Annotated in this window: 91 protein-coding genes and 8 tRNA genes (2 of these 99 running past the window's edge); 68 read left to right on the top strand and 31 right to left on the bottom strand. The window is 71.5% G+C overall.

Annotated elements, in window-relative coordinates:
* A protein-coding gene (locus tag IF04_RS0105850) for an NUDIX hydrolase (RefSeq protein WP_030251914.1) crosses the window boundary here: on the top strand, nucleotides 1-53 show its 3' end. The gene continues 478 nt to the left of window position 1, outside the view; the window shows 53 of its 531 coding nt (coding positions 479-531); the start codon falls outside the window, past its left edge; it ends in the stop codon at nucleotides 51-53.
* Nucleotides 54-145: 92 nt separating this feature from the next.
* Here the strand turns inward: IF04_RS0105850 and IF04_RS0105845 are convergent, their stop codons facing one another.
* Complete coding sequence (locus IF04_RS0105845) at nucleotides 146-403, bottom strand: hypothetical protein (RefSeq protein ID WP_030251911.1); 258 nt, start codon at nucleotides 401-403, stop codon at nucleotides 146-148.
* A 382-nt stretch (nucleotides 404-785) separates the two neighbouring features.
* A complete protein-coding gene (locus IF04_RS0105840) occupies nucleotides 786-1,643 on the bottom strand; it encodes a 3-hydroxybutyryl-CoA dehydrogenase (protein ID WP_030251908.1) in 858 nt (285 codons plus the stop codon).
* Between the two features lie 253 nt (nucleotides 1,644-1,896).
* On the opposite strand from IF04_RS0105840, the gene IF04_RS0105835 reads away from it, so the two are divergent.
* From IF04_RS0105835 to IF04_RS0105820, 4 genes are all read left to right on the top strand, one after another.
* The gene (locus IF04_RS0105835; protein ID WP_106975551.1) at nucleotides 1,897-3,126 is read left to right on the top strand and encodes a glycoside hydrolase family 10-like protein; all 1,230 of its coding nucleotides are present in this window, start codon (nucleotides 1,897-1,899) and stop codon (nucleotides 3,124-3,126) included.
* A gap of 193 nt (nucleotides 3,127-3,319) precedes the next feature.
* Entirely contained in the window at nucleotides 3,320-3,517 is a 198-nt protein-coding gene (locus tag IF04_RS0105830) for a DUF1918 domain-containing protein (RefSeq protein WP_030251903.1), read from the top strand.
* Between the two features lie 129 nt (nucleotides 3,518-3,646).
* Nucleotides 3,647-4,132 carry a GNAT family N-acetyltransferase gene (locus IF04_RS0105825; protein ID WP_051830785.1) on the top strand — a complete coding sequence of 162 codons (486 nt, stop codon included), beginning with the start codon at nucleotides 3,647-3,649 and terminating at the stop codon, nucleotides 4,130-4,132.
* Nucleotides 4,133-4,183: 51 nt separating this feature from the next.
* Nucleotides 4,184-4,753 carry a histidine phosphatase family protein gene (locus IF04_RS0105820; RefSeq protein ID WP_030251895.1) on the top strand — a complete coding sequence of 190 codons (570 nt, stop codon included), beginning with the start codon at nucleotides 4,184-4,186 and terminating at the stop codon, nucleotides 4,751-4,753.
* Nucleotides 4,754-4,784: 31 nt separating this feature from the next.
* Here IF04_RS0105820 and valS read toward each other — a convergent pair whose 3' ends face one another.
* Together valS and IF04_RS0105810 are read right to left on the bottom strand one after the other, a co-directional pair.
* Complete coding sequence (gene valS, locus IF04_RS0105815) at nucleotides 4,785-7,373, bottom strand: valine--tRNA ligase (protein WP_051830727.1); 2,589 nt, start codon at nucleotides 7,371-7,373, stop codon at nucleotides 4,785-4,787.
* Between the two features lie 63 nt (nucleotides 7,374-7,436).
* Nucleotides 7,437-8,396, bottom strand: a complete 960-nt coding sequence (locus IF04_RS0105810) for a D-2-hydroxyacid dehydrogenase family protein (protein WP_030251889.1) — start codon at nucleotides 8,394-8,396, stop codon at nucleotides 7,437-7,439.
* A gap of 197 nt (nucleotides 8,397-8,593) precedes the next feature.
* Between IF04_RS0105810 and IF04_RS0105805 the strand changes: the two genes are divergently transcribed.
* Nucleotides 8,594-9,817 carry a beta-ketoacyl-[acyl-carrier-protein] synthase family protein gene (locus IF04_RS0105805; protein WP_030251886.1) on the top strand — a complete coding sequence of 408 codons (1,224 nt, stop codon included), beginning with the start codon at nucleotides 8,594-8,596 and terminating at the stop codon, nucleotides 9,815-9,817.
* A 54-nt stretch (nucleotides 9,818-9,871) separates the two neighbouring features.
* Nucleotides 9,872-10,420: a GNAT family N-acetyltransferase gene (locus tag IF04_RS0105800; protein WP_030251883.1), complete on the top strand. Its 549-nt coding sequence runs from the start codon at nucleotides 9,872-9,874 to the stop codon at nucleotides 10,418-10,420.
* A gap of 9 nt (nucleotides 10,421-10,429) precedes the next feature.
* Here IF04_RS0105800 and IF04_RS0105795 read toward each other — a convergent pair whose 3' ends face one another.
* The gene (locus IF04_RS0105795; RefSeq protein ID WP_245654285.1) at nucleotides 10,430-11,119 is read right to left on the bottom strand and encodes a TetR/AcrR family transcriptional regulator; all 690 of its coding nucleotides are present in this window, start codon (nucleotides 11,117-11,119) and stop codon (nucleotides 10,430-10,432) included.
* Nucleotides 11,120-11,219: 100 nt separating this feature from the next.
* Here IF04_RS0105795 and IF04_RS0105790 point away from each other — a divergent pair, with 100 nt between their 5' ends.
* The 6 genes from IF04_RS0105790 (at nucleotide 11,220) to IF04_RS0105765 (ending at nucleotide 17,165) form a co-directional block, all read left to right on the top strand.
* Complete coding sequence (locus tag IF04_RS0105790; RefSeq protein ID WP_030251876.1) at nucleotides 11,220-12,134, top strand: alpha/beta fold hydrolase; 915 nt, start codon at nucleotides 11,220-11,222, stop codon at nucleotides 12,132-12,134.
* 77 nt (nucleotides 12,135-12,211) lie between these two features.
* Nucleotides 12,212-13,240 carry an N-acetyl-gamma-glutamyl-phosphate reductase gene (gene argC, locus IF04_RS0105785; RefSeq protein WP_030251875.1) on the top strand — a complete coding sequence of 343 codons (1,029 nt, stop codon included), beginning with the start codon at nucleotides 12,212-12,214 and terminating at the stop codon, nucleotides 13,238-13,240.
* 88 nt (nucleotides 13,241-13,328) lie between these two features.
* Entirely contained in the window at nucleotides 13,329-14,480 is a 1,152-nt protein-coding gene (gene argJ / locus IF04_RS0105780) for a bifunctional glutamate N-acetyltransferase/amino-acid acetyltransferase ArgJ (protein WP_030251873.1), read from the top strand.
* The gene (argB, locus tag IF04_RS0105775) at nucleotides 14,477-15,400 is read left to right on the top strand and encodes an acetylglutamate kinase (RefSeq protein WP_030251872.1); all 924 of its coding nucleotides are present in this window, start codon (nucleotides 14,477-14,479) and stop codon (nucleotides 15,398-15,400) included. Before argJ ends, argB begins: the two co-directional genes overlap by 4 nt.
* Entirely contained in the window at nucleotides 15,397-16,617 is a 1,221-nt protein-coding gene (locus IF04_RS0105770; RefSeq protein WP_030251870.1) for an acetylornithine transaminase, read from the top strand. The genes argB and IF04_RS0105770 overlap by 4 nt, the downstream gene beginning before the upstream one ends.
* Nucleotides 16,618-16,625: 8 nt before the next feature.
* Nucleotides 16,626-17,165, top strand: a complete 540-nt coding sequence (locus IF04_RS0105765) for an arginine repressor (RefSeq protein ID WP_030251868.1) — start codon at nucleotides 16,626-16,628, stop codon at nucleotides 17,163-17,165.
* Between the two features lie 48 nt (nucleotides 17,166-17,213).
* Here IF04_RS0105765 and IF04_RS0105760 read toward each other — a convergent pair whose 3' ends face one another.
* Entirely contained in the window at nucleotides 17,214-17,804 is a 591-nt protein-coding gene (locus IF04_RS0105760) for a pyridoxamine 5'-phosphate oxidase family protein (protein ID WP_030251867.1), read from the bottom strand.
* 181 nt (nucleotides 17,805-17,985) lie between these two features.
* Here IF04_RS0105760 and IF04_RS0105755 point away from each other — a divergent pair, with 181 nt between their 5' ends.
* Nucleotides 17,986-18,381: a hypothetical protein gene (locus IF04_RS0105755; protein WP_030251865.1), complete on the top strand. Its 396-nt coding sequence runs from the start codon at nucleotides 17,986-17,988 to the stop codon at nucleotides 18,379-18,381.
* 191 nt (nucleotides 18,382-18,572) lie between these two features.
* Nucleotides 18,573-20,933 (top strand): protein translocase subunit SecD, encoded by a 2,361-nt coding sequence (gene secD, locus IF04_RS0105750; protein ID WP_051830725.1) that lies wholly within the window; start codon nucleotides 18,573-18,575, stop codon nucleotides 20,931-20,933.
* Between the two features lie 45 nt (nucleotides 20,934-20,978).
* On the opposite strand, the gene IF04_RS0105745 is transcribed toward secD, so the two are convergent.
* From IF04_RS0105745 to ald, 3 genes are all read right to left on the bottom strand, one after another.
* Nucleotides 20,979-22,466, bottom strand: a complete 1,488-nt coding sequence (locus tag IF04_RS0105745) for an amino acid permease (RefSeq protein WP_245654284.1) — start codon at nucleotides 22,464-22,466, stop codon at nucleotides 20,979-20,981.
* Nucleotides 22,467-22,794: 328 nt separating this feature from the next.
* A complete protein-coding gene (locus IF04_RS0105740; protein WP_037958315.1) occupies nucleotides 22,795-24,165 on the bottom strand; it encodes an aspartate aminotransferase family protein in 1,371 nt (456 codons plus the stop codon).
* A gap of 85 nt (nucleotides 24,166-24,250) precedes the next feature.
* Nucleotides 24,251-25,366, bottom strand: coding sequence for an alanine dehydrogenase (ald, locus tag IF04_RS0105735; RefSeq protein WP_030251856.1), 1,116 nt, complete (start codon nucleotides 25,364-25,366; stop codon nucleotides 24,251-24,253).
* Between the two features lie 317 nt (nucleotides 25,367-25,683).
* Between ald and pdxR the strand changes: the two genes are divergently transcribed.
* A complete protein-coding gene (gene pdxR, locus IF04_RS0105730; protein WP_245654283.1) occupies nucleotides 25,684-27,234 on the top strand; it encodes a MocR-like pyridoxine biosynthesis transcription factor PdxR in 1,551 nt (516 codons plus the stop codon).
* Here the strand turns inward: pdxR and IF04_RS0105725 are convergent.
* The 3 genes from IF04_RS0105725 to IF04_RS0105715 are packed head-to-tail and all read right to left on the bottom strand — an operon-like array spanning nucleotide 27,220 to nucleotide 30,761.
* A complete protein-coding gene (locus IF04_RS0105725; RefSeq protein ID WP_030251849.1) occupies nucleotides 27,220-28,950 on the bottom strand; it encodes a cobaltochelatase CobT-related protein in 1,731 nt (576 codons plus the stop codon). The two genes, pdxR and IF04_RS0105725, sit on opposite strands and share 15 nt — an antisense overlap.
* Nucleotides 28,947-29,906, bottom strand: coding sequence for an AAA family ATPase (locus tag IF04_RS0105720; protein ID WP_030251845.1), 960 nt, complete (start codon nucleotides 29,904-29,906; stop codon nucleotides 28,947-28,949). Before IF04_RS0105720 ends, IF04_RS0105725 begins: the two co-directional genes overlap by 4 nt.
* Before the next feature lie 39 nt (nucleotides 29,907-29,945).
* The gene (locus IF04_RS0105715) at nucleotides 29,946-30,761 is read right to left on the bottom strand and encodes an IclR family transcriptional regulator (RefSeq protein ID WP_030251842.1); all 816 of its coding nucleotides are present in this window, start codon (nucleotides 30,759-30,761) and stop codon (nucleotides 29,946-29,948) included.
* Between the two features lie 202 nt (nucleotides 30,762-30,963).
* Between IF04_RS0105715 and xsc the strand changes: the two genes are divergently transcribed.
* From xsc to IF04_RS0105665, 9 genes are all read left to right on the top strand, one after another.
* Nucleotides 30,964-32,772: a sulfoacetaldehyde acetyltransferase gene (xsc, locus tag IF04_RS0105710; RefSeq protein ID WP_030251839.1), complete on the top strand. Its 1,809-nt coding sequence runs from the start codon at nucleotides 30,964-30,966 to the stop codon at nucleotides 32,770-32,772.
* Nucleotides 32,773-33,110: 338 nt separating this feature from the next.
* Entirely contained in the window at nucleotides 33,111-34,163 is a 1,053-nt protein-coding gene (locus IF04_RS0105705; protein ID WP_030251837.1) for a phosphotransacetylase, read from the top strand.
* A gap of 121 nt (nucleotides 34,164-34,284) precedes the next feature.
* Nucleotides 34,285-35,238 carry a cyclase family protein gene (locus tag IF04_RS0105700; protein WP_030251835.1) on the top strand — a complete coding sequence of 318 codons (954 nt, stop codon included), beginning with the start codon at nucleotides 34,285-34,287 and terminating at the stop codon, nucleotides 35,236-35,238.
* Complete coding sequence (locus IF04_RS0105695) at nucleotides 35,235-36,917, top strand: class I adenylate-forming enzyme family protein (protein ID WP_051830722.1); 1,683 nt, start codon at nucleotides 35,235-35,237, stop codon at nucleotides 36,915-36,917. Before IF04_RS0105700 ends, IF04_RS0105695 begins: the two co-directional genes overlap by 4 nt.
* Nucleotides 36,918-37,031: 114 nt before the next feature.
* On the top strand, nucleotides 37,032-38,360 hold the full coding sequence (locus tag IF04_RS0105690; RefSeq protein WP_078599875.1) for an ammonium transporter: 1,329 nt from the start codon (nucleotides 37,032-37,034) through the stop codon (nucleotides 38,358-38,360).
* Nucleotides 38,361-38,604: 244 nt separating this feature from the next.
* Nucleotides 38,605-41,526, top strand: coding sequence for a SpoIIE family protein phosphatase (locus IF04_RS37125; protein ID WP_169746112.1), 2,922 nt, complete (start codon nucleotides 38,605-38,607; stop codon nucleotides 41,524-41,526).
* Between the two features lie 228 nt (nucleotides 41,527-41,754).
* On the top strand, nucleotides 41,755-45,459 hold the full coding sequence (locus IF04_RS0105675) for a multicopper oxidase domain-containing protein (RefSeq protein ID WP_030251825.1): 3,705 nt from the start codon (nucleotides 41,755-41,757) through the stop codon (nucleotides 45,457-45,459).
* Between the two features lie 320 nt (nucleotides 45,460-45,779).
* Nucleotides 45,780-46,826 carry a DNA cytosine methyltransferase gene (locus tag IF04_RS0105670; protein WP_078599873.1) on the top strand — a complete coding sequence of 349 codons (1,047 nt, stop codon included), beginning with the start codon at nucleotides 45,780-45,782 and terminating at the stop codon, nucleotides 46,824-46,826.
* A 46-nt stretch (nucleotides 46,827-46,872) separates the two neighbouring features.
* Nucleotides 46,873-48,084, top strand: coding sequence for a DNA cytosine methyltransferase (locus IF04_RS0105665; protein WP_051830719.1), 1,212 nt, complete (start codon nucleotides 46,873-46,875; stop codon nucleotides 48,082-48,084).
* Here the strand turns inward: IF04_RS0105665 and IF04_RS0105660 are convergent.
* Genes IF04_RS0105660 through IF04_RS0105650 form a run of 3 tightly spaced genes read right to left on the bottom strand, consistent with a single transcriptional unit; the run spans nucleotide 48,081 to nucleotide 52,032 of the window.
* The gene (locus tag IF04_RS0105660) at nucleotides 48,081-48,953 is read right to left on the bottom strand and encodes a DUF6339 family protein (protein ID WP_030251816.1); all 873 of its coding nucleotides are present in this window, start codon (nucleotides 48,951-48,953) and stop codon (nucleotides 48,081-48,083) included. The two genes, IF04_RS0105665 and IF04_RS0105660, sit on opposite strands and share 4 nt — an antisense overlap.
* Nucleotides 48,953-49,930, bottom strand: a complete 978-nt coding sequence (locus IF04_RS0105655; RefSeq protein WP_030251812.1) for a hypothetical protein — start codon at nucleotides 49,928-49,930, stop codon at nucleotides 48,953-48,955. The genes IF04_RS0105660 and IF04_RS0105655 overlap by 1 nt, the downstream gene beginning before the upstream one ends.
* The gene (locus tag IF04_RS0105650) at nucleotides 49,927-52,032 is read right to left on the bottom strand and encodes a helix-turn-helix transcriptional regulator (protein ID WP_030251808.1); all 2,106 of its coding nucleotides are present in this window, start codon (nucleotides 52,030-52,032) and stop codon (nucleotides 49,927-49,929) included. The genes IF04_RS0105655 and IF04_RS0105650 overlap by 4 nt, the downstream gene beginning before the upstream one ends.
* Nucleotides 52,033-52,617: 585 nt before the next feature.
* Between IF04_RS0105650 and IF04_RS0105645 the strand changes: the two genes are divergently transcribed.
* From IF04_RS0105645 to drmB, 4 genes are read left to right on the top strand one after another with little or no spacing between them, the layout of a single operon-like run.
* Nucleotides 52,618-57,390 carry a sacsin N-terminal ATP-binding-like domain-containing protein gene (locus IF04_RS0105645; RefSeq protein WP_030251805.1) on the top strand — a complete coding sequence of 1,591 codons (4,773 nt, stop codon included), beginning with the start codon at nucleotides 52,618-52,620 and terminating at the stop codon, nucleotides 57,388-57,390.
* The gene (locus IF04_RS0105640) at nucleotides 57,387-59,291 is read left to right on the top strand and encodes a UvrD-helicase domain-containing protein (RefSeq protein ID WP_030251802.1); all 1,905 of its coding nucleotides are present in this window, start codon (nucleotides 57,387-57,389) and stop codon (nucleotides 59,289-59,291) included. The genes IF04_RS0105645 and IF04_RS0105640 overlap by 4 nt, the downstream gene beginning before the upstream one ends.
* Complete coding sequence (locus tag IF04_RS0105635) at nucleotides 59,288-62,524, top strand: helicase-related protein (RefSeq protein WP_030251800.1); 3,237 nt, start codon at nucleotides 59,288-59,290, stop codon at nucleotides 62,522-62,524. The genes IF04_RS0105640 and IF04_RS0105635 overlap by 4 nt, the downstream gene beginning before the upstream one ends.
* 5 nt (nucleotides 62,525-62,529) lie before the next feature.
* Nucleotides 62,530-64,443: a DUF1998 domain-containing protein gene (gene drmB / locus IF04_RS0105630; protein ID WP_051830717.1), complete on the top strand. Its 1,914-nt coding sequence runs from the start codon at nucleotides 62,530-62,532 to the stop codon at nucleotides 64,441-64,443.
* Nucleotides 64,444-64,629: 186 nt separating this feature from the next.
* Here the strand turns inward: drmB and IF04_RS0105625 are convergent.
* A tRNA-Pro gene (locus IF04_RS0105625) sits at nucleotides 64,630-64,703 on the bottom strand.
* Nucleotides 64,704-64,846: 143 nt separating this feature from the next.
* Between IF04_RS0105625 and IF04_RS0105620 the strand changes: the two genes are divergently transcribed.
* The 6 genes from IF04_RS0105620 to IF04_RS0105595 all read left to right on the top strand — a co-directional run bounded on the left by IF04_RS0105620 (nucleotide 64,847) and on the right by IF04_RS0105595 (nucleotide 70,865).
* On the top strand, nucleotides 64,847-65,215 hold the full coding sequence (locus tag IF04_RS0105620; RefSeq protein ID WP_030251796.1) for a DUF488 domain-containing protein: 369 nt from the start codon (nucleotides 64,847-64,849) through the stop codon (nucleotides 65,213-65,215).
* Between the two features lie 106 nt (nucleotides 65,216-65,321).
* A complete protein-coding gene (locus IF04_RS0105615) occupies nucleotides 65,322-66,515 on the top strand; it encodes an argininosuccinate synthase (RefSeq protein ID WP_030251794.1) in 1,194 nt (397 codons plus the stop codon).
* Between the two features lie 148 nt (nucleotides 66,516-66,663).
* The gene (argH, locus tag IF04_RS0105610) at nucleotides 66,664-68,097 is read left to right on the top strand and encodes an argininosuccinate lyase (protein ID WP_030251791.1); all 1,434 of its coding nucleotides are present in this window, start codon (nucleotides 66,664-66,666) and stop codon (nucleotides 68,095-68,097) included.
* Nucleotides 68,098-68,233: 136 nt separating this feature from the next.
* A complete protein-coding gene (locus IF04_RS0105605) occupies nucleotides 68,234-68,785 on the top strand; it encodes a TetR/AcrR family transcriptional regulator (protein WP_030251788.1) in 552 nt (183 codons plus the stop codon).
* Nucleotides 68,782-70,326, top strand: a complete 1,545-nt coding sequence (locus IF04_RS0105600; protein WP_030251786.1) for an MFS transporter — start codon at nucleotides 68,782-68,784, stop codon at nucleotides 70,324-70,326. Before IF04_RS0105605 ends, IF04_RS0105600 begins: the two co-directional genes overlap by 4 nt.
* Before the next feature lie 131 nt (nucleotides 70,327-70,457).
* A complete protein-coding gene (locus tag IF04_RS0105595; protein ID WP_030251783.1) occupies nucleotides 70,458-70,865 on the top strand; it encodes a nuclear transport factor 2 family protein in 408 nt (135 codons plus the stop codon).
* Between the two features lie 64 nt (nucleotides 70,866-70,929).
* Here the strand turns inward: IF04_RS0105595 and IF04_RS0105590 are convergent, their stop codons facing one another.
* Nucleotides 70,930-71,610: a lysophospholipid acyltransferase family protein gene (locus IF04_RS0105590; RefSeq protein ID WP_030251780.1), complete on the bottom strand. Its 681-nt coding sequence runs from the start codon at nucleotides 71,608-71,610 to the stop codon at nucleotides 70,930-70,932.
* Between the two features lie 362 nt (nucleotides 71,611-71,972).
* On the opposite strand from IF04_RS0105590, the gene IF04_RS0105585 reads away from it, so the two are divergent.
* Nucleotides 71,973-73,121, top strand: coding sequence for a glycerophosphodiester phosphodiesterase (locus IF04_RS0105585; protein ID WP_030251777.1), 1,149 nt, complete (start codon nucleotides 71,973-71,975; stop codon nucleotides 73,119-73,121).
* Nucleotides 73,122-73,608: 487 nt separating this feature from the next.
* Entirely contained in the window at nucleotides 73,609-74,112 is a 504-nt protein-coding gene (locus IF04_RS0105580) for a GNAT family N-acetyltransferase (protein WP_030251774.1), read from the top strand.
* Nucleotides 74,113-74,188: 76 nt separating this feature from the next.
* Here IF04_RS0105580 and IF04_RS0105575 read toward each other — a convergent pair whose 3' ends face one another.
* Together IF04_RS0105575 and IF04_RS0105570 are read right to left on the bottom strand one after the other, a co-directional pair.
* Nucleotides 74,189-74,623: a hypothetical protein gene (locus IF04_RS0105575; protein WP_030251772.1), complete on the bottom strand. Its 435-nt coding sequence runs from the start codon at nucleotides 74,621-74,623 to the stop codon at nucleotides 74,189-74,191.
* Nucleotides 74,616-74,984: a hypothetical protein gene (locus tag IF04_RS0105570; protein WP_030251770.1), complete on the bottom strand. Its 369-nt coding sequence runs from the start codon at nucleotides 74,982-74,984 to the stop codon at nucleotides 74,616-74,618. Before IF04_RS0105570 ends, IF04_RS0105575 begins: the two co-directional genes overlap by 8 nt.
* 160 nt (nucleotides 74,985-75,144) lie before the next feature.
* On the opposite strand from IF04_RS0105570, the gene IF04_RS0105565 reads away from it, so the two are divergent.
* From IF04_RS0105565 to IF04_RS0105525, 9 genes are all read left to right on the top strand, one after another.
* On the top strand, nucleotides 75,145-75,786 hold the full coding sequence (locus tag IF04_RS0105565; RefSeq protein WP_030251768.1) for an HAD-IA family hydrolase: 642 nt from the start codon (nucleotides 75,145-75,147) through the stop codon (nucleotides 75,784-75,786).
* A 420-nt stretch (nucleotides 75,787-76,206) separates the two neighbouring features.
* Complete coding sequence (locus tag IF04_RS0105560; RefSeq protein ID WP_030251765.1) at nucleotides 76,207-77,262, top strand: methionine ABC transporter ATP-binding protein; 1,056 nt, start codon at nucleotides 76,207-76,209, stop codon at nucleotides 77,260-77,262.
* Entirely contained in the window at nucleotides 77,259-77,987 is a 729-nt protein-coding gene (locus tag IF04_RS0105555) for a methionine ABC transporter permease (protein ID WP_030251762.1), read from the top strand. Before IF04_RS0105560 ends, IF04_RS0105555 begins: the two co-directional genes overlap by 4 nt.
* 64 nt (nucleotides 77,988-78,051) lie before the next feature.
* On the top strand, nucleotides 78,052-78,900 hold the full coding sequence (locus IF04_RS0105550) for a MetQ/NlpA family ABC transporter substrate-binding protein (protein WP_030251760.1): 849 nt from the start codon (nucleotides 78,052-78,054) through the stop codon (nucleotides 78,898-78,900).
* A 212-nt stretch (nucleotides 78,901-79,112) separates the two neighbouring features.
* Nucleotides 79,113-79,748: a GNAT family N-acetyltransferase gene (locus IF04_RS0105545; RefSeq protein ID WP_030251757.1), complete on the top strand. Its 636-nt coding sequence runs from the start codon at nucleotides 79,113-79,115 to the stop codon at nucleotides 79,746-79,748.
* Nucleotides 79,749-79,842: 94 nt separating this feature from the next.
* The gene (gene cbiE, locus IF04_RS0105540) at nucleotides 79,843-81,063 is read left to right on the top strand and encodes a precorrin-6y C5,15-methyltransferase (decarboxylating) subunit CbiE (RefSeq protein ID WP_030251754.1); all 1,221 of its coding nucleotides are present in this window, start codon (nucleotides 79,843-79,845) and stop codon (nucleotides 81,061-81,063) included.
* A 239-nt stretch (nucleotides 81,064-81,302) separates the two neighbouring features.
* On the top strand, nucleotides 81,303-85,370 hold the full coding sequence (gene cobT / locus IF04_RS36475; RefSeq protein WP_030251751.1) for a nicotinate-nucleotide--dimethylbenzimidazole phosphoribosyltransferase: 4,068 nt from the start codon (nucleotides 81,303-81,305) through the stop codon (nucleotides 85,368-85,370).
* Between the two features lie 161 nt (nucleotides 85,371-85,531).
* Nucleotides 85,532-86,779 carry a uroporphyrinogen-III C-methyltransferase gene (gene cobA / locus IF04_RS0105530; protein WP_030251749.1) on the top strand — a complete coding sequence of 416 codons (1,248 nt, stop codon included), beginning with the start codon at nucleotides 85,532-85,534 and terminating at the stop codon, nucleotides 86,777-86,779.
* Between the two features lie 244 nt (nucleotides 86,780-87,023).
* Entirely contained in the window at nucleotides 87,024-87,845 is an 822-nt protein-coding gene (locus IF04_RS0105525; RefSeq protein WP_030251747.1) for a TrmH family RNA methyltransferase, read from the top strand.
* Nucleotides 87,846-87,918: 73 nt separating this feature from the next.
* On the opposite strand, the gene IF04_RS39500 is transcribed toward IF04_RS0105525, so the two are convergent.
* A complete protein-coding gene (locus IF04_RS39500) occupies nucleotides 87,919-89,553 on the bottom strand; it encodes a protein kinase domain-containing protein (protein WP_037958307.1) in 1,635 nt (544 codons plus the stop codon).
* Between the two features lie 606 nt (nucleotides 89,554-90,159).
* On the opposite strand from IF04_RS39500, the gene IF04_RS0105515 reads away from it, so the two are divergent.
* The 3 genes from IF04_RS0105515 to IF04_RS0105505 all read left to right on the top strand — a co-directional run bounded on the left by IF04_RS0105515 (nucleotide 90,160) and on the right by IF04_RS0105505 (nucleotide 92,117).
* Nucleotides 90,160-90,387: a hypothetical protein gene (locus IF04_RS0105515; RefSeq protein WP_030251742.1), complete on the top strand. Its 228-nt coding sequence runs from the start codon at nucleotides 90,160-90,162 to the stop codon at nucleotides 90,385-90,387.
* A 310-nt stretch (nucleotides 90,388-90,697) separates the two neighbouring features.
* Complete coding sequence (locus tag IF04_RS0105510; protein ID WP_030251739.1) at nucleotides 90,698-91,627, top strand: phosphotransferase family protein; 930 nt, start codon at nucleotides 90,698-90,700, stop codon at nucleotides 91,625-91,627.
* 187 nt (nucleotides 91,628-91,814) lie between these two features.
* Nucleotides 91,815-92,117: a TFIIB-type zinc ribbon-containing protein gene (locus IF04_RS0105505; RefSeq protein WP_078599871.1), complete on the top strand. Its 303-nt coding sequence runs from the start codon at nucleotides 91,815-91,817 to the stop codon at nucleotides 92,115-92,117.
* A 49-nt stretch (nucleotides 92,118-92,166) separates the two neighbouring features.
* On the opposite strand, the gene IF04_RS0105500 is transcribed toward IF04_RS0105505, so the two are convergent.
* The 5 genes from IF04_RS0105500 to IF04_RS0105480 form a co-directional block, all read right to left on the bottom strand.
* Nucleotides 92,167-92,238 (bottom strand) — tRNA-Val (locus IF04_RS0105500).
* A gap of 43 nt (nucleotides 92,239-92,281) precedes the next feature.
* A tRNA-Val gene (locus IF04_RS0105495) sits at nucleotides 92,282-92,353 on the bottom strand.
* A gap of 55 nt (nucleotides 92,354-92,408) precedes the next feature.
* A tRNA-Val gene (locus IF04_RS0105490) sits at nucleotides 92,409-92,480 on the bottom strand.
* 1 nt (nucleotide 92,481) lies between these two features.
* A tRNA-Cys gene (locus IF04_RS0105485) sits at nucleotides 92,482-92,555 on the bottom strand.
* Between the two features lie 35 nt (nucleotides 92,556-92,590).
* Nucleotides 92,591-92,663, bottom strand: a tRNA-Gly gene (locus IF04_RS0105480).
* Nucleotides 92,664-92,852: 189 nt separating this feature from the next.
* Between IF04_RS0105480 and IF04_RS0105475 the strand changes: the two genes are divergently transcribed.
* The 3 genes from IF04_RS0105475 to IF04_RS0105465 all read left to right on the top strand — a co-directional run bounded on the left by IF04_RS0105475 (nucleotide 92,853) and on the right by IF04_RS0105465 (nucleotide 95,651).
* On the top strand, nucleotides 92,853-93,920 hold the full coding sequence (locus IF04_RS0105475; RefSeq protein ID WP_030251733.1) for a chorismate-binding protein: 1,068 nt from the start codon (nucleotides 92,853-92,855) through the stop codon (nucleotides 93,918-93,920).
* On the top strand, nucleotides 93,917-94,741 hold the full coding sequence (locus IF04_RS0105470) for an aminotransferase class IV (protein ID WP_030251729.1): 825 nt from the start codon (nucleotides 93,917-93,919) through the stop codon (nucleotides 94,739-94,741). Before IF04_RS0105475 ends, IF04_RS0105470 begins: the two co-directional genes overlap by 4 nt.
* 79 nt (nucleotides 94,742-94,820) lie before the next feature.
* Nucleotides 94,821-95,651 (top strand): GNAT family N-acetyltransferase, encoded by an 831-nt coding sequence (locus IF04_RS0105465; protein WP_030251727.1) that lies wholly within the window; start codon nucleotides 94,821-94,823, stop codon nucleotides 95,649-95,651.
* 21 nt (nucleotides 95,652-95,672) lie between these two features.
* Here the strand turns inward: IF04_RS0105465 and IF04_RS0105460 are convergent, their stop codons facing one another.
* A complete protein-coding gene (locus IF04_RS0105460; protein ID WP_030251724.1) occupies nucleotides 95,673-96,191 on the bottom strand; it encodes a DsbA family protein in 519 nt (172 codons plus the stop codon).
* 120 nt (nucleotides 96,192-96,311) lie between these two features.
* Here IF04_RS0105460 and IF04_RS0105455 point away from each other — a divergent pair, with 120 nt between their 5' ends.
* Both IF04_RS0105455 and IF04_RS39010 read left to right on the top strand, forming a co-directional pair.
* The gene (locus IF04_RS0105455; RefSeq protein ID WP_030251721.1) at nucleotides 96,312-96,782 is read left to right on the top strand and encodes a hypothetical protein; all 471 of its coding nucleotides are present in this window, start codon (nucleotides 96,312-96,314) and stop codon (nucleotides 96,780-96,782) included.
* Between the two features lie 68 nt (nucleotides 96,783-96,850).
* The gene (locus tag IF04_RS39010; RefSeq protein WP_169746111.1) at nucleotides 96,851-97,009 is read left to right on the top strand and encodes a hypothetical protein; all 159 of its coding nucleotides are present in this window, start codon (nucleotides 96,851-96,853) and stop codon (nucleotides 97,007-97,009) included.
* 28 nt (nucleotides 97,010-97,037) lie between these two features.
* Here the strand turns inward: IF04_RS39010 and IF04_RS0105445 are convergent, their stop codons facing one another.
* Nucleotides 97,038-97,604 (bottom strand): CGNR zinc finger domain-containing protein, encoded by a 567-nt coding sequence (locus IF04_RS0105445; protein ID WP_030251718.1) that lies wholly within the window; start codon nucleotides 97,602-97,604, stop codon nucleotides 97,038-97,040.
* A gap of 402 nt (nucleotides 97,605-98,006) precedes the next feature.
* Nucleotides 98,007-98,420, bottom strand: a complete 414-nt coding sequence (locus IF04_RS0105440; protein ID WP_003959770.1) for an SsgA family sporulation/cell division regulator — start codon at nucleotides 98,418-98,420, stop codon at nucleotides 98,007-98,009.
* A gap of 186 nt (nucleotides 98,421-98,606) precedes the next feature.
* On the opposite strand from IF04_RS0105440, the gene IF04_RS0105435 reads away from it, so the two are divergent.
* The 4 genes from IF04_RS0105435 to IF04_RS0105420 all read left to right on the top strand — a co-directional run bounded on the left by IF04_RS0105435 (nucleotide 98,607) and on the right by IF04_RS0105420 (nucleotide 99,998).
* The gene (locus IF04_RS0105435; RefSeq protein ID WP_030251716.1) at nucleotides 98,607-99,050 is read left to right on the top strand and encodes a TIGR02611 family protein; all 444 of its coding nucleotides are present in this window, start codon (nucleotides 98,607-98,609) and stop codon (nucleotides 99,048-99,050) included.
* Between the two features lie 86 nt (nucleotides 99,051-99,136).
* Nucleotides 99,137-99,208 (top strand) — tRNA-Val (locus IF04_RS0105430).
* A gap of 170 nt (nucleotides 99,209-99,378) precedes the next feature.
* Nucleotides 99,379-99,855 (top strand): SRPBCC family protein, encoded by a 477-nt coding sequence (locus IF04_RS0105425; RefSeq protein WP_030251714.1) that lies wholly within the window; start codon nucleotides 99,379-99,381, stop codon nucleotides 99,853-99,855.
* A 71-nt stretch (nucleotides 99,856-99,926) separates the two neighbouring features.
* Nucleotides 99,927-99,998, top strand: a tRNA-Val gene (locus IF04_RS0105420).
* Nucleotides 99,999-100,152: 154 nt separating this feature from the next.
* Here IF04_RS0105420 and IF04_RS0105415 read toward each other — a convergent pair.
* Nucleotides 100,153-100,878, bottom strand: coding sequence for a 3'-5' exonuclease (locus tag IF04_RS0105415; protein ID WP_030251712.1), 726 nt, complete (start codon nucleotides 100,876-100,878; stop codon nucleotides 100,153-100,155).
* A gap of 236 nt (nucleotides 100,879-101,114) precedes the next feature.
* On the opposite strand from IF04_RS0105415, the gene IF04_RS0105410 reads away from it, so the two are divergent.
* From IF04_RS0105410 to IF04_RS0105395, 4 genes are all read left to right on the top strand, one after another.
* Nucleotides 101,115-101,681: a DUF4365 domain-containing protein gene (locus tag IF04_RS0105410; protein WP_030251710.1), complete on the top strand. Its 567-nt coding sequence runs from the start codon at nucleotides 101,115-101,117 to the stop codon at nucleotides 101,679-101,681.
* Nucleotides 101,681-102,856, top strand: coding sequence for a hypothetical protein (locus tag IF04_RS0105405; protein ID WP_030251708.1), 1,176 nt, complete (start codon nucleotides 101,681-101,683; stop codon nucleotides 102,854-102,856). Before IF04_RS0105410 ends, IF04_RS0105405 begins: the two co-directional genes overlap by 1 nt.
* Nucleotides 102,857-103,008: 152 nt before the next feature.
* Complete coding sequence (gene thrS / locus IF04_RS0105400; RefSeq protein ID WP_030251707.1) at nucleotides 103,009-104,991, top strand: threonine--tRNA ligase; 1,983 nt, start codon at nucleotides 103,009-103,011, stop codon at nucleotides 104,989-104,991.
* Nucleotides 104,992-105,063: 72 nt separating this feature from the next.
* On the top strand, nucleotides 105,064-105,624 hold the full coding sequence (locus IF04_RS0105395; RefSeq protein WP_030251704.1) for an HIT family protein: 561 nt from the start codon (nucleotides 105,064-105,066) through the stop codon (nucleotides 105,622-105,624).
* A gap of 71 nt (nucleotides 105,625-105,695) precedes the next feature.
* Here the strand turns inward: IF04_RS0105395 and IF04_RS0105390 are convergent, their stop codons facing one another.
* Together IF04_RS0105390 and IF04_RS0105385 are read right to left on the bottom strand one after the other, a co-directional pair.
* Nucleotides 105,696-107,351 carry a hypothetical protein gene (locus IF04_RS0105390; RefSeq protein ID WP_030251702.1) on the bottom strand — a complete coding sequence of 552 codons (1,656 nt, stop codon included), beginning with the start codon at nucleotides 107,349-107,351 and terminating at the stop codon, nucleotides 105,696-105,698.
* A gap of 212 nt (nucleotides 107,352-107,563) precedes the next feature.
* Nucleotides 107,564-109,771, bottom strand: coding sequence for an elongation factor G-like protein EF-G2 (locus IF04_RS0105385; protein WP_030251699.1), 2,208 nt, complete (start codon nucleotides 109,769-109,771; stop codon nucleotides 107,564-107,566).
* A gap of 362 nt (nucleotides 109,772-110,133) precedes the next feature.
* On the opposite strand from IF04_RS0105385, the gene pgsA reads away from it, so the two are divergent.
* The 6 genes from pgsA to pdxT all read left to right on the top strand — a co-directional run.
* Nucleotides 110,134-110,784 (top strand): phosphatidylinositol phosphate synthase, encoded by a 651-nt coding sequence (gene pgsA / locus IF04_RS0105380; RefSeq protein ID WP_030251697.1) that lies wholly within the window; start codon nucleotides 110,134-110,136, stop codon nucleotides 110,782-110,784.
* The gene (locus IF04_RS0105375) at nucleotides 110,781-111,746 is read left to right on the top strand and encodes a phosphatidylinositol mannoside acyltransferase (protein ID WP_425428368.1); all 966 of its coding nucleotides are present in this window, start codon (nucleotides 110,781-110,783) and stop codon (nucleotides 111,744-111,746) included. The genes pgsA and IF04_RS0105375 overlap by 4 nt, the downstream gene beginning before the upstream one ends.
* Complete coding sequence (locus IF04_RS0105370; protein ID WP_030251691.1) at nucleotides 111,743-112,903, top strand: glycosyltransferase family 4 protein; 1,161 nt, start codon at nucleotides 111,743-111,745, stop codon at nucleotides 112,901-112,903. Before IF04_RS0105375 ends, IF04_RS0105370 begins: the two co-directional genes overlap by 4 nt.
* 245 nt (nucleotides 112,904-113,148) lie before the next feature.
* A complete protein-coding gene (locus IF04_RS0105365) occupies nucleotides 113,149-113,691 on the top strand; it encodes a LemA family protein (protein ID WP_030251689.1) in 543 nt (180 codons plus the stop codon).
* Between the two features lie 156 nt (nucleotides 113,692-113,847).
* Nucleotides 113,848-114,759, top strand: a complete 912-nt coding sequence (gene pdxS, locus IF04_RS0105360; RefSeq protein WP_030251686.1) for a pyridoxal 5'-phosphate synthase lyase subunit PdxS — start codon at nucleotides 113,848-113,850, stop codon at nucleotides 114,757-114,759.
* 19 nt (nucleotides 114,760-114,778) lie between these two features.
* A protein-coding gene (gene pdxT, locus IF04_RS0105355) for a pyridoxal 5'-phosphate synthase glutaminase subunit PdxT (protein ID WP_030251683.1) crosses the window boundary here: on the top strand, nucleotides 114,779-115,343 show its 5' portion. Its footprint extends 32 nt past the window's final position; only the first 565 of its 597 coding nucleotides appear in the window; the start codon lies at nucleotides 114,779-114,781; its stop codon lies beyond the right edge, outside the window.

Here is a 115,343-nt window from a genome sequence, read left to right as displayed (position 1 = left end):
CCGCCAACATGGCGGCGGCGCTGCTGATGCTGCACCACCTCCGTCTGGGCTGAGCCCCGGCCGGGCGCGCCCGTCAGGGTCTTGGGCGGGCGCCGCCCGGTGCCGGAAAGGTCCGGTGGCCCCGGTCACCGGTGGCCGCTCACCGTCAGTTCGTCAGCACCTGCCACACGGCTACCGCCAGGGCCGCGATCCCGGTGAGCGCGGCGACGGACGGCAGTGGCCACCGTCCGTGTTCGATGCGCGTGAGCCTGCTGGCCAGTTCCTCCGCGTCGCGCTCGTAACTCTCGGTGCGCTGGGCGAGCAGGGCGAGCTGGCCGTCGACGCGTGCGGTGCGCACGTCACAGCAGCGCCTGAGCTCCGCCACATCGGTGGCCACCAGTTCGGTTTCAGGGTGGGCGGTCACTGTCCGCTCCTCATTCCTCTCGGAAACTCGGTGTTTTGCGTACTACAGACAGTGAACTGCTTTGTGGGGCAGGGCGGGAGAGTGTGCGGGAGGAATATGCGGGTCAACGCCGCACACCCCGTGTGAATTCAGTGCGGCCGATGCCGGGGGCGGGGGTGCGCGGACTTCACACGGGGTGCGAACCGCGCACCCGAACCGGCGCCTTTCACACGGTCCCGGTCATGGCCGCCGAGGAGTTGACTCTTCAGGGCCACGGGGGCGACAGCCGGCGGAACGGGCGCCCGCCGGCGGTGTCCACCGCCGTCTTTCCCCCGAGCGGCGGCGGACGGCCGGACGGCCCACGCCTTCAGGATGCCGTCCGGCGCCCCCGTGGATCAGGCGCTCAGTACGGGTAGAAGCCCGAGCCCGTCTTGCGGCCCAGCCGGCCCGCGTCGACCATCCGCTGCAGCAGCGGGGGAGCGGCGTACAGCGGCTCCTTGAACTCCTCGTACATCGAGTCGGCGACCGAGGCGACGGTGTCCAGACCGATCAGGTCGGCCAGCTTCAGCGGACCCATCGGGTGGGCGCAGCCCAGCTCCATGCCGTTGTCGATGTCCTCCCGGTTCGCCGTGCCCTGCTCGAACATCCGGATCGCGGAGAGCAGGTACGGGATCAGCAGCGCGTTGACGACGAAGCCGGAGCGGTCCTGGGCGCGGATGGCGTGCTTGCCCAGGTGGTCCTGGACCAGCGCCTCGGCACGCTTGATGGTCTGCTCGCCGGTGGTGAGCGCCGGGATGATCTCGACCAGCTTCTGCACCGGCGCCGGGTTGAAGAAGTGGATGCCGATGACCTGCTCCGGGCGGGAGGTCGCGACGGCGAGCTTCACCAGCGGGATGGAGGAGGTGTTGGAGGCCAGGATCGCGTCCGGGCGCGTCACGACCTGGTCGAGCACCTGGAAGATCTCGGTTTTGACCTGCTCGTTCTCCACGACCGCCTCGATGACGAGGTCACGGTCGGAGAATTCGCCGAGGTCGGTGGTGAAGCTGAGCCGGCCGAGCGTCGCGTCGCGCTCCGCGCTGGTGATCTTGCCGCGCTCGGCCGCCTTGCCGAGGGAATTGGTCAGGCGGGTGCGGCCGATTTCCAGGGCCTCGCCGGTGGTCTCGGCGACCATGACCTCCAGGCCGGCCCGCGCGCATACCTCGGCGATACCGGCGCCCATCTGGCCGCAGCCGACCACTCCGACGCGTTCGATGTCGGTCACATCGTGCCTTTCGCTGATCTTCGGGACCGGCGGGGGCCGTAAGGGTCCGACGCCCGCCTCGGCCCCGACGTTACTCCGCGCGCTGGTGCGCAGTGGCGGGCGGGGCGGGCATTCTGAGCGAGGAGAGCCGGACGCACCGGACGGAAGGGGTGGCGGTATGCGACTACAGCGAATAGGCGGAAGAGGTGCATTCGTTCGGAGAGGTGCTACACGGAGAGGGTTCACGGTGGCGGCGCTCGGCGCGGCGTCCTCGATGCTGTGGACGCCGGGCGCGGCGGCGAGCACACCGGGCGGGGCCGGGCACCCCGTCGAAAGCGCAGGTCACGGGCGGGGGAGGGGCGGTGCGGCCGGCCGCCGGCCGGAGTTCCGGGGGATGTGGCTGGCGACCGTGGTCAACCGCGACTGGCCCTCCAAGCCCGGCCTGACCGTCGCACAGCAGCAGGCCGAGCTGGTGGCCTACCTCGACAAGGCGGCCGCCACCCGGCTGAACGCGGTGATCTTCCAGGTGCGCCCCACCGCCGACGCGCTGTGGCCCTCCCCGTACGAGCCGTGGTCGCAGTACCTCACCGGCGTCCAGGGCCGCGACCCCGGCTGGGACCCGCTGGACTTCGCCGTCCGGGAGGCGCACGAGCGCGATCTGGAGCTGCACGCGTGGTTCAACCCGTACCGCGTCGCCAACCACACCGACCCCGCGAAACTGGTCCCCACCCACCCCGCCCGGGTGCACCCGGACTGGGTGCTGCCCTACGGCGGCAAGCTCTACTACAACCCCGGCCTGCCGGAGGTCCGCGCCTTCGTCCTCGACGCGATCATGGACGCGGTGCGCCGCTACCCCGTGGACGGCGTCCACTTCGACGACTACTTCTACCCCTATCCGGTCGCGGGCCAGGTCTTCGACGACGACGCGGCGTACGAGGAGTACGGGGACGGCTTCCCGGACCGGGCGAGCTGGCGCCGCGACAACATCGACCAGTTGGTGCGTGAGCTGGGCGAACGGGTCCGCAGCACCCGGCGCACGGCCCGCTTCGGCGTCAGCCCGTTCGGGGTCTGGCGCAACAAGGCCACCGATCCGACGGGCTCCGACACCCGAGCGGGCGTACAGACGTATGACGATCTCTACGCCGACACCCGGAAGTGGGTCCGCGAGGAGTGGCTGGATTACGTCGTCCCGCAGGTCTACTGGAACATCGGCTTCGCCGCCGCCGATTACGCCGAGCTCGTGCCGTGGTGGGCCCGGACCGTGGACGGCACTCGCGTGCACCTCTACATCGGCGAGGCGCTCTACAAGGCCGGCGACCCGGCCCAGCCGGCCCCCTGGCAGAATCCGAAAGAGCTCTCCCGCCATCTCACCTTCGACGCCGGGTACCGGCAGGTGCGCGGCAACGTCTACTTCTCCGCGAAGGAGGTGGCCACGGACCGTACGGGGGCGATGGCGCGGGTGGTGGCCGACCACTATCCGTCACGGGTACGGCCACCGCGCTGACCGGGCCGGACCCGCGGCCGGTACCGCGCCGGTACGCCGATGGCCGATCGCAGGCGGCGCCCGGAACGGCCTCCGGGCCTAAACTGGCACTGAGGGCGCGCGGCTCCCCCCAGCGGCACGGCTCAGCGCCCGCGACGACTGCGTGCCGGCACGTCCGGGCGCATCCCGACCATCCGGACGGAGGTCATCTCTGATGGAGGCCCAGAAAGGCGACCGGTTGCTGATGCACGGCAGGATCGTCGGCCAGCACGACCGGGTCGCCGAGGTCGTCGAGGTACTCGGGGAGAGTGGGACCCCGCCGTACCGCGTCCGCTTCCAGGACGGCCACGAAACGATCATGTCGCCCGGCCCCGACACCGTCGTACAGCACGAGAAGATGGCGGACGACTGACGGCGACGGACAGCGACTGACAGTGATCGACAGCGACTGATAAGAGGGGCCCGGCGGGAGGCCGCCGGGCCCCTTGCCGGTGCCGGAAATCCGCTCGACGGTCCGGTGACCGTGTGCCAGGCTCCGGCCATGATCGAGGGCTATGTGATCTCCACCGACCCCGCGCGCCTGGACCGCGATCTGGTCCACCACTGGCTGGCCACGGACGCCTACTGGGCGCTCGGCCGGTCCCGCGAGAAGCAGGACCTGGCGTTCGCCGGTTCGCTGAACTTCGGGGTGTACGAGACGGCTTCGGGGCGCCAGGTCGGGTACGCCCGGGTGGTCACCGACCACGCCACCTTCGCCTGGCTCTGCGACGTCTACATCGACCGCGCCGCGCGCGGCAAGGGGCTGGGCGGCGCGCTGGCCGCCGCCGTCCGGGACCACCTGGCGCCCAGCGGACTGCGCCGGATCATGCTCGCCACGGAGGACGCGCACGGCGTCTACGAACGCGCCGGCTTCCGGCGGGTCGCGGACACGGAGAAGTGGATGACGTTCGGGACCGAGGATCCCGTGGCACCCGTCCCCGGGGCGGAACATCACACTCCGGCCGCCAATGCCGAACATGCCCCGTAAATATGTGACTTCAAGGGTTCCCGGCGGTGAAAGCGCTCTTACCATCACCGAATGACTGTTCGCCTCACGCTGGTCGCCGCCGGGCGCAGCTCCTCGTTGCTCGAAGCGCGCTTCGACGACGACCGGCCGCTGGACGCGATGGGGTGGCACGAGGTCGAGCGGGCCGCGCCCGCCCTGAGCCCGCTGGCCGCCGCCGAGCTCCGCTACTGCTCGCCCTCGGCCCGCAGCCGCGAGACCGGCGAGCTCCTCGGCCTCACCCCACTGGTGCAGCCCGCGCTGCGCGACTGCGACATGGGGCGGTGGCGCGGGCGCACGCTGCGCGACGTGGCGGCCGCCGAGCCGCAGGCCGTGGACGCCTGGCTGGGTGACCCGCGCTCGGCCCCGCACGGCGGCGAGTCCCTGCTCGCGTTCATCATCCGGGTGGGCAACTGGCTCGACACCCGCCCCGTCGGCGACGGCGGCAGCGCCCTCGCTGTCGCCGACCCCGGCGTGATCCGCGCCGCCCTCATCTACGCCCTCAAGGTCCCGCCGCACGCCTACTGGCGCCTCGACGTCCTCCCTCTCTCCGTCACTGCCCTGCACGGCCACCCGGGCTCCTGGACCCTGGTCCTGTCGTCCTGAGCCCTGTCGTCCTCGGAGCCGGTGTCCGGCCTCAGAGCGTGACGTCGACCGTGAGCGGTGCCGGTCCAGGGCGTTCTTCGGTACGAGTGATCCGGCCCGCCGCGCGGACGTCCGCGGCGACCAGGGCGAACGCCTCCAGTGCCGGGGCCGGCCCGGTGAGCACCGCCCCTGCCACCTCCGTCCGCATGGACACCTGGGCCGCGGACTTCGCCCGGCGGACCGCGGTGAGGACCTCCGTCGCCGTGTCGAGCAGCGCGGGGTCCGCACCGTCCGCGAGCGCGCGCAGCGGGTCCGCCGCCGGCCAGGGCGCGCGGTGCACCGAGCCGGTGGCCCACCACGACCAGACCTCCTCGGTGACGAACGGCAGCACCGGCGCGAAGAGGCGCAGGAGGGCGTCCAGTGCGGTGGTGAGTGCGGCCCGGGCCGAGGCCGCCCCGGCGTTCGCGTCGCCCTCGGAGCCGTCCGCCGTCCTGTACGCCCGGTCCTTCACCAGCTCCAGATAGTCGTCGCAGAAGCGCCAGAAGAACCGTTCCGTGTGGTCCAGCGCGCGGGCCTGGTCGAAGTCCTCGAAGGCGGCGGTGGCTTCCTCGACCGTGGTGGCCAGGGCGGCGAGCAGCGCCCGGTCCAGCGGCTCGGTGACCGGCGCGCCCTCGGGGACCGGCGGGAACCCCAGGACGAACCGGCTCGCGTTGAGGATCTTGGTGGCCAGCCGGCGGCCGATCTTCATCTGGCCGGTGTCGAACGCGGTGTCCGTGCCGGGGCGCCCGCTCGCCGCCCAGTACCGCACCGCGTCGGACCCGTGCCGCGCCAGCAGGTCCAGCGGCGTGACGGTGTTCCCCTTCGACTTCGACATCTTCTTGCGGTCCGGGTCGAGGATCCAGCCGGAGATCGTGGCGTGCCGCCAGGGCAGCGTGCCGTGCTCGGCGTGCGCGCGGACGACGGTGGAGAACAGCCAGGTACGGATGATCTCGTGCGCCTGCGGCCGGACGTCCATCGGGAAGACCCGCGCGAACAGATCGGGGTCGGCCGGCCAGCCGGCCGCGATCTGCGGGGTGAGGGAGGAGGTCGCCCAGGTGTCCATGACGTCCGGGTCGCCGAGGAAGCCGCCCGGGGCGCCGCGCTGCGCCTCCGTGTACCCGGGCGGCGCCTCCGCGCTCGGGTCGACGGGCAGCGCCGCGGTGTCCGGGACGATCGGCCTGTCGTAGTCCGGCGCGCCCGTGCCGTCCAGTGGATACCAGACCGGGATCGGCACGCCGAAGAACCGCTGCCGGCTGATCAGCCAGTCGCCGTTCAGGCCGCCGACCCAGTTCTCGTACCGGACGCGCATCCGGTCGGGATGCCAGCGCAACTCATCGCCGCGCCGCAGCAGTTCCTCGCGCAGCTCCCGGTCGCGGCCGCCGTTGCGGAGGTACCACTGGCGGGTGGTGACGATCTCCAGCGGCTTGTCACCCTTTTCGTAGAACTTCACGGGGTGGCTGACCGGGCTGGGCTCGCCGATCAGCTCACCGCGCTCCCGCAGCATGGCGACGACGCGCTCGCGCGCGGTGAAGGCGGTGGCGCCGGCCAGCTCCGCGTACGCCGCCCGGGCCCGCTCGCTCTCCAGCGCGGCCGGCGGTTCGGCGGCGAACCGGCCGTCCCAGCCGATGACCGGGCGGGTCGGCAGCGCCAGCTCGCGCCACCACGTCACGTCCGTGGTGTCGCCGAACGTGCAGATCATGGCCGCGCCGGTGCCCTTCTCCGGGTCGGCGAGCCGGTGCGCGAGGACGGGGACCTCGACGTCGAAGAGCGGGGTGCGGACCGTCTTCCCGAACAACTCCTGATAGCGCGCGTCGTCCGGGTGCGCGACGACCGCGACGCAGGCGGGCAGCAGCTCGGGGCGCGTCGTCTCGACGAGGAGCGGCGCGCCGGTGGCCTCGCCCGTACCCGCGAACGCCAGCCGGTGGTAGGCGGCGGGCCGCTCCCGGTCCTCCAGTTCGGCCTGGGCGACCGCGGTACGGAACGTGACGTCCCACAGCGTGGGCGCCTCGGCCAAGTACGCCTCGCCGCGCGCGAGGTTCCGGAGGAAGGCGTACTGGGAGACCCTCCGCGCCGTGTCCCCGATCGTGCGGTACGTCCGCGTCCAGTCGACCGACAGCCCGAGGCGCCGCCACAGCTCCTCGAAAGCCTGCTCGTCGACGGCGGTCAGCCGCTCGCACAGTTCGATGAAGTTCCGCCGGGAGACGGGCAGTTGATGCTTGCCGGGCTTCTCGGGCGGGGTGAACTCCGGGTCGTACGGCAGCGACGGGTCGCACCGCACCCCGAAGTGGTTCTGCACTCGCCGCTCGGTCGGCAGCCCGTTGTCGTCCCACCCCATCGGGTAGAAGACCTCCCGGCCGCGCATCCGCTGGTAGCGGGCGACCGCGTCGGTGTGCGTGTACGAGAAGACATGACCGATGTGGAGGGAGCCGCTGACCGTGGGCGGCGGGGTGTCGATCGAGAAGACCCGCTCGCGCTCGGCGGACCGGTCGAATACATAGGCGCCCGACTCCTCCCACCGGGAGGACCACTTCTCTTCCAGCCCGTCGAGAACGGGCCGCTCGGGGACGCCGCGCGGGCGCTGAGGGAACTGAGGGGGCGTCATGCCCCCTCATGCTAGATACGCCCCCGTCGCGCGGCCCGTCATTTTCCCGCTGCCGCCGGTCCCTCAGCCGAGCTGCCGCACCGGCGCCCCCGCCACGAACGCCGCGATGTCCTCCACCGCCTGCTGGAAGTACCCCTCGTAGTTCCGCCGTGTCACATAGCCGAGGTGCGGTGTGGCCAGCAGATTCGGCAGCGACCGGTACGGATGGCCGGCGGGCAGCGGCTCCTCGTCGAACACATCGACCCCCGCGCCCGCGATCCACCCGCCGCGCAGCGCCTCCGCGAGCGCGTCCTGGTCGACGATCGCGGCCCGCGAGGTGTTGACGAGGTACGCCGTCGGCCGCATCCGGCGCAGCTCCGCGGCGCCGAGCAGCCCCCGCGTCCGATCCCCGAGCACCAGGTGCACGGAGACGAAGTCGCTGCTCTCCAGCAGCTCCTCCTTGCTCGCCAGGCGCCGTACCCCGGCCGCCCGCGCCCGTTCGTCCGTGAGGTTCTCGCTCCACGCCACCACGTCCATCCCGAACGCCTGCCCGACCGCGGCCACCCGCGTCCCGGTCTTCCCCAGTCCGAGGAGCCCGAGCCGCCGCCCGTACAGATCGGCGCCGACCGTGCTCTGCCACGGCCCGCCCTCCCGCAGCGCGGTGTTCTCCCGGACGAGGCCGCGGGCCAGGCCGAGCAGCAGCGCCCAGGTCAGCTCGACCGGCGGCTCGGAGTTGCTCGCCGTACCGCACACGGTCACGCCGTGCCGGGCAGCCGCCGCCAGGTCGATCGCGGCGTTGCGCATACCGGAGGTGATCAGCAGCCGCAGCCGGGGCAGCCGCGCGAACAACTCCTCGGGGAACGGGGTGCGTTCCCGCATCACGACGAGGATCTCGCAGTCCCCGACCGCCTCGGCCAGCCGCTTCCGGTCGCCGATGTACTCCCGTACGACGCGTACGTCGACGTCCCCGGCCACCGTGCTCCAGTCCGCCATGGACAGCGCGACGCCCTGGTAGTCGTCGAGCACCGCACACCGCAGCTTCATGCCCGCCCCTCCCGTGTCGATCTTGCCTCTCGTTGTGTGGGGACTCTACAACATCCCGCAGTCGGACTCCGTTGATCACGCTACCTGCTGCTCCGTAATTCCCTTGGCAAAGTGGCTGATGAGTCGACGACTCGCCCCGTGCTCGGATCTATCGGTCGCGCGGAGAGTTGTATCTCTACTACAAAGGAGACTCGCCTATGAGCATGAACACCGACAATGTCGTGGTCACCGGTCTGGGCGCCACCACGCCGCTCGGCGGGGACGCCGCGTCGACCTGGAGCGCGATGCTGGCCGGCCAGTCCGGCATCGGCCCGCTGGAGGAGGAGTGGGCGGCCGCGCTGCCCGGCCGGATCGCGGGCCGGCTCGCGGTCGAACCGACCGAGGTGCTGGACCGGGTACAGGCCCGCCGCATGGACCGCTGCGAACAGGTCGCGCTCGTCGCGGCCCGCGAGGCATGGGCCGACGCGGGCACGCCCGAGGTCGACCCGGAGCGGCTGGCCGTGGTCATCGGCACGGGCACCGGCGGCGCGCTCACCATGCTGGGCCAGGACGACGTGCTGGAGGCGTCCGGCGTGCGCCGGGTGTCGCCGCACACCGTCCCCATGCTGATGGCGAACGGCCCGGCCGCCTGGGTCAGCATCGAACTCGGCGCCCGCGGCGGCGCCCACACCCCCGTCAGCGCCTGCGCGTCCGGGGCCGAGGCGATCGCCATGGGCCTGGACCTGATCCGGCTCGGCCGTGCCGACGTGGTCGTCGCGGGCGGCGCCGAGGCGTGTATCTGCGCGCTGACGATGGCGGGCTTCGCGCAGGCCAGGGCCCACTCGACGCGCAACGACGAGCCCCAGCGGGCGTCCCGCCCCTTCGACGTGGACCGGGACGGCTTCGTCATCGGCGAGGGCGCGGCCGTGGTGGTACTGGAACGCGCGGAGTTCGCCGCCGCCCGGGCGGCCCGCGCACACGCCACGCTCGCGGGGGCCGGGGTCACCTCGGACGCCTTCCACATCACGGCCGCGCACCCGGAGGGCCAGGTCCGGGCCATGCGCCGGGCGCTGGCCGCGGCCGGGCTCACGCCGCAGGACATCGGGCTCGTGCACGCCCACGCGACCTCCACGCCCAAGGGCGACCTCGCCGAGGCGCAGTCGGTCACCGAGGCGATCGGTACCCACCCGGCCGTCACCGCGACCAAGTCGATGACCGGTCACCTCTTCGGTGCGGCGGGCTCCCTGGGCGCGCTCGCGACGATCCTCGCGGTGCGTGACGGCGTCGTGCCCGCCACCGCGAACGTCGAGACGCTCGACCCGGAGGTGAAGCTCGACGTCGTCACCGGCGCCGCGCGCCGGACCGCCGTCCCGGCCGCCCTCACCAACTCCTTCGGCTTCGGCGGCCACAACGCGTCGCTGGTCTTCACGCCGGCGCCCTGACCCCCCGTTTTATTTCCGTCGCCCCGGGACCCCCGGTGACCAAGAATGGAGGCCATGACGACCAGTACCTCCACCGCCGCCACCTCCTGGAGCACCCGTCCCGAGGCGCCGGATGACGCAGCCGCCGTACGGAAGGTCAACCTCGCCGCGTTCCCCACCGCCGAGGAGGCGGACCTCGTCGACGCGTTGCGCGCCGACCCCGACGCGTGGCTCGACGGGCTGTCGTGGGTGGCGCAGGCCCCCGACGGCACCGTGGCCGCGTACGCGCTGCTCACCCGCTGCCACATCGGCGGGGAGCCCGCGCTGGCGCTCGCCCCGTGCGCGGTGCTGCCCGCGCACCAGCGCCGAGGGGCGGGCTCCGCGGCCATCCGCGCCGCGCTCGACGCCGCCCGGGAGCGGGGCGAGCGCCTCGTGGTGGTACTCGGGCACCCCGAGTACTACCCCCGGTTCGGCTTCCGCCCGGCCTCCCGCTGGGGCATCAGTGCCCCGATGGAGGTTCCCGACGAGGCGATGATGGCCCTCCCGCTGGACGCTCCCGGCGCGGAGTCCGCACGGCCGGTTCCCGCCGGGGTCATCCAGTACGCGGCCGCCTTCGGCCTCTGAATTCGGCCTCTAAAGGGCCGCGCCGTCCCCCAGGAGCCCGGTGAGCACCCGGCGCATCGTCCGCTCGAACAGCGCCTGCGGGTCCTCCGCCGGGTCGGCTCCGGGCCGTTCCGCCAGGGCGACCGCGAGATGCGGGTGCTCTCCCCGGGCGGCCGCCTCGCTCAGATAGGCGGCCTGTGCCGCCCGGCGGCCGGTGTCCGCGTCGGCGGCCTGGAGTTCTGTCCGGGCGAACTGCGCGACCAGGGCGTTCATCAGGGCGACGGCCTCCAGCTTCGTCCCGCCCGGCAGCCCGACGGGTGCCATCGCCCGCAGTGCGTACTCCAGGTAGTCCAGCCCCCGGGGGCCCAGCCGGAGCGGTTCCGGTGGGATGTCGGACAGCCAGGGGTGCCGTAGCTGGACGGCCTTGGTGCGGGCCGCCAGGGCGGCCAGGTCCGCGACGGGATCACCGCTGAGCGGGACGCCGAGGTCGATCTCCCCGGTCATCGCGTCCGTCATCAGGTCGAGCAGATCCGCCCGGCCGCCGAGGTAGCGGTACAGCGAAGCCTGGCCGGTGCCCAGTGCCTTGGCCACCTGCCGCATCGATACCGCCGACAGGCCGCTCCGGTCCGCCAGTTCGACGGCGACGGCGGTCAGCTCGGCGCGGCTGTGCACCGCGGCCGGGCCGCGGGCGCCGCGTTCGGGCCGTGCCCAGACGGTCACCGGTTCCCGGTCCACTCCTCCACCCGCTTCCTCCCCGTTCCCATGATGCGTCCCCTATCCTAGAAACTGCGAACACCGATCGCAGTTATGGGAGGTTCTCGTGTCCTCATCGCCGAAGCAGCTGTGGAGCCCGGTCCGCCGGGCCGAGAACGGCCCGGTGCGACTGGCCTTCGACCGGCTGGCCGAAGGGGCCGACGGCGAGCCGCTGCTGCTGGTCACGGGCCTGGGCGTCAACCGGCTGTGGGTACCCGACGGGCTGTGCCGGCTGCTGGCCGCGCAGGGCTTCGCCGTGGCCCGGTACGACCAGCGCGACGGCGGGGAGTCGACCCATCTGCCGCCCGCGGCCACCGGTAACCCGATCTCCGCGCTGTTCGGCAGGCGCGGCGAGGCGTACACCGCCGAGGACATGGCGGACGACGCAGTCGCCGTCCTGGACGCCCTGGGGTGGCCGTCGGCGCATCTGCTGGGCGTCTCGCTCGGCGGCGCCGTCGCGCAGCGCGTGGCGCTGCGCCACCCGGACCGGGTGCGGACGCTCACCACCATGGCCGCCGTCCCCGCGGACGTCTCCGGGCTGCGGACCCTGCGGTACATACGGCTGCGCACCCTGGCGAAGTTCGCCCGGCTGAGGTTCCCCGAGACGCGTGAGGGGGCCGTCGCGGCCGGTCTCGCCGTCTCCCGGCTCCTCGCCTCGCCGCACCGCCCCTTCGACGAGCGGGCCGCCCGGGAGGCCGCCGAGCGCAACGCCGACAGCGGCATGCACGACCGGCAGGCCCAGAGCCGCCAGATCGGCGCCCAGTGGCACGGCCCGCCGATCAGCGCCATCGACCGCCCCACGCTCGTCCTCCACGGCGCGGACGACCCCCTCATCAAGCCCGCCGCAGGCCGGGCGATCGCCTCCCGGATCCCTGAGGCACGCCTGGCCCGGCTGCCCGGAGTCGGCCATGAACTCCCGGAACCCGCGTGGGATGCCCTCGTCGCCGAAATCCGCGGGCTGGCGGACGGCTCTCGCCGCTGACCCCCGCACCCTCCGTATACGGCGTTGCATAAACGTGCTGACGTCCGTATAGTCATGCCATCGACGAGGAGGGTTCGATGACTGTACGAGCGGCGGTGGCCGGGGCCAGTGGGTACGCGGGCGGGGAAGTCCTGCGTCTGCTGCTGGCGCACCCCGAGGTCGAGATCGGGGCGCTGACCGGGAACTCCAACGCGGGACAGCGACTCGGCGCGCTCCAGCCGCACCTGCTGCCCCTGGCGGACCGGGTGCTGGAGCCGACCACCACCGAGGTGCTGGCCGGGCACGACGTCGTCTTTCTCGCGCTGCCGCACGGGCAGTCCGCCGCCGTGGCCGAGGAGCTGGGCCCGGACGTGCTGGTCGTGGACTGCGGCGCCGACTTCCGGCTGACGGACGCGGGGGACTGGGAGAAGTTCTACGGCTCGCCGCACGCCGGTACCTGGCCGTACGGGCTCCCCGAGCTTCCCGGGGCGCGCGCCGCGCTGGAGGGGTCCAAGCGCATCGCCGTCCCGGGGTGTTACCCCACCGCCGTCTCGCTCGCGCTGTTCCCGGCGTACGCGGCGGGGCTGGCCGAGCCGGAGGCCGTGATCGTCGCGGCGTCCGGCACGTCGGGCGCCGGCAAGGCGGCCAAGCCGCACCTGCTCGGCTCCGAGGTCATGGGCTCGATGAGCCCGTACGGCGTCGGCGGCGTGCACCGGCACACCCCCGAGATGATCCAGAACCTCAGCGCCGCGGCCGGTGAGCCCGTCAGCGTGTCCTTCACGCCGACCCTCGCGCCGATGCCCCGCGGCATCCTCGCGACCTGCACGGCCAAGGCGAAGCCGGGGCTGACGGGGGAGGACCTGCGGGCCGCGTACGAGAAGGCGTTCGGCGACGAGCCCTTCGTACAGCTGCTGCCCGAGGGCCGGTGGCCGGCCACCGCGGCCGTGTACGGGTCGAACGCGGCGCAGCTCCAGGTCGCGTACGACGCGGCCGCCGGGCGGATCATCGTGATCTGCGCGATCGACAACCTCGCGAAGGGTACGGCCGGTGGCGCCGTACAGAGCATGAACATCGCCCTCGGGCTCCCCGAGGACACGGGACTTTCCACGATCGGAGTCGCGCCGTGAGCGACGCGCGCGCAGCCGCCGGGCGGCAGCCGGCGACGATGCCCGCACCGCTGCGCTGCGCGGGCGGAGAAGCGAACAAGGAGATGCAGTGACGGTTACGGCAGCCAAGGGATTCACGGCGGCGGGCATCGCCGCCGGGATCAAGGAGAACGGGAACGCGGACCTCGCCCTCGTGGTGAACAACGGTCCGCGACTGGCCGCCGCCGGCGTCTTCACCGCCAACCGCGTCAAGGCGGCGCCGGTCCTCTGGTCCCAGCAGGTGCTCAAGGCCGGACGGCTCAGTGCGGTCGTACTGAACTCCGGCGGGGCGAACGCCTGCACCGGGCCGAAGGGCTTCCAGGACACCCACGCGACCGCCGAGAAGGTCGCCGAGGTGCTGGGACAGAACGCCGGGGAGGTCGCGGTCTGCTCGACCGGGCTGATCGGCGAGCTGCTCCCGATGGACAAGGTACTGCCGGGCATCGAGAAGGCGGCCGGTGAGCTGAGCCCGCACGGCGGCGAGAAGGCCGCCATCGCGATCAAGACCACCGACAGCGTGCACAAGACCGCGTTCGCGGAGCGCGACGGCTGGGTCGTCGGCGGCATGGCCAAGGGCGCGGGGATGCTCGCGCCGGGCCTGGCCACGATGCTCGTCGTGCTGACGACGGATGCGGATGTGCCGGCCGAGGAGCTGGACGCGGCGCTGCGCGGCGCGACCCGTACGACCTTCGACCGGGTCGACTCCGACGGCTGCATGTCGACCAACGACACCGTGCTGCTGCTCGCCTCGGGCGCGTCCGGCGTGACCCCGGAGGCCGCGGAGTTCGCGGCCGCCGTCACCGAGGTCTGCGACGACCTCGCGCGGCAGCTCATCGGCGACGCCGAGGGCGCCAGCAAGGACATCCGTATCGAGGTCGTCAACGCCGCGACGGAGGACGACGCCGTCGAGGTCGGGCGGTCCATCGCCCGCAACAACCTCCTGAAGTGCGCCATTCACGGCGAGGACCCGAACTGGGGGCGGGTGCTGTCCGCCATCGGCACCACCTCCGCCGCCTTCGAGCCCGACGAGCTGAACGTCGCGATCAACGGCGTGTGGGTCTGCAAGAACGGCTCGGTCGGCGAGGACCGCGACCTGGTCGACATGCGGTACCGGGAGGTCCGGATCACCGCCGACCTCGCCGCCGGCTCCGAGTCCGCGGTCATCTGGGCCAACGACCTCACCGCCGACTACGTCCACGAGAACAGCGCGTACTCCTCATGAGCGAACCGACCACCGCACGCAAGCACACCGCGCTGCCCAAGGCCCGCATCCTCATCGAGGCGCTGCCCTGGCTCACCCGGCACCACGGCAAGACCGTCGTCATCAAGTTCGGCGGCAACGCCATGATCGACGAGGAGCTGAAGGCCGCCTTCGCGCAGGACGTGGTGTTCCTGCGGCACGCCGGGCTCCGCCCGGTCGTCGTGCACGGCGGCGGTCCGCAGATCAGCAAGCAGCTCGCCACCCTCGGCATCGAGTCCGAGTTCAAGGCCGGACTGCGGGTCACCACGCCCGAGGCCATGGACGTCGTCCGGATGGTGCTGGCCGGGCAGGTCCAGCGGGAGCTGGTCGGGCTGCTCAACCAGCACGGGCCGCTCGCCGTCGGCATGACCGGCGAGGACGCCCACCTGATGACCGCCACCAAGCACTACGCGGACATCGACGGCGAGCGGGTGGACATCGGCCGGGTCGGCGAGATCTCCGCCATCGACCCCGGCGCGGTCCAGGCCCTGCTGGACGACGGCCGCATCCCGGTGATCTCCTCGATCGCCCGGAGCGCCGACGACGGACACGTGTACAACGTGAACGCCGACACCGCGGCCGCCGCGCTCGCCGCCGCGCTGAACGCCGAGACCCTGATGGTCCTCACCGACGTCGAGGGCCTCTACGAGGACTGGCCGAACAGCGACGAGGTGATCTCCCGGCTCACCGCCAAGCAGCTGGAGAAGCTGCTGCCGGACCTCGCGAGCGGCATGGTGCCCAAGATGCAGGGTTGTCTGCACGCCGTACGCAACGGAGTGCACAACGCCCGGGTGCTCGACGGGCGCGTCCAGCACTCGATCCTGCTGGAGATCTTCACGGACGAAGGCATCGGCACGATGGTCGTGCCGGATGCGGACGAGGACGACGAGGGGGCGGCATGACGAACGGTGTGAGCAACAAGGGCCTCACCCAGCGCTGGCAGGGCGCCATGATGGACAACTTCGGCACGCCCCGCATCCCGCTGGTACGCGGCGAGGGCGCCAAGGTCTGGGATGCCGACGGCGCCGAGTACCTCGACTTCCTCGGCGGCATCGCGGTCAACGCGCTCGGCCACGCGCACCCGGCCGTCGTCCGCGCCGTCTCCGACCAGGTCGCCACCCTCGGCCACGTCTCGAACTTCTTCGTCGCCGAGCCGACCGTCGCGCTCGCCGAGCGGCTGCTGCAGATCGCCGGCGGCCGCCCGGGCCGGGTGTACTTCTCCAACTCGGGCGCCGAGGCCAACGAGGCCGCCTTCAAGATCGGCCGGCTGACCGGCCGCACCCACATCGTCTCCACGGTCGGCGGCTTCCACGGCCGGACCATGGGCTCCCTCGCGCTGACGGGCCAGCCGGCCAAGCAGGACCCGTTCCGGCCGCTGCCCGGCGACGTGACGTACGTACCGTACGGCGACACCGAGGCGCTGCGCGCTGCCGTCACCGACGAGACCGCCTTCGTGATCCTGGAGCCGGTGCAGGGCGAGAACGGCGTCATCGTGCCCCCGGCCGGGTACCTCCAGGCTGCCCGCGAGATCACCACGGCCACCGGCACCCTGCTCGTCCTGGACGAGATCCAGACCGGCATCGGCCGGACCGGGCACTGGCTGGAGGCGCAGGCCCAGGGCGTCGAGGCGGACATCGTCACGCTCGCCAAGGGGCTGGGCGGCGGGCTGCCGATCGGCGCGACCCTCGCCTACGGCAAGGCCGCCGAGCTGCTCACGCCCGGCGCGCACGGCTCCACGTTCAGCGGAAACCCGGTCGTCTGCGCCGCCGCACTGGCCGTCCTGGACACCATCGAGGCGGACGGGCTGCTCGATCACGTGAAGCGGGCCGGGGAGCGGCTGCGGGACGGGATCGGGGCGCTGGAGCACCCGCTGGTCGGCTCGGTCCGCGGCGCGGGCCTGCTGCTGGGTATCGTCTTGACGGGGCCGCACGCGCCGAAGGTGCAGCAGGCCGCTCAGGACGCTGGTCTCCTGGTGAACGCCTGCGTGCCGGACGTGGTCCGGCTCGCGCCGCCGCTGATCGTCTCGGACGCTGAGGTGGACACGTTCCTCCAGAAGCTCCCCGGCGTGCTGGACGCGGCAGCGGACGCGGCCGACGGGGAACGACGATCCGGAGACTGAGCAGAACGATGACCGAGGCGCAGGACAACGATTCGCTGCACGGCCCTGCCGTACCGCAGACACGGACCGCCCGGCACCGCCGGATCGTGGACATTCTCAACCGCGAGCCGGTCAGGTCCCAGAGCCAGCTGGCCAAGCTGCTGGCCGACGACGGGCTGAGCGTCACCCAGGCGACGCTCTCCCGGGACCTGGACGAGCTGGGCGCGGTGAAGATCCGCAACACCAACGGCGAGCTGATCTACGCGGTACCGAGCGAGGGCGGCTTCCGCACCCCCAAGGCGCCGCTCGGCGAGTCCGCCAAGGAAGAGCGGATGCGCCGCCTCTCCGGCGAGCTGCTGATCTCGGCCGAGGCGTCGGCGAACCTGGTGGTGCTGCGTACGCCGCCCGGTGCGGCGCAGTTCCTGGCCTCGGCCATCGACCAGGCCGAGCTGCACGTCATCCTCGGCACCATCGCCGGTGACGACACCCTGCTGCTGATCAGCCGCGACCCGGACGGCGGCCAGGCGCTCGCCGACCACCTGCTCCGGCTGGCGCAGCGCAACGGCTGAACCCGGTACGCCACGGCCCGCTCCCCTCGGGAGCGGGCCGTACGCGTGTCAGGAGGCCGGCAGCGGCGGCAGCGGCAGGGGCAGCCCCGGCAGCCCGTCCATGCTCTGCGCGATGTGCTCCTTCTTGTGGAAGTACGCGTCCAGGCTCTCGTCCGTCTCCCGCTCGAACCGCGAGCGGTGCAGTGGCCGGTCCTCGTCGTACGTCATGAACGGCACGCCGTAGCCGCAGGTGTCGCGGATCAGCTCGGCGGTGACGACGATGATCGCGCGCAGGCCGTGCGCGGACCCGTCGATGTCCGGGAAGTGCGCGAGCAGCTCCCGCCACCGCGGGTCGTCGCGGAAGACGGGCTCGCCCTTGCCGTGTACGCGGACGATGTTCGGCGGCCCTTCGAAGGCGCACCACATCAGTGTGATGCGGCCGTTCTCCCGCAGGTGCGCGACGGTCTCGGCGTTGCTGCCGGCGAAGTCGAGGTACGCGACGGTGTGCTCGTCGAGGACCGCGAACGACCCGGACAGGCCCTTGGGTGAGAGGTTGACCGTGCCGTCCCCCGAGAGCGGCGCGGTCGCGGTGAAGAAGATCTTCTGCGCCTCTATGAAGGCGCGCAGTCTGCCGTCGATGCGCTCATAAACCTTTCCCATACGCTCCAGTATCCGCCCGGCGAACGGGGGTTGGGGCGGCCGAGGTCTTTCGCTCCGGAAACGCCCGCCACCGGAGGCTCTCCAAAACCTCCCGGCCGTGGCAGAGTGTGCGGACACCCGTCCGGGTGGCGGCGATCAGGCCCGCACAACCGGGCGGCGAGCCGGACGAGGAGGCAGCGGCATGGACCGGCGGATGCGCCCCGCGGCCGCCCTGCGGGCACTGCTCGCGGTCTTCGCGCTCGTCGTCAGCGGGCTGACCCCCGTCGCAGCGGACGGGACGACGGACCCGTACGCGGACCGTGCGTCGTACGTCTCCCTGAACCCGGAGGGACCGCCGCACGCGCACGACGGGCCGGCGCACCCCACGCACCTGCCCGCCGTCCTCCGTACCAGCGGCCGCACCGCACCGGCCGAACAGCACGTGGCCCACCCGGCATGGGGCCTCGGCCCGGCCGGCCGCTACACCTCCCGGCCACGGGCCCTGGCCTGGCTGCCGGTACGCCGGGACACCACCGACCGGCACCAGTTCTCCGCGGGCCTCCGGCCGGCCCGCGCCCCGCCGCTCTCCAGCAGGTAACACGTCCCACCACGGCACCCCCTGACCCGGCCACCGGCCGCGGGGGCCGTTCGCCGTGCGTCCCGCCGTGCCCGTACACACCGGCCACGGCGTTCCCCACCGTGCCCGCACGCCCGCGCGTGCCGGTACGGATCTCCGCCGCGCCCGTACGCGACGCGTCGCGCGGCACCGTCTGCTGGAGGCCCCTTCCCATGAACCGTGCTTCGAGGCTGCGCGCGCTCCTCGCGCTCGCCGTCCTCGCCCTCTCGCTCTACCTCTCCCTCACCCAGACCCCACGCCTCGGACTCGACCTGCGCGGCGGCACCCAACTCGTCCTGGAGACCCGGGACTCGCCCACCGCGAAGGCCGACCGCGCGGCCACGGAACGCACACTCGAAGTACTGCGCCGCCGCGTCGACGGCCTCGGCGTCTCCGAGCCGAACCTCGCCCGCTCCGGCGAACACCGCATCGTCGTCGAACTCCCCGGCGTCCAGGACCCCCGCGAGGCCGCCGAGGTCCTCGGCCGCACCGCCCAGCTCACCTTCCACCCCGTGCTCGGCGCCGACCCGCAAGGCCCCGGCAACCCCGGCCCCAAGGAAAAGCGCACCCTGCGCGACGAGTCCGGGCAGCCGCTGCGCGTCGGCCCGGCCGCGCTGACCGGCGAACAGGTCGACGGCGCCGAGGCCGGCTTCGACGCCGAGCGCGGCAGCGGCTGGTACGTCACCGTCGACCTGCGCGGCAGCGGCGAGCAGAAATGGGCGAAGCTCACCGGCGACGCCGCCTGCAAGCCGATCGGCGACCCGGCCCGCCGCGCCGCCATTGTCCTCGACGACAAGGTCATCTCCTCCCCGCAGGTCAACGAGTCGGTGGCCTGCGGCACCGGCATCACCGGCGGCTCCACCCAGATCACCGGCAACTTCACCCAGCAGGAGGCCCAGGATCTCGCGCTGCTCATCAAGGGCGGCGCGCTGCCCGTACCGGTCGAGCTGATCGAACAGCGGACCGTCGGCCCGACGCTGGGCGCCGACGCCATCGAGGCCAGCGCCGAGGCCGCGGTCATCGGCATCACCCTCACCGCGCTCTTCATCACCGTCGTCTACCGGCTGCTCGGCGCCCTCGCCGCCATCGCCCTGGCCTGTTACGCGCTGATCTCCTACGCCGCGTTGCTCGCCCTCGGCGCCACCCTCACCCTCCCGGGCCTGGCCGGCTTCGTGCTGGCCATCGGCATGGCGGTGGACGCCAACGTCCTCGTCTTCGAACGGGCCAGGGAGGAGTACGCGGCGGGCCGCAAGAAGAAGCGGCGCGGCAGCGCGGACAACGGCGCACGGCCGAACATCCGCACCGCCCTGACCGCCGGCTTCCGCAACGCCTTCAGCGCCGTCGCGGACTCCAACATCACCACGCTGCTCGCCGCCGGACTGCTGTTCTTCTTCGCCTCCGGGCCGGTGCGCGGCTTCGGCGTCACCCTCTCCATCGGTGTCCTCGCCTCGATGCTCAGCGCCCTGGTCGTCACCCGGGTCCTCGCCGAATTCGCCCTCGGCCGGGACCTCGTACGGGCGGCACCGCGCCTCACCGGGCTGGCGAACGAGGGCCGGGTCCGCATCTGGCTCACCCACCGCGCGCCCGACCTGATGCGCCACCGGCGCCGCTGGCTCGCCGCCTCCGCGCTCGTCCTCGCCCTGGCCGCCGGCGGGATCGGACTGCGCGGCCTGGACTTCGGCGTGGAGTTCACCGGCGGCCGGATGGTCGAGTACAACACCGCCACCCAGGTGGACCCCGGCGCGGCCCGCAAGGCGCTCGCCGAGGCCGGCTTCCCGCGCGCCGTGGTCAACTCCTCGGGCGAGGGCGACCTCACCGTACGCACCGAGAAGCTGACCGCCGCGCAGGAGAGCGAGGTCCGCAGGACCGTCGCCGGACTGGGCGGCAAGACCGAGAAGGTACGGGACGAACTGATCGGGCCGAGCCTGGGGGACGAGCTGCGCCGCAACGCGCTGATCGCCCTCGGCGTGGCACTGCTCGCCCAGCTCGGCTACCTGGCCGCCCGCTTCCGCTGGACCTTCGGGGCCTCCGCGGTCGCCGCGATGGCCCACGACGTGCTGATCCTGGTCGGCGTCTTCGCCTGGCTCGGCAAGCCCGTCGACGGAGTGTTCCTGGCGGCGCTGCTCACCGTCATCGGGTACTCCGTCAACGACTCCGTCGTGGTCTTCGACCGGGTACGCGAACTGTGGGGCGCGAACCGCAAGGCGCCGTTCGACCGGATCGCCAACTCCGCGATCCTGCAGACCCTGCCGCGCACGGTGAACACCGGCATCGGCGCCGTGCTGATCCTGGCCGCGCTGGCCTTCCTGGGCGGTGACACGCTCACCGACTTCGCGGTGGCGCTGCTGATCGGCATCGGCGTCGGCACGTACTCGTCGCTGTTCACGGCGATGCCGCTGGCGATCTCGCTGGAGGCCCGCAGTACGGCGCCGCCGCCCCGCCCGGTCGGACGGGGCAAGTCCGCGCTGTCGGCGCCCGGACCCCGGCGCCGCGCGGGAGCCCGGCGGACCGATGACTCGGGGGCGGTGGTCTGACGGACGTGGGGTGCGGGCCGTATGCGGTACGGCCCGCATTCCCGGTCAGGCGCGGGGAACCTTCGCCTCCGACGCCGACACCGCCGTGGCGCCCGTACTCGGCAGATCGACGGGCGCCTCCTCCGGCGCCTCGGCCGCGGCCCCGCCCGGCCCCCGCTTCCGGTACGCGCGCACCCCGTACGCCGCGAGGACCACCACGAGCGTGACCGCGCTGGCCGCGAAGTCCATGCGGGTGGACGGCAGTACGGCCATCGTGAAGATCACGACCGCCATCGCGGCCACCGTGAACCAGCTCAGGTAGGGGTACCACCACATCTTCAACTGGAGCGCGCCCGGGTCCTCGCGCTCCAGGCGGCGCCGCAGCCGCAACTGGGAGAGGGCGACCAGCAGGTACACGAAGAGGGCCACGGCTCCGTAGGAGTGCACGATGAAGGAGAAGACCGCGTCCGGCGAGACATACGCGATGATCACCGAGACATAGCCGAGGGTGGTCGCGAGGAGGATCGCGCGGCGCGGCACGCCCCGCTTGCTGAGCTTGGTCAGGCCGCGCGGCGCGTCACCGTTCCTGGTGAGCGCGAAGACGATGCGGGAGGCGCTGTAGAGCCCGGCGTTCAGCGAGGAGAGCACGGCGACCAGGACGAGGATCCGCATCAGGGCGCCGGCGGAGGGGATGCCGATCTGCTGGAGCGCGGCGACATACGGGCCGTCCGCCACCCCCGGCTTGTTCCACGGCACGATCGCGATGACCAGGAAGATCGAGCCGACGTAGAACAGCAGCACGCGCAGCACGACGGAGTTGGTGGCCTTGGCGACGTTGCGGCGCGGCTCGCTGGACTCCGAGGCGGCCAGGGCGGCGATCTCGGCGCCGGTGAAGAAGCCGACGGCCGGAATGACGGCGGCGAGCACCGGGCCGATGCCGTGCGGCGCGAATCCCTGGTGCGCGGTCAGATTCGAGACGTCCGCTTCATGGGCGCCCGGCCACAGCCCCAGGACGAATACCAGGCCGAGGACGAGAAATACGGTGATGGCGGCGACCTTGATGGAGGAGAACCAGTACTCGAACTCCCCGAAGGACTTCACGGAGAACATGTTGACCGCGGTGAGGATGACCATCAGGCAGAGGCTGATGACCCACAGCGGAATTCCGGGCAGCCAGACGTGCAGCTGGCTCGCGCCGGCCACCGCCTCCAGCGCCACCACATTCACCCAGAAATACCAGTAGAGCCAGCCGATGGTGAATCCGCCCCAATTGCCCAGGGCGAGCCGTGCGTACGCGTAGAAGGAACCCACCGAGGGGCGGGCCACGGCCATTTCGCCCAGCATCCGCATGACCAGGATGACCAGCCCGCCGGCCAGCAGGAACGAGATGATGGCGGCCGGCCCGGCGTCCTCGATGACCACGCCGCTGCCGACGAACAGTCCCGCGCCGATGACTCCGCCGAGGGCGATGAGCTGCATATGGCGCTGTTTGAGTTCGCTGCGCAGCCCTGAACTTTCGGTGGTTTCGGTGGTTTCGGTGTTCTTCTCTCCCACGGGGACCCCATTCCTTGGGTAATCGGCATTGTCGGGGATGATGGCCGCCCGGTGAACTCCGGAGAAAGCGCCAGAAACCAGCGATATCGCGGTACCAGAGGGGAGCCTAGAACGCGCGCATGACACACGTGTTGCACCGGCATTGCATGATGATCGTTTCCGGGCACGCCAAGCTTCGGGTACGCCGAGTCCCGGGTACGCCAAAGAAGGCGGGCGTGTCCGCGCCGCCTCCCTTGGGTAACCCCCTGTTGGGGGGACGAGGTTGTTCGAGCCGCCCCGTATACGCGGCGGCGGCCTCAGCCCAGTACGTTCCGCTCCTGCGGCCGCGTCAGCCCAGTACGCTCCGCTGTACGTCCGCGATCATCACGTCCACGCCCGAGAGCAGCTCGCCGAGCACCTCGCGGTCGGCGACCAGCGGCGGCGAGATCATCAGCATCGTCGCGCCCCGGTCGTCGGGGCGCAGGATGACGCCCGTGCGCTTGAAGGCGGTCGGCAGCACCTCGCGGAGTACCTTCGTCGACTCCTCCTCGGTCAGCTCGCGGCCGGTCTCGCTGTCGGCCATCAGCTCCACCGCGTAGAAGAAGCCCATGCCGCGTACGTCCTTCACGACGCGGTAGCGGTCCTTGAAGGTCTCCAGCCCGGCGCGCAGCTCGGGGCCGAGGGTGCGGACGTTGCCGAGGACGTTCTCGTCCCGCATGGCGGTGATGTTGGCGACCGCGACAGCCGTGGAGACCGGGTGGCCGCCCCAGGTCGCGCCGTGCGTGAACGTACCGCCCTTCGGCGACTCGAACAGCCCGCGTACCAGCGGCTCCCGGGCGATCATGCCGCCCAGCGGCGCGTATCCGGACGTGGAGCCCTTGGCGAAGGTGATCATGTCGGGCACGACGCCGAAGTACCCGCTGCCGAACCACTCGCCGAGCCGCCCGAAGGAGCAGATGACCTCGTCGGCGACGAGGAGTACGCCGTACTTGTCGCAGATCCGGCGCAGCTCGCGCCAGTACCCGTCCGGCGGCACCAGCGCGCCCCGCCCGTTCTGCACCGGTTCGGCGAAGACCGCGGCGACCGTCTCCGGGCCCTCCTCGACGATGGCCTGCTCGATGGCGCGGACGCAGTCCAGCTGGTCCGCAGGGCCACAATCGCCGGTGAACCCAAGGGTGTTGGGTACGTGCCGGATGCCCGGCAGGAGCGGCTGGAACGGGTCGCGGATCTTCGGGAGCCCGGTCACGGACAGGGCGCCGAGAGTCACCCCGTGGTACGCCATGTGCCGGCTGATGATCTTCGTACGCTCCGGCGCGCCCTGGCTCTTGTGGTACTGCCGGGCGAACTTGATCGCCGTCTCCACGGCCTCCGAACCGGAGTTGACGAACCAGGTGACGCTCAGATCGCCGGGCGCCAGGTCGGCTATCAGGCTCGCCGCCTCGACGGCCGGCGGGTGCGCCGCGCCCCAGTTCGTGGAGTACGGCAGCGTCTCCATCTGCTTCGTGGCGGCGGCCACGATGTCGCCGCGGCCGTGGCCCATGTTGACGCAGAACAGCCCGGCCAGGCCGTCCAGGAAGCGGCGGCCCCGCTCGTCGTAGAGGTGGCAGCCCTCGCTGCGGACGAAGACCGGCAGGCCCTCGTCCTGCCAGACGTCGTTGCGGGTGAAGTGCTGGCCGAGGTGGGCCTGCGCCTTGGCGCGGAGGGAGGAGTCGGTGCTCACGGTGATCCTTCCGGAGAGGGGGGAGCGGGTGGGGAGGTCGTACGGTCCGGGCCCGCGCCGCGGTCGGGCGGGCCCGGCGCGTGCCTCAGACGAGGACCTCGTCGACGTCGACGTACTTCAGGTCGTGCGCCTCGGCCACCGGCTGGTAGGTGAGCTGGCCGCCCACCACGTTGATGCCGCGCTTGACGGCGGGGTCGGCTTCGGCCGCGGCGGCCAGGCCGTTGTCGGCGATGGCCAGGACGTACGGCAGGGTCACGTTGGTCAGTGCGTACGTGGAGGTGTTCGGGACCGCGCCGGGCATGTTCGCGACGCAGTAGAAGACCGAGTCGTGGACCCGGTACGTGGGGTCGGCGTGCGTGGTCGGGCGGGAGTCCTCGAAGCAGCCGCCCTGGTCGATGGCGATGTCGACCAGTACCGAGCCCTCCTTCATCCGGGAGACCAGGTCGTTGCTGATCAGCTTGGGGGCGCGGGCGCCGGGCACCAGTACCGCGCCGATGACCAGGTCCGCCTCCAGGACGGCCCGCTCCAGCTCGAAGGCGTTGGAGGCGACGGTCCGGATCCGGCCCTGGTACATCCGGTCGGCGGCGCGCAGCTTCTCGATGTTGAGGTCGAGCAGCGTGACGTCGGCCCACATGCCGGTGGCCACGGCCACCGCGTTCATGCCGGAGACGCCGGCGCCGACGACCACGACCTTGGCCGGGGTGGTGCCGGAGACGCCGCCCATCAGGACGCCGCGGCCGCCTGCCGCACGCATCAGGTGGTACGCGCCGACCTGCGGCGCGAGCCGGCCCGCGACCTCCGACATCGGGAAGAGCAGCGGCAGCGAGCCGTCGGCGGGCTGCACCGTCTCGTACGCGACGCCGGTGATGCCGGACTCCAGCATCGCCTGCGTGCACTCCTTGGAGGCCGCGAGGTGCAGATACGTGAAGAGCAGCTGCCCCTCGCGCATCCGGTGGTACTCCTCGGCGATCGGCTCCTTGACCTTCAGGATCATGTCGGCGGTGGCCCAGACCTGATCGGCGTCCCGCAGGAGGGTGGCACCGGCCGCTGCGTACTCGGCGTCCGGGATCGAGGAGCCGGCGCCGGCGCCCTCCTCGATGTACACGGAGTGGCCGTGGCGGACGAGCTCGTGGACGCCCGAGGGGGTGATGGCCACCCGGTACTCGTGGTTCTTGATCTCGCGCGGGATTCCGATCTTCACGAAGAACTCCCATCGGTAGGGGCGGGCGCGGCAGGGCGCCCGGTGACATGCGGTGTCCGGGGCGGCGGCGCTCCGTCGTGACGCGTTGTGGCGTTCGTGATGCCGTGATGCGTTGTTGCGTTAGCGTGCGGGGCCAACTGGTCCGGGCGTAAGCGCCAGTTCTCCGGCTTCTGATGGGTCCAGGGCGGGGAGCCCCGAAACCGACCCGGCCGGGCAATTTCTCCTGTCCGACCTCTTGGGCAGGGGCCCGGACGCGGTTACGATCCCGTCAGCTGGCACCCCACGACAAGGCGAATCCGGTCAATCCGATGGGGGCAGTGCCGCCTCCGCACGCCGGTCCTCCCCGCCCGCCCGCACGCGTCGGTGCAGCACGTTCCCCGCCACCGCCATCGCAGGAGGCAGGCATTCCACGCACACTGATCGACATCGACCGGAACTCCGCCGAGCCGCTGTACCGCCAGATCCGCAAGGCCATCGAGCACGGCATAGCGGTCGGCACCATCGACGCCAGCAGCAGGCTGCCCTCGTCCCGCGAACTCGCCCGTGAGCTGGGCCTTTCCCGTAACACCGTGAACGCCGCGTACCAGGAGCTGGTCGCCGAGGGCTTCGTCGAGAGCCGGGTGCGGCAGGGCATCTTCGTCAACCGCGACATGCGGCCGTACTGCGCCGCCGAGCAGCGCCCCGTACACGAGCCCTTCGACTGGACCTCACGGCTGCGCGGCCACCCCGAGGACACCCTCCCGCACATCGAGAAGCGCGCCGACTGGGCGGAGTATCCGTACCCCTTCCTCGCCGGCCAGGTCGACCTGCGGGCCTTCCCCGCCCGTGACTGGTCCCGCGCGCTCAACGAAGCGCTGTACCAGCCGCACGCCCGCTACAGCCTCCAGGACAGCATCGCCTTCGACGACCCGCTGCTGGTCGAGATGGTCTGCAGCCGCCTCCTCCCGGCCCGCGGCGTCGAGGCCACCCCCGAGGAGGTCCTGGTCACCGTCGGCTCCCAGCAGGGCCTGGACCTCCTCACCCGCGCCCTCCTCGGCACCGGCTCCGTCGTCGCCGTCGAGGACCCCGGTTACCTCGACGCCCGGCACATCTTCGTCCGCGCCGGCGCCCGTCTGATGCCGCTCCCCGTGACCGCCGCCGGGCTCACCCCGCCGCCCACCCTCGCCGGCGTCGACCTGCTGCACGTCACCCCCAGCCACCACCACCCCACCAACGTCACGCTCGGCATCGGCCGCCGCCGGGAACTGCTCAACCTCGTCCGCGAGAGCGGCACGGTCATCGTCGAGGACGACTACGACAGCGAGTTCCGCTACCAGGGCAGCCCGACCCCGGCCCTGAAGGGTCTGGACACCACCGACCAGGTCGTCTACCTCGGTACCTTCTCCAAGTTCCTGGCCCCCGGCCTGCGCCTGGGCTACCTCGTCGGCGCCAAGGAACTCGTCCGCGAACTCCGCGACCTGCGCCGCTACTCGGTCCGCCACCCCTCCGGCCACACTCAGCGCGCACTGGCCCTCCTGATCCAGTCCGGCGAGTACCACCGCGCCGTCCGCCGCTACCGCGGCCAGCTCATGCGCAAGTGGGAAGCCGCCTGTACAGCCGTCAACACCCACCTCCCCTGGCACACGACGCCGTCACCGGGCGGGGTGAGCCTGTGGATGACGGGGCCGGCGGAGCTCGACTGCCGCCGCCTGGTGGAGCGCGCCCAGCGGCACGGCGTCCTCATCGAGCGCGGCGACATCTACCACCTCGGTGACGAACCGCCCCTGAACCACTTCCGCATCGGCTTCGCCGCGCCGCCGCTGCACGCCATCGACCCGGGCATCCGGATCCTCGGCCGCCTGGTGGAGCGCCAGCTAGCGGGCCAGTAGCCCCAGCACCTCGCGGAAGATGCCGTTCCCGGTGTCGGCCGCGAGGTTCAGGATGCGGGAGTGGCGGTAGTACGGGCTCAGGTCCAGGCCCACGCCGATGCCGTGGATCTCCGTTCCGGCTGCGTGGCGGGCCACCACGTCCCGCAGGTGGTGGTCGAGGTAGTGGCGGTCGTTGGTGAGATTGGTGGCGGTGTCCATGGGGCTGCCGTCGGAGACGACGAGGAGCAGCCTGCGGGACTCGGGGCGGGCCGCGGCCCGGGCACAGGCCCATTCCACTGCCTCGCCGTCGATGCCCTCGCGGAAGAGGTCGGGCTTGAGGAGGGCCGCGATGTCGCGGCGGGCGCGGCGCCAGGGGGTGGCCGCGTCCTTGAAGACCAGGTGGGAGCGTTCGTTGAGGCGGCCGGGGTGGGGCGGGCGGCCGGCCCGGAGCCAGTCGCGGCGGGCCCGGCCGCCGTTCCAGGCGCCGGTGGTGAAGCCGAGGATCTCGCAGGCCGCGCCCGCCTGGTCCAGGGCGCGGGCGAAGACGTCCACCAGCATCGCCACGGACTCGGCGTGCTCCTTCATCGAGCCCGAGCAGTCGATGAGGAAGGTGACCAGCGCGTCGGCCACCGGGGTGGTGCGTTCGGTACGGAAGAGGCGGCGCTCGGTGGGCGAGGTGATGAGCTGGGTGAGGCGGGCGCCGTCGATGTGGCCGGCCTCCTGGCCGCCTTCCCAGCCGTCGCGGGCCGGGGTGGCGAGCAGCAACTGCAGCTCGCGGGCGAGCCGGGGGACGTTGACGCCCTGGTCGGCGATGCGGCGGTCCAGGCGGTCGCGGTACTCGTGCAGCAGCTCGGCCCTGACGCGCGCGGCGGCGGGGCCCTCGCGGTCGTACGCGGTGGTGAAGACGCGGTAGCCGCCGGGGTCGTCCGCCAGGATCCGGCTGCGCCCCGACGCGGCGGTGGCGGTCTCCTCGACGGACTCGGAGTCGAGGTCGAGGAGGGCGGTGAAGGGGGAGAGGTCGTCCTCGGGAGGGTCCTCCGCGTCGTCCTCCGTGGCGGGCCCGTCGGCCGTCGCGAGCAGGCCGGCGACCGTGCGGGCCAGGGACAGCGCGGGCGGCGCGAAGGCGTGCTGGTCGGCGCGGTGGCGGCGCAGCGCGGCCAGGTCGTGGCCGGTCAGCGGGGCGAGCGCGGCGCGGGTGGCCTCGATGGGGTCCTCGGCGTGCGCGGGGACCGGCTCGCCGGTGATCCGGGCGCGCGCGACGTGCGCGACGGTGAAGAGCAGCAGACCGCGCGCGGTCTCGGTGAGACCGGACTCCTCGCACGCGCGGGACCAGCGGAGGAAGCGGTGGCGGAGGTTGGTGCGTACGCCGGGCAGCGGTCCGTCCGTGCCCGCGCCCGCCTCCGTACGGAACTGTTCCAGCAGCTCGAAGACCAGGCGCGCCGCCGGATCGTCCGTGGGGCACACCTCGGCGTGCAGGCGCGGGTCCGAGCCACGCAGCCGCAGCGCCAGGCCGTCGGCGGCGCCGCGCAGGGAGGCGAAGTCGGCATCGTCGGGGGAAGGGCGGGCGTGCGGCGCGTGCACGGGGACCGGGCGCGGGCCGCGGTAGGGCCGCCCGCCGCGGTAGTGCACCTCGGGGTCCGCGCTCAGCGCCCGTACCGCCGCCGCGCACAACTCCTCGGCCTGCTGCCGGCGGCGCACCGCGGCCTGTACCGCCGTCCCCGTTGCCGTCCCCGTCATGTCGCGGCCGCGTAGGACTCGGGCAGCTCGCGGTCGAAGCAGCGCTGGAAGTACTCGGCGACCAGTGGGCGTTCGGCCTCGTCGCACTTGTTGAGGAAGGAGAGGAGGAAGGCGGGTGCCGGGTCGCCGAATATCTCGGTGTTCTCGGCCCAGGTGATGACCGTACGGGGGGACATCAGGGTGGAGAGGTCGCCGGCGCGGAAGCCCTGGCGGGTCAGCTCGGCGACCGCGACCATGGCCGCCACGGTCGCGTGCCCCTGGTCGCTCTCGTACGAAGGGACGCGGGACCGGACGATCGCCGCTTCCTCCTCCGCCGGGAGGTAGTTCAGCGACGCGACGATGTTCCAGCGGTCGATCTGGGCGTGGTTCAGGCGCTGGGCACCGTGGTAGAGCCCGTTGAGATTGCCCAGCCCCACGGTGTTGGCCGTGGCGAAGAGGCGGAAGGCCGGGTGCGGGCGCAGGACGCGGTTCTGGTCCATGAGCGTGAGCCGGCCGTCGCGTTCGAGCATCCGCTGGATGACGAACATGACGTCGGGGCGCCCGGCGTCGTACTCGTCCAGGATCAGCGCGACGGGCCGCTGCAGCGCCCAGGGCAGCACGCCTTCCTGGAACTCCGTCACTTGCTGTCCGTCCCGCAGGACCACCGCGTCCTTGCCGATCAGGTCGAGGCGGCTGAGGTGACCGTCCAGATTCACGCGGACACAGGGCCAGTTGAGACGCGCCGCGACCTGCTCGACATGGGTGGACTTTCCGGTGCCGTGCAGACCCTGGACCAGGACCCGGCGGTTACGGGCGAAGCCGGCGAGCAGGGCCAGCGTGACGTCGGGCTGGAAGCGGTACGCGGTGTCCACCTCGGGGACGTGCTCGGTGGGCTCACTGAACGCGGGGACCGTGAGGTGCGAGTCGATGCCGAAGACGTCCTTGACGGCGACGGTGGTGTCGGGCTCTGTCGTCATGTACGGGGAACTCCTCTGGTGAAACGCCTCTTGCGGTGGTCAGGACGCCGCCGCGTCCTCCGGCGTGCCCTCCGCCTCGATGCGGCCGATCGCCTCCGCGGCGCGCTGCAGCGCGGGCAGCAGCGACAGCGCCTTGTCGGCGGTCAGCCGCATGACCGGCGCCTGGACCGCGACGCACATGTTGGAGCGCCCGCCGTCCACGGCCGGTACCAGTACCGCGACGCACACCAGACCAGGCAGGAACTCCTCGTCGTCCAGCGCGAAGCCATCCCGCCGGACGCGCTTGAACTCCTCTTCGAGGGCGTCGAGATCGGTGATGGTCTTCGGCGTGTACTGCTTGAGCGGGGCGTGTGCGAGGAGCTTGCGGCGCTGGGCCGGGCTCATCTGGGACATGATCATCTTGCCGCTGGCCGAGCAGTGCGTGGGGACGCGTGAGCCGGGCCGCAGATAGAAGCGGAGCGGCTCGGGGGTCTCCACGCGGTCCAGATACACCACCTCGTTGCCGGAGAGCGTGGTGATGTTGCAGCTCTCGCCCAGCTCCTCGACCAGGCGGCGCAGGACGGTGTGGCGCGCGCCGTGGTGGGTGGCGTTGAGGAGGAGGTTCTCGGCGAGCCGGCGCAGCCGGTGGCCGGTGCCGTAGTGCCGCCCGTCGCTCTGCCGGATCAGCAGACCCGCGCTCTCCAGCTGCTGGAGCATGCGGTGCAGCGTGGGCTTGGGCAGCCCGGTCTCCTCGACCAGGCCCTGCAGCGAGACCAACTGGTCCTTGGCTGCGATCAGTTCGAGCAGGGAGAAGAGGCGCATGGTCGGCGTGTCGCCGTTCACCGCGCCGGGATCGGGCTCGCGTGGCGGGACCACGGTACCTCCAGGGCTGTATGTGTACCAGTCTCAATCCGGTTCGGATTCCAGAAACAAGCTATCACCGTCTCGTTTTCCTGAACGATCCGTTGACGGCGGCGATCGGCACCCCTATGGTCCAGCCAGATCCTGATTTCAGGAACACCCCGTACCGATTTCAGAAACGAAGCCGGTGAGCTCGGCGTCTCGGAGGAGTGGAACCATGGGCGAGAAGAAGACGGCGGACGGCCGCCCGGTCGTGAGCGGGCAGCAGAAGATGACGCCCTCGGAGGCTTTCGTCGAGACCCTCGTGGCCAACGGGGTGACCGACATCTTCGGCATCATGGGCTCGGCGTTCATGGACGCCATGGACATCTTCGCGCCGGCCGGCATCCGCCTGGTCCCGGTGGTCCACGAGCAGGGCGCGGCCCACATGGCCGACGGATACGCCCGGGTCAGCGGCCGGCACGGCGTCGTCATCGGCCAGAACGGCCCCGGCATCAGCAACTGCGTCACCGCGATCGCCGCCGCGTACTGGGCGCACAGCCCGGTCGTGATGATCACCCCCGAGGCGGGGACCATGGGCACGGGCCTGGGCGGCTTCCAGGAGGCCAACCAGCTCCCGATGTTCCAGGAGTTCACCAAGTACCAGGCGCATGTGAACAACCCCAAGCGGATGGCCGAGTACACCGCGCGCGCCTTCGACCGGGCCCTCTCCGAGATCGGCCCGACCCAGCTGAACATCCCGCGCGACCACTTCTACGGCGAGATAGAGACCGAGATCCCCGACCCGCAGCGGCTGGACCGCGGCCCCGGCGGCGAGAAGAGCCTGGCCGAGGCCGCCGAGCTGCTCGCCACGGCCGAATTCCCGGTCATCATCTCCGGCGGCGGCGTGGTCATGGCCGACGGCGTGGAGGAGTGCAAGGCGCTCGCCGAACGCCTCGGGGCGCCGGTCGTCAACAGCTACCAGCACAACGACAGCTTCCCCGCGAGCCACCCGCAGTGGTGCGGCCCGCTCGGTTACCAGGGCTCCAAGGCCGCGATGAAGCTCATCTCGCAGGCGGACGTGGTGATCGCGCTCGGTACGCGGCTCGGCCCGTTCGGCACCCTCCCGCAGCACGGTATGGACTACTGGCCCAAGAACGCGAAGATCATCCAGATCGACGCGGACCACAAGATGCTCGGCCTGGTCAAGAAGATCACCGTCGGCATCTGCGGCGACGCGAAGGCCGCTGCCGCGGCGCTGACCGACCGGCTGGCGGACCGCACCCTCGCCTGCGACGCCACCCGCGAGGAGCGTGCCGCGCGCACCAAGGCGGAGAAGGACGCGTGGGAGCAGGAGCTCTCGGAGTGGACCCATGAGAAGGACCCCTACTCCCTCGACATGATCGCCGAGCAGGAGCAGGAGGACGGCAACTGGCTGCACCCCCGCCAGGTCCTGCGCGAGCTGGAGAAGGCCATGCCGCCGCGGGTGATGGTCTCCACCGACATCGGCAACATCAACTCCGTCGCCCACAGCTACCTGCGCTTCGAGGAGCCGCGCTCCTTCTTCGCGCCGATGTCCTTCGGCAACTGCGGGTACGCGCTGCCGACCATCATCGGCGCGAAGGCCGCGGCGATGGACCGCCCGGCGATCGCGTACGCGGGTGACGGTGCGTGGGGCATGAGCATGGTCGAGATCATGACCGCCGTACGCCATGACATCCCGGTCACAGCCGTGGTCTTCCACAACCGCCAGTGGGGCGCCGAGAAGAAGAACCAGGTCGACTTCTACAACCGCCGCTTCGTCGCGGGCGAGCTGGAGAGCGAGTCCTTCGCGGGCATCGCGCAGGCGATGGGCGCCGAGGGCATCGTCGTCGAGAAGCTGGAGGACGTCGGCCCGGCGCTGCAGCGGGCGGTGGACGCGCAGATGAACGAGGGCAGGACCACGGTCATCGAGATCATGTGCACGCGTGAGCTGGGGGACCCGTTCCGCCGCGACGCGCTGCAGAAGCCGGTGCGGTACCTGGAGAAGTACCAGGACTACGTGTAACCGGTGCCTGTACCCGTACCGGACCGCACTCCGGTACGGCCGGTCCGGTGGACGTCGTGCGGACGGCGTCCACCGGGTGCGGCTCCCGTCGCGGGTTGCCCTGTCCGGGCGGCGGGGCCGTGCGCCCCGGGGTTCTCCGGATTCGCCCGCCGGGGCGCCCCGCTTTCGCCGTCGGCGGGTGCGCCACCGTTGTGGCTGGTCGCGCAGTTCCCCGCGCCCCTGACGCCCCCCGCTGTGGGCAGTCGTTCCGCTGGGGCGGAACGGGTGGGCACAGCGGAACCCGCCACCGGCCGGCAGCCGGTCCACCCAGCCCCCAGCCACCGAGGAGCGCCGCCGTCATGCTCACCGCCCCGCCCCCGGCGGAAACCCTGATCACCACCTGGTCGGAACGACTCCGCACCGCCCCCCGAAAGCCCCGCATCGCGCTAGCAGAGGGCACCGACCCCCGCGCCCTGTGGGCCGCCGCTCACCTGGCCGAACAGGGCGCGGTCACCCCCGTCCTCACCGGCACCCCCACCCGCATCCGCGAACTCGCCGCCGATCTCGACCTCAAGCTCCCCGAGGATCCCGACGCCCTGGACGTCCTCGATCCCGCCCGGCTGGCCGCCGACCCCCGCTGCGCGGACGCGCTCGCCGAAGCGCTGGAGGCACGCCGCCGGCTCACCTCCCACGACCGGCGCGAGCTGGCCGCCGACCCCCTCTTCCTCACCGCCACCGCGCTCCGCCTCGGCGACGTCGACGGCTGTGTCGCGGGCAGCAACCGCCCCACCGCCGACGTTCTGCGCGCCGGCCTCTACGTCGTCGGCCTCGCCCCCGGTATCCGCACGCTCTCCAGCAGCTTCCTGATGGTGCTGCCCGACGGCCGCGCCCTCGGCTACGGCGACTGCGCCGTCGTCGTCGACCCCACCTCCGCGGAACTCGCCGACATCGCCCGCGCCACGGCCACCACGTACGAGCAACTCACCGACGACCGGCCGCGGTTGGCGCTGCTCTCCTTCAGTACGAAGGGCAGCGCGCAGCACCCCCAGGTCGACCGGGTCCGCGACGCGGTACGCCTCCTCCGGGCGGCCGATCCGGGCCTGGAGGTGGACGGCGACCTCCAGTACGACGCGGCCGCCGTACCCGCGATCGGCCGCGCCAAGGCCCCCGCCTCGCCCGTCGCGGGCCAGGCCAACACCTTCATCTTCCCGGGCCTGGCCGCCGGCAACATCGGGTACAAGATCGCCCAACGCCTCGGCGGCGCCACCGCCATCGGCCCCCTCCTCCAGGGCCTGGCGGCCCCCCTCCACGACCTCTCACGCGGCTGCTCGGGCCCGGACATCGCCGCCCTGGCCCTGGCCACAGCCGTGCAGTCGACCGCCGGCCGCCCCCTGCCGTCGGCACACGACTGACGACCCGTTGACGGGTAGTTGAAGGTTGATTCACAGTAGTCAGCGCATTGCCAAACCGAGCGGTTGGTAGGTGCCTGTGCGGTGCCCCTGCCTGATCCGTGAGCGAGGAAGGCGTGTTCCGATGACCGACATCACGACCATGGAAGAACTGCTCCGCGACGCCCCCACCAACTGGGGCAAGTGGGGGCCGGACGACGAGGTGGGCGCGCTGAACTACCTCGACGCGGCCGAGGTGCTGCGCGGCGCGGCGCAGATCCGTTCCGGGCAGGTCTTCACCCTGCAGCGGCTCATCGGCGACCCGAAGGGCGACCCCGTGTGGCCGGGTCGCTCGCCCGCCGAGCGCACCATGATCATGGACGAGTCGAACTGGGACGACGCCGACGCCCCCGCCGCGCCCGGCGGTCTGCACTACGCCGATGACAAGATCGACGCCTTTCTGCAGGGGTCCACGCAGTACGACGCGCTCGGCCACGTCTGGTACGGCGGGAAGATCTGGAACGGGTACGACGCCCGGACGACCATCGGCGGGCTGGACAAGGCCAGCGTCGAGCCGATCGCCGAACGCGGCGTGGCCGGCCACGGCATCCTCCTCGACATGGCGCGCTTCCGCGGCAAGAAGTGCCTGGAGGCGGGCGAGACCCTCACCCACGAGGACCTGGAGGCGTGCGCGGCGGCGCAGGGCACCGCCATCGAGCCGCACGACATCCTCCTCGTCCGGACCAACTTCCTCGCGCTCTTCCATGAGCAGGGCGACGCGTTCTACGAGGACTTTTGCGAGCCGGGGCTGACGTACAGCCCCGAGCTGGTGCGGTGGTTCCAGGAGAAGGAGATCCCCAACCTGGTCACGGACACCATCGCCAACGAGCGGACCATCGAGCCCGGGACCGGCTTCGCGTTGCCCCTGCACTGCGCCCTGATGCGCAACCTCGGCATCGCCCTCACCGAGATCTGCGACCTGGAGAAGCTCGCCGCGAGCTGCGCGGAGGACGGCCGGTACACCTTCCTCTACACCGCGGCGCCGCTGAAGGTGCACCGCGCCACCGGCGCCCCCGTCAACCCCGTGGTGATCAAGTGAGCGCCCACAGCGCCTGCAGCCCTTACACGGAGCGCCCGTGGCTGGCGCGGTACGCCGAGGGAACCCCGCCCGACATCACCCCCGAACACCCCACCCTCCTCCACGCCTTCCGGGCCTCGGTCGCCCGCAGCCCCGGCACCGAGGCGATCCGGTACTTCGACGGCGTCCTCACCCTCGCGGACCTCGACGCCGCCTCCGACGCGCTCGCCGTCGCCCTGGCCGAGCACGGCTTCGCGCCCGGCGACCGGCTCGCGCTGTACCTCCAGAACGACCCGGCCTTCGTCATCGGCCTGCTCGCCGCCTGGAAGGCCGGCGGCGCCGCGGTCGCCGTCAATCCGATGAACAAGGCGCGCGAGCTGCGGTATCTGCTCATCGACTCCGGCGCGAGCGCGCTGCTGTGCCTGGACGAGCTGTACGAGGAGGTGGCGAAAGGCGTCATCGGTAGCGGTGCCACGCAGGTCGCCACCGTTGTCACCTGTTCGCCGCTGGACTGGCAGACGCGCGACGATCCGCGGTTGTTCGACGGTACGCGCCGGGGGCGTCCGCGGGGGACGCTCGACCTCCGTGCGCTCGTCGATCGCTACGCGGGCCGCACCCCCGCCCCCGCATCACCCGCCCCCGCCGACATCGCCGTCCTCACCTACACCTCTGGCACCACCGGAGAGCCCAAGGGCGCCCTGAACACGCACGGCACGATGGTGTTCAACGCCTGTACGTACCGGGAGTGGATGCGGCTGGGCGAGGACGACAGCATTCTGGGCGTCGCGCCGCTGTTCCACATCACCGGGCTGATCGGGCATCTGGCGCTCGCCCTGCTGTTGCCCTGCCCGCTGGTCCTCGCGCACCGTTTCCACCCGGGCGTCGTCCTGGACGCGCTGCGCGAGCACCGGCCGACGTTCACGGTCGGCGCGATCACCGTCTTCATCAGCCTGGCCGGTGCCCCGGACGCCACCCGCGAGGACTTCTCCTCGCTCCGCGTCGTCTACTCCGGCGGTGCGCCCATCGCCCCGGCCGTCAACGAGCAGTTCGAGAAGGCGACGGGGCGGTACATCCACAACATCTACGGGCTGACGGAGACCAACTCGCCCTCGCATGCCGTTCCGCTCGGCGCGCAGGCGCCGGTCGATCCGGAGTCGGGCGCCCTGTCGGTGGGCGTGCCGGTCTTCAACACGGTCGTGCGGATCCTCGACGAGCGCGGGGAGGAAGTGCCGGTCGGGGAGACCGGGGAGATCGCCACGTCGGGGCCGCAGGTCGTGCCCGGGTACTGGAACAAGCCCGAGGCCACCGCCGCGGCGCTGCCCGGCGGCGAGCTGCGCACCGGTGATGTCGGCTTCATGGACGCCGACGGCTGGTTCTACCTCGTGGACCGCAAGAAGGACATGATCAACGCGGCCGGGTACAAGGTCTGGCCGCGCGAGGTGGAGGACGTGCTGTACGGCCATCCGGCGGTCCGCGAGGCGGCGGTGGTCGGCGTGCCGGACGCGTACCGGGGCGAGACGGTGAAGGCGTTCGTGTCCGTCAAACGGGGCGAATCCGTCACGGAGGAGGAGCTGATCGGGTACTGCAGGGAGCAGATGGCGGCCTACAAATACCCGCGTTCCATATCCTTCCTGGATGATCTGCCGAAAACGGCCACGGGCAAGATCCTGCGCCGGGAGCTGCGGGAAACGCCGACGTAACGCGAAACGTCGCGGAAACACCGGTGTTCGAAAGCGGAAATTGCGGCGGGTCACTCTCTTCCCTGGCCCGGCGTCGCCCCCTGTCATCCCCGCCGGGCGGGAAGGTTGACCCACATGCCTGCCGGAATCGACTCCGGGAACACCGCCTGGCTGCTGGCCGCCACGGCCCTGGTCCTGCTGATGACGCCGGGCCTGGCGCTGTTCTACGGCGGCATGGTGCGTTCCAAGAGCGTGCTCAACATGCTCATGATGAGCTTCGTCGCGATCGCCGTCGTCACCGTCGTCTGGCTCGCGATCGGATACAGCCTGGTCTTCGCCCCCGACGCCGGCCTCGGCCTGATCGGCGGCCTGGACCACCTCGGGATGCACGGCATCGGCCCGAAGAGCGTCACCGGAAACATCCCGACCGCCCTCTTCGCCGCCTTCCAGCTCACCTTCGCGATCCTCACCGTCTCGCTGATCAGCGGCGCCATCGCCGACCGCGCCCGCTTCGGCGCCTGGGTGGCGTTCGCCGCGCTCTGGACGCTCCTCGTCTACGTACCGGTCGCACACTGGGTGTTCGCGCCCGGCGGCTGGATCCTGGACAAGCTCGGCGCGCTGGACTTCGCGGGCGGCACCGTCGTCGAGGTCAACTGCGGCGCGTCCGGCCTGGCCCTCGCGCTCGTACTGGGTCCGCGGCTCGGCTTCGGCAAGGAAGCCATGCGGCCGCACAGCCTGCCGCTGGTGATCCTCGGTGCCGGGCTGCTGTGGTTCGGCTGGTTCGGCTTCAACGCCGGGTCGGCGGTCGCCGCCGACGGCAAGGCGGCCATGGCGCTGCTGAACACCCAGGCGGCGGCCTGCACCGGCCTGCTCGGCTGGCTGCTGGTGGAGAAGCGCCGCGACGCGCACGCCACGACGCTCGGCGCCGCCTCCGGCGCGGTCGCCGGGCTCGTCGCGATCACCCCGTCCTGCGGCTCGGTGGGCATCTGGGGCGCCCTCGCGATCGGCCTGGTCGCCGGCGTGGTCTGCTCGTACGCCGTCAACTGGAAGTTCCGCTTCGGCTACGACGACTCCCTGGACGTGGTGGGCGTCCACCTCGTCGCCGGCGTCATCGGCACCCTGCTCATCGGCTTCTTCGCGACCTCGGCCATGACGGACGGCCCGGCCGGCCTGTTCTCCGGCGGCGGCGCGGGCCAGCTCCTCAAGCAGCTCGTCGCCGTCCTCGCCACCGGCGCGTACGCCTTCCTCGTCAGCTACGCCCTGGGCAAGGCCATCGACAAGGTCATGGGCTTCCGCGCGGACCCCGAGCACGAACAGGCCGGCCTCGACCTCACCGTCCACGCCGAAACCGCCTACGACCACGGCGTACTCGGCCACGGCACGGTCGGCCGCCGCGACCCGGCCGGCCACCTCCCCGGCGCCACCACCGTCATGCACCGCGCGGACCGCGAGCCGGGGGACTGAGAGCCCGTGTCACTGCCCGGTTCCTGGTGACAGGAACCGCACCGCTCCGAAGACAACCGGGCAGATTCCGTCGTGTTGCGGTCAAGGCGCCGTTGAGCGTCCCGTTCGGGAGAGGGTGGGTCGGACCAGCCCTCCGCCCCCGGCCCGACCTGGGACGGGACGGCTGATCGCTGCACCGCTCGGTCGAGGGGAGCAGAGCATGACGGCTACTTGTGTGCCCGGGCGGCAACCTCTGCCTCCCCTGTTGCCGGCATCGGCGGGCGTCTGCCTGCTGATCGCCGTACTGGACGCGCTGATCGGCGTGCAGCTCGTCGCGCTGCTGGTCATCGGCCCGCTGCTGGCCTGCACGCGGCTCTCCGTGCGGCACACCGTGCTCGTCTGCTGCTGGGCGGTGCCGCTCGGCGTGGCGACCGGTCTGGCCGGCGGCACTCTTCTGACGGCCGCGTTCGTCCTCCGGTGGTGCGGGCTGCTGGCCGGCTGCGCCCTCACCGTGTACGTGGCGTGGCACCGGACCGCGTCGGAGCGGGCCCTGAAATCGCTGGTCCACAAGGCCGTACGGGCCGCCCGGGAGAGGGGCCTGCGCCCGGTCTCGCTGCACCTCGACGGCACGCACGTGTGCGCCGTCCGCTACCGCCGCCTCGCCCAGCAGGCCCGGAGGGGCGGCGGGCTGTGTGATGTCGCGCGGACCCCTTTCGGCGTGCGGATCATCGTCGGCGATGTCCAGGGGGACGGCCCGGACGCGATGCGGCTGACCGCGGCCGCGGGCGCCGGCTTCCGCGAACTGGCCCGCACGGCGGAGGACCTGCCCGGGCTCGCCGCCGCGCTCGACGCGCAGCTCGCGCCGCAGCTCGGCCCGGAGGGCTGCGTCACCGCGGTGCTCGCCGAGTTCGCGCCGGGCGAGGTACGGCTGGTCAACTGCGGCCATCCGGCCCCCCTGCACTCGGGGCACGGCGTCGCTCCCCTGGAACCCGCGGTGGCCACGCGCCCCCTGGGCCGGCAGCCGGAACCGCGGCAGTACCGCTGCCACCTCCGGACCGGCGAGCGGCTGCTGTTCTACACCGCCGGCCTGACCGAGGCCCGCGACCCGAAGGGCGCGCCCTTCCCCGTGCTCCGCGAGGCGACGGCCGCCCTGGGCGTGCCGTCCGCCGAGGAGGCCCTCGACTCCCTGTGCACCCGCCTGCTGCTGCACACCGGACAGCGGCCCGACCCCGGCCTGTCCCTGATGCTGTGTCAGCCCACCGCTACCGCCGGAGCGAACGGATCCGGGGCGGCCCCGCTGCGGCCCGGCCCGCTCCCGGGCGCCGGACAGCACGAGGTCAGGGACGGCTGGTTCCGTACCCTGATGAAGACGGCGCCGGACGCGACGGTGATCGTCGACGTGACCGGCGCCATCCAGCTGGTCAACGCCCAGGCCGAGATCCTCTTCGGATACCAGCGCACAGAGCTCCTCGGCCGGCCGGTGGAGAGCCTGGTACCGGAGCGCTTCCGCAGCCTGCACGTCCTGCACCGGCACGGCTACGCCGACAACCGGCAGGTCTGCCCGGTCGGGGCGGAGCTGGACCTGTACGGACTGCGCAGGGACGGCACCGAATTCCCCGTCGAGATCAGCATCGGCCCGATCGAGACGACCGACGGCACCCTGGTGGCCGTCGCCGTGCGGGACGTCACCGACCGCAAGTCGGCCGAGGAGCGGATCGTCGGACTCGCCGACCTGGTCGAGTCCTCGCACGACGCGATCCTCGCCAAGACCCTGGACGGCCGGATCACGTACTGGAACGCCGCGGCGCAGCGGCTGTACGGCTACACGCCCGAGGAGGCGATCGGCGCCCATGTGTCCATGCTCGCGCCGCCCGACCGCGCGGACGAGATCGACGAGCTGCTCGGGCGACTCCGCCGCGGCGAGAAGGTCGAGCACTTCGAGACCCTGCGGATCACCAGGGAGGGACGGCGGATCGATGTGGATCTCACCCTCTGGCCGACCCGTTCCCTCGACGGCAGGATCACCGGCGCCTGTGCCATCGCCCGCGACGTGACCGAGCACAATCGGGCCACGGCCGAGCTCACCGCCCTGTACGAGCAGCAGCGGCATGTCGCGCTGACCCTGCAGCGCAGCCTCATGGGGACCCCGCCCGAGGTGGCAGGCCTGCACACCGCCCACCGCTATCTGCCCGCCACCCAGGGCGCGGGCGTCGGCGGCGACTGGTTCGACCTGGTGCCGCTGGACGCCGGCCGGGTCGGCGTCCTGATCGGCGACGTCATGGGCCGCGGGCTGGAGGCGGCCGCCGTCATGGGGCAGCTGCGCGCGGCCGCGCACGCGTTGGCCAAGAGCGGGATGGAGCCGCGGCAGCTGATGCACACCATGGAGGCGGTCGTGGCCGACCTGCCGGACCAGTTCGTCACCTGCTGCTACCTGGAAATCGACCCGGAAGCGGGGCAGGCGGACATCTGCTCCGCAGGGCACCTCCCCGTCCTGCTGGCCACCCCGGACGCCGAGGTCAGCACCTTGCCGGTGCCGGTGAACATGCCGCTCGGCGTCGGGATGACCCGCCACGAGCAGGTCACCGTCCCCCTGCCGCCCGGCGCCACGCTGGCCGTGTACACCGATGGCCTGATCGAGACGCCCGGCTGTGACATCGAGGCCCGGATCGACGCCCTCGCGCGGACCCTGGCCGGCGCGTTCGCCACCGCGCCGGGCCTGGAGGAAGCGGCCGACGGCGTACTGGCCGGCCTGCTGCCGGACCCCGACGGCTGCGACGACGACGTCACCCTGCTCCTCGCCCGCATGCCGAGCGTCCCGCTGCGCACCGCCGGCCGCGAACTGGACGCCGCGCCCGCCGCGGTGTCCGCGGGCCGTGCGTTCCTCGCCGCTGCCCTGGACGCCTGGCAGCTGGCCGGCCTCACCGACGACGCTCAGCTGCTCACGTCCGAGCTGCTCACCAACGCCGTCCAGCACGGCACGGGCCCGGTCGGCCTGCGGCTGTGCCGCACCGAGTCGGGACTCACCGTCGAGGTGACCGACCGCAATCCGCATCTGCCGCACCCGCGGACCGCCGGGACCGGCGACGAGTCCGGCCGCGGCCTCACGCTCGTCGAGGCGCTCGCCGACTCCTGGGGCACCCGCCCCGCCGAGGACGGCAAGACCGTCTGGTTCACGTTGCGCGAGTAGCCCGGCGGTCGCACACAGAGGGGCGCGTCGGCACGGTCCGGGGGGCGGATGACCGCTCGTCCCGTTGCACAAGGGGGCTTACCGCAACGAGCGGACCGCGCCGCGGCGCGCCGTCGTGCTTCCGGGGCTCCCGGTGCTGTCCGTCCGCGAGCAACCCGGGTGCCGCGAGGGGCCGTCTAGCTCCGTGTCATACGACGTATGACACTTCACATCACAGGGGGATGCCGCATGGCATTACGTACATACGATGTGGTGGCGCTGAAAGTCCCGATTGTGTACGACACGTGGGGGGACCACGACCCGGACGGCATGGTCTACGCGCTCGCGGCGGACGAGGCCGAGCTGCGCAGGGTACGGGAGCAGTTCCCGGACCCGTTCCCGCACCCGATCGAGGAGCCCGAGCGGCTCCCGGAGCCGCACCCGCTCGTCCGGCCGCTCGTCCTGCGCGCCAACGTCGGCGACAAGGTCGTGGTGCGGTTCCGCAACGAACTGCCGCAGCGCGCCGGCATCCACGCGCAGGGCGTCGGCTACGACGTCCTCGACGCGGACGGCGGCAGGGTCGGCAGAAATCCCGACTCCGCCGCCGAACCGGACGGCGGCCGCCGCACCTACGTCTGGCGGTGCGACAACGAAGGCACGTTCTTCTTCGGCGACCTCGCCGACCTGCGCGGCTCCGAGCACGGCTCGAACGCGCACGGCCTGTTCGGCGCGCTGATCGTGGAGCCGCGCGGCGCGACCTGGACCGACCCGGTCACCGGCGGGCCGCTGGACTCCGGCCTGTACGCGGACGTGCACCTGCCCGGCGAGCCGAGCTTCCGCGAGTACGCGGTGTTCATGCACGACGAGACGCACAACCACAACCCCGTCCTGCCGCCGCACCCGCGGTACCACTGCGACCTGCCGCGCCCGCACACCCACTCCGTCGCCGCCGGCGGGGAGCGGCTGGCGCCCGACCTCTTCGGTGACGAAGACCCGGAGCACGGCGAGCACGGCGACGGGCACGCCGCGTCGATGATGCTGATGAGCTACCGCACCGAGCCGATGGGCTGGCGCGCGTTCGCCTACGAGCAGCTGCTCGCCAACGGGGAGATCGACCCGGTGCGCGACCAGATCGTCGGCGAGGAACAGCACCACAGCTCCTGGCTGTTCGGCGACCCGTCGACCCCGCTGCTGCGCGCCTACCGGGGCGACCGTTCGCGGATCCGGCTGGTGCACGCCGGAATCAAGGAGACGCACGTCTTCCATCTGCACCTGCACCAGTGGCGGGCGGTGCCCGGCAACGACGACTCGCCGCTGATCGACTCCATCTCCATCGGCCCGCAGCAGGCCTTCACCATCGAGACGGTCGCGGGCTCGGTCCAGCGCGCGACCGGCGACGCGATCTTCCACTGCCATCTGTATCCGCACTTCCACTCCGGGATGTGGGGGATCTGGCGGATCTTCGACAAGCTGCAGGACGGATCGGGGCGTTACCCCGACGGCACGCCGATCGTGGCCCTGCGGCCACTGCCCGGCAACCCCGAGCAGCCGCAGCCGCCGACCGCCGAGCGGCCGGGGTATCCCGCCTTCATCCCCGGTGAGTTCCCGCAGAAGTCGCCCCGCCCGCCGCGCACCCCGCACATGCCCGAGGGCATGGGCCGGGAGCCCACCGACCTGGAGCGCGCGGCGTTCGTCGACGACCCGCAGCCGGGCGAGGCGTTCACCAAGCTGACGCCCGCGGGCGTCACCCCGCCGGTCCGCCGCTACCACCTGGTGGTGCTGGAGGCACCGGTCACATACTTCGACGGCGGCAACGGCCACCACGGCGGGGACGCCGGGCACGGCAGCCGGTGGTACGACCCGCGCGGCCATCTCTTCGCACTCAAGGAGGAGATCGACGAGGCCGGCGGCGTCGAGGAGTTCCGGCGGCAGCTCGCCGAGGGCCACCGGCAGGTCCAGCCCATCGCCATCCGCGGGCGCAAGGGCGAGGTACTGGAGTTCACGCTGACCAACGCGCTGCCGGTCGGCTGCCAGGAGGAGACCGCCTTCGACCAGGTGCTGCCCTTCCAGCCCGAGTGCGGCCTGCACGTCCACCTGGTCAAGTTCGATCCGCTGGTGTCGGACGGCGCCAGCGTGGGCTGGAACTACCTCTCCGGTACGACCACCACCGACCAGGGCGCGGAGGACTTCGCCCGGTACAACTCCTGGATGTACCGCTGGTACTGCGACGAGGAGTTCGGCGTCGTCTTCTTCCACGACCACCTCCTCGCCAACGAGCGGCAGCGGCACGGCCTGTTCGGCAGCATGATCGCCGAGCCGGAGGGCGCCGTGTGGGTCGACCCGCACGACCACGACCGCGAGGTGCGCAACGGCAACCAGGCGGTGGTACGGCTCCCGGACGGCACGGCCTTCCGCGAACAGGTCCTCGGCGTCGCCGACTTCGTACCGCTCTTCGAGCGCAAGGACGGCCGCGACGACCCCATCAACCCACCGGAATTCCCCGGCCAGTTGGAGGACCACGGCGCGATGGCGGTCGGCTACCGCTGCGAACCGCTGCACGAGAGGGGGGACGAACCGGCCGACTGGTTCTCCAGCGACAAGCACGGCGACCCCGGTACGCCGCTGCTGCGCGGCTATCCCGGCGAACCGGTCCGGCTGCGGCTGTACCAGGGGTCTCACGAGGAGCAGCACGGCCTGATGGTGCACGGCATGCGCTGGCGGGCCTGGCGCGACGACCTGGCCTCGCCGCTGCGCGACCACCAGACGCTGGGCATCTCCGAGGCGTTCAGCTTCCATCTCGACGAGCACCGCGGCCCCGGCGACTACCTGTGGCGCTTCGCCGGCATCGACGACACCTGGATGGGGTGCTGGGGGCTCTTCCGGCTGCACGAGGAGGAACAGCCGGACCTGCCGCCGCTGCCCGGCCGCCGCACCGATGACCCGCTGCCGCCGTTCCGCGCCTCGCGGGCCCGGCGCTACCGGGTGCGCGCCAGGAGCAAGGAGCTCCGCTACAGCGACCAGCGCTCCGACCCGTACGGCGTGGAGTACCGCACCGACGGCCAGCCCGAGAACGAGCCGTTGGTCATCCGCTGCCGCGTCGGCGAATGGGTGGAGATCCGGCTCCGCAACGAGCTGGCGGTGCCGCTGACGCCCACCCCGTTCGACCCGCCGCTGCCCGCCAAGGACGACCCCGCGACCCGGGAGATCTCGGAGCGGGTGTCGCTGCACGCGGGCGGTCTGGTCCGCTACGACGTACGGACCGGCGACGGTGCGCACATCGGGCGCAACCCCGACGGCACGGTGGGCCCGGGCGACGAGATCGTGTACCGCTGGTACGCCGACACGCCCGGCGCCGTCCTCCTCCAGGACCGCGCCGACCTGCGCACCCACCGCCACCGCGGGCTGGTCGGCGCGCTGATCGTCGAGCCGGCCGAGGTCACGCCCGAGCGGTGGACCGGGGCGCGGACCCTGCTGCGCGGGCCGGACGGGCCACCGGTCCACGAGCTGGTCCTGATCGTCCAGGACGGCCTGCGGCACTACCACGACGGCGACCCCGACCAGCCGGTGCGCGACCTGCAGGACGACCCCGAGGACGCCGGTCAGAAGGGGATCAACTACCGCAGCGCCCACCTGGTGCCGTCCCGACCGTCCCTGGCCGACCCACGGCCGCCGACGCCGCTGCTGGAATGCCGGTCGGGCGACCGCGTCCGGCTGCACGTCGTGTTCGGCACGGACAAGCCGCGCAACCACAGCTTCGAGGTGCACGGCGCGACCTGGCCGATGGAGGAACACCTGCGGCAGCCACGGGTCGGCTCCCTCGGCGCGCTGAGCCCCGGCAGCGTCCGGACCCTGGACCTGACAGCCGGCGGCCCCGGCGACTACGCGTACCGCAGCGGAGCGCTGCGCTGGACCCTGTCGGAGGGGGTGTGGGGCCTCATCCGCGTCCGCGACTGATCCGGTCCGCGCGGCCTGCTCGGCCGTCACAGCCCGGAAACGCCTCAGGGGCCATCCGAAGATGGCCCCTGAGCTGCACGACCCTCGGCCGGCCCGTTCTCTGCCGAGAACTCCCATGGACGACCGAAGCGCCATCGGTGGCGTGCCGAGGTGACCACGCCCACTGTCGACAGCCGCCCGGATCACCGGTCGATACAGGTCGCGTGCTAATCTGCCCGATCGCCGAGTCGGCGTACTGGGTCGAGACCGGGACCGCGGAGGACCCGGGCCCGCGTTACCCAAGAGGATCACGTACTGCGGACAGAAGAGGTGTGCACGCCATGACGACGGCGGAATTCGACCCCATCGATAAGCCGACGTCGCTGGAACGACACCTCGCGGACCACCTCGATCCGCGTCTTCGCTGCCTGGAGATCTGCGCGGGCGCGGGTGGCCTCGCCCTCGGTCTCGAACGCGCAGGATTCGACCCCGTGCTGCTGCTGGACAACCGGCCGGTGGCATGCGAGACGCTGCGCGCGAACCGGCCAGCTTGGGACGTGCGCGAGATCGATCTCGTCGATTTCGACCCTGCGGAGGAGCCGAAGGCATACGACGTCGACCTCCTCGCCGGAGGGCTTCCCCGGGTCAAGGGCACAGCGGCCGTCAATCGCACGAGGAGCAACGACGTCGAGCTGGGTCTGTTCAGGGCCGCCATCGAGTTGATCTACGGGGTGCAGCCGCGCGCCGTCCTCTTCGAGAACGTACCGGACGTGGTGACCAAGGACGCGTACGCGCCCCTGCGTGACTTCGTCGCCGAGGAACTGGGCCACCTCGGCTACAAGCACGAATGGTTCGTCTGCAACGCAGCCGATCACGGCGTTCCGCAGGATCGCGCCGAGGGGGTCCTCATAGCGTTCAAGGGTGACGGCCTCGACCGCTTCCGCTCCCCGGAGCGGCTGCTCGATCCGCCGATCACCGTCGGTATGGCGCTCGGGGAATCCATGGCCGCCGGCGGGTGGCACCGTGCGGTCGAATGGGCCGCCCAGGCCGACCGTCTCGCCCCGACGATCGTCGGGGGATCGTGGGACAGGGGCGGTGCCGACCTCGGCATGACGGGGTCCAAGCGCGCGTGGGCACGCATGGGGGTGGACGGTGGCACGATCGCGGACGCTGTGCCGGGCCCGGACTTCCACTGGGATCCCGAACTGGGGCGCGAGGGCATGATGCCGCTCACCGTCGATCAGGTCGCCGTCCTGCAGGGCTTCCCCGACGACTGGAAGATCATGGGGCGTAAGACCGCCCGCTACCGGCAGGTGGGCAACGCGACGCCACCTCCGCTGGCCGAGGCCCTGGGGCTCTCGATCCGGGCGGCGCTCCTTGCCGAGTGAAGGGCGTGTCTCCGCTCCCGGCCAGGTCCCTATAAACTCCCTCACCATGACCGCCGCTCAGTCCCACCACTTCTCGTCTGCACGTTTCCGCATCGTGGATTTGTTCGCGGGGCCTGGGGGACTGGATCTGGCCGCCGAGATCCTCGACACCGAGGAGATGCCCGTCAAGACGATCGGCATCGAGTGGGACGACGATGCGTGCGAAACACGGAAGGCAGCCAACCTGCTCACCGTGCACGGTGATGTCCGTGATTACGACCCCGACAGCGAGGGCCCCGACGGCGAGCCGGTCCGCGATGCGAATGTACTGGCGGGCGGTCCGCCGTGTCAGACCTTCACCGTGGCCGGCTCGGGCGCGGGACGCAGGGCACTCGACCTGGTCCTGTCGCTCGTGGACGAGCTCGCGAACGCGAAGGACGTCAGCGCCCTCGAGCTCGTGATGAAGGAAGCCGAGAGCTTCGACGACGAGCGGACCGCCCTGGTCCTCCAGCCGTTGAAGTGGGCGCTGCAGGCCAATTTCCTTGGTCGCCCGTACGAGGCCATCGTCCTCGAGCAGGTGCCCGCTGTACTTCCCGTATGGGAGGCCATGGGGAAGGTCCTGGAGCGGATCGGCTACAAGTTCCCGCTGCTCGAGGGCGTCGACTCGGACGTGACTCCTCAGTTGCCCCTGGCCGGGACGGCCCGATCGTCCCGGCGGGCAGAGCCGTCGCCGCGCGCGTTCGTGTTGCACACTGAGGAGTACGGGGTGCCGCAGACCCGCCGACGTGCCGTGCTCCTGGCTCGCCGCGACGAACATCCGCGTTTTCCCGCGCCGACCCACCACCGGTACCGCAAGGGTGTGACGCCCCCCAAGGACGGGGGGCTCGATCCGTGGGTATCGATGGGGCAGGCGCTGGGCCGCGAGGACGAGTTCGTAGTCGTGTCGAACTATGGAACCGGCGGGGATCCGAAGGCACGTGGTCGTCGGGAATCGACGACACCTTCCGCCACGGTTACCGGCAAGATCTCCCGGAACCGGCTGGAGGTCAACGGTAAGGACATCGGTCCCTTCACCAACCCGGAAGCGGGGCAACTCCAGTCGTTCCCGCGGAACTACCCGTGGTCCGGCAGAGCGGTCGCCCAGCAGATCGGGAACGCGGTCCCACCGCGGCTGGGCGTGCACATCCTCAGTGCCGCCCTCGGGCTCCCCGAGCCCACAGAGGATGTGTGGACACGCCTGGAGGGATGGCAGCGTCCGCAACCCACCGCATCGGCCTAGCCGGCTGTCCCACGCTGCCTCCTGGGCGCCTCCGCCAGCAGTTTCTCGAACAGCGTGACGAGACCGTCCACGGAACGCGCGCTGACGCTCCCGTCGTCGGGTCCGTCCGGCAGTCGCTCCCACGGCACGGCCGGGGCGTCCTGCGCCGCGGCCATCCAGTCGAGGAGGGCTTCCCCGTCACCGCCGGGATCGGGCGCCAGTACGTCGTAAACGAGCGTGCTGCCGGCGGTGTTGACCGCGGAGGACAGAGCGTTGACGTGGTCGCCGGGGCGCGAAGTGCCGGAGGCGATCAGGCGGTCCAGGATCCGTACGATCGCCAGGGCCGTCGGGCGATGGTCGATGACGTCCAGCCGCAGGGTGGTGTTCAGGACGTCCTGTACCCGGCAGGCGATCTCCACCGGACGGTAGTCGGCTCCGTCCCGGAAGAGTTCCGCCGCCCACCACAGCCGGGAGAATGTCTGGGTGTAGTGCGCGCCGCAGAAGCGTGATGTGGCGGTGGTCTCTGTGCCCTTGTGGCGCCAGACAACGTAGTCCGGGGCGACAAGCAGGGCGAGGTAGTTCCACAGGCGGCTGTCGGCGGCCTCTGCTCTCGTCAGACGGAGCGTGGCGTGCAGCCGGGGGGCGAGCCAACCGTCGGCGGATGTGCGTTGATCGGCGAAGCGCCGTATCGCCTCGTCGAGCAGCTGCCGCACGGGCGCGGTGTGCCGGCGTGCCTCGGATGCGGAGAACGGGGTCGAGGCCTTGCGCAGGGCGACCTGCGGGGGTGCTTCCTGACCGGACAGGATGGCGCGGCTGAGGTACTTGGCCACCGCCGCGTCGGGCAACGACCCGAGAACGGTGGGTACGTCGTAGGGGATTGCCCGGCGCATCAGCTCACGCTCTTTTCTGCGCGGTCGACGGTACGTACCGCGCTGGTCAGCTTCTTGGAGATGCGACTGCGCCTTCCGGCCGCGTACTGGATCGCGGTCTGCAACTGGGACCAGCCGAATCCTTGGGTACGACGCTCATTGATGTCGTAGAGCGCGTCGGTGAGTTGGCGGCCGGGCAGAACGTCGGGGAGCATCATGCGCACGACCGCTTCACGCCATCCCGTCGGCATGACGGGGGTACCGTCCTCGTCGACGTCGAGGTCGCTGATGGCGGTGTGGAACATGGCGGTCCAGGTGTCCTGCGCGATCTGGCCGGCTGTCATGTCGCGCAGCACTCGCTCCGCCGCGCTGCCGCCCTTCACGCAGAGCACCTCCATAAGCCCTTCCACAGCTGTGGTGTTGAGGTAGACAGTGGGGGTGTCGGCGCTCGTCTCGACAATCCAGGGAGACTCCTGGAAGGGGCGCAGCCAGTCGTGCGGGCCGTCGCGGAAGTCGACCTCGACGATCTCGATCTCGCGACGACGTGCGGGAGTGGACTCGCGCAGGTCGACGTACCAGACCTGTTCCGGGGAGCCGATGAGGCGCCCCGCAATGCCGTCGACCGTGCCGACCACGTTCACGGTGACCGTGGCGCGGCGCAGGTGGTGGTGCTTGAACAGGTCGATGGCGCCGTGCCAGTCGCCGTCGGGCGTCCGGGTCAGCTTGGTGGTCGTGCGAGCGTTGGTGGCCTTCTCCGTGAGGACGGCCACGCACGTGATGTCCGTCCAGGGCCCCTCGGCGAGTTCCGGCTCGGGCAGCCGGGCCTTGAGGCGCAGCGTGGCCCGGTCCCAGTGCTCACGCCCTGCTCGGTGCAGGGCCACCGTCCGCTCGGTCGTCGACACCTGTGCGTACGGGAGCGGGGCGCCGTCCACGGTGACGGATGCGACCTCGAAATCGATGTCACCGAATACGGTCGGGTACGGGAACACTGATTTCACGCGGCACCTCCGCGCGCCTTGAGGACGTCGACGGCGAGTCGGGCGAAACCGCCCTGTACGGGGTGGGTGGCAGGGTCCGTGACACCGGTGAACACGGCAGTGCGCACGCCTGGTTCGACGACGATGTCGTTGCCCTCGGCGCGGCAGCTCTCCGAGCCGACGAGCAGCGACCAGTCGACGGTCGGCCTGCCTCCGGAACGTACGTCGAACTTGGCGACAGGAGTGAGCAACCAGGGGTCCTCGGCGTCGGGCAACCTGAGCGTGACGGTGACGTTCCAGGCTCCGGTGGCCTCAAGATGGGCGCTCACATTGCGCACCGTGGGGAACGACTGAGTGCGTCGCCCGCCGCCCGGGGTGCCTCCCCCGTCGAGGACGAGCAGTTCACGCAGGGCGGGCGGGCCCCCGGTCCGGGTGACCTCACGGCGGACGGCGAGTGACCGCACCGCCTGGTCGATGCTCTGCCGGAACTCCTTGATGCGACTGAGCGCGCCGCGCTCATACGTCGTGGTGAGTTCCTCGGTCCGGTCCCAGCGATCGTGCTCGGGCGGTTCGGAGGCCCGCAGGAACGCCTCCGCAAGATCGACGTCCTCTCCCTTGCGGCCCGTCGCATAGCCGGCGAGGAGCACCGCCTGGAACGGCATGGTTCCGAGCGGTAGGTCGCGGGGCCGCTGCTCAGTGATCGTCATGCGGTTGCCGCGCATGCACACGACCCGATTGAAGTGCTCGTCCGTGTCGTCGGCCGGGGTGAGCAGCAGAACGGCGGGGTGTTCCCTGCCTTTGTCACGGGCGCGTCCCTTGCCCTTGAGGTGGGTGACGATCAGCGGGACCTCGGCGCGGGCGACCTGGTCGCCGGCCGTGAGCTCGGAGACGGTTCCACCGTCGAGGTACGCCTGGAGGGCGCGGCTGAGGGCCGGGTGATGCGCATGGGGGTCCACGCGCTCCTCCGGGATGACCACCTGTCCGTTGCGCAGGGTGGTGACACGGGCCTCCATGAGTGCTCCTGCATCGCGTCCACCGATCATCGCGGCCCAGAAACCGTCGGCGAGCGACCGTACGAGCTTGTCGTGCATCTCCTGCAGCGTCTCGGCGTCACCGGAGGCGTCGTACGCGCCCACGACGAGGAACGATGTACCGGGCTCGTCACCCGTGCGCTCCAGGTGAAGATTGCGGACGGTCTGTTCGTCGGCCCACCAGGAGCGGGCGACATCTTTGCGCTCGGGATCAGTGTCGGGTTCGCCGAACCACGCCGGCCCCGCGTACTCCTCGCCGTCGAGAGTGTGCCACGGAAGGTCCAGACGTCCCACGACACGTCGCTGTGTGCGGCCCTCGTGCGGTTCGGAGAGCGTCGAGTTGATGAGCACGAGACCGAAGCGGCTGGTGGCCCACAGAGTGGCCTTGCCGAGGCCGTACGAACCTCCGGCACGGCCTCCCGACGCCTTGTGGGAGTCGAGCGTGCGGCGTACGACGGCGGCGAACCGCCCGTCGCTGTACTCCGGCCCCGTGAGACCGGCCGCGTTGTAGTCGTCGATTCGCAGGAGCAACAGGGATCGGTCGGCGGCGAGTTCGTCGAGCGCGGAGCGCAGGCTCCGGGATGCCTTCTGGCGGCCTGAGGCGGCTTCCTCGTAGTGTCGGCCGAGCTCACCCCAGTGCACTGCCTTGAGGAAGGCGTCGAGATGCTCGCCGCTGAGCTCGTGGAGCATGTAGTGCACGCGCACCGGCTCGCTCGTGTCGTCGAGGCGCTCGTCGAGCGAGTTCTGTGTGGCCTCGCGGGCCAGCACGGACAGGTCGGCATCGAAGGCGAAGGCGGCGACGTTGCCGTATTCGCGGCCGCCGTCGACATGCGCCGGGCGGTGCTGCCACCGGAGTGGGAGGTCGGTAGGGACATCCGCCGTCCTCGTCACGAGTGAGGCGAGGTCGGTGCCGAGGATTTCGGCGATCTTCAGCTTGGCGTCCTCGCGCGGCTCGGCCCGGCCGGTGATCCAGGCGGAGACAGCGGCCCGCGTCTTGCCGAGTTCGGTCGCGAGCTGCGCCTGCGTCATGCCGGCGCGGCGAAGCTGGCGCCCGAGCCACGGCCCGAAGGGTTCTCCTTGCTGGCCTGTCATTGGGGTGGGTCGCCCTCCGTCGCTCTTGTCGCCCCCCGATTGCGGGCACTTCGAGGCCGACACTACCAGGCGTTTTTGACGCGCTTCACAACGTCAAAGATTTTTGTACATCACGGATGCCGGTGCCGCTACAACACGGACCACTGACACTGCCTTGTGCTTCAGGAGATTGATCGATGGAGTCGGAACGCGAGACCTGACTGCCCCTCAATTCCCATGGACAACAGACGTATACGAGGTATAACGTACCGGCTCACCGACTGGAGGCGACCGCTCCTGCTCGGCCCGGGGAGGGCGCCGGACGGCCACCCCGTTGTCACGCCATCACACGGCAGGGGGCCTCGTTCGTGAACGACCGTCGATCCTTCGCACCACACGATCCGGTGTCGGGCCGCCTCGCGCTCGCGTAACTACAGCGCGCACACCTTTCATGCAACCACCAGATGCATCTGTAGGTGCATCTCGAGGCGCGAGCCCCCGCTCACAAAACCTTGCGCCGCCCACCTCCCGGCACCGAACTCAAGATCAGGATCAGCACCTGTGCCGGGGCCGCCGCCAGTCTTCCTTCGAGGAGCACAGACCTCCGTGAACAGCCATGCGGACAGCGCCGTCCTGTCGAAGATCGCCGAGCTCACCGAGCTGGCACTCGGTACCTACGCCTTCAACCCCGACCGTGTCGAGGAGGACGCCAACGGCGAGCGCCGTATCCACCAGGGCGGATACGGCGACCGCCAGCTCTTCGAGTTGGTCCAGAACGCCGCGGACGAACTGCGTGAGCAGCCCCGGGGAAAGATCCACGTCATCCTGGACGACGATCATCTGTACTGCGCGAACGAGGGCACCCCGATCACGCCGGAGGGCGCGGACACCATCCTGCGCATGGGGGTGTCCCGCAAGCGTGGCGGGCAGATCGGACGCTTCGGAGTGGGCGTGAAGTCCGTCCTCTCGGTGACGCCCACTCCCCAGTTCTTCAGCACTTCCGGCTCGTTCGGTTTCGACGCGGATTGGTCGGCGGCCGAGATCCTCGCCGCCGTCAACAAGGGCCGGGCCGAACGGGGGCTGCCTCCGGTGGAGAGCGTCGGCGAGACGCCCGTGCTGCGGCTGGCCCGGCCTCTCGACGTGGAGCAGGAGTGTGCGAGAGACGGGAGGCTGCGCGAGCTGCTGTCATGGGCTACGACCGTTGTGCGGCTGCCGTTGCTGCCGGGTGCGGCGGACCGCCTCGCGCTCGACATCCAGCAGCTCGGCAAGGGACGCAACGATGGCGGCAGGGAGGAGTTCCCTCGGCTCTTCCAGCTCTTCTCCCACCACGTGGGCACCGTCCTGCTGGAAGACGTGCGCAAGATGCCCAAGGTACGCCGCGAACTCACTGTGGAGCACGACGGGATCTTCCACACCGTCCGCGAAGCGCGCGGCGGGGCACACGCGGAGGTGGAGAGATTCCGAGTCTTCACGATGCCTCACTCCGTAACGGACGAGTCGCGGGGCACCGCCGGTGAGCTGCACGCTCGCGTCACCATCGACGTCTCCTGGGCCGTTCCGGAATACAAGGTGAACGAACAGGGGATCCGCCAGGTCCCCAACGAACGCGGTTGGTTCTGGTCGTTCTTCCCGACCAGGTACGCCACCACGCTCAGCGGTGCCCTCAATGCGGCCTGGAAGACCAACGAGGACCGTCAGAACCTGCTGACCGGCAGTAACCTCAACGAGGAGTTGATCCGGGTCGCGGCCGACCTGGTGGTCGGGGCGCTGCCCGACCTCGTGGAGCCCGAGGACCCGGCAGCGTACCTCCCGCTGCTGCCCGGCCGTACCAAGGAGTCGCCGAACTGGGCCTGCGCCCGACTGACCGAACTCGTGTGGAAGTCGACGGCGCAGAAACCGTCCCTTCCCGATCAGGACGGTGCGTTGCGGATCCCCGCCGAGTTGCGGATCCACCCGGAGCGGCTCCCGAAGGAGGCCCTCGCCCTGTGGAGCTCGTACCCCGGCCGTCCTCGCGACTGGGTGCACCACTCCGTGGAGGTCGGTGGGCGTCGGGGCAAGCTGACTCACTTCCTGGCCGCGGCCGACAAGCAGGAGGAGACCGTCCGGGACTGGCTCGAAGCGTTGGTCGAGGACGGCACCCCCGAGGCGTCCGCCACCGCGATCCGCCTGCTGGCACTGTTGCTCGACAAGCTTCCTGCGCACGAAGCCGAGGAGGCCCGGCGGGCCCGCATCGTCCTGACCGCCGGGCACGGTTTCGTCGCCCCCGTTGCGGGCCGCGTCTTCCGGGACTCCGGGGCCGACGGACTCCCCGACGACCTGGTGTACGTGGACGAGCGGATCTCCTCCGATGCCGCCCTGCTCAGTCACCTCGACCGCCTCGGAATCCGGGACGCCGACAGTCGTGGCCGATTCCAGAGCGTGCTCGACCAGGGCTTCGACGGTTACACCGACGAGTCGTGGACCCGCTTCTGGGAGTTGTTGCGCAGCGCGGGCGGCACCGCGCAGGTGCTGACCATCCGCGCGAAGGTGCCGCACATGGAGGAGACGCTGCGCGTGAGGACGATCGCCGGCGCCTTCCGCCCGCTCAAGGAATGCCTGCTGCCCGGCATGGTCGTCCCGGCGAACGGCTCGCGGGACGCGGAGATGGCCGTCGACATGTCCTTCCACGACGCCTCGGTGCTGCGGGAGCTCGGCATGAAGGACCGACCCACGCGCGGCCACCACCCCGAGCAGGAAGCCTGGTTCGAGGGGTACCACCGCGCGCAGCATGACGCGTACCTGGAGAGCCTCGACAAGAAGGCCGGCCGCGTCCAGATGCAGACCGTGCAGTTGGAGGGCTCGCCCACGGCCGGCCCGCTCCACCTCTTCGAGCACCTCTCTCCGGAGGGCAAGGCCGCTTTCGTCGACGCGGTGCCGGCCGACGGAATCGTCGAGTCCTGGACCCGGCAGATCGGCCGCAACGTGAGTACCCGTACGCGGGTGGAGTCCCCGATCCGATGGTTGCTGCGCCGCACCGGCATGGTGCACACCTCGAAGGGGCTGGTGCCGCTGCATGCAGCCGTGGGCCCCCAGCTCTCGGCGTACGCGCACGTCCTACCTGTGGCCACGAAGCTCGACGAGGACAAGGCCCGGCGTCTCGGACTGCCGACTTCGGTGCACGATGTCGCACCGGAACGCTGGTCCGCGCTTCTGGATCTGGTGAAAACCAGCGAGGACGACGCCCTCGTCGGCTCCACGTACGCCACCCTCATCCGCGTCGCCCTGGAGCTGGTCGAGGCCGAGGAGACGGTTCGCTGCCGGGTCGGCGACGAGTGGGAGATGCGCCCGGACAGCGACATCGCCGTGGCGACGACGCGTGCTGGCTACGACGAGCTGGTCCGGGAGAAGCACCCGGTGCTCCTCGTCGATGCCGAGCACGACCGTGAGCAGGCCGAGTACATGATCACCCAGTGGGGGATGCGGAGGGTCTCCGACGTCGTCGAGAAGCGGGTGCGGGCCGTGCCGGTCGGCCCGGCCGTACCGCTGGTCGACGAGTACCCGCCGCTGCGCCAGCGGCTCGGCAACCGGGCGAACGGCCTGTCCCTTCAGCGCTGTTCAGAGCTCGAGGAGGTGGTCCGTACTCCCAAGGGCAGCTGGAACACTCCGCTCGACGGCACCCGCCAGGAGCACACGGTCCTGGTGCCGGACGAGTTGTCCGCGGAGGAGGCGCTCGTCATCGCCGATCGCGAGTTCGGTTGGAACATGGGTGTCGCCGGATGCCGGGCCCTGATGCAGAAGTACGAGGCGGACAAGGCGGACCGTGCCTACCAGGCCCGCCTGACTGCCATCCGCCGGAGTCAGAGCGTTATCGACAAGATCGCCATGATGATCGACGAGGAGAGTCTCAAGACGGAACTCCCGGCCGGTCTGCTTGCCAGCGAGGTCTCCGAGACCGGGCAGGAGCCGGATGCCCGGCGCCTCGCGGAGATGGCCTACAACGCGCACGGAGAGTCGGTGCTGCGGGTGCACGCCAAGGACATCGCCACTCAGTACACCAACGCACCCCGCCACTTCGACGGTGGCTCCTCCGCCCTGCGGTTCGTGACCGACCTCGGCTTCCCCGACTCGTTCGCCGGTGCTCGCGTGCCCTCGCCCCCGGCACGGATGGAGGCACAGGGGCCGACGGAGTTCCCGGCCCTTCACCCCTACCAGGAGCGCCTGGCATCGAAGCTCACGCAGCTGTTGACGCTGTCGACGCCGCAGCGGGCCATGCTCAGTCTGCCGACGGGCGCGGGCAAGACCCGTGTCACGGCGGAGGGTGTCATCCGGTGGATCCGCGAGGCCGGCACGCCGCGGGGGCCGATCCTGTGGATGGCCCAGACCGAGGAACTGTGCGAGCAGGCCGTTCAGTCCTGGAAGTTCGTGTGGGAGAAGGTCGGCGCGGACCAGCCCCTGGTGATCGACCGGCTGTGGAGCAGCAATTCCGCGACACCGGTGTCCGATCGCCCGCACCTGGTCGTGGCCACCGATGCGAAGTTGCGGGTGTGTCTGCACACGGACGAGTACGCATGGTTGCGCGGGGCATCGCTGGTGCTCGCAGACGAGGCGCACGTCGCGATCGGTCGCCGGTACACCGAGATCCTGGAGCAGCTGGGGCTCACGCACCGTGAGACGCCACGCCATCTCGTCGGTCTGACCGCCACACCGTTCCGCAACGACGCCGACCTGACGCGGCGCCTCGCGCAGCGCTTCGGCAACCATCGTCTCGATGAAAACGTCTTCGTGGGCGAGCCCATCCCGAGCCTCCAGGATCTGGGCGTGCTGGCTCAGGTCGTCCACCGCGAACTGGCCGGCGCCCGGGTACAGCTCAACGCCGATGAACTGCGCACAGTGGAACAGTTCAACGGCTTTCTGCCGAAGGGCGCCGAGCAGCGCCTCGCCGAGGACGAGGCACGCAACCAGATGCTCCTCGACGAGATCACGGCAATGCCGGACGACTGGCCGGTCCTGGTGTTCGCGACGTCCGTGTCGCACGCCAAGTTCCTCGCGGCGAAGCTCGGCGACCGCGGCATCAGGGCCGCAGCCATCGACTCGGCGACTCCCACCACCGAGCGTCGCCAGCGGGTCGACGCGTTCCGCCGGGGGGAGATCCGGGTCATCACGAACTACGGCGTGCTGACTCAGGGGTTCGATGCACCGGCGACGCGGGCAGTGGTCATCGCCCGTCCCGTGTACAGCGCCAACAGCTACCAACAGATGATCGGCCGCGGACTGCGCGGTCCCCGCAACGGTGGCAAGGACACCTGCCTGATCCTCGACGTGCGTGACAACGTCGTGAACCACGACGAGAGCCTTGCCTTCACCAAGTTCGAGTACCTGTGGAAGAAGGGGGAGCAGTGACCTCCCGGAACGGGGACGGCTTCTCGCTCACCCCGGCCCAGTCCTCCGTAGTGACGCAACCCTGGGACGCGAGGACGCTCGTCACGGCGGGTGCCGGCGCCGGCAAGACGACCACTCTGACGTACCGGCTGGAGCACCTGACGGGTACCGAAGAGCTGGAAGCGGGTGAGATCCTCGTCCTGAGCTTCTCGCGCGCCGCCGTGCGTGAGCTGCGAGAGCGAGTCGACCGGCTCGCCACCACCGCCCGCCGGGTGCGCGCCCAGACATTCGACGGCTGGGCCCTGTCACTGTTGCTCCTGGAGGACCCGCAGCGGAACGATCTGGCGGGTACGGGCTTCGACCGGCGGATCAGGATGGCGACGCAAGCCATCGAGCGCGGAGTGCTCGACGAATGTGAGCAGGGGGTTCCCGCTCATGTCGTCATCGACGAGGTACAGGACCTGGTGGGCGCGCGCCGGGACATGGTGGAGGCATTGCTCGACCGGTATGCCGACAACTGCGGGTTCACGGTGGTCGGGGATGCTGCGCAGGCGGTCTACGGCTTCCAGGTGACCGATCCCGACGAGCGCGCGGCCGAGACGAACCTCTTCCTCCGTTGGGTGCGCTGCTCCTTCGGTGACGATCTGGTGGAGGTGACGCTGGCCGACAACTTCCGCGCTCGTACGCCGGAGTCCCGCATCGCACTGTCCTTCGGTGCTCCTCTGCAGAACCTCTCCGACGACGCGCCCGAAGCGGCGGAGGAGGGTGAGGCACTGTACGCGGAACTGCGCTCCGAACTGTCGCTCGCTCCGGCATTCGGTAGCTTCGACGACCCGTTCACCCTCGACTCGTTGCGCCACTTCGACGGTACGACCGCGATCCTGTGCCGGGACAACGGGCAGGTGCTCCACCTGGCGGAGCGACTCGACGAGCTGGGCGTGGACCACCGTATCCAGCGTTCACCCCGCTCGCGCCCCGCCCCGGTGTGGATGGCGGACCTGCTGCTCGCGACCGGCGCGGGGCGGCTGACCGAGGACCGTTTCCTCGAACTGGTCGCACTTCCCCAGGAAGCGGCCTCGAAGCGCACGTGGCACTCGCTGCGACGTTGTGCCGGCGGCGCACGCGGGACGCTCGACCTGGAGGCGTTGCGCCGGGCGATCGCCGAGGGGCGTCTGCCGGACGAGCTGACGGCGCCGCCCGTCCATCCGCTGGTCGTCTCCACAGTCCACCGGGCGAAGGGGCTGGAGTTCGACCGCGTGATCGTCGTCGAGCCGCAGGCACCTTCCGACTGGCGGGGCAAGCACAGGGACGCACCGGCCGAGGCGCGCCTGCTGTACGTGGCGATGACCCGGCCGCGCGACGACATCTACCGACTCTCGCGTCCGAACACGTGGATGATACGCAAGCATCAGCAGATCGACCGTTGGTACGTGGGCGGCCGTCAGTCGTACGTCCGTGCCGGTGTCGAAGCCGGCGATCTCGACGTGTGTCGCGAGGCACCCGCCGGTGCCACGGAACCAACGAGTGATCCGGTACTGTCCCAGCAATACCTCCGTGAAGGCGTTCGTTGCGGCGACCCGGTGGAGCTGTACCGGCTGCACGATCTACCTGCTTCGGCCGAGGAGACCCCTCCGTACGGGATCTTCCACGAGGGGCGGCCGATCGGTGCCGTGTCCGATCGATTCCGACGCGACATGTGGCGCCTGTTGAAGACCAACGTCGGCCGGAAGGTCGAGCGGTGGCCTTGCCGCGTCACGGGGCTGCGCGTCGACACCGTCGAGACCGTTGCCGGCTTCCCCGCTCTCACCGAGCGCCTGGGCCTGGGGGACAGGGGCGTCTGGATCGCCCCGCGCCTGTGCGGCCTGGGCCGCTTCGACTGGACCCACGCCGAGACCCTTCCGGAAGGACACTGCCACCCGTGACCGCACCTTCTCCACACGCGGCGCACTACGCGCTGCGCACCGAACTGCGCGACGCACTGCGGAGTGACCTCCTGGGTCCTCACGGGGACGTCGAGGAGGTCCTGACCGATGATGCGCCGATCAGCGCGTACCCGATCGGCGTCCTCTTCCCTCGGCCTTCGGCCATCGAGAACGGTACCCGGCCGACATCGACCCTGGGTGACGAGGACGGCGTGGACACCCCGCCCGATGTCGTTTCCGGGGACGACGGGGAGCAGGGCGCCGCGGACCTGGGTATCGCGCTGGCCAACCTGCGCAAGCCGTCGTCCATGGGATTGACCTTCGCGGTCGATCCTGCCGAGTCCCCGCGCCTGACCGTCAAGGTCGAAGCTGCCCGGTACATCCCGGAGGACGAGGCGGGACACCCCGTCGAGCCGCGTCGCGGCGAGGCCCGTAGCACCGAGCGGCAGAAAGAACGCTGGCGCCGCGAACCCCTCGTGTGCGAACCGGGTGAGTTCGATGTGCGGCGTCCGGGCTCCGTACGCGGCACTTTGTACAACGGCCTGGAATGGCGGGCCTTGGTGCGTCCCATCGCGTCGAACGGCACGGTGACGGTCACCGTGACCGTCGTGAACACACTGACGGCCGGAGAGTTCGACCTGCAGGATGCGTACTGCTTCTTCCAGCCCGAGGTGACGGTGCACGGCACGGAGGGCTCCCTTCCCTTCGTGGAGCGGCCCACTGAGATCGATGCGGTCGACGAGGAGCAGGCCCTCAGCCGCCTGTTGCACCGACACGCCCCGGTGTTTGCGACGGGCCATGGCACGTCCGTCGTGTGGGACTGGCAGGCTCCGTCTCTGCGTACCTCGATGCCCGAACGGGCGGCGGTCGCATCGGTGCGAACCGAGTTCGTGCCCACGCACGAGGTGCTGTTGACCGACTCGAACCCGGAGATCGACGACCGGGCATTGACCATGTACGGGCTCGGGCACGGGACGCGCGAGGAAGCCGTGGCCGCCCTCACACGCCTGCTCCAGGGGTACGAGGAGTGGATCGACGCGCGCGAGGCCGATGCCTGTACTCTCGCCGGCACCTCGCACGCGCAGGCGGCCCGGCGTCAGGTGGACTTGTGCCGTGTCGCCTTGCAGCGTATGCGGCGAGGGGTGGCGCTCCTGGAGGACGACCGGCAGCCGGACGTCTTCCGCGCCTTCCGGTGGGCGAACCAGGCAATGGCGCAGCAGCGGGCACGCACGGCATGGATCAAGCAGGGCAGGACGGGAGAACCGCAGGTCGCAGCGGGCAAATGGCGGCCCTTTCAGGTCGCCTTCATGTTGCTGTGCCTGCAGGGGATCGTCGATCCGAAGCACGAGGATCGCGACGTCGCCGACCTGCTGTGGTTCCCGACCGGTGGCGGAAAGACCGAGGCATACCTCGGTCTGATCGCGTTCACCACCTTCCTGCGCCGACTGCGCGACGGTGCATGCGGCGGCGGGGTCACGGTCATCATGCGCTACACGCTGCGTCTGCTGACGCTCCAGCAGTTCGAGCGTGCCGCGGCCCTGATCTGCGCGATGGAGCGAGTACGTGCGGAACACGCGGTGCAACTGGGCACCGAGCCGGTGTCGCTCGGCATGTGGGTCGGCAAGTCGGCTACCCCGAACGACCTGGAGAGTGCCCAGGATCGGCTGGACGCACTGCGCCGCGAGCCGGGCAAGTCTCTGCAGAAGGAGAACCCGGTCCAGCTGCAGGCATGTCCGTGGTGCGGTGAACCGCTGACCGCCTTCGACTACCAGGTACGCGAGAGCGCACGCCGCATGATCGTGTGCTGCCCGAACACCGCTTGCGCCTTCCACTCCGGCGACGGCCTCCCGGTGCACCTGGTCGACGAGGCGGTGTACGACGCGCATCCGACCCTCGTCGTCGCCACCGTCGACAAGTTCGCCTCAATGCCTTGGGTCACCGCCACAGCCGCCTTGTTCAACCGTGACGACTCGGACGGTCGGCGCCCACCGGAACTCATCGTTCAGGACGAACTTCACCTCATTTCAGGACCGTTGGGGACGCTCACCGGCCTGTACGAGACGGCCGTGGACGTACTCGCGGAGCGCCCGAAGGTGGTGGCGTCCACGGCAACCATCCGGCGGGCATCGGAGCAGGTCGGCGCGCTGTTCGACCGTCGTGTCGCTCAGTTCCCACCGGCAGGCCTGGACTCGCGCGACTCCTGGTTCGCCGTCGAGACGCCGCGTGAGGACAAGGCGTCACGTCGATATATCGGCCTATTGACGCCGAGCACCAGCCAGGCGTCCCTCCTGGTGCGCACGTACGCCGCATTGTTGGACGCGGCGGCCCGCTTCGCGGCCGACCCTGAGGTCAAGGACGCGTATTGGACGCTCGTCGGCTACTTCAACAGCCTGCGCCTGCTCTCGGCCGCCGAACTTCAGGTCCTCGACGACGTCCAGGACCGTCTGGAACTGCTCGGTGGGCGCACGCCGGCGGGGCCGCGTACCGCGACGCAGCTGATCGAGCTCAGCAGCCGTGCCGACTCCAGCGCTGTCCCGCGCCACCTGCGCCAGCTGGAGCGCAGGTTGCCCGACCCGGACACCCTTGACGTGCTCCTCGCCACGAACATGATCTCCGTCGGTGTGGACATCGACCGGCTCGGTCTGATGGCGGTGATGGGCCAGCCTCAGACGACCGCCGAGTACATCCAGGCAACCAGCCGTGTCGGGCGCCGGCACCCCGGCCTGGTCGCCGTCATGTACAACTCGGCCCGCTCGAGGGATCGTTCGCACTATGAAGGGTTTCCCGCCTTCCACTCCGCCCTCTATCGAGAGGTGGAGTCGACGAGCGTCACTCCGTTCTCGTCCCGGGCGCGCGACCGTGGCCTGCATGCAGTTGTGGTGGCGCTCGCCCGGCTGATGCTTCCTGCCGCGCGTGCCGACGAGGCGGCCGCGGACATCGCGGGCTTTGTCGACGAGCTGAACGCCGTCGTTCGGCCGCGCATCCTCGACCGCGTCGGATCGGTGGACGACCTGGAGCGCAAGGCTACCGCTCGGAGCTTCGACGAGTTCGTACAGTGGTGGCTCGACCAGGCAGCCGACCATCCGACGCTGAGGTACACGGCTCGGCGTGGCTCTCATCAGCCCGCTCTGCTCACCGGTTTCGACGACGAGGACCCCAATGCGACCGGCTGGTCCACTCTGTGGAGCCTGCGTGACGTCGACGCCGAATCCACCCTTTTTCTGGAGCGCTGACCACCATGACCCCGCCCCCTCCGCAGCGCCGCCGACGCGGCACCGGTGCCGTCGCCGCCCGCCCCCGCAAGGTCGGTGGCGTACGACGGTCCCAGATGGTGACGACATACGGCGTCGGCGCCATGATCGCCGTGGACAACGAGTCCTTCGTCGTCGCGGGCCTCGACACGTGGGACGTTTCGGAAGCCCCCGAGGTTCTGGAGCGCCGTCTGGCCCGGATCCTGCACGTGCGTGCCTTCCGTCAACCTCCCGCCCCCGACCCCGACCGTGGCAAGGACGGTGTCCGCGTGCGCCGCTTCCCGGAGATGTACTCCTGCCCCAAGTGCACTGCGCTGCAGCCCTTCTTCAAGTTCAACTCTCCGCCCAGGGTGGCGCGGTGCGGGGAGTGCGAGGAGGAGCTCGTCCCTTCGCGTTTCGTGTTGGCCTGCAACAACGGGCACATCACGGACTTCCCCTACTGGCGGTGGGTCCACCGCGGCAGCGGCCATACCGGCGGCCTGTGCGGCGGCACGCTGTCATTGCGTACCAACGGCAGTACGGCCTCACTGCGTTCTGTGGTTGTGGCGTGCAGCTGCGGCGTGCCCGAGGTCTCCATGGAAGGCGCCTTCCGTAGCCGCGTTCTGCAGGATCTGGGCATCCGCTGCGAGGGCCGCCGCCCGTGGCTGAAGGATGCGCCGGTCGAGGCGTGCGACCAGGTACCGCGAGCGATGCAGCGAGGCTCCTCCGCGGTGTGGCATCCGCTGGTCGCCAGTGCCCTGTCGATCCCGCCGTGGGGCGAAGGCCTGCACAAACTGGTGGAGAAGCACAAGCTGATCGGTGCTTCCGAGGAAACCGTCCGTTGGTTCGCCAAGCATCACCCGGCCGTGCTCAAGAGCGTGGATGCGACGGTCGACGATGTCATCGACCTGGTGCGGGCTGTCGAGGAGGAAGACGCGGAGGCTGTCGGGGACGACATTCCCGCACCGCTGGCCCACAGCGCACTCAGGCAGGAGGAGTACGTCCGGCTGGTGCGTGGCAACCCCGAGCGATATGCGGCAGAGTGGCAGCCCTTCGTGTGCGAGAAGCCTCAGGGACCCCCGGATGTGCTGAGCCCCCTGGGGCTGCACGACACCAAGCTGGTCAAGCGGTTGCGCGAGGTGCGGGCGCTGGCATCGTTCATGCGGGGGGACCTGCCTTCCGAGGCAGACTCCGAGCGGCGTAGGGCACCCCTGACCCTTTCGGACGACATCGACTGGCTGCCGGCGATCGAGGTCATCGGCGAGGGCGTGTTCCTGCGATTGGACGGGGACCGGTTGCGCGACTGGGAGACCGATTCGACGGTCGTCGCCCGCGCACAGCGCATCCGCGACAGTCATCTCACCCAGCTCCGGCGCCGTGCGGGCGCCCCGAACGGCTCGGGGGCGAGGGGGCCCGAGGAATCGGATTCGCCGGTCTCGCCCCGCTATCTCCTGCTCCACACCCTCGCCCACATCCTGATCAACGAGTGGAGCCTGGACGGTGGCTATCCCACCTCCGCCCTGCGAGAGCGCCTGTACTGCGGTGACGACATGGCAGGCATCCTGCTCTACACCGCCACCAGTGACTCCGCCGGCAGCCTCGGCGGTATTGTCGCCCAGGGTGAACCCGACCGCCTGGCCCATACGCTCAAAGCCGCCCTGACCCGCGCGGCCTGGTGCTCGAACGACCCGCTGTGCATGGAGTCCCAGGCCGCCGGCGTCGACAACGTCAATCTCGCCGCCTGCCATGCGTGTGTCCTGCTGCCCGAGACCAGCTGTGAGACCAACAACAGCTTCCTCGACCGGGCTCTGCTGATCGGCACCTCCACGGGCAGCGTGCCCGGATACTTCCAGGGCCTCGTCCAGAACCCGGCCACCGGGGTGGGTGAGGGCTTCGTGTACGAGCCGGGCCTACCCCGGTGATCTGCCCGGCTGTATCTGCATGACGCCTTCGAGCTGCTGATCTGCGGTTTCTTCGAGCCGGACGCCGATTACTGCCGATAAGGAGGTTCCGCGGTGTCCGGAACGCGAGTGGAAAAAAGCCTCGAGTTGCTCCTGTATATGCCTCAGGGGCCATCCGAAGATGGCCCCTGAGCTGCAAAAACACCGTCGGGACGACAGGATTTGAACCTGCGACCCCTTGACCCCCAGTCAAGTGCGCTACCAAGCTGCGCCACGTCCCGGTGCTCTGCACCGTTCCCGGGCGGGCCCGGTCGGTGCGTGCAGAAGAAAAATACCTGTCCGCGGCCCGGAATCCAAAACGGGGTCCTGGTGGAGGTCTGTCCGGGTGCGGGCGCGGCGCCGTGAGCGGTGTTTCAATGCCGCCATGAGTAAGGACGTAACGGTACGAATGCGGCGCGTGTACGACGCCGTGGACCCCGATGACGGAGCGCGGGCGCTCGTCGACCGGCTCTGGCCGCGCGGGCTCGCGAAGGACGCGGCGCGGCTGGACGAGTGGTGCAAAGGCGTGGCGCCGTCGAACGAGCTGCGCAAGTGGTACGGACACCGGGTGGAGGCCTACGAGGAGTTCGCCGAGCGGTACCGCGCGGAGCTGTCCGGGGAGCCGGGGAGCTCCGCGCTGGAGCGACTGCGGGAGCTGGCGGCGGACGGGCCGCTCACCCTGCTGACGGCGACCAAGGAGCTGGAGCTCAGCCATGCGGCGGTGCTGCTGAATCTGCTCCGTGAGGGTGCCTGAGCCGCCTGAGTCGCCTTGCACGCCACCTCTGACCAGCACGGTTGACGAAACATACGGAGCACTGCATAGTTATACCCATCAGCGTATGCACCCTGAGGAGAAACCCGTGACCGAGCGCGTCGTACTCGCCTATTCAGGCGGCCTTGACACCTCTGTCTGCATCGGCTGGATCGCCGAGGAGACGGGCGCCGAGGTCATCGCCGTCGCGGTGGACGTCGGCCAGGGCGGCGAGGACCTGGACGTCATCCGCAAGCGCGCGCTCGCCTGCGGTGCGGTCGAGGCCGAGGTCGCGGACGCCAAGGACGAGTTCGCCGACGAGTACTGCCTCCCGGCGATCAAGGCCAATGCGCTGTACATGGACAAGTACCCGCTGGTCTCCGCGCTCTCCCGGCCGACCATCGTCAAGCACCTGGTCGCCGCCGCGAAGAAGCACGGCGCGACGACCGTCGCGCACGGCTGCACCGGCAAGGGCAACGACCAGGTCCGCTTCGAGGCCGGCATCTCCTCCCTCGCGCCCGACCTGCAGTGCATCGCCCCGGTCCGCGACTACGCGATGACCCGGGACAAGGCGATCGCCTTCTGCGAGGAGAAGAACCTCCCGATCGCGACCACCAAGAAGTCGCCGTACTCGATCGACCAGAACGTCTTCGGGCGGGCCGTCGAGACCGGCTTCCTGGAGGACATCTGGAACGCGCCGATCGAGGACGTGTACGAGTACACCGCCGACCCGGCCACGCCCCGCGAGGCCGACGAGGTCGTCATCACCTTCAAGGAGGGCGTGCCGGTCGCGATCGACGGCAAGCCCGTCACCGTCCTGCAGGCCATCCAGCAGCTCAACGAGCGGGCCGGCGCGCAGGGCATCGGCCGGATCGACATGGTCGAGGACCGGCTGGTCGGCATCAAGAGCCGCGAGGTCTACGAGGCGCCGGGTGCGATCGCGCTGATCACCGCGCACCAGGAGCTGGAGAACGTCACCGTCGAGCGCGAGCTGGCCCGCTACAAGCGGCAGGTCGAGCAGCGCTGGGGCGAGCTGGTCTACGACGGCCTGTGGTTCTCGCCGCTCAAGCGCGCGCTGGACGGCTTCATCAACGAGGCCAACCAGCACGTCTCCGGGGACATCCGGATGACGCTGCACGGTGGCCGCGCCGTCGTGACTGGCCGGAAGTCCGACCAGTCGCTGTACGACTTCAACCTGGCGACGTACGACACCGGCGACACGTTCGACCAGTCGCTCTCGAAGGGCTTCATCGAGCTCTTCGGCATGTCGAGCAAGATCGCGGCCAAGCGCGACCTGTCCTGATCGCCCGTACCCCACCCGCGCTGCGGGCAGTCGTGCCGCTGGGGCGATGGGGGTCCCCCCTGCTCGAGCGAAGCCGAGAGCTTGGGGGAGGGTGGGCGCAGCTATTACCACCGGCGGGAAGCCGGACACACACCACGAGGAGCACCACGTGAGCAACGGCAGCAACGGCGACGTCCGGCTCTGGGGCGGCCGCTTTGCGGACGGTCCCGCCGAGGCCCTGGCCAAGCTGTCCGCGTCCGTCCACTTCGACTGGCGCCTGGCCCCCTACGACATCGCCGGATCCCGTGCGCACGCCCGTGTGCTCCACAAGGCGGGCCTGCTGACGGCCGACGAGCTGACCCGCATGCTCGCCGGTCTCGACCAGCTCGAACGAGACGTCGCCGACGGCTCGTTCACCGGCACCATCGCCGACGAGGACGTGCACACCGCGCTGGAGCGCGGCCTGCTGGAGCGGCTCGGCCCGGACCTCGGCGGCAAGCTGCGGGCCGGCCGGTCCCGGAACGACCAGGTCGCGACGCTCTTCCGGATGTACCTGCGGGACCACGCGCGGATTCTCGGCGGTCTGCTCGGCGAGCTCCAGGAGGCGCTGATCGGGCTGGCCGAGGCGCACCCGGACGTCGCGATGCCCGGCCGCACCCACCTCCAGCACGCCCAGCCCGTCCTCTTCGCGCACCATGTCCTCGCGCACGTCCAGGCGCTGTCCCGGAACGCCGAGCGGCTGCGCCAGTGGGACGACCGCACGGCCGTCTCGCCGTACGGCTCGGGCGCGCTGGCGGGTTCGTCGCTGGGCCTCGACCCGGAGGCCGTGGCCAAGGACCTCGGGTTCGAGCACGGCTCCGCCGGCAACTCCATCGACGGCACGGCGTCCCGTGACTTCGTCGCGGAGTTCGCCTTCATCACCGCGATGATCGGCGTCGACCTCTCCCGTATCGCCGAGGAGGTCATCATCTGGAACACGAAGGAGTTCTCCTTCGTGACCCTGCACGACGCCTTCTCCACCGGCTCGTCGATCATGCCGCAGAAGAAGAACCCGGACATCGCCGAGCTGGCGCGCGGCAAGTCCGGCCGCCTCATCGGCAACCTGACCGGCCTGCTGGCGACCCTCAAGGCGCTGCCGCTCGCGTACAACCGCGACCTCCAGGAGGACAAGGAGCCGGTCTTCGACTCCTGCGACCAGCTGGAGACCCTGCTCCCGGCCTTCACCGGCATGATGGCCACGCTGACCGTCAACCGCGAGCGCATGGAGGAGCTGGCCCCGGCCGGCTTCTCGCTCGCCACCGACATCGCGGAGTGGCTGGTCAAGCAGGGCGTGCCGTTCCGTGTCGCGCACGAGGTCGCGGGCGAGTGCGTGAAGGAGTGCGAGGCGCACGGCATCGAGCTGGACCAGCTCACCGACGAGCAGTTCGCGAAGATCTCCGAGCACCTGACCCCCGAGGTGCGGACCGTGCTCAACGTGCCCGGCGCGCTCGCCTCGCGCAGCGGCCGCGGCGGTACGGCGCCCTCGGCGGTCGCCGTCCAGCTCGCCGAGGTCAAGGCGGACCTGGCCACGCAGCAGGCGTGGGCCACGGCCAAGCAGAAGTAACCCCCGAAGCGGCAGCGGCCGCCGTCCGGTCTTCCCGACCGGGCGGCGGCCGCTTTTGTGTGCTTACGGTGGGGTGTGGTGAGACGGGCATGCGGTCGATGAGACATTTATGTCTCATTCGCGTATGATCCGTCTCATGGCCGTGGACAGAGAACGCGTACTGAAGGACGCTGCAGCGCTGCTCACCCGGAAGAGCACCGCCTCGATGGACGACATCGCGCGGGCCGCCGGGATCAGCCGGGCGACGCTGCACCGGCACTTCGCGGGGCGGGACGCGCTCATCCGGGCGCTGGAGGAGCTGGGCATCAAGGACACCGCGCGGGCGCTGGACGCCGCCCGGCTGGAGGAGGGCGGCGCGGACGCCGCGCTGCGCCGGCTGATCGGCGAGCTCGAGCCGGTCGCCGGGGTGCTGGCCTTCCTCTACACCGAGAACCAGCTCTTCGAGGGCGAGGAGATCAACGGAGGCTGGCTGGCGCTCGACGCCCGGATACACGCGCTTTTCCGGCGGGGCCAGGAAGAGGGGACCTTCCGCATCGATCTCACCCCGGCCTGGCTGACCGAGGCGCTGTACGGACTGATCTGTGCGGGCGCCTGGTCGGTGCACGAGGGCCGGCTGGCCCGCGCCGACCGTAACCACTCCATCGCCGAACTGCTGCTCGGCGGCGTACGAAGGGAAAGCACACGATGAGCGGGGCCGTGGCCGCGGGAGCGGCCGGGAAGGCAACAGTGGAACAGCCGCGTCCGGGGCGCTGGCTCGCGCTCGCCGTGCTGGTCCTCGCGGTGCTGCTGGTCGGCGTCGACGCCACGGTGCTGGGCCTGGCCGCGCCGTACCTCAGCGAGGACCTGCGCCCCTCGGGCACCCAGCTGCTGTGGATCGGCGACGTGTACTCGTTCGTCATCGCCGGTCTGCTGGTCTCGATGGGCAGCCTGGGCGACCGGATCGGGCGCAAGAAGCTGCTGCTGACCGGTTCGGTGGCGTTCGGCGCGATGTCGGCGCTCGCGGCGTACGCGACGACGCCGGAGATGATGATCGCGGCGCGGGCGCTGCAGGGCGTGGCCGGCGCGACGCTGATGCCGTCCACCCTCGCGCTGATCCGCAACCTCTTCCACGACCCCCGCGAGCGCAGCCTGGCGGTGGGCGTCTGGGGCGCTGCGGCCTCCGCGGGTACGGCCGTCGGCCCGGTGCTCGGCGGCTTCCTGCTCGGTCACTTCTGGTGGGGCTCGGTCTTCCTGATCAATCTGCCGGTGATGGTGGTGCTGGTCGCCGTCGGCATCAAGGTGCTGCCGGAGTCCCGGAATCCGAAGCCGGGGCCGTGGGACCTGACCAGCGTCGGGCTGTCGCTGGTCGGCATGGTCGGCGTGGTGTACGCGATCAAGGAGGCCGCGGCGCACGGCGTCGGGATCGGAGTCGCCCTCGCGGCCGTCATCGGCGTGGCCGCGCTCGTCGCCTTCGTACGCCGCCAACTGCGGCTGCCCACACCGCTGCTGGACATGAAGCTCTTCAGCAACCGGGGCTTCTCCGGCGCCGTGCTCGCCGACCTGCTGACCATCCTGGGCCTGGCCGGGCTGCTCTTCTTCCTGTCCCAGTTCCTGCAGATGGTGCAGGGGCGCTCGCCGCTCAACGCGGGACTGGTCGAACTGCCCGCCGCCGTCGGCGCGATGGGCGCGGGGCTGGCCGCCGGCCCTGTCGCGCGCCGGCTGTCGGTGCGGACGGTGGTCTCCGGCGGGCTGGTGCTGGTGGGGCTCGGGCTCGGGGCGTGCGCCTGGGTGGACGCCGACACCGCGACGCCGGTGCTGGGCGCGATCCTCTTCATCGTCGGTGTCGGCGCGGGCTTCTCCTTCACCATCACCGCCGACGTGATCCTCTCCAGCGTGCCCAAGGAGCAGGCGGGCGCCGCCTCGGCGGTCTCGGAGACGGCGTACGAACTGGGCTCTGCGCTCGGTATCGCGCTGCTCGGCTCGGTGGTCACCGGCGTGTACCGGAACTTCACGGCGCCCGAGGGGGTGCCGGCCGACGCGGTCGGCGCGGCACGCGAGTCGCTGGGCGGCGCGGTCGAGACGGCGGGCGACCTGCCGCACCGCACGGGCGAGGCGCTGCTGTCCGCCGCGCAGCGGGCGTTCACCGACGGCATGGAGGCCGCCGCGGTGGCGGGCGGCGTCATCTCACTGGCCGCCGCGGTCGCCGCGTGGGTACTGCTGCGCGGGCGGAAGCTGGAGGGCGGCGACTGAGGCCTGTGCTTCAAAGCCCGGCCGGGCCACGCGTACCCGGCCGGGCCCGCGCGTCCCGCGGCCGGAGCGCGCGTCCGCGCCGGTAGCCTGCGCCGTGCCAGGACTTCGAGCGCTTCCGGAGGAGGACCGTCATGGCACTGGCCGCCGACGACCGCACCGCCATCGCCGAGCTGCTCGCACTGCACGGGCACCTGTTCGACGAGGGTGAGCTGCACCGGCTCGACGAGCTGTTCACCGCCGACGTCGTCTACGACGTCAGCGACTTCGGACAGCCGCCGCTCAAGGGCCTGCGGGCCATCCGCGAGGCGGCGTTCGCGCTGGGCGAGGCCATCCCGGTGGGCCACCACGTCACCAACATCGTCCTCACCGAGCTGCCCGCCGACGGCGGGGTGCACGCCCGTTCCAAGGGCATCGGCGTCAACGCGGACGGCACGTGCGGGACGGTCACGTACGAGGACACCGTCGTACGGGGCGCCGACGGCTGGCGCATCAGCCACCGCAAGGTCCTCGCGCGCCGCGCCCCGCTGGGCGGCCGCTGACTGTATGCGACGGGCCCCCTGCCGCGCACAGCGGCAGGGGGCCCGGGAAGAAGTCGGCGAGGTGTCAGGCCGCCTTGGCCTTGGTGGCGTACACGTCGACGTACTCCTGGCCGGACAGCCGCATCACGTCGCTCATGACCTCGTCGGTGACCGCGCGCAGGACGTAGCGGTCCCGGTCCATGCCGTCGTACCGGCTGAAGTCCAGCGGCTCACCGAAGCGGCAGGTCACCGGCGCGACGCGGGGCATGCCCTTGCCGCCGGGCTGCACCTTGTCGGTGCCGATCAGCGCGAAGGGGACGACCGGCGCGCCGGTCATCAGCGTCAGCCGGGCGATGCCGGTACGGCCCCGGTAGAGGCGGCCGTCGGGGGAGCGGGTGCCCTCCGGGTAGATACCGAAGACCTTGCCCTGCTCCAGGACGCGGCGGCCGGTCATCAGCGCGGCGACGCCGCCGTGCCCGCCGTCCCGGTCGACCGGGATCATGCCGGCGGTGGTGAAGAACCAGGCCATCAGCCGGCCCTTGACGCCCTTGCCCTTGACGTACTCGTCCTTGGCGATGAAGTACACCTGGCGCTTGGTCCGCTGCTCGACGATCAGCGACAGGAACAGCGAGTCGATGAAGGTCACGTGGTTGCCGGCCAGGATCACCGGTCCGCTGCCTGGAATGCCCTCGATCCCCTCGACCTTCGGGCGGAACAGGACACGCATGACGAATCCGAGAGTCGCCTTCAGCAGAATGCGGGACAACGGGCCCTCCGGTTTGGCTGGTCAGTGCAGGAGTCTGCAGGTGAGGACGATACTCGCGGCCCAACCTCGATCGCACATCGGGTTCATGGGATCGATACGCAGAGTTGACACGCCCTGCCGCTGCGTCACGGGTGGTTAACCGGGCCGCCATGCGAAGAACGCAGGGGCCGTGTCTACACCGCCTGCGGGACAGATGATGCGTACGGACGTTCGCGAGTGGCCGGAACAGATCCCTCACGCGTCATCTGCGTTCACCCGCGTGTTCGGTCGGATGTCTCCCACTGGAAAGCTGTAGGGGCCTACCATCACCCCGGCACCGGCAGGTGCCGCACATCACAGGACCATGAGGAGTCGGGGACAACATGGACAAGGCGCAGCGACCCGGGCGGCGGACCGTACTGAGCGTTGCGGCGCTCGGCGCCGGAGCAGCGGTGCTGGGCGGCGGGGCCGGTACGGCGATCGCGGCCGGGCGCGGGCACGGCGGTCACGGCGGCGGTGAACTGCCCGTCCCGCTGGTCGTCGGCCACCGCGGCGCGAGCGGCTACCGCCCCGAGCACACCTTCGGCTCCTACCAGCTCGCCCTGGACATGGGCGCGGACATCATCGAGCAGGACCTCGTCCCCACCAAGGACGGCCACCTGGTCTGCCGGCACGAGAACGACATCACCGCCACCACCGACGTCGCCGACCACCCGGAGTTCGCGGGCCGCAAGACGACCAAGACGGTCGACGGCACTAAGCTCACCGGCTGGTTCACCGAGGACTTCACGCTCGCCGAGCTGAAGACCCTGCGCGCCAAGGAGCGCATCCCGCAGACCCGGCAGCACAACACCCTCTACGACGGGCGCTGGGGCATCCCCACCCTCGAAGAGGTCTTCCAGTGGGCCGAGCGCGAGGGCAAGAAGCGCGGCCGCCGCATCTGGCTGCACATCGAGACCAAGCACCCCACCTACTTCCGCAAGCTCGGCCTCGGCCTGGAGGAGCCGCTCGCCAAGCTGCTGCGCCAGTACGGCCGGCACAAGAAGGACTCCCCGAACTTCCTGCAGTCCTTCGAGCCGAGCAGCATCCAGCGGCTGGACAAGCTGGTCGACTGCCCCAAGGTCGTACTGCTCAGCACGCTCAAGAGCCAGCCGTGGGACTTCAAGGAGGCCGGCGACAAGCGCACCGTCGCCGACCTGGTCGCGCCCGAGGGGCTGCGCTGGATCGCCTCCTTCGCGCAGGGCATCGGCCCGGACCTCACCGTGATCATCCCGCGCACCGCCGACGGCAAGCTCGGCACGCCCTCCTCGGTGGTCAAGGACGCGCACGACGCGGGCCTGGTCCTGCACCCGTACACGGTCCGCAACGAGAACACCTTCCTCCCGGTCGACCTGCGCAAGGGCAGCGACCCGGCCGCGTACGGCGACTCCCTCGCCTACTTCAAGGCGCTCTTCGCGACCGGCATCGACGGGCTGTTCTCCGACAACCCGGACACCGCGCTGCTGGCGGCCGCGGAGTTCCGCAAGCGCTGACCGCGCGCACGGCGTGACAGCGGGCGGGGGTCGATGGCCCCCGCCCGTGCGTGCTGCTCCCGTACACCCGAATGGCCGGTCCGCCGGCCGAGCCCGCGCGCGACACCCAGCCGCCGGCCTCGATGCCGAGCGGCGCCGCGCGCTGCTCGCCGTCGCTGCTCAACTGCGCTCAACTGCCGGGCCGCTGCCAGGAGTTGGTACGCGCTCTGTCGGCGGGCGGCGATCCGGCCTACCGTGAGTTCTCATCTGAGTTGGGAATGTCACAGGAGAGCATGGGGTCGCTCCGTTCCCGTTGTCCGGCATGTCTGCGCAGAATGCTGACGGCGGAGGTTGGGCTTCCTGAACTCCGGGGAAAGGAGCGTTGACCCCGCCATGGCGGCGCCGCGCATCCCGTGGTGCCATCAAGTCAGGGCAGATCCGTCCGGGCGCCGCACCACACCCTCATGGCACCCGGGCTCACCGAACCGAAAAGGGGAGGCCAGCACGCATGGGCATGAGCGTGACCATCTCTGCGGCGACCGACAGCGACGCCGAGCAGATCCTCAAGCTGCAGTACCTGTGCTACCAGTCCGAGGCCGCGCTGTACGACGACTACTCGATCGAGCCGCTCACGCAGACGTTCGATGAGTTGCGCGCCGAGATGCGCGACGGATGCGTGGTGGTCGCCCGCCTCGGCGACGAGGTCGTCGGCTCCGTGCGCGGTGCGGTCGACGCCGACGGCGTGGGCGGCATCGACAAGCTGATCGTGCATCCGCGGATGCAGCGGCACGGGCTCGGCAGCCGGCTGCTGGCCGCCGTCGAGGAGCGGCTGACCGCCGAGCACGCGGTCACCCGCTTCCGGCTGCTGACCGGCCACCGCAGCGAGGGCAACCTCCGGCTGTACCGCAGCCGCGGCTACGCCCAGGTCGGCACCGAAGAGGTCAGCCGCCGGCTCAGCCTGATCACGCTGGAGAAGGACGCGAGCGCGCAGGCCTACGTGGCGAGCGCCTGAGCCTCCCCGAAAATGTGCCGCGGGCCCCGTATGTGCATCAGCACGTACGGGGCCCGCGGCCGTGGAGCGAGGCGAATCAGTCCGCGCGGCGGCCGCGGCGCAGCCAGAGCAGCCCGGTGACCGGCAGGAAGACCGGGATGAAGAGGTAGCCGTAGCCGTACCCCGTCCAGACGGTGTCGTCGGGGAACGCGGACGGCTCCAGCAGCGTCCAGGTGCCCACGCCGAGGACGCCCAGCAGCTCCAGGCAGCAGCACACCAGGCCCACCCTGCGCGCCGCCTCCCCGCCGCGGACCAGCGAGAACAGGATGAAGGCGTACACCACGGCGGAGACCGCGGACAGGATGTACGACAGCGGCGCCCGGTCGTACTGGGCGATCAGCTGGAACGCGGCCCGGGAGGCGGCGGCGACCGTGAAGACGCCGTAGAGCCAGACCAGCAGCCGGCCGGGGCCCGAGCCCAGGGAGAGCCGGCCGCCGGCGTTCTTCGTGGTGGTCGTCGCGGGCTCAGCCATGGCCGCCTCCCCAGATGTCGTACAGCCGTACCTCCAGCACGGCCAGCACCACGGCGCCCGCCGCGACGGTCACCGAACCCCAGCGGGTCCGCTCCGACAGCGACAGGAACCCGGCGGCGGGCACGCACGCGGCCGCGCCGATCAGATACGCCAGGAAGATCGCCGTACCGTCGTCGGGCTTCTCACCGCCCGCCAGCTTCACGATGCCGGTCACCAGCTGCACGAGCGCGAGCAGCGAGACGACGGCCATCCCGATGAAGTGCCAGTCCTTGGTCGGTTCGTCGCGGTACGCGGCAAAGCCGCACCAGGCGGCCAGTACGAGGGCGGTCACGCCGACCGCGACCGTCAGCGCGTCGATCACCGGGACCTCCGCGCGGCGGCGCGGCTGCGCGCAGTGGGGCTGTGGGGCATGCCCCCGACTTTAATCGGCGCCCGCCGCCCGCCCGCGCGCGGCCCCGGCCCGGCGGCCGTCCGCCCCCGGCCCGGAGCGCGGCGCCGCGCACCACGTACGCTCGGCGACCATGAAGCTCTCGGTTGACGCCCTCCTGTTCGACAACGACGGCACGCTCGTCTCCTCCATGGACTCGGTGCAGCGCTGCTGGGCGCGGTGGGCCGAGGAGTACGGCGTCACCGAGGAATTCGCCCGGGTCGAGCTGCACGGCCGGCCCGCCGCCGACATCGTCGCCGACCTGCTGCCCGCCGAGCGTGCCCCCGAGGCGCTGGCCCGCATCGAGGAGCTGGAGACCGCGGACGCGGACGGCGTGGTGCTGCTGCCCGGCACCCGTGAGCTGCTGGACTCCCTCCCGGCCGACCGCTGGGCCGTGGTCACCTCCGCCACCCGCAAGCTCGCCGAGGCCCGCCTCGCGGCCGTCGGCATCCGCCCCAAGCACCTGATCACCGCCGACGACATCACTCGCGGCAAGCCCGACCCCGAGCCGTTCCTGCTCGCCGCCCGGCACCTGGGCGTCGACCCGGCCCGCTGCGCGGTCTTCGAGGACGCGCCGGCCGGGCTCGCGGCGGGCCGCGCGGCCGGCGCGAAGACCGTGGCGTTGACCACAACGACCGGCCCGGAGGAGCTGGTGGCCGACGTGGTCGTACCGGACCTGTCCGCGGTGTCCGCGCAGGCCACGGCGGGCGGCGTGGAGATCACGACGGCCGGCTGAGCCGCTGTCCACGGACTGATCCCGCCCGTCCGGAATCCGGACTGGCTTGATCGGTCCGTACGCGTGTCTGGTTTACTGGCCAGCATGACCACGACGAGCTGCCGCACCCCCGCGACCGAGGCGCACCTGACGCCCGGTGCTCGTTGCCTGTGTCGAATGTGTGACCGCTGAGGGCCCCCGCCTGAGCCTCGCGCCCCGAAGCGAGACCCGCTGCCATGTGCCGGACGACCCGTACAGAAGCGCTCCGTACCTCCCGTACGCCCGCGCTCCGTACGCACTCCCGGCCGCCCCGCGTCACCGGACCCCGGAGCCGGGCGCCCGCCGCCCGCATGCCTCCGCGATCCCCATGCCGCACTCCGCAATGAATGCCCCGTGCCCGGCGGACGAGCCGCCGAGCACTCGACCATGACGGATATCCCTGTGATCACCACTACGGGCCTCACCAAGGTCTACCGCTCAGGCGACCGGGAGGTCACCGCGCTGGACGGCGTCGACCTGCACGTCCGCGAGGGCGAGGTGTACGGCGTCATCGGCCAGAGCGGCGCCGGCAAGTCGACGCTCATCCGCTGCGTGAACCTCCTGGAGCGCCCCACCTCCGGCACGGTCACCGTGGCCGGCCAGGACCTCACCGCGCTCGCCGGACGCGGCCAGCGGGCGAACCCCGCACTGCGTGCCGCGCGCAGCCACATCGGGATGGTCTTCCAGCACTTCAACCTGCTGTCCTCGCGCACCGTCCAGGACAACATCGAGCTGCCGCTGGAGATCCTCAAGGTCGGCCGCCGCGACCGCGCCCGCAAGGCGCTGGAGCTGCTGGACCTGGTCGGCCTCGCCGACAAGGCCAAGGCCTACCCCGCCCAGCTCTCCGGTGGCCAGAAGCAGCGCGTCGGCATCGCCCGCGCGCTCGCCGGCGACCCCAAGGTGCTGCTCTCCGACGAGGCCACCAGTGCGCTGGACCCGGAGACCACCCGCTCCATCCTCCAGCTGCTGCGCGACCTCAACCGCCAGCTCGGCCTGACCGTCCTGCTCATCACCCACGAGATGGACGTCGTCAAGACGATCTGCGACTCCGCGGCCCTGATGAAGGGCGGCCGGATCGTCGAGCAGGGCACCGTCTCCGAGCTGCTGGCCACGCCCGGCTCTGAGCTGGCCACCGAGCTGTTCCCGGTCACCGGCGAGGCCACGGCCGAGGACCGCACCGTCGTGGACGTCACCTTCCACGGCGAGGCGGCCACCGAGCCGGTCATCTCCACCCTCTCGCGGACCTACAACGTCGACGTGTCGATCCTCGGCGCCGCCATGGACACCGTCGGCGGCAAGCAGGTCGGCCGGATGCGCATCGAGCTGCCCGGCCGCTTCGAGGACAACGTCGTACCCATCGGCTTCCTGCGCGAGCAGGGCCTCCAGGTCGACGTCGTGGGGCGCACAGCCCCGCAGACGCCGGACGCCACCGTGCTGACCAAGGAGGTCGCCAAGTGAACTGGAACGACATGCAGCCGGTCCTCCACGACGGCATCCTCGACACCCTCTTCATGGTGGGGTGGTCCACCGTCTACACCGTGATCGGCGGCCTGATCCTCGGCGTCCTGCTGGTCCTCACCGACCGCGGCGGACAGCTCCAGAACACCGTGGTGAACAAGGTCGTCAGCGTCGTCGTGAACATCGGCCGGTCGCTGCCCTTCATCATCCTGATGATTGCGATCATCCCGTTCACCCGGTTCGTCGTCGGCACCTCCATCGGCCCCTCGGCCGCGGTCGTGCCGCTCGCCGTCGGCGCCGTCCCCTTCTTCGCGCGCCTGGTGGAGACCTCCTTGCGCGAGGTGGACGGCGGGCTCGTCGAGGCCGCCCAGTCCATGGGCGGCGGCACCTGGACCATCGTCTTCAAGGTGCTGCTCCCGCAGGCGCTGCCCTCGCTCGTCGCCAGCCTCACCAACACCGTCATCACGATCATCAGCTACTCCGCGATGGCCGGCGCGCTCGGCGCCGGCGGCCTGGGCAGCGCGGCGATCACCTACGGCCAGCAGCGGTACGACACGCGCTTCATGCTGGTCACCGTGGTACTGATCATCCTGATCGTGACCGTCGTCCAGCTCATCGGCGACCTGGTGGTCCGGCGGCTCGCCCGCCGCGGCGCCCGTGCCGCCGCCCCCGTACGCCTGCTGAAGCTGCCCAAGGCCCGCGAGACCGCGGACGAGGCCGCCTGAGCCACCACCCCGGAGCCCGGACCCTTTGCCGGGCGGAACACCACCTGTAAGAAAGGCACTCTTCGTGCGTAACACCGTCAAGCTCACCGGCGCCGTCGCGGCCGCCGCGCTCACCCTCGCCCTCGGCGCCTGCAGCGCCCCCTCGGACCCGGACACGGAGAAGAAGGACGACGCGAGCTCCCCGCTCGTCGTCGGCGCCACCTCCGTCCCGCACGCCGAGATCCTGGAGTACGTCAAGAAGGACCTGGCGCCCAAGGAGGGCCTCAAGATCCAGGTCAAGACCTTCGACGACTACCAGCTGATCAACCCGGCGACCAAGGACGGCAGCCTGGGCGCCAACTACTTCCAGACCAAGGAATTCCTGGACGACTGGAACAAGAAGAACGACGGGGACATCGAGCCCGTCGTCAACGTCCACGTCGAGCCGATGGGCGTCTACTCCAAGCAGTACGACAAGCTCTCCGAGCTGAAGTCCGGCGACACCGTCGGCGTGCCCAACGACGCCAGCAACGAGGCCCGCGCCCTGAAGCTGCTCGACGAGGCCGGCGCCATCGAGCTCAAGGCCGACGCCCCCGCGATCCCCGGTCTGAACGACATCGCGGACAAGAAGGGCCTGACCATCAAGGAGTCCAAGGCGGAACTCCTGGCCCCGCAGCTCAGCGACTACGACGCCGCGGTCATCAACGGCAACTACGCCATCGCCGCCAAGCTCAGCCCCAAGTCGGACTCCCTGGCCATCGAGTCGGCCAAGAACAGCCCCTACGCGAACTTCCTCGCCGTCGACAAGAGCGAGAAGAACGACGCGCGCGTGCAGAAGCTCGCGAAGCTGCTCAACTCCGACCAGGTCAAGAAGTACATCGAGACGCACTACAAGGACGGCTCGGTGCTGCCCTCCTTCAGCAAGGCGAGCTGACCCCGCAGCACGGTGAGCAGCACGTTGAGCTGACCCCGTCACGCGCCCGTACGACGGCCCGTACCTGCCTTATCAGCGCAGATACGGGCCGTCATACTTGGCACATTCGCAGGCAGATGCTGCATGCTTGTGCACTCAAGACGGGCGGGAGCGCCCGAACGTATTCGCGGAGCTTTACGGAGCTTTACGGTCCACGGCGTGGGAGCAGCTGCATGACATCCACCTTTCCGGACATCTCCATCAGCACGGAGCGTCTGGTGCTGCGGCCCTTCGACGACACGGACATCCCCGCGCTCGGCGACATGATGAACGACGAGGCGGTCGCCGCCTGGACCGCCCAGCCCTTCCCGTACACCACGGCGCACGCCCGGGAGTGGGTGACCAGGGGCGCCCCGGCCGTGCGCACCTCGGGCCGCGGACTCGCCTTCGCCGTCACCGAATTCCTCACCCAGCGCCTGGTCGGCTCCGTCCGGATCGACCACACCGACTGGCGGATACGCGGCGCCGAGCTCTCGTACATCACCGCCCCCTGGGCCCGCGGCGAGGGTTACGCCTGCGAATCCGCGCTCGCCGTCGCGCAGTGGCTCTTCCGCGACCAGAAGTTCGAGCGCCTGGAACTGCGCACGCCCGCCGACAACTCCGCCGCCCAGCAGGTCGCCCAGAAGCTCGGCTGCATCAGCGAAGGCGTGCTCCGCAACGCCTGGATAGCCCGCTCCCGCACCGAGGACGGGGGCTGGACGGACATCCGTACCGACCTCCTCGTGTGGAGCCTGCTGCCCGAGGACTTCGACGGCCTGCCGGACCGGACGGAGGACGTGGGCGGCTTCGCGTATCCGGAGTGGCGCTGAGGGACGCCGGGGAAGGGCGCCGCGGTACGGCCGGGCGCCCGGGGTACCCTCACCTGATCCACGCCCGCACGACGAGACCAGGAGACCTCCGCAGATGGCCGACCGCGTCACCGTGATCGGGTGGGACGGCTCGCCTCTGACCGCCGCCGCGCGCTCCGCACTGAGCGCGGCCACCCTGGTGGCCGGCGCCGCCCACCACCTGGCACTCAAGGAAGTACCGCCCGCCGCCGAGCGGATCAGGCTCGGCAGCGTCGGCCTCGCGGCCCGCCGCATCGCCCAGCACCGCGGCACCGCCGTCGTACTCGCCGACGGCGACCCCGGCTTCTTCGGCGTCGTCCGCACCCTGCGCGCACCCGAACACGGCCTCGAAGTCGAGGTCGTACCGGCCGTCTCCTCCGTCGCCGCCGCCTTCGCCCGCGCCGGCATGCCCTGGGACGACGCCCAGATCGTCGTCGCACACAGCCGCGACCTGCGCCGCGCCGTCAACGTCTGCCGCGCCCACACCAAGGTCGCCGTCCTCACCTCGCCCGGCGCGGGCCCCGCCGAACTCGCCCTCCTGCTGCGCGGCGTGCACCGCACCTTCGTCATCTGCGAGGCGCTGGGCACCACCCAGGAACAGGTGACGGTCCTCACCTCGGACAAGGCCGCCGACCACGTATGGCGCGACCCCAACGTCGTCATCGTGGTGGGCGGGCCGGCCGGCAGCGCCGCCGCGCAGGGCACCGGCTGGCTCGCCGGCCGGGAGGTCGGTTACCCCTCCGGGCCGCGCGGCTGGGGCCTCTCCGACAGCGCGTACGGAGGCGGCCTGACGGAGGGTGAGTCCGGCCAGCTCCGCACCGCCCAGCTCGCCCGCCTCGGGCCCGCCGTCGGCGACCTGGTGTGGGACATCGGCGCGGGCTCCGGCGCCGCCGCCGTGGAAGCGGCCCGCTTCGGCGCGGCCGTCATCGCCGTCGACGCCGACGAGGACGCCTGCGCCCGCACGACTGCCGTGAGCCGCCGGTACGGCGTACAGCTCCAGGTCGTGCACGGCCGCGCGCCCCAGGTACTCGAAGACCTCCCGGAGCCGGACGTCGTCCGCATCGGGGGCGGCGGCACGGCCGTCGTCACCGCGTGCGCGGCCCGCCGCCCCGAACGCATCGTCACCCACGCCTCGACCCGCGACGAAGCGGAGGCGCTCGGCCGCGCGCTGGCCGACGGAGGGTACGAAGTCGAGTGCGCGCTCCTGCAGTCGGTCGAGCTGGACACCTCTGTATGGGTGGAGCGGGAGCGGGCGGTCGTCTTCCTCGTGTGCGGTTACCGCGTGCATCACCCCTGACCGGATCAGTCACCCGCGGGAGGTAGGCTGGCGGATCGTTGCGCCGCCGTTCCGCGATCGGAGTCGTGCGTCAATATCCGGAAAAGTCCGAGGTTTTGACAGCACAAGATGCTCTTGAGGGCGGACGTGCCGCGAGGCGCGCTCGCTCGTTCTAGCTATGGGGGCGGTCGGCGCGTGCCGCGGTCGAGCGCGTCGGACGAGCGGTTGGAAGGAGCACTACCGATGGGCGAGGGGTACGCATGACCGACACCGGCCAGGTCCCGGGCGAGGGACTGCCGGAGAACGCAGGCGGACATCCCGGAGGGCCGCTCCCGGCGGCCGCTCCCGCCCCTGCCGACGCCGGCCCGCAGCAGCCGCACGACGCGTACGCGTACCTCGACACCGCCGAGCAGGCCGAGGACGACGACCTGCTGATGCCGGGCGCGCAGGGCGCCTGGGGCAGCGAGCAGCAGACGCACGGCGAGCCGCAGGCCCCGTACGTCGACTACACCCCGGGACGGGGTGCGGTGTACGACCCGGTGGCGGCGTACGACCCGACCCCGTACGAAACGGTGACGTACGGCGAGGAGCAGGCCGCGGGCCGCCCGGAGGCGGCCCAGCCGCAGCCCGCCGCGCCGCAGCCGGTCGCGACGCCGCCCGGCGCCATGCCGGGGCAGGGCGCGCTCCCGAAGCAGAGCACGCCCGCGCGCCGGCCGCTGCACATGGGACCGCCCGTCCCGGAGGCGCACACCGGTGGCGTGGTGCGCTCGCTCGCCGACCGCGGCCCGGCCGGAACCCCGCAGCCGCCGGTGCGGCACGCGGGCCCGCCGACCGTGGGGCCCGAGTACTTGGACGTACCGCGCGACGATGCACCCCGTGAGGACGCGCCGCGGGAGGATGCGCCGGGCGAGGAGCCGGGTGCGCTGCCGGAGGCGGTCCCCGGGCCGCTCCCGGAGGAAGGCGCGCAGGCCGCCGGCCCGCTGCCGATGCCGGAGCCGCAGCCCGAGCCGGCGCCTGAGCCGGCGCAGTCCGGTGGTGCGGCCATTCCGGCGCAGATGCCGGCTTGGGGGGCCGAGCCGGTCGGCGGTGCGGCTGCGGCTGGCACGGAGGCCGGTGCCGCTGAGGCTGTGGAGGCCGCTGGTGCGGCTGTGGTCGATGTGGTGACCGAGAGCACCGACGTGGCCGAGGAGCCGGCTGCTTCGGAGCAGGCGCCGGCGGAGGCCGAGGTGCCGGCCGAGATGCCGGGCGAGCAGGAGCCCGTCGAGCACGGGGTCGCCGCGCCGCACGCCGAGACGGAGGCCGCGGGCCACGATGCGCCGGGCCAGACCGAGGCCGTACCGGACGAGACGCCCGCGGTGCCGGAGCCGGCGGCCGAGGCGGAGGCCGCCGTCGGCGCCGACGCACAGCAGAACATCACCGAGGCCGAGCAGGGCCCCGTCGAGGCCGCATCGGCCGGCGCGGAGCAGCCCGCTGCGGAGCCCGTAGCAGAGGAACACGTGCACAACGAAGAGCAGGCCGTGGCCGAGCCCCAGGCGCCCGTCGCCGAGGCACAGCCGGTCCAGGCCGCCGCGCCCACCGCGCCCACCGAGGCGCAGGACGCCGCCGAGCTGCTGCAGCTCGGTGACGAGGTTCCGGAGGGTGTGGAGCGTGCGGAGGACGCTGTAGCTGCCGAGTCTGCCGAGCCTGCCGAGGCGAAGGTGCCGCGGGCTCGGGCGTCGCGGTCGGCGGCCAAGGCGAAGGCCGCGAAGGCTGCGATCGACGCGGCCTTTGCGGAGGACACCGCGCCGGAGGGCACCGCCCCGGAGGACGCTGCGGAGGCCGTCGTTGAGGCTGCCCCGGAGGCAGCTGAAGCGGCCGCTGAGGCTGTACCGGAGGACGCCGCGCCCGAGGCGGAGGCCGCGCCCGAGGCGGAGGTCGTCCCGGAGGCGGAGGTCGCCCCGGAGCCCGAGGTGGCTGCGCAGCCTGAGGAGGCGCCCGTCGCGGAAGCGGCCCCCGAGGTCGCCGAGCCGGAGCCCGAGGCTGCGCCCGAGGCGGAGCCGGTTGCCGAAGCCGTCGCCGAGGAACCCGCTCCCACGAGCGAGGCGGAAGAGGCCACGCCGGTCCCCGACGCCCCCGAGGCCGACAGCGAGACCCCGGCCGAGGCCGAAGCCGAAGCCGCGCCCGCGGAGGAGCCCGAAGCCGCTCCGGTACCGGAAGCCGAGCCCGCTCCGGTATCGGAGACCGAGTCCACCGAGGTCCCCGAGGCCGAGCCCGTCCCCGAGGCCGAGCCCGTCCCCGAGGCCGAGGCCGAGTCCGCCCCGGTACCGGAGACCGCCGCCCCCGAGGCCGAGCAAGCCCCGGCCGCCGAGGCCGAAGAGCCCGCCACCGAAGCGGAGCCCGAGGCCGCGCCCGAGGCGGAGCCGGAAGCCGCGCCCGAGGCGGAGCCCGCTCCGGCCCTCGAAGCCGAGCCCGAGGTCGAAGCCGAAGGGGCCACCCCGGAAGCGAACCCCGAGTCGGACCCCGAGTCGACCCCCGAGGTCGAGCCGGACGCCGAAGCCGAGCCCGAAACCGCCCCCGACGCCGAAGGCGAGCCCGAGGCAACCCCCCGCCCCACAGACCCCGCCGCCGGTTACGCGGAGGAGGAGCGGGCCGCCGTGCACCGTGTGATGCGGGAGCGGCGGGACATCCGTAACGGATTCCGGAACGACCCGATCCCGAACGACGTACTGCTGCGCGTCCTGGAGGCGGCGCACACCGCCCCCAGCGTCGGCCACTCCCAGCCCTGGGACTTCGTCGTCATCCGCTCCGCCGAGACCCGCGAGCGGATGCACGAGCTGGCGATGCAGCAGCGCGACGCGTACGCGCAGTCGCTGCCCAAGGCGCGCGCGAAGCAGTTCCGCGAGCTGAAGATCGAGGCGATCCTCGACACGCCGGTCAACATCGTGGTGACCGCCGACCCCACCCGCGGCGGCCGCCACACCCTCGGCCGGTACACCCAGCCGCAGATGGCCCCGTACAGCTCAGCGCTCGCCGTCGAGAACCTCTGGCTCGCCGCCCGCGCCGAGGGCCTCGGCGTCGGCTGGGTCAGCTTCTTCGACGAGCGCGAGATGGTCCGCGAGCTGGGCCTGCCCGAGCACCTGGAGATCGTCGCGTACCTCTGCGTGGGGTACGTCGACGAGTTCCCCGAGGAGCCCGAGCTGATGCAGGCCGGGTGGTCCAAGCGCCGCCCGCTGTCCTGGGTCGTGCACGAGGAGACGTACGGGCGGCGCGCGCTGCCCGGCGCCGAGCCGCACGACCTGCTCCAGGAGACGCTGCAGGGCATCCGCCCGCTGGACGCCAAGGCGCTCGGCGACGCGTGGGAGCGGCAGAAGCGGATGACCAAGCCGGCCGGCGCGCTCGGCATGCTGGAGATCATCTCGGCGCAGCTGTGCGGCCTGTCGCGCAAGTGCCCGCCGCCCGTCCCGGAGCCCGCAGCGGTGGCGATCTTCGCGGGCGACCACGGCGTGCACGCGCAGGGCGTCACCCCCTGGCCCCAGGAGGTCACCGGCCAGATGGTCGCGAACTTCCTCGGCGGCGGCGCGGTCTGCAACGCCTTCGCGAACCAGGTCGGCGCCGAGGTCTGCGTCGTGGACGTCGGCGTGAAGTCCGAGCTGCCGGCCACGCCCGGCCTGCTGCCCCGCAACGTCCGCCCCGGTACGGACGACATGACCGCCGGGCCCGCGATGTCCCGCGACGAGGTCCTCAAGGCCATCGAGGTCGGCATCGAGACCGCCCGCGACCTGGTGTCGGCCGGGAACAAGGCGCTGCTCACGGGCGAGATGGGGATCGCGAACACCACCGCTTCGGCGGCGCTGATCTCCGTGTACACCGGTACCGACCCCGCCGAGGTCACCGGCCGCGGCACGGGCATCAACGACGAGACGCACGCCCGCAAGGTCGACGTCGTCCGCCGCGCCCTCGAACTGCACCAGCCGGACCCGGCCGACCCGATCGGCGTCCTCGCGGCCGTCGGCGGCCTGGAGCACGCCGCGCTGGTCGGCCTGATCCTCGGCGGCGCGTCGTTGCGTACGCCGGTGATCCTGGACGGCGTGAGCGCCGGCGCGGCAGCGCTGGTGGCGCGGGCCGTCGCGCCCGAGGCGCTGGCCGCCTGCATCGCGGGCCACCGCAGCGCCGAGCCCGGCCATGTCGCGGCCCTGACCAAGCTGGGCCTGCGCCCGCTGGTCGACCTCGACCTGCGCCTCGGCGAGGGCACCGGCGCGCTCCTCGCGCTCCCGATCGTGCAGAGCGCGGCGCGTGCGATGCACGAGGTCGCCACGTTCGACGCCGCAGGGGTCACCGAGAAGGGCTGACCCCACCCGGGCCCTCCGGCCCGCCCGCGCATGACCTCCGGCCCGCAGCCAAATAGGCTGTGGGCCGGGACGCGTGGCCGCCGCACCGGCCGCACCACCACCCTCACGCCGCTCCAGTGCCGAAGCGGCCCCGCATCACCCGCACAAGGAGCCGTACCGTCATGGCCGTTCCCTCCGAGCACGCCGCTTATCCCGTCGGCCTGCGCCTGACCGGTCGCCGGGTCGTGGTGCTGGGCGGCGGCCAGGTCGCCCAGCGCCGGCTGCCCGCACTGATCGCCGCCGGCGCCGAGATCCTGCTGGTCTCGCCGTCCGCCACCCCCTCCGTCGAGGCCATGGCGGACGCCGGCGAGCTGACCTGGGAGCGGCGTGGATACCGGCCCGGCGACCTCGCGGACGCCTGGTACGCGCTGATCTCCACCGACGACGACGCCGCCAACGCCGCCGCCTCCCAGGAGGCCGAGGAGAACCGCGTCTGGGCCGTACGCTCCGACGACGCCGAGGCGGCCACCGCCTGGACGCCGGCCACCGGCCGCAGCGAGGGCGTCACCGTCGCTGTCCTGAACACCGAGGGCGCGGGCCGCGACCCGCGCCGCGCCGCCGCCGTCCGCGACGCCATCGTCGAGGGCCTCCGGGACGGCACGATCGCCGCGCCGCACCACCGCCGCCGTACCCCCGGCGTCGCGCTGGTCGGCGGCGGCCCCGGCGACCCCGACCTGATCACGGTGCGCGGCCGCCGGCTGCTCGCCGAGGCCGACGTAGTGATCGCCGACCGGCTCGGCCCCCGCGACCTGCTGGACGAGCTGCCGCCGCACGTCGAGGTCATCGACGCGGCGAAGATCCCGTACGGCCGGTACATGGCCCAGGAGGCCATCAACCAGGCGCTCATCGACCACGCGCAGGCCGGCAAGGCCGTGGTCCGCCTCAAGGGCGGTGACCCGTTCGTCTTCGGGCGCGGCATGGAGGAGGCCGAGGCGCTGGCCGAGGCGGGCATCACCTGCACGGTCGTGCCCGGCATCTCCAGCTCCATCAGCGTCCCCGGCGCGGTCGGCGTGCCGGTCACGCACCGCGGCGTGGCCCATGAGTTCACCGTGGTCAGCGGCCATGTCGCGCCGGACGACCCGCGCTCGCTCGTCGACTGGGCGGCGCTCGCCAAGCTGCGTGGCACGCTGGTGATCCTGATGGGCGTGGACAAGATCGCCGCCATTGCCGCGGCCCTCGTCCAGCACGGCCGCGGCGCCGACACCCCGGTCGCCGTGATCCAGGAGGGCACGATGGCCACCCAGCGCCGCGTCGACGCCACCCTGGAGACCGTCGGTGCCCGGGTCAAGGAGGAGGACGTCCGCCCGCCGGCCGTGATCGTCATCGGCGACGTGGTGAACGCGGCGAAGACCTTCGCCCCGAGCAGCTGAAACGCCGAGGAGGACCGTCACCCCGCGAAGCCGAAGCCGAAGCCGAAGCCGCAGTGACGCTTCTCCACCTGGCCCCCCTTTAACTGGGGTTATACAGGAGGCGCGGGCGCGGGCAGCGGTTGTCCACAGGCCGCCCCCCCGCCCGCCTCCCGCGGCGGCCCTTCCAGCCGCCGCCCGTAACCGCAGGTAACAAATGCGGTCCCCGGCATGGGAACCGCGACGACGACAAGGCACGATCGAACCCGTGGCAGACATCATCACCGTCGACGACCCCGACGACCCCCGGCTGCGCGACTACACCGGCCTCACCGACGTCGAGCTGCGGCGGCGCCGCGAGCCGGCCGAGGGGCTGTTCATCGCCGAGGGCGAGAAGGTGATCCGGCGCGCCAAGCACGCCGGATACGAGATGCGGTCCATGCTGCTCTCCGCCAAGTGGGTCGACGTCATGCGCGACGTGATCGACGAGGTACCGGCCCCGGTGTACGCGGTGGACCCCAAGCTCGCCGAACAGGTGACCGGTTACCACGTGCACCGCGGCGCGCTCGCCTCCATGCAGCGCAAGCCGCTCCCGGAGGCGGGCGAGCTGCTCGCCTCCGCGCGCCGCGTCGTCGTCATGGAAGCCGTCAACGACCACACCAACATCGGCGCGATCTTCCGCAGCGCGGCGGCGCTCGGCATGGACGCCGTACTGCTGTCACCGGACTGCGCCGACCCGCTCTACCGGCGGTCGGTCAAGGTGTCCATGGGGGCGGTGTTCTCCGTACCGTACGCGCGCCTGGAGCAGTGGCCGCGCAGCCTGGAGACCGTACGGGAGGCGGGCTTCAAGCTGCTCGCGCTCACGCCCGACGAGAAGGCCACCCCGATCGACGAGGCCGCGCCGCACAGCCTGGAGCGCGCCGCGCTGATGCTCGGCGCCGAGGGCGACGGGCTGTCCCGGCAGGCCCTGGTTGCGGCGGACGAATGGGTCCGCATCCCGATGGCACACGGCGTCGACTCGCTGAACGTCGGCGCGGCCGCCGCGGTCGCCTTCTACGCGGTGGCGACGGGGCGGCAGGGGACGGCCTGAGCCTCGTACTCGGGCGCGGCCTGAGCTTGTACTCGGGGACGTCCTGAGCCTCGTACTACGTGTGGGCTTCGTACTACGGGTGAGGGTCAGCGTCCGCTGATGTACCAGGTGACGTACCCGGCACCTGAGCGTCCGTCGCGTGCGTCCCCTGCCCGTGCCCCGAGCCCAGTACGCCCAGCCCGCGCGTGGGTCCCTGGCAGCCCTGGGCAGCCGCGATGCCCAGTGCCACGAGCAGCGTCACCGTCACGAACACGATGAGCCGCTGGCGCAGCAGTCTGCGGTCCGGGCCCGCCGGGCGGCGGCCGCCGGAGGTCGTCCTGGCCGGACGTGAACCGTTTCGCCCAGCCGATCGCGCGCCGGGCACCCGGCCCGAGGAGCGGCCGCCGGAGCGCCCGTTGGAGTGCGGGGCCGAGGACCGGCCGTTCGAGCCCGGGCCCGCTGACCTGCCGTTGGAGCCGGGTCCCGAGCGGCCGTTGGAGCCCGCGGGTGCCGTCCGGCCGTTGGAGCCGGGGGAGGCCGAGCGGCCGTTGGAGCCCGCGGGCGCGGACCGGCCGTTCGAGCCGGAGGCGGCCGAGCGTCCGCTGGAGCCGGCCGGTGCCGACCTGCCGTTGGAGCCCGCCGCCTGCCGTCCGCCGTTCGGGCCCGGCGCCGGGGGCCAGCCGTCGTTCGCGCCCGCCGCCGACCGCGAACCGGCCGGGCGGGAGACCGAGGGGCGCGAAGACGACTGCGGACGCGGCGTGCCCGTGCCGTGCCCCGGCGTGTGCCGCTCGTCCGCACGCTGGCGTACGAAGTCCTCCGCCCGGCGCCCACCGGGCCGCTCGGGCCCGCCCCGCTCCGTACGGAGCATCTCGCCGGGCAGCCCGTCCACCGGGCCGTCGGACAGCCCGTGCGCCTCCCGCGCGGCGATCTCCTTCAGCCGCAGCGACAGCGTCAGCGTGCTCGGCCGCTCGGCCGGGTCCTTGGCCAGGCAGCCGGCCACCAGCGGCGCCAGCGACTCCGGCACCCCGGCGAGCTGCGCCTCCTCGTGGACGACGCGGTACAGCATGACCTCGGAACTGCCGTGCCCGAAGGGCGAGTCCGCGGTACAGGCGTACGCCAGCGTGGCCCCCAGCGCGAAGATGTCCGTGGCCGGCGTGACGGCCGCGCCGCGCACCTGCTCGGGCGCGAGGAAGCCGGGCGAGCCGACGGCCGTGCCGACGTGCGTGAGCGTGCTCGCGCCGGTCGCCCAGGCGATGCCGAAGTCGATGATCCGCGGGCCCTTGGGGGACAGCAGGATGTTCGAAGGCTTCAAGTCACGGTGGACCACACCCGCGTCATGGACGGCGAGCAGCCCCTCGGAGAGCGCGGCGCCGATCGTGGCGACCTGCGCCGGGGGCAGCGGACCCTCGTCGTTGACCTTGTCGTGCAGCGAGGGGCCCGGGACGTACTGGGTCGCGAACCACGGCCGGTCCGCGTCCAGGTCGGCCGCCACCAGCCGCGCCGTACAGCCGCCCCGGATACGCCGCGCGGCCTGCACCTCGCGCGCGAACCGGGAGCGGAACTCGTGGTCCTCGGCCAGGTCCGGGCGGATCACCTTCAGGGCCACCCGCTGGCCGCGCTTGTCGGACCCGAGGTAGACCACGCCCATCCCGCCGGCGCCCAGCCGGCGGTGCAGCCGGAACGAGCCGACGACCCGCGGATCCTCGCGCCGGAGCCGCATCATCGCCATGTCCGTCCCCTACCTGCGGTGGGGAGGCCCCACTCCGCTGCATCCGTCTGACGTGCCACAGCTTACGGATTGACGGGGCGCCGCGCTGTCAGGCCGCGCATGCGTCGGCCATGGATTGCCGGCGGCGCGCGTACGGTGTGCGTGGCGGACCCGGAATCGGCCTCCCTGCGCGCCGAGTTCCGCGCCGCGCTCCCAAGCTTCGGGCACAGCAGGGAGTTTGGCGCGCGGACGGGTGGCGGTGCACCGGCGGTGCCGCCGCGGGGGTGCCGGGACGGGCGGCCCGGTGCGGCGTGGCGGTCCGGCCCACGGGCCGGGCCGGCGGCCGGCGGGGGAGCGGCGCGCGTGACCGAAGTCACGCGAAAGGGGTGTCACCGGGCGCAGTCGGGCGCCTCCTCCGGGTTCTCCCCGAAAGCCGGTACTGGATCTCCACCCAGGGGAGTAGATGAGGGGCCTCGGCCTCATCCTCCCGGAGGCCCGCCGATCGGTACGTCGGGCTGACGTACCGGGGCCGCCGGCTGCCTAATGTGGAGGTCAGGCGGTGGGCGCAAGCACTCGTCCCCCGAGGTTGGACGCCCGCCGCCGCCACGACGAACGGGAGACGGGGCGATGGCGGACACGGCGGGACGCACGGTTCTCCGGACGCACACGGTCCTCCGTACACAGGGGCGCAGGATGGCTGCCGCGTTCGGCGGCCGGCAGCCGTCCGGTCCCCGCCATCCGCTGGTGGCGGTGGCCATGGTGCTGCCGCTGGCGGCGCTGCTGACCGTCGTCTTCGGCGGCTGGGAAGCGGTCGTCACACAGGCGTCGTCCGTGGCCGGAATGCTGGGGCGCTGACGCGCGCCGGTCCCGGAAGAGCGGTCCGGGACCGGAGGCGTACGGCGCTCCGGGGACACACCTCCGGCCGATTGACCCCGTGGGGACGGGGGTGCGGCGGACGGCACGAACGGCCGGGCATCTGGGGAGATGCCCGGCCTTCGCGCGTCCGGAGCCGTACCGCCGGGCGCCAAGCCGCCGGCGCCCAGGAGCCGGGCGCCGGATGCCAGGGCCCTCACGCACGTACGCCCAGGTAGCCCTGCGTACCATCCCTCCGGCGGGGCCGGCCGGCGTGCGCCGCGAACCGGTTCCGTACGCACGAGAGGGAACGATGTCCCGCGCCCTGATACGCCGCCTCGCGGCACTCTCCGAAGCGCCCGGGCCCGAGGAGGCCCACGTCGTCCTCGCCGACCGCCCCGACGGCACCGTGGTCAGCGGCGGGCGGACCGTCGCCAAGGCGCACGCGCCCGACTGCGACGCCGCCGCGCTCGCCGTCCGGCTGCGCATCGCCGCCCACCCCCGCCTGCACGGCACGCTGCTGCCCCCACTGCCCGTCACCGGCCCGGACGGCTACCTCGTCCGGTACGACGACGGCCGCCCGCTCACCCGCTGGCCGTACGGCCGGCCGGTCGCGCCCGACGACCCGGACGCCGCGCCCTGGGAGGACGCGGCCCGGCTCCTCGCCCGGCTGCACGCCGTCGACCCGGAGACACTGCCCGGGCCGGTCCCGCCGATGCGCGGCCCGGCCAAGGCCGCCCGCGCGCTGGCCCGGATGCGGTCCGCGCCCACCGCCGCCGTGCCGTCCCTGACGGCCGCGGCACGCGCCGTCGAGGGCGGCTGGGCCGCGCTGCCGCCCTGGGCGCGCGACGAGGCGCCCGCGCCGGGCCCCGGCCTGCTCTGCCACGGCGACCTGCACCTGGGCCAGCTCGTGCGGCACCCCGTGCCGGACGGGCGCTGGCTGCTCATCGACGTCGACGACCTCGGCGTGGGGGAGGCCGGCTGGGATCTCGCCCGGCCCGCCGCCTGGTTCGCGAGCGGCCTGCTCGCGCCCGAGGTGTGGACACGATTCCTCGGCGCATACCGGGCCGCCGGCGGCCGTGCCGTCCGCCCCGACGGCGACCCGTGGCCGGAACTCGACGTCCCCGCCCGCGCCCTGACGGTCCAGACCGCCGCCCTGGCCCTCGCCAAGGCCGCCCCGGAAGGCCGCCCGCTGGACGAAGTGGAGACCGCGCTCGTGGACTCCTGCGCGCGCATGGCCTGATGACGCCTGCTCCGGCGACAAACCGTTACGTACCAGGTCTGGTGACAAGCTGTTACGTACCAGGTCTGGTGACAAGCTGTTACGTACCGGGGCAGTTGAGGCGCGATGAGAGTCGTAGGGTGAACGGACCAACGGCGGACGGAGGTTCCGTCGCCGCCGCCGTGCGATCAGTAGGAGTTGAGCCGACATGCAGTGTCCCAAGTGCCATGCGCCGATGCACACGTACAACCGCAACGGGGTCCAGATCGAGCAGTGCGCGGGCTGCCGGGGGATTTTCCTGGACTACGGCGAGCTGGAGTCGCTGACCCGGCTGGAGTCCCAGTGGTCGCAGCAGGCCCCGCCGCCTCCGCCCGCCGCCCCGGCTCCGGCCCCGCAGGCGTACCCGGCCGCGCCGGCCTGGGGCGCTCCGCACCACGGCCACCATGGTCACCACGGGCAGCACGGACATCACGGCCACCGCAGCTTCGGCCGGATGCTCTTCTCCTCCTGAGGAACGCAGAAGGGCCGGAGCGGATGCTCCGGCCCTTCTGCTTGCCGTGTGGACGATACTGGGATTGAACCAGTGACCTCTTCCGTGTCAGGGAAGCGCTCTCCCGCTGAGCTAATCGTCCTCGGGACCACGGTCACTCCGAGGAGCGGACCATGGGCACTGCGTGCGCGATACTGGGATTGAACCAGTGACCTCTTCCGTGTCAGGGAAGCGCTCTCCCGCTGAGCTAATCGCGCGGGGTTCGATCCTTATTAGATCATGGTCTCTGCGGACCCTGATCCTTGGGATCAGTGGACGATACTGGGATTGAACCAGTGACCTCTTCCGTGTCAGGGAAGCGCTCTCCCGCTGAGCTAATCGTCCTTGGAGGTGGAGACGGGATTTGAACCCGTGTAGACGGCTTTGCAGGCCGTTGCCTCGCCTCTCGGCCACTCCACCTGGAGTGCAGGGGTTCGGGAAGATCCCCCACTCAGAGCGGACAACGAGGCTCGAACTCGCGACCTCAACCTTGGCAAGGTTGCGCTCTACCAACTGAGCTATGTCCGCAGGTGCCTCCCTCAGACTACCGTCTGAGAGCTGCTGTCTTCGGTCGGCTTCCGCTTTTCGCTTCCGCGTCCCGGCGACGTGTTGAACTCTAGCGGATTCCTGGGCCAGTACAAAAACGCGTTTGTGCAGCGTGCTGCGGTGCTCGCTCGACAGGGGCGGCAGCGGGGGCGCCGTCCTAGACTCGGCGGCGTGCCCGATCTCCCTCCCCTCGCCCGCTTCGGCGGCCTGATCGCCTCCGACCTGCGCGATGTCACCAGCGACCCCGCCGCCCTGGACTCCACCGGCTGGTGGGCAGTGGTGGCCGACTTCGAGGGCCGCTTCGTGTGCGCGCGCTTCGGAGACGTACGGGAGGACGCGGGCGGCACCACAGGCCCGACCGCCCGCGGCGCCTGGCGCGGGCCCGCGCGTGACGCCTGGACCAGCTCCCTGGACCGCGCCGCCTACACCGCGGGCGTACGCCGGATACGCGAGCACATCGCGGCCGGCGAGGTCTACCAGGCGAACCTCTGCCGAATTCTGTCCGCACCGCTGCCCGACCCCGAGCGCACGGACGTGGACGCGCTGACCGCGCTGCTGGCCCGCGGCAACCCCGCGCCGTACGCAGGAACGGTCCGCCTCCCCGCCCACGGCGTCGAGGTCGCCACCGCATCGCCCGAGCTCTACCTGCGCCGCGACGGCCGCACCGTCGAGTCCGGCCCCATCAAGGGCACCGGCCGCACCGCCGATGACCTGCTGGAGAAGGACCACGCCGAGAACGTGATGATCGTCGACCTGGTCCGCAACGACATGGGACGGGTCTGCGCCACCGGCTCGGTGACCGTCCCCGCGCTCTGTGCCGTCGAGGCCCACCCCGGCCTCGTCCACCTGGTCTCCACCGTCCGCGGCGAACTCCGCGCCGGCGCCGGCTGGCCCGAGCTGCTGATCGGCACCTTCCCGCCCGGCTCCGTCACCGGCGCGCCCAAGCGCAGCGCCCTGGACATCATCGAAACCCTGGAGACCGCGCCCCGCGGCCCGTACTGCGGCGGCATCGGCTGGGTCGACGCCGACCGCGGCACCGGCGAGCTCGCCGTCGGCATCCGCACCTTCTGGATCGACCGGCAGGCCGCCGCCGGGCCCGTCCTGCGCTTCGGTACCGGCGCCGGCATCACCTGGGGCTCCGACCCCGACCGCGAATGGGACGAAACCGAACTCAAGGCGGCCCGGCTGCTGGCGGTAGCGTCGGAGGCGTACGAGACAACTGGAGGAGCGACGCGATGAAGATCTGGCTCGACGGGGAGCTGCAGGACGCCGACAGCGCCCGGGTCTCCGTCTTCGACCACGGACTGACGGTCGGCGACGGCGTCTTCGAGACCGTGAAGGCGGAGCGCGGCCGCGCCTTCGCGCTCACCCGGCACCTCCACCGGCTGACCTCGTCAGCGCGGGGCCTCGGCCTGCCCGACCCCGACGAGGACGAAGTACGCCGCGCCTGCGAGGCCGTACTGGCCGCCAACCCCATGCCGCTCGGCCGGCTGCGGGTCACCTACACCGGCGGCCACTCCCCGCTCGGCTCCGACCGGGGCGAGGAGCGCCCCACCCTCGTCGTCGCGCTCGGCGAGACCACCCGCAGGCCCGACACCACGGCGACGGTCACCGTCCCCTGGACCCGCAACGAACGCGGCGCGCTCACCGGCCTGAAGACCACCTCGTACGCCGAGAACGTCGTCGCGCTCGCCCGCGCCCGGCAGCACGGCGCCTCCGAGGCGCTGTTCGCCAACACCGTGGGACAGCTCTGCGAGGGCACCGGCTCCAACGTCTTCGTCGTACTCGACGGCGAACTGCACACCCCGCCGCTGGAATCCGGCTGCCTGGCCGGCATCACCCGCGCCCTGACCGCCGAATGGACCGGCGCCAAGGAGACCGACCTGCCCTTCGACGCGCTGGAGCAGGCCGAGGAGATCTTCCTGACCTCCACGCTCCGCGACGTCCAGGCAGTCACCCGCAACGACGCCCGGCAGCTCGGCGACGGCCCCGGACCCGTCACCGCCAAGGCCATGCGGATCTTCGCCGAACGGTCCGCCGCGGACTTCGACCCGCGCTGAGCACGGCGCCGGGGCCCGGTCGCCGAGGACTGCGGGCCGGGCCGATGACTGACGAGCCGTACGCGGGTAGAACAACAGCGTGACCACAACGCTGCGCCCCACCGGACCGGAAGAGCGCCAGGAGGGCGGCGGCCGGGCCCGTACGTACGACGTCTGCGTCAACAGCCGCCCCGTGGGACGGCTGCGCCTCGCCACCGACCCGCGCGCCGCGCTGCCCACCGGCCGCCTCGCCGACCTGTGGATAGCCGAGCCCGACCGGCGGCGCGGCCGCGCCACCGTCGCCGCCCTGGCCGCCGAGGAAGTGCTGCGCTTCTGGGGCTGCCGGCGCATCGAGTTCCTCGTGCCCGCCGGCGCCACGCCCGCGCTGCGGCTGAGCGCGGCCCTCGGCTACACCGAGCGCGCCCGCCGGATGCGCAAGGACCTCACCACCCCGCCCGCGCTGCCTCCCGGCAGCGTCGACCGGCCGCTGGACGACGCGGAGTACCCCGTCTGGCTCGCGGCCGCGCAGGACGAGTACGTACAGGCCATGGTCCGGGAGGGCGCGTCGGCCGAGCGCGCCGCCGAGCTGGCGGACGCCGACCACCGCCTGCTGCTGCCCGACGGCCCGCACACCCCGGGGCAGAGCCTGCGCGTGCTGCGTCACGAGGGCACGGACGTGGGTACGGTCTGGACCGCGCTGCACGCACCGGGGCAGCCGGGCGGTTACGTGTACGACGTACGGGTCGCGCCCGAGCACCGCGGCCGCGGCCACGGGCGCACCCTGATGGGGATGGCCGAGCGGGAGTGCCTGGCGGCGGGCAGCCGCAGCCTCGGCCTCAACGTCTACGCCGACAACCCGACAGCGCGCGGGCTGTACGAGTCCCTCGGGTACCGCGTCGTGGACCACCGGCTGTCGAAGCCACTGCTGTGAGCGGCAACTGAAGTCACGGAGTTACTCGGCGGCCAGCAGCCGGTCCGCGATCTCCTCGACGCGGGCGCGCAGCCCCTCCTGGCTCTTGCCGCCGTCCAGCCGCTCGCCGCCGATGACGTACGTGGGCGTGCCCGTGACGCCGATCGCCTTGCCCTCGGCCTGGTCCGCGTCGACGATCAGCAGATGCCGGCCGTCGATCAGCGCGGTGTCCAGCTCCTCGGCGTCCAGGCCCAGCTCCCCGGCCACCTTCACCAGCAGCTTCTCGCCCTGCTTCGCCAGCTCGTCCGTGCGCCCGAGGACGGCCTCCACGTACGCCCAGCCCTGCCCCTGCTCGATGGCCTCTTCAGCGGCCTGCGCGGCGGCGTAGGCGTGCTTGTGCTTCTCGAGCGGGAAGTGGCGCAGCCGGATCTCCAGCCGGTCGCCGTAGCGCTCGCGCAGCGCGCGCAGGTCGTCCAGGGCGGCGTGGCAGTCGGGGCACTGCAGCTCGCACCAGACGTCCAGGACGGGAGGGGCGGCTGCGGGGGAGGAAGCGTCGTTCATGGGGCCAGTCTTCCAGCACCCGCGGCCCTGGCCGAACGGAACCCGGGGCCCGGCGGCATGGCCCCCGTGCCGGGCGAGAGGGCACGATGGGGGGAGAACCGTCCACCGCAGGAGGACCCCATGCTGACCTCGACCGTCTGCGCCGTGCTGTCGGTGGCCGGCCTGGGCATCGCCGCGCTGACCGCCTTCCGCCGGCGCTTCCTCGCCGCGACGCGCATCGCCGCCTTCGCGCTGATCCCGATCGGCCTGGTCATGACCGGTGTCATCGACTGGATCACGGACCTGGCCCTCAAGCCGACCGTGTGGGCGGGCTTCGGCGTACTGGCGCTCTCGGCCCTGCTGTTCCTGGTGAGCCGGGCGGCCGAGCGCCGGTCGATGAGCCGTAAGGAACGCCGCGCCTACGGGGCGAATCGAACGAACCCGTCCCCCCAGCAGGGGGTTACCCAAGGGCGGGGCGCGGAAATCCAGTCGGGGGCCCGGTCCGGTGGGCGTTCCGATGACCGCGCCGGTGGTGACCGCGCCGGTTCCCGCGCCCGTGACGCGGACGACTTCTCCGATATCGAAGCCATCCTGAAAAAGCACGGGATCTGAGGAACTCCCCCTCCTGCGGGGGAATCTTTGGCCCTCGCGCTGATCACCTGCGCCATGATCTCCGCGAGATGAACGATGAGTGCGCCCTGACCCGGGAGAACACCACCCGGGCCCCCGAATCCCGCGGCTGCCTGTTCGCCCTGTCCCAGCCGCCCCTGATGCTCTTCCTCACCGTGATCGGCGTCCTGCTCCTGCTGGGCGCCGTGCACGACCTCTTCGTGCTCTAGCGCCGGCGGCCCTGCCTCCGGCAGGGGCTCAGCTCGCGGCCTCGCGGCGGCGTGCCCGGTACGCGGCGACGTGCAGGCGGTTGCCGCAGGTCCGGCTGTCGCAGTAGCGGCGCGAGCGGTTCCGGGAGAGGTCGACGAAGGCATGCCGGCAGTCCGGTGCCTCGCAGCGCCGCAGCCGCTCCCGCTCGCCGGCGACGACCAGGAACGCCAGCGCCATCCCGCCGTCCGCCGCGAGGTGGTCGGCGACCGAGGCGCCGGGCGCGAAGTAGTGCACGTGCCAGTCGTACCCGTCGTGGTCGGTCAGCCGCGGCGTGGTGCCGGCCGCCGCCACCAGCGAATTCAGCAGCTCGGCCGCGCTGCGGTCGTCGTCCGCCGCGAAGACCTGGGCGAATCTCGACCGTACGGAGCGCACGGACGCCAGGTCCCGTTCGGTGAGCGTGCCGACATCGCTGAAGGCGTTGCGGGCGACGAACTCGTGCAGGGCCGGCACGTCGCTGAGGGCGTCCGGAGCCGCTGGGGCCCCGCCCTCGGGCGCGGTGTTCAGGAGGTCGACGACCGCCTCCAGCGCGCACCGGGTGTCGTGGGTGATCATCACGGGTCGCTCCCAGGCCGGGAGGGGCGGATTCTGCCGCCCCCCGGGATCCATGGGCGGTGGCCGGTGATCTCCAGCGATCGACCGGCCGCCCCCTTGCCGAATGGTCGCCGACTCTAGCGCCTCCAACAAGGCCCGGCGGCCACCGGTGCCGCAGGTTTCCCCGGCTCCCCGCTGCCCGTCCGGGCCGGTCAGACGGAAACGGCGCCGCGCTCGGTACGGAAGCGGTGCCCGCTCAGTACGGGCACGGCGCCCGCTCAGTACGGAAGCGACGCCGTCGCCGCGGTGGTCTCCGCGGCGACGGCGCCGGTGCTTGCCGTATGAACTTGTCCGTCCTGCGCCGTCTCCCCGAGTCGGACGGCGCGAGTGGTGAGCGGTTGACGCGGTACGCGGCCGCGGGTCTCCTCAGCTCTCCGCGAGGATGTGGGAGAGCTCCGTGTCGAGATCGAAGTGTCGGTGCTCGGTGCCGGGCGGGACCGCGGCATCCGTGCGCTTGAGGAAGGATTCCAGAGCCCGCGCCGGGGCTTCGAGCAGCGCCTCGCCCTCCGGAGAGCTCAGGGCAATACAGACGACTCCCTGTCCGTGACTCCGGGACGGCCAGACGCGGACGTCGCCGGTGCCGGTGGGCCGGTGCAGGCCCTCGGCGAGGAGATCACGGGCGAAAACCCACTCGACCGTCTCCTCGGCTCCGGTGTGGAAGGTGGCGTGCACGGCATAAGGATCGGCCGTGTCATACCGCAGGCCCGCAGGTACAGGCAGTGAGGACTCGCTCGACACAACGAGGCGCAGGTGCAGCTCGCAGCTGACCGTGGTGTTCATACGCCAGGGCCTTTCGCTCAGTGTGCGCTCGGGGGTTCGCACGTCGGCGAAATCGACATGCCACCTACGGTGGCGTTGTAAACCCCTCTGACTGTTTTGGGTGGCTTCGAGTACCTCTTACGGCGGAGTCCCGGATCCTCCCGAGCGTTCATGCGGGGGTGCCGAGCGTCGGGTAGGTTTGCCGGTATGAATGCGGAGAGTGACGAGCGTCGGGGCGCCCCAGGGGGCGCGTCGACACAGGGCGCGACGGCGATCCCGCAGAAGCTGGGGTCCAAGGCGCCGCATTTCGTGAAGCGCTCCCGGACCCTGCACATGAGCTGGCAGGTCGGGATCTTCATCATCGGGCTCGCGGTGGTCGTCGGCGGCATCATCATGCTGCCGCTGCCCGGGCCCGGCTGGCTGGTGATCTTCGCCGGCATGGCGATCTGGGCGACCGAGTTCGTCTGGGCACAGCTCGTGCTCCGCTGGACCAAGCGCAAGGTCACCGAGGCCGCCCAGAAGGCCATGGACCCCAAGGTCCGGCGGCGCAACATCATCCTCACCACGATCGGCGTCGTGATCGTGGTCGCGGCCCTCGCGGTGTATGTGTGGAAGTTCGGCTTCGAGATGCCCTGGCGCATAACCGAGTGACCACGGTCCGGCCGCACCGTGGTCAGGGACCCCGCTGACATGGGGTAATGTTGGCGGTGCGCCAGGCCGCAAGGCACCGGCGCCCCGGGCGATTAGCTCAGTGGGAGAGCGCTTCGTTCACACCGAAGAGGTCACTGGTTCGAACCCAGTATCGCCCACAAGTGCGAGGGTGAAGTGTGCTTGCCAACAGCGCAAGCCGCTTCGCCCTCGTCGTGTTTTGCGCGGCTTCGCCGCGCGTAGCGGGGGCTCCGCCACCCACACCCCCGGGTCCGGAGGTTTCTTTGAACCTCCGGACCTTTCGGCGTTCCCGGCGCGGCACACTGGGCCCATGCCTGTCCGGCCGTCCCGCCTCCGCCCCCACCACTACCGCTTCCGCAGTGTCTGGCTGCTGGACGCCGCCCCCGGCGTCGTCTACGCCGTCCTGGAGCGGACCGAGTCCTATCCCCGCTGGTGGCCCCAGGTCGCCGAGGTGAATCGGACCGACGACCACTCCGGGTCCGCCCGCATCCGCTCCGTACTGCCGTACAGCCTGCGCGTCACCGCCCGCGAGACCCGCCGCGACCCGCGCGCCGGCGTCCTGGAGACGGCGCTGCACGGCGACATCGACGGCTGGGCGCGCTGGACGATCCGCCCGTACGGCACCGGCACCCGCGCGCTGTACGAGCAGGAGGTCGAGGTGCGCAGGCCCTTCATGCGGCTGCTGGCCTACCCCGGGCGGCCGTTCTTCCGCCTCAACCACACGCTGATGATGCGCGCCGGGCGGCGCGGACTGGCCGCCTGGCTGGCCCGGCACGAAGGAATTTGAAGTAACGCCGCCGCGACCTGTATTGTTCAGGTCGTTCGCGGGAGACCCCAAGGAAACCCCGGACGCATCCCGGGCGATTAGCTCAGTGGGAGAGCGCTTCGTTCACACCGAAGAGGTCACTGGTTCGAACCCAGTATCGCCCACAAGTGCGAGGGTGAAGTGTGTTCGCTGAAGAGCGAACCGCTTCGCCCTCGTCGTGTTTTGCGCGGCTTCGCCGCGCGTAGCGGGAGCTTCGCCACCCGCACCCCCGGGGCCGGACCGTCGCAACGGTCCGGCCTTCTGCGTACGTTCGTACGTTCACGCCGCGGCCGGCAGGTCCGGGCGGAGCGGCCAGTGCGGGTCCACCGCCTCCTCCGTGCCGTTGCGCGCGAACCACGCCTGCAGGCCCCGCGCTTGGGCCGCGTGCCACACCGCCTGCAGCGCGTGCAGCTCCGCCACGCTCAGCCCTTCGAGCCGCGTCGCGAAGACCTGCCCCAGCGCCCGTACGACCTGCAGTGACGCCGTCGCGTCCGCCGCCGCCTCGTGCGCCCCCGACAGCTCGACGCCGTAGTGCTCGCACAGGTCCGTCAGCGTCCGCCGGCCCTTGCGGTACCGGTCCAGATGCTTGTCCAGCACCCGCGGATCCAGCACGCACAACGACTGCGTACCGAGATACGCCGCCAGCGACGACGCGCGGTGCCGGCGCAACTCACGGTCCAGCAGCGTCAGATCGAACGGCGCGTTCATCACCACCAGCGGCCGCCCCGCCATCGCCTGCTCCGCCAGGGCCCGCGCTATCTCCTCCATCACCGGCGCAGGCCAGCGGCCGTACATCGCCAGATGCCCGGCCGTCAGGCCGTGCACCGCCGTCGCCGCCTCCGGGATGTCCACACCCGGATTGACCAGCCAGCGCGTGACCCGCGGAGTCGAGCGCGGCGTCTCCTGGACGACCAGGGCGGCGGAGACGATGCGGTCCTGCTCCACATCGATCCCCGTCGTCTCGGTGTCGAAGGCAGCCAGCGGACCGTCGAACCAGCACGGCATAGTCCCAACTCCTCGTGCTCCTGCGGCGGGTGGCCTGCCCCGGGCCGCCCGAGCTGGTGATACCCGGCCTCCACGGTTGTCGAACCGCCATTGTTTGTTGACCACTTGACACGGAGACAACACAGGGGGGACCACAGCCCCACGCGCGGTCCGCCGGACCGCCGTGCGGCCCGGACCCCACCGCACCCCCACGCACCCGACCGGCACCACCGCAACGCCCGGAAGGCACTGGAGCGATGACGCTCGCACAGCCCGAGCCGGGTGGGTTCCTGCCCGAGGAACCGGTACCGCTGCGCGGCCAGCTCGCCACCACCGCCTCCATGGAGACGCTCCAGGTGGGCTACCTCCACGCCGTGGCCGCGGCCGCCGGCTGCTCGCTCGCGCAGCCCTTCCCGGACAACGGCATCGACTGGCACGTCAGCCACGGCTCGACCGGCCACACCATCGACGACGAAGTGACCATCAAGGTGCAGCTCAAGTGCACCTACCAGGTCCCGCCCCGCCCGCCGGGGCCCAGCTTCGGCTTCACGCTGGACAACGACCATCTCGTGAAGCTCGCCCGTACCCCCGTCGCGGTGCACAAGATCCTGGTCGTGATGCTCGTACCGCGCACCCCCGAGGACTGGCTCCGCGCGAGCCACGACCGGCTCGAACTGCGGCACTGCTGTTACTGGATCAACCTGGCCGGCCAGCAGGCCACCGGCAGGCGCAAGACCACTGTGCGGATTCCGACCACGCGGATCTTCGACGACCGTGCGCTCGTCGAGATCATGACGCGGGTCGGGGCGGGAGGGAGACCCTGATGTACCGGCCGACCGACGAGCACCCACTCCCCGTTCCCGACCCCGCCCGGGTCGATCCGGCCGTTCTCACCGCCCTGCTGGGCCGGCACGGCTGGCACCGCCGCGGCGGCACCCAGGGCCAGTACGGCCGCTGGACCCCGCCCGGAGGCACCGCCGGTACCAGCCTTCTCGTGCCCGAGTCCGCCCGCTACCCCGACAGCACCGACCTGCTCGCCGAGGCCCTGACCGCGCTCGCCCGCAGCGCCGCGCCCTCGGCCCGCGAGGTGCTGGTCGGCCTCGCGCTGCCCAGCGACGAGGTGCGCTGGGAGCGCGACATCCCCGACGAGGGCTCCGGCGCGACCCTGTGGACCGCACAGGAACGGCTGCGCGCCGCCGCCCGCTCCCTGCTTGCCGCCGGGGCGCTCGGCACCTACGGGCGGGCCGGCTACCACGGCGCCCGGCACCGGCGGCAGGCCGAGGCACTGCTGGACCAGGTGCTGGTCGGCCCGGCCTCCGCGGGCCGCACCCTCACCGCGTACGTTCCGGTCACCGCGGGCCGCGGCACGGTCGCCGGCCTCCAGCGGGCGCTGCACGCCGCCCGCGACGCCACGGACTACCAGCGCGCCACGGGCGGCATGGAGGCCTACGAGGCCGCCGTCGAGCTGGGCGTCTGCCACGAGCTGACCGAGGCGCTGATCTCCCTGGTGCGCGGCGCCGAAGGGGTCCGCATCGAGATCCAGTGGTCACCGGCCGAGGGCGCGCCGCCGGGCTGCCCGGCCCGCCCCGAGCCCGTCGAGTTCACCCCCGGCGACCTGCCCGCGCTGCGGCAGGCCGCCCAGCAGTACGTACGGGACGAGCCCTCGCTCGCCGTGCGGGTGACCGGCACGGTCGTACGGATGCGCCGCGAGCGGCCCGACGGCGCGGGCGCGGTACGGCTGCGGGTGCTGGCCGGCGCGGACGTGGCGCAGGTCAGGGTCGCCCTCGGCGAGGAGGACTACCGGATCGCGGGCCACGCCCACCTGCTGGGACTGCCGGTCCGGGTGACCGGGCGGCTGGAGAGCCGTGGCGGCTTCCGGCGGATAACGGGGGCGAGCGGCGTCACGCCCGTACAGGTCGACGAGGCGGAGCGGGACCGGCTGCTGAAGTCGCTGCAGGAGAATCTGGACCACTTCGAGGAGGCGTGCGGGGGCGAGTGAGCCCCGCACCCCTCGCTGAGCCCCCGCACACCCGCGTGCCGGCTCACAGCGGCCCGGCAAACAACCGTTTCGCGAGGCGGGCCGGTGGCTCGGTACGATTCACCGTGCGCAGCGATCGCTGCCGCCCAGCAGACATGAGTCAGGAGAGTCCGGTGTCAGACGTCCGTGTGACCATCCAACGCGATTCCGAGCGGGAAGAACGCGTGGTGACCACGGGCACTACGGCCGCCGACCTCTTCCAGGGCGAGCGCAGCATCGTCGCGGCGCGGGTGGCCGGAGAGCTCAAGGACCTCGCGTACGAGGTCGCCGACGGCGAGACCGTCGAGCCCGTGGAGATCACTTCCGAGGACGGCCTGAACATCCTGCGGCACTCCACCGCGCATGTGATGGCGCAGGCCGTGCAGGAGCTGTTCCCGGAGGCCAAGCTCGGCATCGGCCCGCCCATCAAGGACGGCTTCTACTACGACTTCGACGTCGAGACCCCGTTCACCCCCGAGGACCTCAAGCGCATCGAGAAGAAGATGCAGGAGATCCAGAAGCGGGGCCAGCGCTTCTCGCGCCGGATCACCACCGACGAGGACGCCCGCGAGGAGCTGGCCGCCGAGCCGTACAAGCTCGAGCTGATCGGCCTCAAGGGCAAGGCCGGCGAGGCCGCCGAGGGCGCGGACGCGGAGGTCGGCGCCGGCGAGCTGACCATCTACGACAACCTCGACGCCAAGACCGGCGACCTGTGCTGGAAGGACCTCTGCCGAGGCCCGCACCTGCCCACCACCCGGAACATCCCGGCGTTCAAGCTGATGCGCTCCGCCGCGGCGTACTGGCGCGGCAGTGAGAAGAACAAGCAGCTCCAGCGCATCTACGGCACCGCCTGGCCGACCAAGGACGAGCTGAAGGCGTACCTGGAGTTCCTGGCGGAGGCCGAGAAGCGCGACCACCGCAAGCTCGGTGCCGAGCTGGACCTGTTCTCCTTCCCGGACGAGCTGGGCCCCGGCCTCGCGGTCTTCCACCCCAAGGGCGGCGTCATCCGCAAGGTGATGGAGGACTACTCCCGTCGCCGGCACGAGGACGCGGGCTACGAGTTCGTGAACACCCCGCACATCTCGAAGGAGCAGCTCTTCGAGACCTCGGGGCACCTCCCGCACTACGCGGAGGGCATGTTCCCGCCGATCGAGTTCGACGGGCAGAACTACCGCCTCAAGGCGATGAACTGCCCGATGCACAACCTGATCTTCAAGTCGCGCGGCCGTTCCTACCGCGAACTGCCCCTGCGCGCCTTCGAGTTCGGCACGGTGTACCGGTACGAGAAGTCCGGTGTGGTGCACGGCCTGACCCGCTCCCGCGGCTTCACCCAGGACGACGCGCACATCTACTGCACCAAGGAGCAGATGCCGGAGGAGCTGGACACGCTCCTGACCTTCGTGCTCGACCTGCTGCGCGACTACGGCCTGACCGAGTTCGAGCTGGAGCTGTCCACCCGCGACCCCGAGTCGGACAAGTTCATCGGCTCGGACGAGGACTGGGAGGAGGCCACCGAGGCGCTGCGCCAGGCGGCCGAGAAGCAGGGCCTGCCGCTGGTCCCGGACCCGGGCGGCGCCGCGTACTACGGCCCGAAGATCTCCGTCCAGGCGAAGGACGCGATCGGCCGGTCCTGGCAGATGTCGACCCTCCAGGTCGACTTCAACCAGCCCAAGCGGTTCGGCCTGGAGTACACCGCGGCGGACGGCTCCAAGCAGCAGCCCGTCATGCTGCACCGCGCCCTGTTCGGCTCGATCGAGCGGTTCTTCGGCGTGCTCCTGGAGCACTACGCCGGCGCCTTCCCGGTCTGGCTGGCGCCCGTCCAGGCCACCGGCATCCCGATCGGCGACACCCACGTCCCGTACCTGGAGGAGTTCGCCGCGGAGGCCCGCAAGAAGGGCCTGCGCATCGAGGTCGACTCGTCCTCGGACCGGATGCAGAAGAAGATCCGCAACGCCCAGAAGTCCAAGGTCCCCTACATGGTCATCGCGGGTGACGAGGACATGGAGAACGGCGCGGTGTCCTTCCGGTACCGGGACGGCTCCCAGGAGAACGGCATCCCGAAGGACGAGGCGATCGCCAAGATCCTCAAGGCGGTCGAGGAGCGCGCCCAGGTCTGATCCGGACCACAGCGCGAGGATTCGAGGGGCGGTCCGCCAGGGCCGCCCCTCGCCGCGTCCGTACCAGGGAATATGCTGCGTTTCATGACGACTGAGCCGGAGCAGCAGATCGGAGTCGGGACACAGGACGCCTTCCAGCGCCTGTGGACGCCGCACCGGATGGCCTACATCCAGGGTGAGAACAAGCCCACTGGCCCGGGGGCCGACGACGGCTGTCCGTTCTGCACGATCCCGGCGAAGTCCGACGAGGACGGCCTGGTCGTCGCCCGCGGCGAGCACGTGTACGCGGTGCTCAACCTCTACCCGTACAACGGCGGGCACCTCATGGTGGTGCCCTACCGGCACGTCGCCGACTACACCGAGCTGGACGACGCCGAGACGGCGGAGCTGGCGAAGCTCACGAAGCAGGCGATGGCGGCGCTGCGCGCGGCGTCCGGCGCGCACGGCTTCAACATCGGGATGAACCAGGGCGGCGTCGCCGGCGCCGGCATCGCCGCCCACCTGCACCAGCACGTCGTCCCGCGCTGGGGCGGCGACACGAACTTCATGCCGGTGGTCGGCCACACGCGGGTGCTGCCCCAGCTCCTCGCCGACACCCGCGCGATGCTGGCGGACGCCTGGCCGGCGGTGTAACGGCCGATCTCGCGCCCGGGGCCCGTACGGAATTCCGTACGGGCCCCGGATGTACCTACTGTGCGCAGCGGTTACGCGTCGTACACGTCGGCCTTCTTCGGCGCGGCGTCCTGGACCGCGCCGCTGAGGGCCAGCGAGCGGTTGTCGAAGCGCTCGGTGTCCACGCCGTTCTCCTTCAGGACGCTCATCGCGGCGGAGTGCACCACGCGCAGCACGGGCGTGGCGGCGCGCAGCGCGTCGTCCGCCATGAAGCGGTGCCGCCAGGGCTTGTCGGCCCAGGCGTGGCGCAGCCCGAAGGGCTCGGGCAGGACGAGCTTGCCGCCGAGGAAGTCCAGTACCGGCGGGAACCAGGTCAGCGGGGCGCGCGCGGCGAGGCGGACGACCTCGTCGGCGTCGATGAGCGGGAGCTGCCGTTCCTTGGTCTCCCAGAACTTCACGACCTTCGCCTCGGTCACGGTCTTGGCCTTGGGCTTGGTGGTGAAGAGGCCGTGGACCGGGCCGAGGGCGTGCCCCGTGACCTCGATGCGCAGCGTCTCGTGCAGCACGGTCACGGTGATCATGAGGGTGAGGACGAGCTGGCCGTCCCAGAGGACGAACTGGACGCCGAGGTAGTGGCGGTTGCCGCTGCCGAACTGCTGCTCGTTGCAGATCCGCTCTATCTCGTGCGGGCGGATCTGGAAGGCGTCGGTGTCGGTGCCATCGGGGCGGGCGACGGCGTCGGCGTTCTCACCGACGGGGGAGACGATCCAGTGCTTCACGGAGGGGGGCTGGCCGAAGCCGCCGGTGTGCAGCGGGCTGCGCTCCAGGAGGCGGAGCCGGTCGTGGATGACGCGGATGATGTCCCAGCTGCGGAAGGGGTGGATCTCGCTGTCCGGGTCCGCGGGCCGCAGCTCCTCGGCGAGCTGCCAGCTGCCCCAGCGGGTGCCCATGCCGAGTATGCCCTTGGGGCCGGCGTAGAAGACGACGTTGCTGGCCTGCTCGGCGGTGAGCTTGGCGAGGTTCTGGCGGAGGCGCTCGGCGGCGGTCTCGTTCGGGTCCTGGGGCACGGCCTCGGGGATCTTCGCGCCGACGCCGCCGCCTTCGAGGAGGCCCTTCCACGCGTCCCGCAGGTCGTTGGCGGTGCGCTCGCAGATCCGCTTGGCCCACCACCAGCCTATGACCGGGGCGATCAGCATCAGCCGGAGGTAGACCGTCCAGAAGCTGTCGAACGGGAGCTTGATCAGGAAAATCAGGGCGATGCCGCAGAGGGCCACGAGCAGCACCGTGCCCAGCGCGCTCTTGCCCTTGCTGGTGGCCTTGTCCAGGATTCGCTTGAGCTGGAAGCCGCCGAACCACAGGAGCACGCCGGGCAGGAAGAGCACCCCGAAGACGACCATGAGGACCGTCAGTTTGGCGTCCCGCTCCTTGCGGATGCGGTTGGCGGCGAGGCAGTGCTCGACGACGGTCTGCGGCTCGGTGCCGAAGGACTGGATGAGCGGCTTGCGGCCGCCGCCGAGCATCCGGACCACTACGGCGCGCGAGAACGCCTCGCCGAGGTTGGGCTCGAACAGCGAGAGCCGGGGCTTCTTGATGTCCGACTTGGCGGTGTCGGAGTCGGCCGCGGAGATGTCGGAGAGCGGGGAGTCCCGGTACGCGGCCGAGGCCAGCGCCTGGGTAGCGGCAGTCTGCCCCGCTCCGCCGGAGAGCGGGACCTGCGCTCCCGGGCTGAAGTCGAAGCCGTCAATCATCGTCACCAAGGCCCCCTCGCCGCCGTCTGCCCCTGCCGTTCGGCGTGCCCCGCAGAACGCCATTGAGCGACCTTCCCACCGGCCGCCCCCGGCACACCTCTGAGCTGCGCCCTCAGCGTACAGCCGACATACAGCCGGTGTACCGCCCAAGGGAGTTGAGAGCCTGCCCCCGGGCGGTACGCCGGCTGCTCCGCCGGTCGCCAAGAAGCGGACTAGCCGCCGTTCTCCGGCTTTTCGCGCTCTTCGCGGATCTTCGTGGCGAGCTGCGGCGGCATCGGCTCGTGCCGCGCGTACTTGCGGTGGAAGCGACCCGTGCCGTGCGAAAGTGACCGGAGATCGACGGCGTAGCGGCCGATTTCGATCTCCGGGACCTCGGCGCGCACCAACGTCCGGCCCGCGCCGGACTGTTCGGTGCCCACGACGCGGCCGCGCCGCCCGGACAGATCGCTCATCACCGGGCCCACGTAGTCGTCGGGCACCAGGACGGTGACCTCGGCGACCGGCTCCAGCAGGTGGATACGGGCGTCGGCGGCGGCCTCGCGCAGGGCGAGGGCGCCCGCGGTCTGGAACGCGGCGTCGGAGGAGTCCACGGAGTGCGCCTTGCCGTCGAGCAGTGTCACGCGGATGTCGACGAGCGGGTATCCGGCCGCGACCCCGCGCGCCGCCTGGGCCCGTACGCCCTTCTCCACGGACGGGATGAACTGCCGGGGCACGGCCCCGCCGACGACCTTGTCGACGAATTCGATGCCGCTGCCGCCCGGCAGCGGCTCGACCTCGATCTCGCAGATCGCGTACTGGCCGTGGCCGCCCGACTGCTTGACGTGCCGGCCGCGCCCGGCGGCCTTCGCGCCGAACGTCTCGCGCAGCGAGACCTTGTGCGGTACGGCGTCGACCTGGACTCCGTACCGGGCGCGCAGCCGCTCCAGCGCCACGTCCACGTGCGCCTCGCCCAGGCACCACAGGACGACCTGGTGGGTGTGGGGGTTCTGCTCCAGGCGCATCGTGGGGTCCTCGGCGACGAGCCGTGCGAGGCCCTGGGAGAGCTTGTCCTCGTCGGCCTTGCTGTGCGCCTGGATGGCGACCGGCAGCAGCGGGTCGGGCATGTCCCAGGGCGCCATCAGCAGCGGCGCGTCCTTGGCGGAGAGGGTGTCGCCGGTCTCGGCGCGGGAGAGCTTCGCGACGCAGGCCAGGTCGCCGGCGACGACCTTGGTGACCGTGCGCTGCTGCTTGCCGAAGGGGGCCGACAGGGCGCCGACGCGCTCGTCGACGTCGTGGTCCTCGTGCCCGCGGTCGGCCAGTCCGTGCCCGGAGACGTGCACCGTCTCGTCGGGGTGCAGGGTGCCGGAGAAGACCCGCACGAGGGACAGCCGGCCGACGTACGGGTCGGAGGAGGTCTTGACGACCTCGGCGGCCAGCGGCCCGGCGGGGTCGCAGGTGAGGGCGGGGCGGGGCTTGCCGTCGGGGGTGGTGACGGGCGGGACCTCGCGCTCGGCGGGCGCGGGGAAGCCGCCGGTGATCAGCTCCAGCAGCTCGATGGTGCCCAGGCCCTCCTTGCTGCCCTCGGCGGCGGGCGCCGCGGCCAGTACGGGGTGGAAGCTGCCGCGCGCGACGGCGGTCTCCAGGTCGCCGATGAGCGTCTTGATGTCGATGTCCTCGCCGCCGAGGTAGCGGTCCATCAGGGACTCGTCCTCGCTCTCGGCGATGATCCCCTCGATGAGGCGGTTGCGGGCCTCCTCGATGAGGGGCAGCTCGCCGGTCTCGGGATCGCGCTCCTTCCTGCTGCCTCCGGAGTAGTCGTACACCCGCTGGGAGAGCAGCCCGATCAGGCCGTGCACGGGGGAGTGGCCGTCGGCACCGGCCTCGCCGTACAACGGGAGGTACAGCGGCAGCACGGCGTCGGGGTCCTCGCCGCCGAAGGCCGTGCGGCAGGTCTCGGTCATGCCGTCGAAGTCGGCGCGGGCCGCTTCGAGGTGGGTGATCACTATGGCGCGGGGCATTCCCACGGCCGCGCACTCGTCCCAGACCATTCGGGTGGCGCCGTCCACGCCGTCCGCCGCCGAGACAACGAAAAGGGCCGCGTCCGCTGCCCGCAGACCGGCCCTCAGCTCCCCGACGAAATCGGCGTATCCGGGAGTGTCCAGAAGATTGATTTTGATCCCGTCCCATTCGACCGGGACCAGGGAGAGCTGTACGGAGCGTTGCTGCCGGTGCTCGATCTCGTCGTAGTCGGAGAGGCAGCCGCCGTCCTCCACCCGGCCCGCCCTGTTGACCGCGCCCGACGCGAGCGCGAGGGCTTCGACCAGGGTGGTCTTCCCCGATCCGCTGTGGCCGACCAGCACCACATTCCGTACGGAGGAGGGGTGGTCGACCGCCGTTGCCCTGCCGGCGGCTCCTGGATGTGTGCTCGTCTTGTCACCCATGTTCTGCCTCCAGGTCGACACTCTGCGGTGTTCCGAGCTTTCCACCGAGGTCATGGTGCGTCCATACATCGCACAAGGGACGATAGGGGATCTTGGGTATGGCTGGGGATCATGCGGGACAAGCCCGAACGGGTGCACCGGGCACCCGTGTACGGCTGCCAACTGCCCGCTTCCGCCGTGGTCGTGGTCCTGTACGCGGTCCCGGCCCGGTGCGCCGGGCGGGTGGCGGGGGAGCCTCCGGCGCACCCCGGGGGCGGCCGTGAGCCGTGGTGCGTTCGCAAAGCGCCGAGGACGGCTGGCTACGATGGGCCAGCCGGTGGCCGCATTGACCGCGCGGCCCGCACACAACCTCCGGGAAGGCCATGCTGAACAAGTACGCGCGTGCGTTCTTCACGCGTGTTCTCACGCCGTTCGCCGCCCTGCTCATCCGTCTGGGCATCAGCCCCGACGTCGTCACCGTCCTCGGCACCGCCGGGGTGGTCGCCGGCGCGCTGGTCTTCTACCCGCTGGGCGAGTTCTTCTGGGGCACCGTCGTCATCACCCTGTTCGTCTTCTCGGACCTGGTCGACGGCAACATGGCACGGCAACTGGGCCGCTCCAGCCGCTGGGGCGCCTTCCTGGACTCCACCCTGGACCGCGTCGCCGACGCCGCGATCTTCGGCGGCCTCGCCCTCTGGTACGCGGGCCGCGGTGACGACCTGCTGCTCTGCGCGGTGACGATCTTCTGCCTCGCCTCCGGCCAGGTCGTCTCGTACACCAAGGCGCGCGGCGAGAGCATCGGCCTCCCGGTCAACGTCAACGGCCTGATCGAGCGCGCCGAGCGCCTGGTGATCTCGCTGGTGGCCTGCGGCTTCTCCGGGCTGCACAAGTTCGGCGTCCCCTGGATCCAGAATCTGCTCCCGATCGCCCTGTGGATCGTGGCCATCGGCAGCGCGGTCACTCTGGGCCAGCGGGTGGTCACCGTACGCCGGGAGTCCGCCGAGGCGGACGCCGTGGGGGGAGAGAGCGCGTGAAGCTCGACATCAGCAAGCTGCCCGGCCTCGACAGACTGCTGGACAAGGGCAAACTGTCCGACGCGCTGTACGGCCTGGGCTGGGCCACGGTCAAGAAGCTGCCCGAGCCGGTCGCCGTACGGCTGGGCGAACGCATCGCCGACGCCGTCTGGAAGCGGCGCGGCAACGGCGTACTGCGCCTGGAGGCCAACCTCGCACGGGTCGTCCCCGACGCCTCCCCGCAGGCCCTCTCCCGGCTCTCCCGGGCCGGTATGCGCTCGTACATGCGGTACTGGATGGAATCCTTCCGCCTCCCGGCCTGGAGCCGCGAGCGGGTCCGCCGGAGCGTGGACGTCACCGACATCCATCACCTCACCGACGCGCTGGACAGCGACCGCGGCGTCATCCTGGCCCTGCCCCACATGGGCAACTACGACCTGGCCGGCGTCTGGGTCACCCGCGCCCTCGGCGTGCCCTTCGCCACCGTCGCCGAGCGCCTGAAGCCCGAATCGCTCTACGACCGGTTCGTCGCCTATCGCGAGAGTCTGGGCATGGAGGTACTGCCGCACACCGGCGGCGCGGCCTTCGGCATACTCGCCCGGCGGCTCCGCGCCGGCGGCCTGATCTGCCTGGTCGCCGACCGCGACCTGTCCGCCTCCGGAATGGAGGTCAAGTTCTTCGGCGAGGCCGCCAAGATGCCCGTCGGACCGGCCATGCTCGCGCTCCAGACCGGCGCGGTGCTGCTGCCCGTCACCTTGTGGTACGACGGTACGCCCGTCATGCGGGGCCGTGTGCACCCCGGGATCGAGGTACCCGAGACCGGTACGCGCACCGACAAGGCCGCCGCGATGACCCAGGCCCTGGCCGACGCCTTCGCCTCGGGCATCGCCGAGCACCCGGAGGACTGGCACATGCTGCAGCGACTGTGGCTCGCCGACCTGGAGCCGCGTGGTGCGGGCGCCCGAGAGACGGAGACGCCTTGAGGATCGGGATCGTCTGCCCCTACTCGTGGGACGTCCCGGGCGGCGTCCAGTTCCACATCCGCGACCTCGCCGAGCATCTGATCCGGCTCGGCCACGAGGTCTCCGTACTCGCCCCGGCCGACGACGAGACACCACTTCCGCCGTATGTCGTCTCCGCCGGACGTGCCGTACCCGTCCCGTACAACGGTTCGGTTGCGCGGCTCAACTTCGGCTTCCTCTCCGCCGCCCGGGTGCGCCGCTGGCTGCACGACGGCGCGTTCGAGGTCATCCACATCCACGAGCCGGCCTCCCCGTCCCTCGGCCTGCTGGCCTGCTGGGCGGCCCAAGGCCCCATCGTGGCGACCTTCCACACCTCCAACCCGCGCTCCCGCGCCATGATCGCCGCGTACCCGATCCTCCAGCCGGCGCTGGAGAAGATCAGCGCGCGCATCGCCGTCAGCGAGTACGCCCGCCGCACGCTGGTCGAGCACCTGGGCGGCGACGCGGTGGTCATCCCCAACGGCGTCGACGTCGACTTCTTCGCCCGTGCCGAGCCGAAGAAGGAGTGGCAGGGCCGGACCATCGGCTTCATAGGCCGCATCGACGAGCCCCGCAAGGGCCTCCCCGTCCTGATGAAGGCCCTGCCCGAGATCCTCGCCGAGGTCCCCGACGCACGGTTGCTGGTCGCCGGGCGCGGTGACGAGAAGGAAGCCGTCGCGGGCCTCCCCGAGGAGCTCCGCTCCCGCGTCGAATTCCTCGGCATGGTCACCGACGAGGACAAGGCACGCCTGCTCCGCAGCGTCGACCTGTACGTCGCCCCCAACACGGGCGGCGAGTCCTTCGGCATCATCCTCGTCGAGGCGATGTCCGCGGCCGCGCCCGTCCTCGCCTCCGACCTCGACGCCTTCGCCCAGGTCCTGAACCAGGGGGAGGCGGGCGAACTCTTCACGAACGAAAACGCGGGTGCGCTCGCCGCTTCGGCTGTCCGGTTGTTGCGCGACCCTTCGCGGCTGGCGGAGCTCCGGGAGCGCGGCGCCCGCCATGTGCGGCGGTTCGACTGGTCGACGGTGGGGGCGGACATCCTCGCCGTGTACGAGACGGTCACCGACGGGGCGGCGTCTGTGGACACGGACGAGCGGGTGGGGCTTCGGGCCCGGTGGGGGCTGGCCCGAGACTGACACGGAGGCTCAACCTCCACGTACTTCGTCTTTCCACCCACCACCGACGGGAGGGGACGGGCCGGAGCGGGTGGGGGTCCGGACGTAAAGCGAAGGAGTCCGGACCCCCACCCGCGGAGGCCCGGCACCGTGACGTCAAGCCCCGCGCAGCGGTATCCGCTCGCCGCAGGCGCAACGGCGCCGCACTCGGCAACGAACACCGGCCCGCCAGGGCCAAGCGCCGCGGACCGGTAGCGTGACGCCCCGTGACCACCTTCATCTGGATCCTCGCGGCGCTCATCGTCATCGGCGTGTACCTGAGCTGGACCGCCGGCCGTCTCGACCGGCTGCACGCGCGCATCGACGCCGCGCGCGCCGCGCTCGACGCGCAGCTGCTGCGGCGCGCCTCCGTCGCGCAGGAGCTCGGTACGTCCGGCGTCCTCGATCCCGCCGCCTCGATCGTGCTGTACCAGGCAGCCCACGAGGCACGGCAGGCCGAGGAGGACCAGCGGGAGGTCGCCGAGAGCGCGCTCAGCCAGGCGCTGCGCGCGGTCTTCGACGAGGCCGAGCAGACCGACGCCGTACGGGAGGCCCCCGGCGGCGAGCAGACGCTCGCGGAGCTGAACGCGGCGGTGCGGCGCGTCCCCATGGCCCGCCGCTTCCACAACGACGCCGTACGCGCGGCCCGCGCCGTCCGCAGGCACCGCGTCGTACGCTGGTTCCGGCTCGCGGGCCACGCCCCGTTCCCGATGGCCTTCGAGATGGACGACGAGGCCCCGGCGGCCCTCGGGGACCGCGCGGCGGCCTGAGCCCCGTACGAGTACGGTGGCGGAGCCGCGGCCGGGCCGGGGGCCGGGCAGGCCACCCCAAGAGCCACCGCCCTGCAATTGGCCCTTTTCACCTCCCGTACACAAACGGTTCTCTAGGTGCAGCAGCACAACCACCCGCACTTAGTGAGGTCAATCGTGTCCACCACGCCCACCACGCCCCAGTCCCCGGAGACCGGAACCGCCCGCGTCAAGCGCGGCATGGCCGAGCAGCTCAAGGGCGGCGTGATCATGGACGTCGTCACGCCGGAAGAGGCGAAGATCGCCGAGGACGCCGGCGCCGTGGCGGTCATGGCCCTGGAGCGCGTCCCCGCGGACATCCGCAAGGACGGCGGCGTGGCACGGATGTCCGACCCGGACATGATTGACGGCATCATCAACGCCGTCTCCATCCCCGTCATGGCCAAGTCCCGCATCGGCCACTTCGTCGAGGCGCAGGTCCTGCAGTCCCTCGGCGTCGACTACATCGACGAGTCCGAGGTCCTCACCCCGGCCGACGAGGTCAACCACTCCGACAAGTGGGCCTTCACCACCCCCTTCGTCTGCGGTGCCACCAACCTCGGTGAGGCCCTGCGCCGCATCGCCGAGGGCGCGGCCATGATCCGCTCCAAGGGTGAGGCCGGCACCGGCAACGTCGTCGAGGCCGTCCGCCACCTCCGCCAGATCAAGGGCGAGATCGCCAAGCTGCGCGGCTGCGACAACAACGAGCTGTTCGCCGCCGCCAAGGAGCTGCGCGCCCCCTACGAGCTGGTCAAGGAGGTCGCGGAGCTGGGCAAGCTGCCGGTCGTCCTCTTCTCCGCCGGTGGCGTCGCCACCCCCGCCGACGCCGCGCTCATGCGCCAGCTCGGCGCCGAGGGCGTCTTCGTCGGCTCCGGCATCTTCAAGTCCGGCGACCCGGCCAAGCGCGCCGCCGCCATCGTGAAGGCCACCACCTTCTACGACGACCCCAAGGTCATCGCCGACGCCTCCCGCGACCTGGGCGAGGCCATGGTCGGCATCAACTGCGACACCCTCCCCGAGGCGGAGCGGTACGCCAACCGCGGCTGGTAAGGGAACCAAAGGGAACTCCATGAGCAACAGCACCCCCACCATCGGCGTGCTGGCGCTGCAGGGCGACGTACGCGAGCACCTCACGGCGCTCGCGTCCGCCGACGCCCTGGCGCGCCCGGTGCGCCGCCCCGAGGAACTGGACGAGCTCGACGGCCTGGTCATCCCCGGCGGCGAGTCGACGACCATGTCCAAGCTGGCGGGCGTCTTCGGCATGCTGGAGCCGCTGCGCGCGTTCATCCGCGCGGGCAAGCCGGTGTACGGCACCTGCGCGGGCATGATCATGGTCGCGGAGAAGATCCTGGACGGCCGGGACGACCAGGACACGTTCGGCGGCGTTGACATGATCGTGCGCCGTAACGCCTTCGGGCGGCAGAACGAGTCCTTCGAGGCGGCGGTCGACGTCGCCGGGATCGATGGCGGACCGGTCGAGGGCGTCTTCATCCGCGCGCCCTGGGTCGAGTCGGTCGGCGCCGAGGTCGAGGTACTGGCCGAGCACGGCGGCCACACGGTGGCCGTCCGGCAGGGTAACGTCCTCGCCACGTCCTTCCATCCGGAACTCACCGGCGACCACCGGGTCCACGCGT

The sequence above is a fragment of the Streptomyces violens genome, from assembly GCF_000717745.1.
GTDB lineage: Bacteria > Actinomycetota > Actinomycetes > Streptomycetales > Streptomycetaceae > Streptomyces > Streptomyces violens.
Note: the sequence above shows the minus strand (reverse complement) of the source record. Positions and strands in the feature narration are given on the sequence as shown.

Bases quoted from the DNA above. Each gene is read 5' to 3' on its own strand.
- cobA (WP_030251749.1), top strand. From the start codon at position 85,532: ATGGCCGTTCCCTCCGAGCACGCCGCTTATCCCGTCGGCCTGCGCCTG.
- valS (WP_051830727.1), bottom strand. From the start codon at position 7,373: ATGACGCCCCCTCAGTTCCCTCAGCGCCCGCGCGGCGTCCCCGAGCGG.
- IF04_RS0105690 (WP_078599875.1), top strand. From the start codon at position 37,032: ATGCCTGCCGGAATCGACTCCGGGAACACCGCCTGGCTGCTGGCCGCC.
- drmB (WP_051830717.1), top strand. From the start codon at position 62,530: ATGACCCCGCCCCCTCCGCAGCGCCGCCGACGCGGCACCGGTGCCGTC.
- IF04_RS0105725 (WP_030251849.1), bottom strand. From the start codon at position 28,950: ATGACGGGGACGGCAACGGGGACGGCGGTACAGGCCGCGGTGCGCCGC.
- xsc (WP_030251839.1), top strand. From the start codon at position 30,964: ATGGGCGAGAAGAAGACGGCGGACGGCCGCCCGGTCGTGAGCGGGCAG.
- IF04_RS0105460 (WP_030251724.1), bottom strand. From the start codon at position 96,191: ATGAACGACGCTTCCTCCCCCGCAGCCGCCCCTCCCGTCCTGGACGTC.
- IF04_RS0105600 (WP_030251786.1), top strand. From the start codon at position 68,782: ATGAGCGGGGCCGTGGCCGCGGGAGCGGCCGGGAAGGCAACAGTGGAA.
- IF04_RS0105595 (WP_030251783.1), top strand. From the start codon at position 70,458: ATGGCACTGGCCGCCGACGACCGCACCGCCATCGCCGAGCTGCTCGCA.
- IF04_RS0105770 (WP_030251870.1), top strand. From the start codon at position 15,397: ATGACGAACGGTGTGAGCAACAAGGGCCTCACCCAGCGCTGGCAGGGC.
- argB (WP_030251872.1), top strand. From the start codon at position 14,477: ATGAGCGAACCGACCACCGCACGCAAGCACACCGCGCTGCCCAAGGCC.
- IF04_RS0105585 (WP_030251777.1), top strand. From the start codon at position 71,973: ATGGACAAGGCGCAGCGACCCGGGCGGCGGACCGTACTGAGCGTTGCG.
- IF04_RS0105705 (WP_030251837.1), top strand. From the start codon at position 33,111: ATGCTCACCGCCCCGCCCCCGGCGGAAACCCTGATCACCACCTGGTCG.
- IF04_RS0105405 (WP_030251708.1), top strand. From the start codon at position 101,681: ATGTACCGGCCGACCGACGAGCACCCACTCCCCGTTCCCGACCCCGCC.
- IF04_RS39010 (WP_169746111.1), top strand. From the start codon at position 96,851: ATGAACGATGAGTGCGCCCTGACCCGGGAGAACACCACCCGGGCCCCC.
- IF04_RS0105510 (WP_030251739.1), top strand. From the start codon at position 90,698: ATGTCCCGCGCCCTGATACGCCGCCTCGCGGCACTCTCCGAAGCGCCC.
- IF04_RS0105455 (WP_030251721.1), top strand. From the start codon at position 96,312: ATGCTGACCTCGACCGTCTGCGCCGTGCTGTCGGTGGCCGGCCTGGGC.
- IF04_RS0105505 (WP_078599871.1), top strand. From the start codon at position 91,815: ATGCAGTGTCCCAAGTGCCATGCGCCGATGCACACGTACAACCGCAAC.
- IF04_RS0105385 (WP_030251699.1), bottom strand. From the start codon at position 109,771: ATGGGTGACAAGACGAGCACACATCCAGGAGCCGCCGGCAGGGCAACG.
- IF04_RS0105835 (WP_106975551.1), top strand. From the start codon at position 1,897: ATGCTGTGGACGCCGGGCGCGGCGGCGAGCACACCGGGCGGGGCCGGG.
- pgsA (WP_030251697.1), top strand. From the start codon at position 110,134: ATGCTGAACAAGTACGCGCGTGCGTTCTTCACGCGTGTTCTCACGCCG.
- IF04_RS0105650 (WP_030251808.1), bottom strand. From the start codon at position 52,032: ATGACAGGCCAGCAAGGAGAACCCTTCGGGCCGTGGCTCGGGCGCCAG.
- IF04_RS0105435 (WP_030251716.1), top strand. From the start codon at position 98,607: ATGAATGCGGAGAGTGACGAGCGTCGGGGCGCCCCAGGGGGCGCGTCG.
- IF04_RS0105810 (WP_030251889.1), bottom strand. From the start codon at position 8,396: ATGAAGCTGCGGTGTGCGGTGCTCGACGACTACCAGGGCGTCGCGCTG.
- IF04_RS0105760 (WP_030251867.1), bottom strand. From the start codon at position 17,804: ATGGGAAAGGTTTATGAGCGCATCGACGGCAGACTGCGCGCCTTCATA.
- IF04_RS0105805 (WP_030251886.1), top strand. From the start codon at position 8,594: ATGAGCATGAACACCGACAATGTCGTGGTCACCGGTCTGGGCGCCACC.
- IF04_RS0105800 (WP_030251883.1), top strand. From the start codon at position 9,872: ATGACGACCAGTACCTCCACCGCCGCCACCTCCTGGAGCACCCGTCCC.
- argC (WP_030251875.1), top strand. From the start codon at position 12,212: ATGACTGTACGAGCGGCGGTGGCCGGGGCCAGTGGGTACGCGGGCGGG.
- IF04_RS0105575 (WP_030251772.1), bottom strand. From the start codon at position 74,623: ATGGCTGAGCCCGCGACGACCACCACGAAGAACGCCGGCGGCCGGCTC.
- cbiE (WP_030251754.1), top strand. From the start codon at position 79,843: ATGGCCGACCGCGTCACCGTGATCGGGTGGGACGGCTCGCCTCTGACC.
- IF04_RS0105830 (WP_030251903.1), top strand. From the start codon at position 3,320: ATGGAGGCCCAGAAAGGCGACCGGTTGCTGATGCACGGCAGGATCGTC.
- IF04_RS0105665 (WP_051830719.1), top strand. From the start codon at position 46,873: ATGACCGCCGCTCAGTCCCACCACTTCTCGTCTGCACGTTTCCGCATC.
- secD (WP_051830725.1), top strand. From the start codon at position 18,573: ATGAACCGTGCTTCGAGGCTGCGCGCGCTCCTCGCGCTCGCCGTCCTC.
- IF04_RS0105825 (WP_051830785.1), top strand. From the start codon at position 3,647: ATGATCGAGGGCTATGTGATCTCCACCGACCCCGCGCGCCTGGACCGC.
- cobT (WP_030251751.1), top strand. From the start codon at position 81,303: ATGACCGACACCGGCCAGGTCCCGGGCGAGGGACTGCCGGAGAACGCA.
- IF04_RS0105620 (WP_030251796.1), top strand. From the start codon at position 64,847: ATGAGTAAGGACGTAACGGTACGAATGCGGCGCGTGTACGACGCCGTG.
- IF04_RS0105820 (WP_030251895.1), top strand. From the start codon at position 4,184: ATGACTGTTCGCCTCACGCTGGTCGCCGCCGGGCGCAGCTCCTCGTTG.
- IF04_RS0105515 (WP_030251742.1), top strand. From the start codon at position 90,160: ATGGCGGACACGGCGGGACGCACGGTTCTCCGGACGCACACGGTCCTC.
- IF04_RS39500 (WP_037958307.1), bottom strand. From the start codon at position 89,553: ATGGCGATGATGCGGCTCCGGCGCGAGGATCCGCGGGTCGTCGGCTCG.
- IF04_RS0105720 (WP_030251845.1), bottom strand. From the start codon at position 29,906: ATGACGACAGAGCCCGACACCACCGTCGCCGTCAAGGACGTCTTCGGC.
- IF04_RS0105395 (WP_030251704.1), top strand. From the start codon at position 105,064: ATGCTGCGTTTCATGACGACTGAGCCGGAGCAGCAGATCGGAGTCGGG.
- IF04_RS0105605 (WP_030251788.1), top strand. From the start codon at position 68,234: ATGGCCGTGGACAGAGAACGCGTACTGAAGGACGCTGCAGCGCTGCTC.
- IF04_RS0105410 (WP_030251710.1), top strand. From the start codon at position 101,115: ATGACGCTCGCACAGCCCGAGCCGGGTGGGTTCCTGCCCGAGGAACCG.
- IF04_RS0105765 (WP_030251868.1), top strand. From the start codon at position 16,626: ATGACCGAGGCGCAGGACAACGATTCGCTGCACGGCCCTGCCGTACCG.
- IF04_RS0105545 (WP_030251757.1), top strand. From the start codon at position 79,113: ATGACATCCACCTTTCCGGACATCTCCATCAGCACGGAGCGTCTGGTG.
- IF04_RS0105470 (WP_030251729.1), top strand. From the start codon at position 93,917: ATGAAGATCTGGCTCGACGGGGAGCTGCAGGACGCCGACAGCGCCCGG.
- IF04_RS0105390 (WP_030251702.1), bottom strand. From the start codon at position 107,351: ATGATTGACGGCTTCGACTTCAGCCCGGGAGCGCAGGTCCCGCTCTCC.
- IF04_RS0105660 (WP_030251816.1), bottom strand. From the start codon at position 48,953: ATGCGCCGGGCAATCCCCTACGACGTACCCACCGTTCTCGGGTCGTTG.
- IF04_RS0105700 (WP_030251835.1), top strand. From the start codon at position 34,285: ATGACCGACATCACGACCATGGAAGAACTGCTCCGCGACGCCCCCACC.
- IF04_RS0105670 (WP_078599873.1), top strand. From the start codon at position 45,780: ATGACGACGGCGGAATTCGACCCCATCGATAAGCCGACGTCGCTGGAA.
- IF04_RS0105565 (WP_030251768.1), top strand. From the start codon at position 75,145: ATGAAGCTCTCGGTTGACGCCCTCCTGTTCGACAACGACGGCACGCTC.
- IF04_RS0105440 (WP_003959770.1), bottom strand. From the start codon at position 98,420: ATGAACACCACGGTCAGCTGCGAGCTGCACCTGCGCCTCGTTGTGTCG.
- IF04_RS0105675 (WP_030251825.1), top strand. From the start codon at position 41,755: ATGGCATTACGTACATACGATGTGGTGGCGCTGAAAGTCCCGATTGTG.
- IF04_RS0105755 (WP_030251865.1), top strand. From the start codon at position 17,986: ATGGACCGGCGGATGCGCCCCGCGGCCGCCCTGCGGGCACTGCTCGCG.
- IF04_RS0105415 (WP_030251712.1), bottom strand. From the start codon at position 100,878: ATGCCGTGCTGGTTCGACGGTCCGCTGGCTGCCTTCGACACCGAGACG.
- IF04_RS0105425 (WP_030251714.1), top strand. From the start codon at position 99,379: ATGCCTGTCCGGCCGTCCCGCCTCCGCCCCCACCACTACCGCTTCCGC.
- IF04_RS0105580 (WP_030251774.1), top strand. From the start codon at position 73,609: ATGGGCATGAGCGTGACCATCTCTGCGGCGACCGACAGCGACGCCGAG.